At 71.1% G+C, this 110295-nt stretch carries 115 protein-coding genes and 6 pseudogenes (2 of these 121 running past the window's edge); 67 read left to right on the top strand and 54 right to left on the bottom strand.

What is annotated here, in order from left to right; all coding sequences use genetic code 11:
- Nucleotides 1-931: the 5' portion of a GMC family oxidoreductase N-terminal domain-containing protein gene (locus tag ACH54P_RS47505; protein ID WP_489909888.1), read on the bottom strand. The gene continues 842 nt to the left of window position 1, outside the view; the window shows 931 of its 1773 coding nt (coding positions 1-931); the start codon lies at nucleotides 929-931; its stop codon lies off the left edge, out of view.
- Between the two features lie 13 nt (nucleotides 932-944).
- On the bottom strand, nucleotides 945-1721 hold the full coding sequence (locus ACH54P_RS47500; protein ID WP_489909887.1) for a hypothetical protein: 777 nt from the start codon (nucleotides 1719-1721) through the stop codon (nucleotides 945-947).
- Between the two features lie 307 nt (nucleotides 1722-2028).
- On the opposite strand from ACH54P_RS47500, the gene ACH54P_RS47495 reads away from it, so the two are divergent.
- The 3 genes and pseudogenes from ACH54P_RS47495 to ACH54P_RS47485 form a co-directional block, all read left to right on the top strand.
- Nucleotides 2029-2691 (top strand): lytic polysaccharide monooxygenase auxiliary activity family 9 protein, encoded by a 663-nt coding sequence (locus ACH54P_RS47495; RefSeq protein WP_489909886.1) that lies wholly within the window; start codon nucleotides 2029-2031, stop codon nucleotides 2689-2691.
- Nucleotides 2692-3008: 317 nt separating this feature from the next.
- Nucleotides 3009-3617 (top strand): HD domain-containing protein, encoded by a 609-nt coding sequence (locus ACH54P_RS47490; RefSeq protein WP_489909885.1) that lies wholly within the window; start codon nucleotides 3009-3011, stop codon nucleotides 3615-3617.
- 16 nt (nucleotides 3618-3633) lie between these two features.
- Nucleotides 3634-4566, top strand: a pseudogene (locus ACH54P_RS47485) (alpha/beta fold hydrolase); the annotation flags it as partial.
- Nucleotides 4567-4647: 81 nt separating this feature from the next.
- On the opposite strand, the gene ACH54P_RS47480 reads toward ACH54P_RS47485, so the two are convergent.
- A complete protein-coding gene (locus tag ACH54P_RS47480; RefSeq protein WP_489909884.1) occupies nucleotides 4648-5439 on the bottom strand; it encodes a hypothetical protein in 792 nt (263 codons plus the stop codon).
- A 101-nt stretch (nucleotides 5440-5540) separates the two neighbouring features.
- Nucleotides 5541-6422: an SDR family NAD(P)-dependent oxidoreductase gene (locus tag ACH54P_RS47475; protein ID WP_489909883.1), complete on the bottom strand. Its 882-nt coding sequence runs from the start codon at nucleotides 6420-6422 to the stop codon at nucleotides 5541-5543.
- Between the two features lie 92 nt (nucleotides 6423-6514).
- On the opposite strand from ACH54P_RS47475, the gene ACH54P_RS47470 reads away from it, so the two are divergent.
- The 4 genes from ACH54P_RS47470 to ACH54P_RS47455 all read left to right on the top strand — a co-directional run bounded on the left by ACH54P_RS47470 (nucleotide 6515) and on the right by ACH54P_RS47455 (nucleotide 11386).
- Nucleotides 6515-7174 (top strand): TetR family transcriptional regulator, encoded by a 660-nt coding sequence (locus tag ACH54P_RS47470; RefSeq protein WP_489909882.1) that lies wholly within the window; start codon nucleotides 6515-6517, stop codon nucleotides 7172-7174.
- 312 nt (nucleotides 7175-7486) lie between these two features.
- Entirely contained in the window at nucleotides 7487-9772 is a 2286-nt protein-coding gene (locus ACH54P_RS47465; protein WP_489909881.1) for a cellulose binding domain-containing protein, read from the top strand.
- A gap of 100 nt (nucleotides 9773-9872) precedes the next feature.
- Nucleotides 9873-10493 (top strand): hypothetical protein, encoded by a 621-nt coding sequence (locus tag ACH54P_RS47460; RefSeq protein ID WP_489909880.1) that lies wholly within the window; start codon nucleotides 9873-9875, stop codon nucleotides 10491-10493.
- A gap of 5 nt (nucleotides 10494-10498) precedes the next feature.
- Nucleotides 10499-11386: a hypothetical protein gene (locus ACH54P_RS47455; RefSeq protein WP_489909879.1), complete on the top strand. Its 888-nt coding sequence runs from the start codon at nucleotides 10499-10501 to the stop codon at nucleotides 11384-11386.
- An 11-nt stretch (nucleotides 11387-11397) separates the two neighbouring features.
- On the opposite strand, the gene ACH54P_RS47450 is transcribed toward ACH54P_RS47455, so the two are convergent.
- Nucleotides 11398-12003, bottom strand: coding sequence for an RNA polymerase sigma factor (locus ACH54P_RS47450; protein ID WP_489909878.1), 606 nt, complete (start codon nucleotides 12001-12003; stop codon nucleotides 11398-11400).
- Between the two features lie 135 nt (nucleotides 12004-12138).
- Between ACH54P_RS47450 and ACH54P_RS47445 the strand changes: the two genes are divergently transcribed.
- The 4 genes from ACH54P_RS47445 to ACH54P_RS47430 all read left to right on the top strand — a co-directional run bounded on the left by ACH54P_RS47445 (nucleotide 12139) and on the right by ACH54P_RS47430 (nucleotide 17532).
- The gene (locus ACH54P_RS47445; protein WP_489909877.1) at nucleotides 12139-14910 is read left to right on the top strand and encodes an AfsR/SARP family transcriptional regulator; all 2772 of its coding nucleotides are present in this window, start codon (nucleotides 12139-12141) and stop codon (nucleotides 14908-14910) included.
- A 21-nt stretch (nucleotides 14911-14931) separates the two neighbouring features.
- The gene (locus tag ACH54P_RS47440) at nucleotides 14932-15207 is read left to right on the top strand and encodes a hypothetical protein (RefSeq protein ID WP_489909876.1); all 276 of its coding nucleotides are present in this window, start codon (nucleotides 14932-14934) and stop codon (nucleotides 15205-15207) included.
- 19 nt (nucleotides 15208-15226) lie between these two features.
- Nucleotides 15227-17059, top strand: coding sequence for a RiPP maturation radical SAM C-methyltransferase (locus ACH54P_RS47435; RefSeq protein WP_489909875.1), 1833 nt, complete (start codon nucleotides 15227-15229; stop codon nucleotides 17057-17059).
- 71 nt (nucleotides 17060-17130) lie between these two features.
- Entirely contained in the window at nucleotides 17131-17532 is a 402-nt protein-coding gene (locus tag ACH54P_RS47430) for a DUF6294 family protein (RefSeq protein WP_489909874.1), read from the top strand.
- 203 nt (nucleotides 17533-17735) lie between these two features.
- Here ACH54P_RS47430 and ACH54P_RS47425 read toward each other — a convergent pair whose 3' ends face one another.
- From ACH54P_RS47425 to ACH54P_RS47410, 4 genes are all read right to left on the bottom strand, one after another.
- Nucleotides 17736-19328 carry a hypothetical protein gene (locus ACH54P_RS47425; protein ID WP_489909873.1) on the bottom strand — a complete coding sequence of 531 codons (1593 nt, stop codon included), beginning with the start codon at nucleotides 19326-19328 and terminating at the stop codon, nucleotides 17736-17738.
- The gene (locus ACH54P_RS47420; protein ID WP_489909872.1) at nucleotides 19321-20601 is read right to left on the bottom strand and encodes a S8 family peptidase; all 1281 of its coding nucleotides are present in this window, start codon (nucleotides 20599-20601) and stop codon (nucleotides 19321-19323) included. Before ACH54P_RS47420 ends, ACH54P_RS47425 begins: the two co-directional genes overlap by 8 nt.
- Nucleotides 20602-20805: 204 nt before the next feature.
- On the bottom strand, nucleotides 20806-21867 hold the full coding sequence (locus tag ACH54P_RS47415; protein WP_489909871.1) for a hypothetical protein: 1062 nt from the start codon (nucleotides 21865-21867) through the stop codon (nucleotides 20806-20808).
- A gap of 209 nt (nucleotides 21868-22076) precedes the next feature.
- Nucleotides 22077-22436, bottom strand: coding sequence for a hypothetical protein (locus ACH54P_RS47410; RefSeq protein ID WP_489909870.1), 360 nt, complete (start codon nucleotides 22434-22436; stop codon nucleotides 22077-22079).
- Nucleotides 22437-22654: 218 nt separating this feature from the next.
- Here ACH54P_RS47410 and ACH54P_RS47405 point away from each other — a divergent pair, with 218 nt between their 5' ends.
- Both ACH54P_RS47405 and ACH54P_RS47400 read left to right on the top strand, forming a co-directional pair.
- Nucleotides 22655-23545: a helix-turn-helix domain-containing protein gene (locus ACH54P_RS47405; protein WP_489909869.1), complete on the top strand. Its 891-nt coding sequence runs from the start codon at nucleotides 22655-22657 to the stop codon at nucleotides 23543-23545.
- Between the two features lie 58 nt (nucleotides 23546-23603).
- Entirely contained in the window at nucleotides 23604-24050 is a 447-nt protein-coding gene (locus ACH54P_RS47400) for an SRPBCC family protein (protein WP_489909868.1), read from the top strand.
- A 10-nt stretch (nucleotides 24051-24060) separates the two neighbouring features.
- Here the strand turns inward: ACH54P_RS47400 and ACH54P_RS47395 are convergent, their stop codons facing one another.
- On the bottom strand, nucleotides 24061-24258 hold the full coding sequence (locus ACH54P_RS47395; protein ID WP_489909867.1) for a hypothetical protein: 198 nt from the start codon (nucleotides 24256-24258) through the stop codon (nucleotides 24061-24063).
- Nucleotides 24259-24637: 379 nt separating this feature from the next.
- Here ACH54P_RS47395 and ACH54P_RS47390 point away from each other — a divergent pair, with 379 nt between their 5' ends.
- Nucleotides 24638-25429: a hypothetical protein gene (locus tag ACH54P_RS47390; protein ID WP_489909866.1), complete on the top strand. Its 792-nt coding sequence runs from the start codon at nucleotides 24638-24640 to the stop codon at nucleotides 25427-25429.
- A gap of 32 nt (nucleotides 25430-25461) precedes the next feature.
- On the opposite strand, the gene ACH54P_RS47385 is transcribed toward ACH54P_RS47390, so the two are convergent.
- Nucleotides 25462-26445 carry an AraC-like ligand-binding domain-containing protein gene (locus ACH54P_RS47385; RefSeq protein WP_489909865.1) on the bottom strand — a complete coding sequence of 328 codons (984 nt, stop codon included), beginning with the start codon at nucleotides 26443-26445 and terminating at the stop codon, nucleotides 25462-25464.
- Nucleotides 26446-26601: 156 nt separating this feature from the next.
- On the opposite strand from ACH54P_RS47385, the gene ACH54P_RS47380 reads away from it, so the two are divergent.
- From ACH54P_RS47380 to ACH54P_RS47300, 17 genes and pseudogenes are all read left to right on the top strand, one after another.
- The gene (locus ACH54P_RS47380) at nucleotides 26602-27555 is read left to right on the top strand and encodes a VOC family protein (protein ID WP_489909864.1); all 954 of its coding nucleotides are present in this window, start codon (nucleotides 26602-26604) and stop codon (nucleotides 27553-27555) included.
- 11 nt (nucleotides 27556-27566) lie between these two features.
- A complete protein-coding gene (locus ACH54P_RS47375) occupies nucleotides 27567-28553 on the top strand; it encodes an alpha/beta fold hydrolase (RefSeq protein WP_489909863.1) in 987 nt (328 codons plus the stop codon).
- Entirely contained in the window at nucleotides 28550-29728 is a 1179-nt protein-coding gene (locus tag ACH54P_RS47370; RefSeq protein WP_489909862.1) for an acyl-CoA dehydrogenase family protein, read from the top strand. Before ACH54P_RS47375 ends, ACH54P_RS47370 begins: the two co-directional genes overlap by 4 nt.
- Nucleotides 29728-30228 carry a flavin reductase family protein gene (locus ACH54P_RS47365; protein WP_489909860.1) on the top strand — a complete coding sequence of 167 codons (501 nt, stop codon included), beginning with the start codon at nucleotides 29728-29730 and terminating at the stop codon, nucleotides 30226-30228. The genes ACH54P_RS47370 and ACH54P_RS47365 overlap by 1 nt, the downstream gene beginning before the upstream one ends.
- A complete protein-coding gene (locus ACH54P_RS47360) occupies nucleotides 30225-30872 on the top strand; it encodes an alpha/beta hydrolase (protein WP_489909859.1) in 648 nt (215 codons plus the stop codon). The genes ACH54P_RS47365 and ACH54P_RS47360 overlap by 4 nt, the downstream gene beginning before the upstream one ends.
- Nucleotides 30873-30989: 117 nt before the next feature.
- Nucleotides 30990-31262 (top strand): AMP-binding protein, encoded by a 273-nt coding sequence (locus ACH54P_RS47355; protein ID WP_489909858.1) that lies wholly within the window; start codon nucleotides 30990-30992, stop codon nucleotides 31260-31262.
- Nucleotides 31263-31272: 10 nt separating this feature from the next.
- Nucleotides 31273-31836, top strand: a pseudogene (locus tag ACH54P_RS47350) (AMP-binding protein); the annotation flags it as partial.
- The gene (locus tag ACH54P_RS47345) at nucleotides 31837-32220 is read left to right on the top strand and encodes an AMP-binding enzyme (protein ID WP_489917051.1); all 384 of its coding nucleotides are present in this window, start codon (nucleotides 31837-31839) and stop codon (nucleotides 32218-32220) included.
- Nucleotides 32221-32480: 260 nt separating this feature from the next.
- Complete coding sequence (locus ACH54P_RS47340) at nucleotides 32481-32954, top strand: MarR family winged helix-turn-helix transcriptional regulator (protein WP_489909857.1); 474 nt, start codon at nucleotides 32481-32483, stop codon at nucleotides 32952-32954.
- Between the two features lie 68 nt (nucleotides 32955-33022).
- Nucleotides 33023-34414, top strand: coding sequence for an MFS transporter (locus tag ACH54P_RS47335; RefSeq protein ID WP_489909856.1), 1392 nt, complete (start codon nucleotides 33023-33025; stop codon nucleotides 34412-34414).
- A 26-nt stretch (nucleotides 34415-34440) separates the two neighbouring features.
- A complete protein-coding gene (locus ACH54P_RS47330) occupies nucleotides 34441-35613 on the top strand; it encodes a M24 family metallopeptidase (protein WP_489909855.1) in 1173 nt (390 codons plus the stop codon).
- Entirely contained in the window at nucleotides 35610-36656 is a 1047-nt protein-coding gene (locus tag ACH54P_RS47325; protein ID WP_489909853.1) for an aminopeptidase P family N-terminal domain-containing protein, read from the top strand. The genes ACH54P_RS47330 and ACH54P_RS47325 overlap by 4 nt, the downstream gene beginning before the upstream one ends.
- Nucleotides 36653-37732, top strand: coding sequence for an ornithine cyclodeaminase family protein (locus tag ACH54P_RS47320; RefSeq protein ID WP_489909852.1), 1080 nt, complete (start codon nucleotides 36653-36655; stop codon nucleotides 37730-37732). Before ACH54P_RS47325 ends, ACH54P_RS47320 begins: the two co-directional genes overlap by 4 nt.
- A gap of 44 nt (nucleotides 37733-37776) precedes the next feature.
- Nucleotides 37777-38289 carry a LeuD/DmdB family oxidoreductase small subunit gene (locus ACH54P_RS47315; RefSeq protein WP_489909851.1) on the top strand — a complete coding sequence of 171 codons (513 nt, stop codon included), beginning with the start codon at nucleotides 37777-37779 and terminating at the stop codon, nucleotides 38287-38289.
- On the top strand, nucleotides 38286-39566 hold the full coding sequence (locus ACH54P_RS47310; RefSeq protein ID WP_489909849.1) for an aconitase/3-isopropylmalate dehydratase large subunit family protein: 1281 nt from the start codon (nucleotides 38286-38288) through the stop codon (nucleotides 39564-39566). The genes ACH54P_RS47315 and ACH54P_RS47310 overlap by 4 nt, the downstream gene beginning before the upstream one ends.
- Nucleotides 39563-40810 (top strand): 3-isopropylmalate dehydratase large subunit, encoded by a 1248-nt coding sequence (locus ACH54P_RS47305; protein ID WP_489909848.1) that lies wholly within the window; start codon nucleotides 39563-39565, stop codon nucleotides 40808-40810. Before ACH54P_RS47310 ends, ACH54P_RS47305 begins: the two co-directional genes overlap by 4 nt.
- The gene (locus tag ACH54P_RS47300; RefSeq protein ID WP_489909847.1) at nucleotides 40807-41304 is read left to right on the top strand and encodes a LeuD/DmdB family oxidoreductase small subunit; all 498 of its coding nucleotides are present in this window, start codon (nucleotides 40807-40809) and stop codon (nucleotides 41302-41304) included. Before ACH54P_RS47305 ends, ACH54P_RS47300 begins: the two co-directional genes overlap by 4 nt.
- Nucleotides 41305-41351: 47 nt before the next feature.
- Here the strand turns inward: ACH54P_RS47300 and ACH54P_RS47295 are convergent, their stop codons facing one another.
- The 3 genes from ACH54P_RS47295 to ACH54P_RS47285 all read right to left on the bottom strand — a co-directional run bounded on the left by ACH54P_RS47295 (nucleotide 41352) and on the right by ACH54P_RS47285 (nucleotide 43946).
- The gene (locus tag ACH54P_RS47295) at nucleotides 41352-42713 is read right to left on the bottom strand and encodes a beta-1,3-glucanase family protein (RefSeq protein ID WP_489909846.1); all 1362 of its coding nucleotides are present in this window, start codon (nucleotides 42711-42713) and stop codon (nucleotides 41352-41354) included.
- Nucleotides 42714-43036: 323 nt separating this feature from the next.
- On the bottom strand, nucleotides 43037-43360 hold the full coding sequence (locus ACH54P_RS47290; RefSeq protein ID WP_489917049.1) for an SDR family oxidoreductase: 324 nt from the start codon (nucleotides 43358-43360) through the stop codon (nucleotides 43037-43039).
- Nucleotides 43266-43946 carry a cysteine hydrolase family protein gene (locus tag ACH54P_RS47285; protein ID WP_489917048.1) on the bottom strand — a complete coding sequence of 227 codons (681 nt, stop codon included), beginning with the start codon at nucleotides 43944-43946 and terminating at the stop codon, nucleotides 43266-43268. The genes ACH54P_RS47290 and ACH54P_RS47285 overlap by 95 nt, the downstream gene beginning before the upstream one ends.
- On the opposite strand from ACH54P_RS47285, the gene ACH54P_RS47280 reads away from it, so the two are divergent.
- Genes ACH54P_RS47280 through ACH54P_RS47265 form a run of 4 tightly spaced genes read left to right on the top strand, consistent with a single transcriptional unit; the run spans nucleotide 43936 to nucleotide 46713 of the window.
- Nucleotides 43936-44364, top strand: a complete 429-nt coding sequence (locus ACH54P_RS47280; RefSeq protein ID WP_489909845.1) for an SRPBCC family protein — start codon at nucleotides 43936-43938, stop codon at nucleotides 44362-44364. The two genes, ACH54P_RS47285 and ACH54P_RS47280, sit on opposite strands and share 11 nt — an antisense overlap.
- Nucleotides 44365-44413: 49 nt before the next feature.
- Nucleotides 44414-45139, top strand: a complete 726-nt coding sequence (locus ACH54P_RS47275; protein ID WP_489909844.1) for a dihydrofolate reductase family protein — start codon at nucleotides 44414-44416, stop codon at nucleotides 45137-45139.
- 21 nt (nucleotides 45140-45160) lie between these two features.
- Entirely contained in the window at nucleotides 45161-45514 is a 354-nt protein-coding gene (locus ACH54P_RS47270) for a YciI family protein (RefSeq protein WP_489917046.1), read from the top strand.
- Complete coding sequence (locus tag ACH54P_RS47265; RefSeq protein WP_489909843.1) at nucleotides 45511-46713, top strand: RNA polymerase sigma factor; 1203 nt, start codon at nucleotides 45511-45513, stop codon at nucleotides 46711-46713. Before ACH54P_RS47270 ends, ACH54P_RS47265 begins: the two co-directional genes overlap by 4 nt.
- A gap of 17 nt (nucleotides 46714-46730) precedes the next feature.
- On the opposite strand, the gene ACH54P_RS47260 is transcribed toward ACH54P_RS47265, so the two are convergent.
- From ACH54P_RS47260 to ACH54P_RS47235, 6 genes are all read right to left on the bottom strand, one after another.
- The gene (locus ACH54P_RS47260; protein WP_489909842.1) at nucleotides 46731-47339 is read right to left on the bottom strand and encodes a DUF3558 domain-containing protein; all 609 of its coding nucleotides are present in this window, start codon (nucleotides 47337-47339) and stop codon (nucleotides 46731-46733) included.
- Nucleotides 47336-48073 (bottom strand): WXG100 family type VII secretion target, encoded by a 738-nt coding sequence (locus ACH54P_RS47255; RefSeq protein ID WP_489909841.1) that lies wholly within the window; start codon nucleotides 48071-48073, stop codon nucleotides 47336-47338. The genes ACH54P_RS47260 and ACH54P_RS47255 overlap by 4 nt, the downstream gene beginning before the upstream one ends.
- Entirely contained in the window at nucleotides 48070-48438 is a 369-nt protein-coding gene (locus ACH54P_RS47250; RefSeq protein WP_489909840.1) for a hypothetical protein, read from the bottom strand. The genes ACH54P_RS47255 and ACH54P_RS47250 overlap by 4 nt, the downstream gene beginning before the upstream one ends.
- The gene (locus tag ACH54P_RS47245; RefSeq protein WP_489909839.1) at nucleotides 48435-48740 is read right to left on the bottom strand and encodes a YbaB/EbfC family nucleoid-associated protein; all 306 of its coding nucleotides are present in this window, start codon (nucleotides 48738-48740) and stop codon (nucleotides 48435-48437) included. Before ACH54P_RS47245 ends, ACH54P_RS47250 begins: the two co-directional genes overlap by 4 nt.
- Nucleotides 48737-49177, bottom strand: coding sequence for a YbaB/EbfC family nucleoid-associated protein (locus tag ACH54P_RS47240; protein WP_489909838.1), 441 nt, complete (start codon nucleotides 49175-49177; stop codon nucleotides 48737-48739). The genes ACH54P_RS47245 and ACH54P_RS47240 overlap by 4 nt, the downstream gene beginning before the upstream one ends.
- Nucleotides 49178-49366: 189 nt before the next feature.
- Nucleotides 49367-51637, bottom strand: a complete 2271-nt coding sequence (locus ACH54P_RS47235) for a protein kinase domain-containing protein (RefSeq protein ID WP_489909837.1) — start codon at nucleotides 51635-51637, stop codon at nucleotides 49367-49369.
- A 323-nt stretch (nucleotides 51638-51960) separates the two neighbouring features.
- On the opposite strand from ACH54P_RS47235, the gene ACH54P_RS47230 reads away from it, so the two are divergent.
- Nucleotides 51961-52572, top strand: coding sequence for a TetR/AcrR family transcriptional regulator (locus tag ACH54P_RS47230; protein WP_489909836.1), 612 nt, complete (start codon nucleotides 51961-51963; stop codon nucleotides 52570-52572).
- 53 nt (nucleotides 52573-52625) lie between these two features.
- On the opposite strand, the gene ACH54P_RS47225 is transcribed toward ACH54P_RS47230, so the two are convergent.
- Complete coding sequence (locus tag ACH54P_RS47225; RefSeq protein ID WP_489909835.1) at nucleotides 52626-53240, bottom strand: TetR/AcrR family transcriptional regulator; 615 nt, start codon at nucleotides 53238-53240, stop codon at nucleotides 52626-52628.
- Nucleotides 53241-53337: 97 nt separating this feature from the next.
- Between ACH54P_RS47225 and ACH54P_RS47220 the strand changes: the two genes are divergently transcribed.
- Nucleotides 53338-55284 (top strand): primary-amine oxidase, encoded by a 1947-nt coding sequence (locus tag ACH54P_RS47220; RefSeq protein WP_489917044.1) that lies wholly within the window; start codon nucleotides 53338-53340, stop codon nucleotides 55282-55284.
- Nucleotides 55285-55393: 109 nt separating this feature from the next.
- Here the strand turns inward: ACH54P_RS47220 and ACH54P_RS47215 are convergent, their stop codons facing one another.
- Nucleotides 55394-55747, bottom strand: coding sequence for a TraR/DksA family transcriptional regulator (locus ACH54P_RS47215; protein ID WP_489909834.1), 354 nt, complete (start codon nucleotides 55745-55747; stop codon nucleotides 55394-55396).
- Between ACH54P_RS47215 and ACH54P_RS47210 the strand changes: the two genes are divergently transcribed.
- The 4 genes from ACH54P_RS47210 (at nucleotide 55746) to ACH54P_RS47195 (ending at nucleotide 59731) form a co-directional block, all read left to right on the top strand.
- On the top strand, nucleotides 55746-55883 hold the full coding sequence (locus ACH54P_RS47210; RefSeq protein WP_489909833.1) for a hypothetical protein: 138 nt from the start codon (nucleotides 55746-55748) through the stop codon (nucleotides 55881-55883). The two genes, ACH54P_RS47215 and ACH54P_RS47210, sit on opposite strands and share 2 nt — an antisense overlap.
- 21 nt (nucleotides 55884-55904) lie before the next feature.
- Nucleotides 55905-56549, top strand: coding sequence for a class I SAM-dependent DNA methyltransferase (locus ACH54P_RS47205; protein ID WP_489909832.1), 645 nt, complete (start codon nucleotides 55905-55907; stop codon nucleotides 56547-56549).
- Nucleotides 56550-56596: 47 nt separating this feature from the next.
- A complete protein-coding gene (locus tag ACH54P_RS47200; protein ID WP_489909831.1) occupies nucleotides 56597-56827 on the top strand; it encodes a hypothetical protein in 231 nt (76 codons plus the stop codon).
- A gap of 297 nt (nucleotides 56828-57124) precedes the next feature.
- A complete protein-coding gene (locus ACH54P_RS47195; protein ID WP_489909830.1) occupies nucleotides 57125-59731 on the top strand; it encodes a hypothetical protein in 2607 nt (868 codons plus the stop codon).
- Nucleotides 59732-59735: 4 nt separating this feature from the next.
- Here ACH54P_RS47195 and ACH54P_RS47190 read toward each other — a convergent pair whose 3' ends face one another.
- The 4 genes and pseudogenes from ACH54P_RS47190 to ACH54P_RS47175 form a co-directional block, all read right to left on the bottom strand.
- Entirely contained in the window at nucleotides 59736-60953 is a 1218-nt protein-coding gene (locus ACH54P_RS47190; protein ID WP_489909829.1) for an SGNH/GDSL hydrolase family protein, read from the bottom strand.
- 167 nt (nucleotides 60954-61120) lie between these two features.
- A pseudogene (locus ACH54P_RS47185) lies at nucleotides 61121-61300 on the bottom strand (AraC family transcriptional regulator); the annotation flags it as partial.
- A 129-nt stretch (nucleotides 61301-61429) separates the two neighbouring features.
- Nucleotides 61430-61864: a hypothetical protein gene (locus tag ACH54P_RS47180; RefSeq protein ID WP_489909828.1), complete on the bottom strand. Its 435-nt coding sequence runs from the start codon at nucleotides 61862-61864 to the stop codon at nucleotides 61430-61432.
- Nucleotides 61865-61943: 79 nt separating this feature from the next.
- Entirely contained in the window at nucleotides 61944-62111 is a 168-nt protein-coding gene (locus tag ACH54P_RS47175) for a hypothetical protein (RefSeq protein ID WP_489909827.1), read from the bottom strand.
- Between the two features lie 222 nt (nucleotides 62112-62333).
- Here ACH54P_RS47175 and ACH54P_RS47170 point away from each other — a divergent pair, with 222 nt between their 5' ends.
- The 4 genes and pseudogenes from ACH54P_RS47170 (at nucleotide 62334) to ACH54P_RS47155 (ending at nucleotide 65732) form a co-directional block, all read left to right on the top strand.
- Nucleotides 62334-62597, top strand: a complete 264-nt coding sequence (locus ACH54P_RS47170) for a hypothetical protein (RefSeq protein ID WP_489909826.1) — start codon at nucleotides 62334-62336, stop codon at nucleotides 62595-62597.
- A gap of 537 nt (nucleotides 62598-63134) precedes the next feature.
- Nucleotides 63135-64475 (top strand): pentapeptide repeat-containing protein, encoded by a 1341-nt coding sequence (locus ACH54P_RS47165; RefSeq protein WP_489909825.1) that lies wholly within the window; start codon nucleotides 63135-63137, stop codon nucleotides 64473-64475.
- Between the two features lie 62 nt (nucleotides 64476-64537).
- Nucleotides 64538-64774 (top strand): annotated as a pseudogene (locus ACH54P_RS47160) (AI-2E family transporter); the annotation flags it as partial.
- A 160-nt stretch (nucleotides 64775-64934) separates the two neighbouring features.
- Complete coding sequence (locus ACH54P_RS47155) at nucleotides 64935-65732, top strand: maleylpyruvate isomerase family mycothiol-dependent enzyme (RefSeq protein ID WP_489909824.1); 798 nt, start codon at nucleotides 64935-64937, stop codon at nucleotides 65730-65732.
- Between the two features lie 5 nt (nucleotides 65733-65737).
- On the opposite strand, the gene ACH54P_RS47150 is transcribed toward ACH54P_RS47155, so the two are convergent.
- The 6 genes from ACH54P_RS47150 to ACH54P_RS47125 form a co-directional block, all read right to left on the bottom strand.
- The gene (locus ACH54P_RS47150) at nucleotides 65738-66199 is read right to left on the bottom strand and encodes an OsmC family protein (RefSeq protein WP_489909823.1); all 462 of its coding nucleotides are present in this window, start codon (nucleotides 66197-66199) and stop codon (nucleotides 65738-65740) included.
- Nucleotides 66196-66831 carry a GntR family transcriptional regulator gene (locus tag ACH54P_RS47145; RefSeq protein ID WP_489909822.1) on the bottom strand — a complete coding sequence of 212 codons (636 nt, stop codon included), beginning with the start codon at nucleotides 66829-66831 and terminating at the stop codon, nucleotides 66196-66198. Before ACH54P_RS47145 ends, ACH54P_RS47150 begins: the two co-directional genes overlap by 4 nt.
- Before the next feature lie 111 nt (nucleotides 66832-66942).
- Nucleotides 66943-67692 (bottom strand): DUF899 domain-containing protein, encoded by a 750-nt coding sequence (locus ACH54P_RS47140; RefSeq protein WP_489909821.1) that lies wholly within the window; start codon nucleotides 67690-67692, stop codon nucleotides 66943-66945.
- A 386-nt stretch (nucleotides 67693-68078) separates the two neighbouring features.
- Nucleotides 68079-68282 (bottom strand): hypothetical protein, encoded by a 204-nt coding sequence (locus ACH54P_RS47135; protein ID WP_489909820.1) that lies wholly within the window; start codon nucleotides 68280-68282, stop codon nucleotides 68079-68081.
- A gap of 228 nt (nucleotides 68283-68510) precedes the next feature.
- Nucleotides 68511-69305 carry an SDR family NAD(P)-dependent oxidoreductase gene (locus tag ACH54P_RS47130; protein ID WP_489909819.1) on the bottom strand — a complete coding sequence of 265 codons (795 nt, stop codon included), beginning with the start codon at nucleotides 69303-69305 and terminating at the stop codon, nucleotides 68511-68513.
- A 4-nt stretch (nucleotides 69306-69309) separates the two neighbouring features.
- Nucleotides 69310-70110, bottom strand: a complete 801-nt coding sequence (locus ACH54P_RS47125) for an alpha/beta hydrolase (protein ID WP_489909818.1) — start codon at nucleotides 70108-70110, stop codon at nucleotides 69310-69312.
- A gap of 141 nt (nucleotides 70111-70251) precedes the next feature.
- On the opposite strand from ACH54P_RS47125, the gene ACH54P_RS47120 reads away from it, so the two are divergent.
- The 3 genes from ACH54P_RS47120 (at nucleotide 70252) to ACH54P_RS47110 (ending at nucleotide 72922) form a co-directional block, all read left to right on the top strand.
- Entirely contained in the window at nucleotides 70252-71214 is a 963-nt protein-coding gene (locus ACH54P_RS47120; protein ID WP_489909817.1) for a LysR family transcriptional regulator, read from the top strand.
- A gap of 86 nt (nucleotides 71215-71300) precedes the next feature.
- Entirely contained in the window at nucleotides 71301-71888 is a 588-nt protein-coding gene (locus ACH54P_RS47115) for a CGNR zinc finger domain-containing protein (RefSeq protein ID WP_489909816.1), read from the top strand.
- A gap of 32 nt (nucleotides 71889-71920) precedes the next feature.
- Nucleotides 71921-72922: a quinone oxidoreductase family protein gene (locus ACH54P_RS47110; RefSeq protein ID WP_489909815.1), complete on the top strand. Its 1002-nt coding sequence runs from the start codon at nucleotides 71921-71923 to the stop codon at nucleotides 72920-72922.
- A 19-nt stretch (nucleotides 72923-72941) separates the two neighbouring features.
- On the opposite strand, the gene ACH54P_RS47105 is transcribed toward ACH54P_RS47110, so the two are convergent.
- Nucleotides 72942-73889 (bottom strand): NAD(+)/NADH kinase, encoded by a 948-nt coding sequence (locus ACH54P_RS47105; RefSeq protein ID WP_489909814.1) that lies wholly within the window; start codon nucleotides 73887-73889, stop codon nucleotides 72942-72944.
- Nucleotides 73890-73947: 58 nt separating this feature from the next.
- Nucleotides 73948-74070 carry a hypothetical protein gene (locus ACH54P_RS47100; RefSeq protein ID WP_489909813.1) on the bottom strand — a complete coding sequence of 41 codons (123 nt, stop codon included), beginning with the start codon at nucleotides 74068-74070 and terminating at the stop codon, nucleotides 73948-73950.
- Nucleotides 74071-74210: 140 nt separating this feature from the next.
- Here ACH54P_RS47100 and ACH54P_RS47095 point away from each other — a divergent pair, with 140 nt between their 5' ends.
- A complete protein-coding gene (locus ACH54P_RS47095) occupies nucleotides 74211-74360 on the top strand; it encodes a hypothetical protein (protein ID WP_489909811.1) in 150 nt (49 codons plus the stop codon).
- A gap of 9 nt (nucleotides 74361-74369) precedes the next feature.
- On the opposite strand, the gene ACH54P_RS47090 is transcribed toward ACH54P_RS47095, so the two are convergent.
- Entirely contained in the window at nucleotides 74370-75254 is an 885-nt protein-coding gene (locus tag ACH54P_RS47090) for an alpha/beta fold hydrolase (protein ID WP_489909810.1), read from the bottom strand.
- Complete coding sequence (locus tag ACH54P_RS47085; RefSeq protein ID WP_489917042.1) at nucleotides 75251-75541, bottom strand: winged helix-turn-helix transcriptional regulator; 291 nt, start codon at nucleotides 75539-75541, stop codon at nucleotides 75251-75253. Before ACH54P_RS47085 ends, ACH54P_RS47090 begins: the two co-directional genes overlap by 4 nt.
- Nucleotides 75542-75722: 181 nt before the next feature.
- Here ACH54P_RS47085 and ACH54P_RS47080 point away from each other — a divergent pair, with 181 nt between their 5' ends.
- Nucleotides 75723-76262 (top strand): hypothetical protein, encoded by a 540-nt coding sequence (locus tag ACH54P_RS47080; RefSeq protein WP_489909809.1) that lies wholly within the window; start codon nucleotides 75723-75725, stop codon nucleotides 76260-76262.
- Here ACH54P_RS47080 and ACH54P_RS47075 read toward each other — a convergent pair.
- Nucleotides 76198-77133, bottom strand: coding sequence for a phosphotransferase (locus tag ACH54P_RS47075; protein WP_489909808.1), 936 nt, complete (start codon nucleotides 77131-77133; stop codon nucleotides 76198-76200). The two genes, ACH54P_RS47080 and ACH54P_RS47075, sit on opposite strands and share 65 nt — an antisense overlap.
- A 128-nt stretch (nucleotides 77134-77261) precedes the next feature.
- Between ACH54P_RS47075 and ACH54P_RS47070 the strand changes: the two genes are divergently transcribed.
- Nucleotides 77262-77762, top strand: a complete 501-nt coding sequence (locus ACH54P_RS47070) for a hypothetical protein (protein ID WP_489909807.1) — start codon at nucleotides 77262-77264, stop codon at nucleotides 77760-77762.
- Between the two features lie 333 nt (nucleotides 77763-78095).
- Nucleotides 78096-78803, top strand: a complete 708-nt coding sequence (locus ACH54P_RS47065) for a FadR/GntR family transcriptional regulator (protein ID WP_489909806.1) — start codon at nucleotides 78096-78098, stop codon at nucleotides 78801-78803.
- A 3-nt stretch (nucleotides 78804-78806) separates the two neighbouring features.
- Here ACH54P_RS47065 and ACH54P_RS47060 read toward each other — a convergent pair whose 3' ends face one another.
- From ACH54P_RS47060 to ACH54P_RS47045, 4 genes are read right to left on the bottom strand one after another with little or no spacing between them, the layout of a single operon-like run.
- The gene (locus tag ACH54P_RS47060) at nucleotides 78807-79832 is read right to left on the bottom strand and encodes an ABC transporter permease (protein WP_489909805.1); all 1026 of its coding nucleotides are present in this window, start codon (nucleotides 79830-79832) and stop codon (nucleotides 78807-78809) included.
- Nucleotides 79822-81324: a sugar ABC transporter ATP-binding protein gene (locus tag ACH54P_RS47055; protein ID WP_489909804.1), complete on the bottom strand. Its 1503-nt coding sequence runs from the start codon at nucleotides 81322-81324 to the stop codon at nucleotides 79822-79824. Before ACH54P_RS47055 ends, ACH54P_RS47060 begins: the two co-directional genes overlap by 11 nt.
- Nucleotides 81325-81346: 22 nt before the next feature.
- Nucleotides 81347-82399: a sugar ABC transporter substrate-binding protein gene (locus ACH54P_RS47050; protein WP_489909803.1), complete on the bottom strand. Its 1053-nt coding sequence runs from the start codon at nucleotides 82397-82399 to the stop codon at nucleotides 81347-81349.
- A 31-nt stretch (nucleotides 82400-82430) separates the two neighbouring features.
- On the bottom strand, nucleotides 82431-83753 hold the full coding sequence (locus ACH54P_RS47045) for an enolase C-terminal domain-like protein (protein ID WP_489909801.1): 1323 nt from the start codon (nucleotides 83751-83753) through the stop codon (nucleotides 82431-82433).
- Nucleotides 83754-84008: 255 nt separating this feature from the next.
- On the opposite strand from ACH54P_RS47045, the gene ACH54P_RS47040 reads away from it, so the two are divergent.
- From ACH54P_RS47040 to ACH54P_RS47025, 4 genes and pseudogenes are all read left to right on the top strand, one after another.
- On the top strand, nucleotides 84009-85037 hold the full coding sequence (locus tag ACH54P_RS47040) for a sugar ABC transporter substrate-binding protein (protein WP_489909800.1): 1029 nt from the start codon (nucleotides 84009-84011) through the stop codon (nucleotides 85035-85037).
- A 9-nt stretch (nucleotides 85038-85046) separates the two neighbouring features.
- Nucleotides 85047-86021: an ABC transporter permease gene (locus tag ACH54P_RS47035; protein WP_489909798.1), complete on the top strand. Its 975-nt coding sequence runs from the start codon at nucleotides 85047-85049 to the stop codon at nucleotides 86019-86021.
- Nucleotides 86018-86797 carry an ATP-binding cassette domain-containing protein gene (locus ACH54P_RS47030; RefSeq protein ID WP_489909797.1) on the top strand — a complete coding sequence of 260 codons (780 nt, stop codon included), beginning with the start codon at nucleotides 86018-86020 and terminating at the stop codon, nucleotides 86795-86797. Before ACH54P_RS47035 ends, ACH54P_RS47030 begins: the two co-directional genes overlap by 4 nt.
- A 67-nt stretch (nucleotides 86798-86864) precedes the next feature.
- Nucleotides 86865-87547 (top strand): annotated as a pseudogene (locus ACH54P_RS47025) (IS5 family transposase); the annotation flags it as partial.
- 15 nt (nucleotides 87548-87562) lie between these two features.
- Here the strand turns inward: ACH54P_RS47025 and ACH54P_RS47020 are convergent.
- A complete protein-coding gene (locus tag ACH54P_RS47020) occupies nucleotides 87563-88399 on the bottom strand; it encodes a LuxR C-terminal-related transcriptional regulator (protein ID WP_489909796.1) in 837 nt (278 codons plus the stop codon).
- 78 nt (nucleotides 88400-88477) lie between these two features.
- Between ACH54P_RS47020 and ACH54P_RS47015 the strand changes: the two genes are divergently transcribed.
- The 4 genes from ACH54P_RS47015 to ACH54P_RS47000 all read left to right on the top strand — a co-directional run bounded on the left by ACH54P_RS47015 (nucleotide 88478) and on the right by ACH54P_RS47000 (nucleotide 93639).
- Nucleotides 88478-90010, top strand: a complete 1533-nt coding sequence (locus ACH54P_RS47015) for an AMP-binding protein (RefSeq protein WP_489909795.1) — start codon at nucleotides 88478-88480, stop codon at nucleotides 90008-90010.
- Nucleotides 90011-91238: 1228 nt separating this feature from the next.
- Nucleotides 91239-92021, top strand: coding sequence for a helix-turn-helix transcriptional regulator (locus ACH54P_RS47010; RefSeq protein WP_489909793.1), 783 nt, complete (start codon nucleotides 91239-91241; stop codon nucleotides 92019-92021).
- Nucleotides 92022-92165: 144 nt separating this feature from the next.
- Nucleotides 92166-92579, top strand: a complete 414-nt coding sequence (locus ACH54P_RS47005) for a hypothetical protein (RefSeq protein ID WP_489909792.1) — start codon at nucleotides 92166-92168, stop codon at nucleotides 92577-92579.
- Nucleotides 92580-92763: 184 nt separating this feature from the next.
- Complete coding sequence (locus ACH54P_RS47000) at nucleotides 92764-93639, top strand: fumarylacetoacetate hydrolase family protein (RefSeq protein WP_489909791.1); 876 nt, start codon at nucleotides 92764-92766, stop codon at nucleotides 93637-93639.
- Nucleotides 93640-93706: 67 nt separating this feature from the next.
- Here the strand turns inward: ACH54P_RS47000 and ACH54P_RS46995 are convergent, their stop codons facing one another.
- Nucleotides 93707-94639 carry an NADP-dependent oxidoreductase gene (locus ACH54P_RS46995; RefSeq protein ID WP_489909790.1) on the bottom strand — a complete coding sequence of 311 codons (933 nt, stop codon included), beginning with the start codon at nucleotides 94637-94639 and terminating at the stop codon, nucleotides 93707-93709.
- 98 nt (nucleotides 94640-94737) lie between these two features.
- On the opposite strand from ACH54P_RS46995, the gene ACH54P_RS46990 reads away from it, so the two are divergent.
- Nucleotides 94738-95289 (top strand): TetR/AcrR family transcriptional regulator, encoded by a 552-nt coding sequence (locus ACH54P_RS46990; RefSeq protein ID WP_489917040.1) that lies wholly within the window; start codon nucleotides 94738-94740, stop codon nucleotides 95287-95289.
- A 343-nt stretch (nucleotides 95290-95632) separates the two neighbouring features.
- Nucleotides 95633-97087: a non-reducing end alpha-L-arabinofuranosidase family hydrolase gene (locus ACH54P_RS46985; protein ID WP_489909789.1), complete on the top strand. Its 1455-nt coding sequence runs from the start codon at nucleotides 95633-95635 to the stop codon at nucleotides 97085-97087.
- Nucleotides 97088-97585: 498 nt separating this feature from the next.
- On the opposite strand, the gene ACH54P_RS46980 is transcribed toward ACH54P_RS46985, so the two are convergent.
- Nucleotides 97586-98083 (bottom strand): hypothetical protein, encoded by a 498-nt coding sequence (locus tag ACH54P_RS46980; protein ID WP_489909788.1) that lies wholly within the window; start codon nucleotides 98081-98083, stop codon nucleotides 97586-97588.
- Between the two features lie 31 nt (nucleotides 98084-98114).
- Nucleotides 98115-98912, bottom strand: coding sequence for a recombinase family protein (locus ACH54P_RS46975; RefSeq protein ID WP_489909787.1), 798 nt, complete (start codon nucleotides 98910-98912; stop codon nucleotides 98115-98117).
- A gap of 89 nt (nucleotides 98913-99001) precedes the next feature.
- Between ACH54P_RS46975 and ACH54P_RS46970 the strand changes: the two genes are divergently transcribed.
- The 4 genes from ACH54P_RS46970 (at nucleotide 99002) to ACH54P_RS46955 (ending at nucleotide 101437) form a co-directional block, all read left to right on the top strand.
- Nucleotides 99002-99337: an ArsR/SmtB family transcription factor gene (locus ACH54P_RS46970; protein WP_489909785.1), complete on the top strand. Its 336-nt coding sequence runs from the start codon at nucleotides 99002-99004 to the stop codon at nucleotides 99335-99337.
- A gap of 34 nt (nucleotides 99338-99371) precedes the next feature.
- Entirely contained in the window at nucleotides 99372-99845 is a 474-nt protein-coding gene (locus tag ACH54P_RS46965; protein ID WP_489909784.1) for an SRPBCC family protein, read from the top strand.
- Nucleotides 99846-100048: 203 nt separating this feature from the next.
- Nucleotides 100049-100564 (top strand): pyridoxamine 5'-phosphate oxidase family protein, encoded by a 516-nt coding sequence (locus ACH54P_RS46960; protein WP_489909783.1) that lies wholly within the window; start codon nucleotides 100049-100051, stop codon nucleotides 100562-100564.
- 51 nt (nucleotides 100565-100615) lie between these two features.
- Nucleotides 100616-101437, top strand: a complete 822-nt coding sequence (locus ACH54P_RS46955; RefSeq protein ID WP_489909782.1) for an alpha/beta fold hydrolase — start codon at nucleotides 100616-100618, stop codon at nucleotides 101435-101437.
- Nucleotides 101438-101958: 521 nt separating this feature from the next.
- On the opposite strand, the gene ACH54P_RS46950 is transcribed toward ACH54P_RS46955, so the two are convergent.
- From ACH54P_RS46950 to ACH54P_RS46925, 6 genes and pseudogenes are all read right to left on the bottom strand, one after another.
- Entirely contained in the window at nucleotides 101959-102087 is a 129-nt protein-coding gene (locus ACH54P_RS46950; RefSeq protein WP_489909781.1) for a hypothetical protein, read from the bottom strand.
- 279 nt (nucleotides 102088-102366) lie between these two features.
- A complete protein-coding gene (locus ACH54P_RS46945) occupies nucleotides 102367-103068 on the bottom strand; it encodes a carbohydrate ABC transporter permease (RefSeq protein ID WP_489909780.1) in 702 nt (233 codons plus the stop codon).
- Nucleotides 103069-103227: 159 nt separating this feature from the next.
- The gene (locus ACH54P_RS46940; RefSeq protein WP_489909778.1) at nucleotides 103228-104379 is read right to left on the bottom strand and encodes a sugar ABC transporter substrate-binding protein; all 1152 of its coding nucleotides are present in this window, start codon (nucleotides 104377-104379) and stop codon (nucleotides 103228-103230) included.
- A gap of 452 nt (nucleotides 104380-104831) precedes the next feature.
- A pseudogene (locus ACH54P_RS46935) lies at nucleotides 104832-105281 on the bottom strand (substrate-binding domain-containing protein); the annotation flags it as partial.
- Entirely contained in the window at nucleotides 105278-105562 is a 285-nt protein-coding gene (locus ACH54P_RS46930; RefSeq protein WP_489917038.1) for a hypothetical protein, read from the bottom strand. The pseudogene ACH54P_RS46935 and the gene ACH54P_RS46930, both read right to left, overlap by 4 nt.
- A gap of 457 nt (nucleotides 105563-106019) precedes the next feature.
- A complete protein-coding gene (locus ACH54P_RS46925; protein WP_489909777.1) occupies nucleotides 106020-107432 on the bottom strand; it encodes a DUF1996 domain-containing protein in 1413 nt (470 codons plus the stop codon).
- Nucleotides 107433-107768: 336 nt separating this feature from the next.
- On the opposite strand from ACH54P_RS46925, the gene ACH54P_RS46920 reads away from it, so the two are divergent.
- The gene (locus ACH54P_RS46920) at nucleotides 107769-108356 is read left to right on the top strand and encodes a DM13 domain-containing protein (RefSeq protein WP_489909776.1); all 588 of its coding nucleotides are present in this window, start codon (nucleotides 107769-107771) and stop codon (nucleotides 108354-108356) included.
- Here ACH54P_RS46920 and ACH54P_RS46915 read toward each other — a convergent pair.
- The 3 genes in view from ACH54P_RS46915 to ACH54P_RS46905 are tightly spaced (each overlapping or abutting the next) and all read right to left on the bottom strand, a layout consistent with a single transcriptional unit that may run on beyond the window.
- Nucleotides 108337-109161, bottom strand: a complete 825-nt coding sequence (locus tag ACH54P_RS46915) for a class II fructose-bisphosphate aldolase (protein WP_489909775.1) — start codon at nucleotides 109159-109161, stop codon at nucleotides 108337-108339. The genes ACH54P_RS46920 and ACH54P_RS46915 overlap by 20 nt on opposite strands.
- Entirely contained in the window at nucleotides 109158-110066 is a 909-nt protein-coding gene (locus ACH54P_RS46910) for a 1-phosphofructokinase family hexose kinase (protein ID WP_489909773.1), read from the bottom strand. The genes ACH54P_RS46915 and ACH54P_RS46910 overlap by 4 nt, the downstream gene beginning before the upstream one ends.
- On the bottom strand, nucleotides 110063-110295 hold the end of the coding sequence (locus tag ACH54P_RS46905) for a DMT family transporter (protein WP_489909772.1). It continues 679 nt past the right edge of the window; the window shows 233 of its 912 coding nt (coding positions 680-912); the start codon falls outside the window, past its right edge — the gene reads right to left on this strand; it ends in the stop codon at nucleotides 110063-110065. Before ACH54P_RS46905 ends, ACH54P_RS46910 begins: the two co-directional genes overlap by 4 nt.

Here is a 110295-nt window from a genome sequence, read left to right as displayed (position 1 = left end):
TGAGCCACAGCCGGGGGTTCTCGATGCATCCTCCGGCGAGCACGACGACGCGGGCCTCGACGGTGTGCAGCGCGCCGTCGGGCGTCCGGTAGACGACCCCGCGCGCCGCCGTGCGCGAGCCGGTCTGCTCCGACAGCACCCGCACGACGTAGGCGTCGGTGATCAGCTCCGCCGCCCGTCCGCCCGGCGCCCACGCGTCGGCGGTGAGCATCATCGGCACGTAGGAGTTGTCGGTGGACCGCTTGGCCTTCAGGTTGCGCGGTGCGCGCCGCGGCTCGAGGCAGCCCTGGAAGCAGTGCCCGCAGAAGGTGCAGCCCTGCGCCTCCGGGTAGAGCAGGCGCGCGGGGTCGTCGGTGCGGCCGGCGGTGCCGTGGGGTTGCAGGATCGCGTTCTCCTGCGCCCGGTAGGCCGGGCCCCGGACGTCCTTCCACGTCTGGTGCGTCAGCCCCATGCGCTCGGCGCCGCGGAAGAAGACGGCTTCCTTCGTCCCCATCGGCGCGGTGCGCACCGGCAGCGTCTCCTCGCACCACTCGTAGTACGGCCGGAGTTTGTCGTAGGAGAAGGGAAAGACGTGCGCGGTGTCGTACTCGGCCCGGTCGGCGCCCTCGTAGCCGGCGAACGCCCCGGCGGGCGGGCGCGGGCAGTTGCCGAAGTAGTGCAGTGTCGTCCCGCCGACGCCGGCGATCTGCCAGACGAAGGAGTTCTGCGGGAAGTCCCGCAGCCACGGCGCTTCCTCGCGCCGCGACGGCCCGACCCGGAACCGCCCGGTGATCGGGTCGTTGGTGTCGTCCTCGAGCCGGGTCCACTCCTGTTCGGGACGCAGGTGCCGCGCCCCCGCTTCGAGCACGAGCACGTCGAGCCCGCGCGCGGCCAGTTCCTTGGCCACGACGGGTCCGCCGCCGCCGGCTCCGACGACCACGATGTCGCGCATGACGGCGTCCTCCTCAGTCCGTTGCCCGGTCGATTCCGCGGTAATAGCCGCGGAATTCGGGCCAGCCTTCGCCGACCCCCTGATAGGCGCTGAGTTCCCAGCCCAGCGGAATGGCGGTCAGCCGGTTCGCCGCGCGGTCGAACACCGGCGCTTCCGAATAGGCGACGAATGCGGCCAGCGTCGGCACCGTGTCCAGGATGAATCGCACCGGGGTGCCGTCGGCGAGCCCCGGTTCCTCCAGCCGGCGGAACACCTCGACCTTGCGCGCGAAGGTCAGGTTGGCGAACGCGGCCGCGAACGGGCCCAGCGCGGCGGCCGGGTCGACCTCGACCGCGACGAGGTTCAGGATGGCCGCGACCGCGGCCGCGCCGGGCAGGTTCAGGTCGAACGGCCGTCCCACCAGCGGATACGGAATCGCCTGGTCGTAGACGTACTGCAGGGAGCGCCCGGCGCCCGCCGCGACGCCGCCCTCCGAGGCGGAGGTCCGCCCCTGCCGGACCGAAAACCGGTCCCGGCCCGGCACGAGGAAGGCCACGAGCCCGTCGAAGGCGTCGTCGATCGGCGGCAGCGCGGCCCGGGCGGCACCGCCGCCGAAGGCGAGGAGCAGGGGAACGGCGACGGCGCCGCCGAGCACCGCGCGCCGCCCGATCGGCCATTGTTCCGATTCCGGGACGGGAGGGTTCATGATCACCACCACGTTTCGCGATCGATCGGGGAATGCGGGCGGGAAACGTTCGCGAACGACTTTAGGCGCGTTCCGCGCGATTGCCGTCCGGGACCGGCGGATCACCCGTTCGGCCCCGGCCGCCTGTCCGCGGAGACGGGATTCGCCGCACTTCCCCCGTCCCCCGGTGACAATTTTTCCGAATACGCCCGGACGGCGCAGCCGCGGCGGCGCGCGGGCACGGTGCGTCCCCGGCGGCGGGACCGATCAGGCAGCGCGCGCCTTCCGGCCTCGGCCGTTCAGGAGCGGTTCAGCACGCGGCCGTGCCGGAAAGCGCTTTCCGCATCCCGTTTCGGCCGACCACGCGGTGTATGGTCTGGCGTCACCCCTCGTGGGAGCGCTCCCAGCATCGGCCCGGACGAAGGAGGAAAGCGTGGTTCCCGGACGAACGAAGACCTGGCTCACCCTGGCGGTGACGGCCGTGACCGCCGTGCTGCTGGGCGGCGTGCTCACCGGCGTCGCCGAGGCGCACGGGTCCGCCACCGACCCGCCGTCGCGCAACTACGGCTGCTGGAACCGCTGGGGCAGCGACTTCCAGAACCCTGCCATGGCGACGCGGGACCCGATGTGCTGGCAGGCCTGGCAGGCCGACCCGAACGCGATGTGGAACTGGAACGGCCTCTACCGCGAAGGCGTCGCGGGCAACCACCAGGCGGCGATCCCCGACGGGACGCTGTGCAGCGGCGGCCGCACGCAGAGCCCCCGGTACAACGCGCTGGACACGGTCGGCGCGTGGCAGATGGCGGACAAGGACAACCGGTTCACGCTCACCATCACCGACCAGGCCCGCCACGGCGCGGACTACCTGCGGGTCTACATCACCCGGCAAGGCTTCAACCCGGCGACGCAGCCGCTGGGCTGGGGCAACCTCGAACTCGTCGCCCAGTCGGGTCGCCTCGCGCCCGCGGGGCAGTACCAGATCGCCGTCGACGCGGGCGCCCGGACGGGACGGCACGTCGTCTACACCATCTGGCAGGCGAGCCACCTCGACCAGTCGTACTACTTCTGCAGCGACGTGAACTTCTCGGGTCGCTGACCGTCCAGGAGCCGGGCCGCGACGTCGCGGCCCGGCTCCACCCGGCCCGGCGAAGCCGCCAAACGCCCGCAGCAGCGCCATCGGGGCCGGAGCCACCTCGCGCCACTCGCCGTCCACGATGGCTGCGTAGCTCGATGGACCGCCTCCCGCTCACCGCCTCGGGGAACGTGCCACCAGGGTCTCCGCCACCGTGCGGGCCAGTCCGCGCTCGGTGCGGCCGGACCGTCGGCACCCCAGCGCCACCAAGGGCGCAGCCCGGCCGTCGGCGTATGTTACGTTACACATCTGAATCGTAAAGGAACGAGTAAACTGAGGTCATGAAGCTCGACGACCTCATCCTTCCCGGCGGCGCGGCGGCCGAGAACGCCGCCGACGTGGCGAAGACCTACTCGTCGCCCGCCCTGCTGAACCATTCGATGCGCGTGTACGCCTGGGCGGTGGCGCTCGGCGAGAGGCACCACGTCGACTTCGACCCCGAGCTGCTGTTCGTCGCGGCCATGCTCCACGACGTCGGGCTGACCTCGGAGTTCGACAACCACACGCGGCCGTTCGAGGTGGCGGGCGGCGACGTGGCGTGGGTGTTCGCCGCCGGCGCCGGGTGGCCGTCCGCGCGGCGGGCGCGGCTGGCCGAGGTGATCGTCCGGCACATGTGGGCCGAGGTCGACCCGGCCGAAGACCCCGAAGGCTTCCTGCTGTCGCGGGCCGCCGCGGCCGACATCGTCGGGCGCGACGCGACCGACCTGCCGGCCGGCTTCCGCGCGGAGGTGCTGGACCGGTACCCGCGGCTGGACCTGGTGGACGACTTCCTCCGGTGCTTCCGCGACCAGGCGGCCCGCAAGCCGGACAGCTCGGCCGGCGCCGCGATCCGCAACGACCTCGCCACGAGGATGACGGGGAACCCCCTCGACCAGCCTTCGCAAAGCTGAACCACGCCCTGGAGCTGCCGGCCGCGACCGGACGCCGAGCGTGCCCGGGCACGAACTGTCCGGCGTCGTCACGGACCTCGGCTACGGCACCACCGGGCTGACCGTCGGCCAGCGGGTCTTCGGCCTGGCCGACTGGACCGGCGACGGCACGCTGGCCGAGTACGTGGCCGTGGCGGCCCGCAACCTGGCTCCGCTGCCGGCCGACGTCGACCACGTCACCGCCGCCGCCCTGCCGATCTCCGGGCTGACGGCGTGGCAGGCCCTGTTCGACCACGGCCGGCTCGCGACGGGCCAGACCGTCCTGGTCCACGGGGCCGCGGGTGGCGTCGGATCGCTCGCGGTGCAGCTCGCCCGGGAGGCGGGCGCCCGCGTGCTCGGCACCGGCCGGGCCGCCGCGGCGCTGGACCGGCTCGGCGTCGGCGACGCCGTGGTGTGCGGGCACTCCAGCGGCGGCGCGGTGGCCACCGCCCTCGCCGAGCGGCGCCCCGGCCTGGTGACCGCGCTCGCGCTCGTCGACACCGGTCCGCGCATGGCCGACTTCCTCGGCGAGGACGTCGCCGTCGAACCGGCGCAGTGGCCGCACCTGACCGACGACCGGCTTCGCCAGGCGATGAGCGCGGCGTTCAGCCGCGAGGGTTACGAGATCCCCCAGGTGCTCGTGGACGAACTGCGCGCCACGCCCTTCCCCGCCTTCGCCGCGACGACGCAGGCCGCCGGCGCCTACCTCCGCGAGAAGCCGATCCCGGACCGGCTGACCGACCTCGGGAAGCCGGTGCTGGTGCTCTTCGGCGAGGCCGACCGGCGGTGGCGCGCCTCTTCGTCCGTCGCCGCGTACCGGGCCGTCCCGGGCGTGCGCGTCGAGGTGCTGCCCGGACTCGGCCACTCCCCCATCGTCGAAGACCCCGCGCGGACCGCCGAACTCCTCCTCGCGTTCACCGCGGCGCTGTGACCACAGTGGACATCACGGCTGGTGAACGCGCAGGAACCACTGCCCGCACCGGGGTGCGGGCAGTGGTTCCTGGCGCGCGGCTTACCGGGCCTTGTTCTGACCGCGGCCCGCGGGCGCGCGGCCGTTGGCCCCGTCGCCGGGCTTCACGGCGTCAGCCTTCGGAGCCTCCACCTTCGGCGCTTCGGCCTTCGGTGCGGGCTGCGGGGGCTTCGGCGCAGAAGCGGCCGGCTGCGGCGGCTTCGGGGTCGCGGGCTTCTCGGCCGGCACCGCGGCCGTGTTCCCGTTCGCCTGCGTCGCGGGCTTCTCGTCCGCTCGCGCGCCCGTGGCTTCCGGAGCGTTTTCCTGCTCGGCCAGCGGGTTCGACCGCCGGACCTGCACGACCGCCACGATCGCCGCGGCCACCGCGCCGAGCGCCACCAGCCACGGCCAGCGCGACCGGCGGGTGCGTTCCCCGCGGGCCACGCTCTTCGCTTCCTGGAGCGCCACGGCCAAGTCGCGCTTCGCCGTCGCGACGGCCTTCCGCCGCTTGCGGCCCGACTCCCCCGCCGACCCGACCACGGTCGCGACCGCCTGCGCGGCCTTGCGGCCGGGGTCGCGCATCTTCACCGCGCGGGCCAGCACTTCGTCGCGGGCGGCGGTGGAGTTCGCCAGCACGTCGCGGCGCGAAGCCCGCGTGCTCTTGTCGAGGTCCTTCGTGGCCGCACGACCGACCTTCGCGAGCTCGCCCGCGCCTTCGGCCAGCTTCCGGTCGGTGATCTCGACCGCCCGCGCGGCCGCGGCCGCCCCCACCCGCGCGGCTTCCGCGGCGAGATCCCGTACGCCGGCCGCCGCCGTCTTCACCGATCGCCCGACCGGGGCGTCGCCCTGGCTCATGTGATCACCTCTCACTCGTCGCAGCAGGCAGCGCCTGCTCAACCTCACACCTCTGGGCTACCCACCGGAGGGCCGTCCGGAACCTGAACCACCCGACGGCGTCAAGCGCGGACGTCGGGGAGGCTCTTGCCGCGCTGGAGCCGCCAGGCGTCACCGGCCTCGTCGTGGTCCGTCGAGCGGCTGAGGTGCGCCCATTCGGCGTCCACCTCCAGGCGGTGCTGCCACGCCTCGCGGCCGAACTCGTAGGCGTCGCTGCCGGCGAGCAGGCGCAGCGGCGGGTCGTCGAGGGCCGCCACGGCGAGCACGAGATCGGCGACCTTCCGCGGGTCGCTGTTCGCGTGCTCCTCGAAGTCGGCCATCGCCCGGGCGGACGCGCCGACGGTCGCCTGGTACGGCTCGCTGACCGGCGGGGTGGCCATGGACGCGCCCGCCCACTCGGTGCGCATGCCGCCGGGCTCGAGCACCGTCACCTTGATCCCCAAGGGGACGACCTCGGCGGCGAGCGCCTCGCTGAACCCGCCGACGGCCCACTTCGCCGACTGGTAGGCGGTCATCCCGGGACTGCCGACCCGGCCACCCACCGACGAGATCTGGATGATCCGGCCGCCGCCCTGCCGCCGCAGGACGGGCACGGCGGCCTTCGTGACGTAGACCGTGCCGAGGAAGTTCGTCTCGATCTGCCGCCGGAAGACCTCGAGGGAAGTGTCCTCGAGCGACACCCGGTCGCCCTGGCCCGCGTTGTTGACCACGACGTCCAGCCGTCCGAACGCGGCGACGCCGCGGGCCACCGCGGTCTCGGCGGCGGACGCGTCGGTGACGTCGAGCCGCTCGACGTGGATCCGCTCGCCGTAGCGGGCCGCGAGGTCGTCGAGGGCGCGGGGGTCGCGAGCGGTCGCGACCACCTGGTGCCCGGCGGCGAGGGCCTGCTCCACGATCCGGCGGCCGAGCCCGCGGGACGAACCGGTCACGAAGAACACACTCATCGGAAGCTCCTTTTTAACGCAACACCTTTGCGTTAAGCCGACCATAACCGTGCTCCGGAGTTAAGTCAAAGGCGTTGCGTTACCCTGGGCGCGTGACCGAGCCCCGGCAGCGCGCCCGCTCCCCGCAGGACAAAGAGGTGCGCAAGACCGCCCTGCTGGCGGCGGCGCGGGAGCTCGCGGCCGAGCACGGCGTGCGCGAAGTCACCCTGACCGGGGTGACGACCCGGGTGGGCCTGCACCCGTCGGCGCTGCGCCGGTACTTCGAGTCCCGCGAGGAGCTCCTCCTCGAGCTGGCCGAGCAGGGCTGGGCCGACTGGCGCGACGGCCTGGTGGCCGACCTCGGCGGCCGCCGCCGGACCGCGGCCGAGGTCGCCGACGTCGTCAGCCGCTCACTCGAGCGGCTGCCGCTGTTCTGCGACCTGCAGACCCACGTGGTCCTGAGCCTGGAAGGCGCGGTCCGCCTGGAGCGCGCCCGCCGGTACAAGACGGCGGCGTCCGAAGCGTTCGACGCCATGACGTCGGCCCTGGTCGCGACCGGGGCGGGCCTGGACGACGACGGCGCCCGGACGGTGCTGACCGCCGCGATGAGCTGCTCGGCGTACCTGTTCCAGCTGTCCCGCCCGTCGCCGACCCTGCGCCGGCTGTACGAGGAGGAGCCGCGCTGGGCGCACAGCGCGCTCCGGTTCCGCGAGCAGCTGACAACCCTGCTGACGGCGGTCACCGTTGGCGCGTGCAGAACCGCAGAACCGTGAACCGGCGCGCCACCCCGGTCGGCCGAAAGCCGGGAACGCGATCTCTCGGGACTCGATGAGCTTTCCGGGCCCCGGGGTGTCCACTCCGGACGCCCCGGTTCAGTGACCGGAGCGGATTTCCGATGGGCCCCCTCCGGGCGCCGACCTGGGGCGGGGAACCCGAACCGGCCGATCTCACCGGCACCCCGAATTGTTCACATACATGTACGCCATTCACATACATTGACGCATGTCGGGATCGTGACCTATAAAGGGTTCCGTCCGGGTGTCACGCCGCAGCACCTCCGCATCCAGTTGTTCCGGAGGTTTCGGGTGACCCGAAACGGATCTCTTCGTCGTGCTGTCCTCGCCGCCGCGGCCGCTTGCCTGGTCACGGCCGCGCTCGTCCACGGTTCCCCGCCTCGCGCCGAAGCCGCGCCGGGGCCGGGGGCCCGCACCGGTCTCGATCTCGGGGCCGCCAACCGGCGGGCGCCCGTCGCCGGGCTCTACGACTGGAGCAGAGCCGGGTACCGCGGCGGGGCCGCGCTGCCCGGTGACGCCGACGTCAACCCCGACCCCGCCTGCCGGATCACCCCGGCCGAGCTGGCCGGCCAGTTCGGCGTGAAGCCGGACGACGGCGCCGACGACACCCAGGGCATCCAGGCCGCCATCGACTCCGTCAAGGCGGCCTGCTCCCCGTCGGCGAACTACACCAGGCTGAGCCTGCTCACCTTCCCCGCCGGGCAGCTCGACGTCACCCGCGAACTGCACGTCGACGCCGACTACCTGATCCTGCGCGGCGCGGGCAAGGACGCGACCCGGTTCTCCTACCGGCCCGACGGGAACACCCGCTACGACACCCTGACCCCGGACGGCTCGGACTGGGACGAGGACGGCATGACGTCCGGGGCCGGCAAGGGCGGCTGGCTCTGGCCGGGCCGCGGGCTGTTCCGCGTCCAGTCCCGCGGCGTCGATCCCGCCTACAGCAGCGACTATTCGGCCGCGCCGGCCAACCGCAAGGACATCTTCGAAGGCACGGTCAACGTGCACTGGAAGGCCGGCGTGAAGCTGCGGGCCAAGCCCGGCGACACCGGGTTCGCCGCCCGCACCGGCGACCGCGTCGTGTACCTCGCCTCCAGCGGCTCGCTCGCCAAGCTCGTCACCGGCGGGTACGTCAACATCCGGGCGGCCAACACCACGAAGTTCTACCAGCAGCAGAACGCCACCGGCACCGCGTACCCGTTGCTGAACATGCACATGCGGCAGCAGATCTTCCGGATCACCGCCGTCGACGCCACCAACCGGACGATCACGGTGGACAAGCCCCTCGAGTACGACGTCCCCGTCAATTCCACTTCGGACGGATCGGCGCCGATCGACGGCGCGACCTACGACTCGAAGGCCGCCCCGCTCGTCGACCCCGTGCTCGGCGTCGGGTTCGAGAACCTCGGCTTCACCCAGCCGATGCCCGGCCTCGACCCGGCGGCCGCCGACGACAACTACGGCAACATGGCGCCCGACGCGGAAATGCACGGCATCGTGTTCAAGTGGGCGGTCGACGCGTGGGTCCGCGACGTCCGCACCGACATGACCGGCTCGCACCCGATCGTCACCGAAGAGGCCAAGAACCTCTCGATCGTGGACAACGAGCTGAACGGCGCCTGGAACAAGGGCAAGGGCGGCAACGGGTACTTCCGCGGCTCGCGCGTGTGGGACTCGCTCTACGCGGGCAACACCTCGACCCGGTTGCGGCACTTCACCTTCCAGTGGTCCGCCGCGGGCAACGTCGTGATCGGCAACTCCTTCGACTCCGACCTCAACCTGCACGGCGGCTGGGAACGCAACAACCTCTTCGAGCTCAACACGGTCCGGGTGTCCTACGCCCACCGGTCCGGCAGCTGCACCGCCAACTGCGGCGAGGAGGGCGGCGGCGGGCCGGACGCCTCCACGTGGTTCCCGATCTGGTGGGGCGCCGGGCAGAAGGCGGTCAAGTGGTCCGGTTCCTCCGGCTACCGCAACGTCTTCTTCGGCAACACCATGACCAAGCAGGTCACCGCAGGGGCGCCGTACACCGCCTACTACCCGGACCAGCACCGCGTCTACCAGTTCGGCTGGGACGGCGCGGCGTTCCACCACCTCGACGTCGCGGGTGTTCCGATCACCGACTGGGCGCAGAACGAACAGCGCGACTACACCGGCGGCCACGGCGTCGACGCGACCATGACCGACGCGGGCGCGTCCCTGTTCCTCAAGTCGGTCGACGGCTCACCCGTGCCCACCACGACCACGACGACACCGGCGCCGCCTTCCGGCTGCCTGACCGCGACCTTCGCACGGCCGTCCACATGGGACACCGGCTACACCGCGAAGATCACCGTCGCGAACACCTGCGCCACCGCGAGCACGGCGTGGCGGGTCGGCCTCGACCTGCCGTCCGGCACCACGATCGCGAGCTCGTGGAGCTCGGTCCGCACGAGCACCGGCCAGCACCACGAGTTCGCCGGCACCGGCTCCCACGGGACGATCAAGGCCGGGGGCAGCGTGACCTTCGGGTTCACCGCCGCCGGAACGGGGCTGCCGACCACCTGCGCCGTCGGCGGTGTCCCCTGCACGACCTGATCGCGGCGCGTTCCTGACGGGCGGCGGGACGTCGGTCCCGCCGCCCGTCGCCGTATCACCGCCCCTCCTCCGCGGCTCTGCACGCCGAGGAGGAACCGCGATGAACCGTTTCCGCTCCAGCCGTCACGGCCTTTCCGTGGCGCTCGCCATGCTCACCGCTGCGGCCGGCTGCTCGGCTCCGGCCGGTCCCGAGGCCGAGAGCACCACTTCGGAAGCCCCGCTTTCGACGTCGGCCCCGAGCACCGAACCCACCGGCCCGGAGACGCCGGGCACCGCCGGCGACGACGGGGTCGCGATCTCGCTCGCCCAGCTGCCGATCGGCGGCGGCGCCGACGACGACACCGTCGCCGCCCAGTGCGTGGACGTCAGCTGGCTGCAGCCGGAGATCCTGCCGGACGGCGGGGTGAAGGTCACCGGGATCCAGCTCACGCCCCGGGGCGTCTTCAGCGTGGGCGGCGGCTGCGGGGAATCTCGCGCGTGCGCGTCGTTCACCTTCCGCGCGGACGCCCGCAGCTGTTCGGTCGCGGTGAAAGCGCTCGGGACCGGCCGCAGTGCGCGGCTCACGGTCAAGGGCACGGCCGCCTGCGCGCCCGGGCGGGAGAGCGCCTGCCGGGATCTCCGCGCCCGGGTCGCGCCGGGATCGATCTCCCTGCACCAGCCGGACGCGACCGCCGGACCGCCTTCGTCGACGTCCGAGACGTCGCCGAGCCCGACCGGGTGACTCCGATGCCCGAGGAGTCACCCGGTCGGATCGAGCGTCTCGTCGACGCGGGCAAGTCGGTCATCCCGCCGCTGACGCTGCTCAGCGCGCTGATGTTCTACTTCGGCTACGTGTCGGCCCGGGCGCAGTACGAGTACTTCGGCGTCGACGTGGACACGATCGGGCTGGGCACGCAGGACTACATCATGCGCAGCCCCCAGCCCCTGCTCACCCCGCTGCTGGTGCTCGCCGCGGCCGGGGCCGGCTCGGTCGCCATCCACGCCGCCGTCCGCCGCCGCGTCCAGGCCGCGTCCGCCCCGCGGACGGCCACGCGGATGCGCCGGCTGGGCCGCGGCCTCCAGGCGACCGGGCTCCTCCTGCTCGTCACCGGTCTCCTGCTGCTCTTCGGCTACGCCTTCCTGCGTGACTGGCGGTGGTACGGGCTCGCGACCCCGCTGCTGATCGCGGCGGGCGGCACGCTCTTCCGGTACGGCTCGACCATCCGCAGGCTGCTCCTGCCCCGGAGCGACGCCGCGCCCTCGACGTCGCTCCAGCGGGGTTCCTTCGCCCTGGTGATCGCCGTCAGCGCGTTCTGGATGACGGCCACCGTGGCGCAGTGGTCGGGGCGCGGGCTCGCGATGGACGAGGCGAGCCGCCTCGGCGACCGCCCCAGCGTCGTCCTCGACACGAAGGAAAGCCTGTTCCCGCGGAGCCCGGGGGTCCAGGAAACGAAACTGCCGCTTTCCGAAGGGCAGACCTTCCACTACCGGTACCGCCACCTGCGCCTGCTCATCCACGGCAAGGACCGCATGTTCCTGGTCCCCGACACGTGGTCGGCCAGCAACGCGACGATCATCGTCCCCCTCGACGGTTCGGTGCGCGTCCAGTTCCCGTTCCGGAACCACCGTCCCTGACCATCGGCGTATCAGGCGGTGGCCCGCTCGCTCTGAGGGACATGACCACGGCAGTCGCGCCGATCATCGGCGAGCAGCGCCGCGATCGCCGGCACGCGGCGGACCCGGTCGAGGCACCGCGCCCTCGACGGGCCGATCGAGCCGACCGGGATGCCCAGCGTCGCGCTGATCTCCCGGTAGGACCGGGGCGGGTCGCAGAACAGCAGCGCGAGCAACTGCCGGTCCCGCAACGGCAACCGGGCACACGCGTCGCGGGCGACGGCCCGGCGTTCGGCTTCGATCAGCGTCGCGTCGAACCCGGGGTCGGTCCGCTCCCCGAGCGGCGGGCTGTCGGTCGGGATCTGCCGGTTCCGGTGCCGCAGCAGCCTCAGGCACTCGTGCCGGGTCGTGGTGCGCAGCCAGCCGGGCAGCGCCTCCGGCTCCCGCAGGTGCGGCAGGTTCGTCACCAGCTGCAGCCACACCGCGCTCCTGACGTCCTGGGCGTCCGCGTTGTCGATCCGGTACTGCGCGCAGACCGAGGAGACCAGCGAAGAATAGCGGTCGACGATATCCCGCCAGGCCCATTCGGCACCCCGTGCGGCGTTTTCCACCAATGGCGTCGGCGACTCGTGGTACACGGCCCCTCCTCGTACTCGGTTGTTCCCGAGTTCACGATTTCGCCACGCCCTGCTCGCCGACCTTGCCGAGACCTTGCGGGGCGAGCAGCATCGACACGGCCGGGCGTGACCAGTCGATTGCCGGGAGTCCGCCGCATGGAGTTCCTGCTGTTCGGGGAGGTGCAGCTGAGCGTCGCGGGCCGGTCGCTGGACCTCGGCACGCCGCGCCAGCAGGCGGTGCTCGCGGCGCTCGCGGTCGACGCGGGTCGCCCGGTTCCGATCGAAACCCTCATCGACCGCGTCTGGGGCGATGATCCGCCCGGCGAAGTTCGCAATGCGCTGTATTCCCATCTGAGCCGGATCCGCCGGCTGCTCGAACAGGTTTCGGAAGCGACCGGCACGCCGGCGGGCATAGAGCGGAGAAGGGCCGGTTACGTGCTGGAAATCGATCCCGGCGTGATCGATCTGCACCGGTTCACGAGGCTGGTCGAGCACGGGAACGACAGCCGGGGCACCGACGCCGACCGGGCCGCGGCCCTGCGCGAGGCGCTGCTCGGCTGGCGGGGCCCGCCGCTGGCCGGCATCCAGGGCGGCTGGGCCGAGCGGATCCGCGCGACCTGGCACCGGCGCCGGCTCGACGCGGCCGTGCGCTGGGGCGAACTCGAGCTGCGGCTCGGCCACGCCGGCACGGTCATCGCCGCGCTGGCCGACCTCGCCGAGGAGTACCCGCTCGCGGAACCGCTCGAAGCGCTCCTCATGCGCGCGCTGCACGCCGAGGGGCGCGACGCGGAGGCCGTCGACCGCTACGACGTCGTCCGGCAGCGGCTCGCCGACGCCCTCGGCACCGATCCGGGGCCCGAGCTGCGCGCGCTGCACGGCGAGCTCCTGCGGGGTGAGCTGCCGTCCGGGCCGCGGGCCGCACCGCCGTCCGGGCCGGCGCAGCTGCCGCCCGACACCCCGGGTTTCGCCGGCCGCGAGAGCGCGTTGCGCCGCCTCGACGAGGTGTGCGCGGGCCCGTCCCGCACCGCGCGGATCGTCGTCCTGTCGGGCACGGCCGGGGTCGGCAAGACCACCTTGGCCCTGCACTGGGCGCACGCGGCCGCCGGCGCCTTCCCCGGCGGCCAGCTGTACGTGGACCTGCGCGGGTTCCACCCGGCCGGAGCGCCGATGACGCCGGCCGAGGCGGTGCGCGGGTTCCTCGAAGCCCTCGACGCCCCGGGTGCCCGGATCCCCACCACCCTGGAGGCCCAGGTCGGCCGGTACCGGACCCTGCTGGCCGACCGGCGCGTGCTGGTGGTGCTCGACAACGCGGGCGACGCGGACCAGGTGCGTCCGCTCCTGCCCGGCGCGCCCGGCAGCGTGGTGCTCGTGACCAGCCGGGACCAGCTCACCGGGCTGGTCACGGCCGGGGCGCACCCCATCGCCGTCGACCTGCTCGACACGGCCGAGGCGCGCGCGGTGCTCCGGCGGCGGATCGGCGCGGACCGGATCGCGGCCGAACCCGCCGCGGCCGACGAGATCATCGGCCTCTGCGCGCACCTCCCGCTGGCCCTCGCCGTGGTGGCGGCCCGCGCGGCGATCCACCCCGGGTTCGGCCTGGCCGCGCTGGCCGGGCAGCTGCGGGACGCGCGCGGCCTCGACGAGTTCGCCGCCGCCGACCCGGCGACCGACCCCCGGGCCCTGTTCTCCTGGTCGTACCTGCGGCTCGACCCGGCCGCCGCGAGGACGTTCCGCCTCTTCGGCCTCCACCCCGGGCCCGACATCGGCACCCGCGCGGCGGCGAGCCTGGCCGGCCTGCCCGCCGGCCGGGTGCGGGCGATCCTGGCCGAGCTCGCGCACGCGCACCTGATCACCGAGCACGCCCCCGGCCGCTACTCCATGCACGACCTGCTGCGCGCCTACGCCGCCGAACTGGTCCACGAGACCGAGTCCCCCGCCGAGCGGGAGGAAGCCGTCCACCGCCTGCTCGGCCACTACGCCCACACGGCCTACCACGCCGACGGCTTCCTCGACCCCCGGCTCGAGGTGCCGCCCACGCTGACCCCGCTCCCCGCCGGGGCGGAGCCGGAACGGATCACCGACCACCGCCAGGCCCTGGCCTGGTTCGAGGCCGAACACCGGGTGCTGCTCCAGGTCGTCCACCAGGATTCGGACTTCGACGCGCGCGTCTGGGAGCTCGGTTGGTCGATGCAGCGGTTCCTCGCGATGCGAGCGCATTGGCACGACGAGAGCGACGTCCTCAAGGCGGCGCTGGCCGCCGCGCACCGCCTCGGCGACCGGCGCAAGCAGGCGTTCGTGCACCTGCACCTTGCCGGCACGCACGTCCGGTTCGGCAGGCACCCCGAAGCCCGCGACGATCTGCGGTCCGCACTCACCCTGTACCGGGCGATCGACGACGTCGTCGGACAGGCCTACGCACACCGCCAATTCGCCTGGCTCCTCGATCGGCAAGGGGCCGTCGCGGAGGCCCTCACCCACGCCGAACAGGCCCTGGAGCTGTTCAGCGCGGCCGAGCACCGCACCGGACAGGCGACGGCACTCAACGCTGTCGGCTGGTTCCACACCCTGCTCGGCGAGCACGCCGTGGCCATCGACTACTGCCAGCAGGCCCTCGATCTGCAAACCCAGCTCGGCGACGACATGGGCGCGACCCAGAGCTGGCACAGCATCGGCTACGCCCACCAGCAGCTCGGCGACCACTCCCGGGCGATCGCCTGCTACGAGAAGGCTCTGGAGTTCGTGCACCGCAACGGGAACCTGGTGATCGAGGCGCGGATGCTCATCGACCTCGCGAACCTGCGACGCGACCTCGGCGACGTCGAGTCCGCCCGCACCGGGTGGCAGCAGGCCCACGACATCCTCGCCCACCTCGCCCACCCGGAAGCCGACGAGGTGCGGACGAGGCTGGCAGAAGTACACAGTGGATAGTCACCGAACAGGAGGGGTTTCATGTCCGAGGACGAAGCGGCGGAGCTCGTCGAATTCTGGCAGAAGGTCCAGAAAATTCCGGGACTGTCGAAGTCGCAGCTGGGCCTGTTGTCCGGCAGTCTCAAGCTCGCTTGGCTTTCGGTCGCGCAAGAAGAGGAACTGAGGGAAGGGTTCAAGGGTTCGTTCACGCCGGAACAGGCGGCGGTGATCGAGAACTATGCTCCCGGCGAAGGAAATGTCCACCTGGTGCCCCGGCTCATCGAGGGCTCCATCAGGTCTGACATCACGTCTACGTGAACCGGGTGGGATCCCGGCTGTGACCGCGTCGCCGGCGGTGCTCGTGTCCATGCCGTTCCTGGAGGCCGACCGGCCGTCCATCCAGCTCGGGCTGCTCCAGGCGATCGGGCGGCAGCACGGCTTCCCCGTGCGGACCCTGCACGCGAACCTCGACTTCGCCGTGCGGATCGGCGTGGACCGCTACCAGGCACTGGCCGAGCACCGCGGGCGGCAGCTCGGGGACTGGCTGTTCTCCGTCGAGGCGTTCGGGGACGCGGCACCGGACCCGGACGGGAAGCTGCTCGCGGAGCTCGGCGCCGAACTGTCCTACCTGGACGTTCCGGCGGCGCCGGCGCGGGACTGGCTGGCGGCCGTTCGCGAGCACGACGTTCCCGCGTACCTCGACGCCGTCGCCGAGGAGCTCGCCGGCACCCGCGTGGCCTGCTTCAGCTCGACGTTCCAGCAGAACGCGGCGTCGTTCGCGCTCGCCCGCCGGCTCAAGGAGCGCGACCCCGGCGTCGTCACCGTGTTCGGCGGGGCCAACTTCGAGGGCGAAATGGGCCTGGAGCTGGTCCGGTCGGTCGAGTGCGTCGACTTCGCCGTCCTCGGTGAAGGCGATGTGGCGTTTCCGCGCCTGCTGGAGGCGCTGGCGAACGGCACGGACCCGGACGGGATCCCCGGCGTCGCCCGGCGGGCCGGCGAGGAGGTCGTCGCCACGCCCGCCGCGGCGCCGCACGAACGGCTCGACAACCTGCCGGTGCCGGACTACGACGAGTACTTCGAACGGGCGGCGCGGCTCGGGCTGCCGACCGAGCACGTCGCGCTCCCGTTCGAGTCGGCCCGCGGGTGCTGGTGGGGCGCCAAGCACCACTGCACGTTCTGCGGGCTCAACGGGACCACCATGCGGTTCCGCGCCAAGTCGCCGTCGCGGGTGCTGGGCGAGCTGGACCGGCAGGCGCGGCGGTACCGCACCTTCCGGTTCACCGCGGTCGACAACATCATGGAACCGGGCTACCTCAAGGAGCTGGTGCCGGCGCTCGCCGAAGCCGGCCGGGAGTACCAGATCTTCTACGAGGTCAAGGCGAACCTGACGCGGGCCCAGCTGAAGCTGCTCGCCCAGGCGGGCGTCACCCAGCTGCAGCCGGGCCTGGAGTCGCTGAGCTCCGAGGTGCTCCGGCTGATGGACAAGGGCGTCCGGGCCGCGCAGAACGTCAACTTCCTGCGCTGGGCCCGGTACTACGGGATCGGCGTCGGCTGGAACATCCTCTGGGGGTTCCCGGGCGAGCAGGCTGAGGAATACGCGGCACAGGCGGCCGTCGTCCCGCACCTGGTCCACCTCCAGCCGCCGGCCGGCGCGGACCGGCTGTGGCTGGAGCGGTTCAGCCCGCTGTTCACCCGGCCGGCCCGGTTCCCGCTGCGGACCCGGGAACCCGAGCCGAGCTACCGCCACGTCTACCCCTCCACGGTGGACATCGACCGGATGGCCTACTTCTTCGGCTACGACCCGGAAACCGCGCTCGACCCGGACGTCTACCGCCCCCTGGGCGACGCGGTCGCGGCGTGGTCCGAGGCCTGGCGGGCGGACCGGCCACCGGTGCTGGTGTACCGCAGCGCCCCCGGCTTCCTGCAGATCTACGACGGCCGGCACCCCGAGACCCGCGGCACGCACACCTTCCACGACACCCTCGCCGACCTCTACCTGGCCTGTGTGGACCGTCCCCGCACCGCCAGGGCCGTGCACCGCGAACTCGGCCTCACCGTCCCGGTTTCCGCGGTGGAGCGGGCCTTCCGGCGGTTCGGGGAACGCGGGCTCATGTTCCTGGACGGCAATCTCGCCCTGTCCCTCGCGCTGCCGGCGACGCCCGGCCGGTAACCGCCGGTATCAAGCCCGTCGCCGACGCCTCTGTCCAGCGGCAAGGCCGAGACGAGTGGAAGGCGCGCGACATGGACCCGTCGGTCATTCTGCAGACCCCGAACGCTGCGGCGAAACGGCTCACCGGCTGGACGCCGTGGGAATTCACCTGGAGGTTGATCAGGAAGGGCGACGGCACGATGGCGGAGGGCGCGAGGTGGACCCTGTGCCCCGACGGATCCGCCACCTTCGCCGCGACGGTGACCAGCGAGGTCGACGACGACGCCTGGGTGATCCGGCAGGTCGACCTGCTCGACACCCACCGGAGGATCCTGGGTTCGCTCGCCACCGAGCACCCCGTCGAAGGAGACTGGCGCAGGTTCGTGCGGGCCATGCCGAGCAGCGGGGAACACTACCGGTTCCGCGCCTGGGCGAGTTTCGACGTCGGCCTGTGGGACGACATCGCCCACCTGAAGATGTATTCGAGCTGCTGAAGCCGTTCCCGCCGGCGGCTGATCGCCTGGGCGCGGGCAAGGCCGGCCGGCGCTCGGCGGGCAAAGCAGTTCAACCGGTTCGAGATCCGCGGGGCGACGATCGGCCTGGTCGCCGCGGGGGCGCTCGCGCGGGCGTCGAGCGCCGGGCATGCCTTCGGGCGGACCGGGTTTGCCGGGCTGGGACACCACGCTGAGGATCGTCCTCACCGCGAAGTCGGCGGGACCCAGCTTTTGCGGACGGTCGGGAGTTTTGGCCAGCGCCGGCCCCGGCCCTGCGGGCAGCGCTGCATCTGCGCCTTGCCCCTGTCGCGCCACTCCCCTGGAAGATCGGGGGCCGGACATCCACCGGCGCCTGGCGCAGTTACCAAACCACGGTTGTCCTGGGGGAGATCGTTCAGCGGGCGCCGAGGTGCTTCGCCACCCTGTCCAGCTGAACGGTGTGTTCGGCCATGGCCTTGGTCTGCTTCTCCAACGCCTCCGTGCGCCTGACCTCCAGCGGCACGGCGCCGCCGTCGGCGTCCTGCTCGCCGGCACGCTGCAGCAGCGGCGATCTCCACCTTGCCGACGTGGTTCTTCCTGGGGTTGAACGTGACCGAAGCGGTGAAGGCCAGGTTGCCGGCTTTGAGCGTCATGTCGTCGGTTTTCAGCAGCAGGTAGGAGACATTGGCGCCGCCGAGGAACGCGACCGATGTCTTCCACACGCTCCGCCTGGTGATCGTTTCGCCGCCGATCGGACCGGCGGCGACGTGCAGGACGTGGCTGATCCGCGGTGCGGTGTGCAGCTTGTCCCGCATCGCTGCGACGACGATCGGCGGGTAGCCGCCCGGTGGTGCCGTGGTGGCCGCGGCGACGAACGAGTCGAAGGATTCCAGCACGGACGCGGCGGCTTGCGTCGCGGCCCGCAGCGGCGCGATCCGCTTGTCGGAGTCCGTCCTTCTTTCCCTCGCCTCGGCGAGCTGTCTCTCCAGGTCGTCGTCGCGCCTTCCGTCTTGGCGCAGCTTCAGCACCGCCACTTCCAGCGCGGAGATCTCGGCCGTGACGGCGGCGATGAAGCGCTCGGCCGGTGCGATGTCCACCTCGGTGGTGGTGACCTTGAGGGTCTCCAGCTGGTCGCGGAGGGCGCGCGCGGCGATCAGGCGCCGAAGCGGACCGGTCTTGGCGAGCTCGAAGGCATCGACGTCGACCTTGATGTTCCTCGCCGCCAGCGCCCCTGCCATCGCGGCGGTCACGGAGCCGGGGTCGGCTGCCACCTCCCGCCCGACCATCGTGTAGTCCGAACGGAACATCCCGACGAGGTCGGCGGCGGCTCCCAGGACAGCGGCAGGCAAGGCGATCGCGGCGGCGACCTCGAAACTGGCCAGCCCGTCGTCTCCGGAGGCCGCAGGAGGTTCCTTCGTGAACAGCTTTTTCGCTTCGCGGAGTGCCGTCTCCAGCCGGTCCAGTTCGGCCAGCACGACGGTGTGGGGCCAATCCGACGCGATCAGGTCGCGCCCGGCCACCAGGAGCACCCGGTCGTCCTCGGCGAGCAACGCCGCGATCTGCCCGGCCGCCTGCTCGAGCACGGCGTGGGCGACGAGGTCGGCGATGAAGCCGGATTTCTCGCTGACGTCGACCTTGCCTTCGACCGGTTTGGTCGCGGACTGCGGGAGCTTGGCGGTGAACCGGGCCTGCTCGGCCTCGGCGATCGCTTTCCGGGACTCGGCTTTGAGCTGACGCAGTTTCAGTTGCCGGGCTTCCTCGTCCAGCTGGACGTCGTCGTCGCCCTTGGCCTGCTCGTCCGTCGCCGCGTCAGTCATCACAGTCCTCCAGCACTCGACGGGACAGACGACCGTGTCCGTGCGCTTCCCGGTCATAGCCGACCATGTCGTCTCCGCTGGTGGTCGCGAGCTGATCGAGCAGTTCGTCCCGGGACTTGCGCGCCAGCTGATCGGCGATCACCGCGGTCGCGTAGGCGCAGGCGAAGGAGGTGCCGAGGAAGGACTTGCCGCCGGCCTCAGCGGCTCGCTCCACGCGCCCGTCGCGGTCGTCGCCGCCGGGCAGGAACCAGACCCGCGGATGCTCGTTGCCCAGGTGGTCACGGGTGCCGGTGTTGCTGAACCGCGAGACCCCTCGGTCCGAGTTGAGAGCGCCGACCGCGATCACATCGTGGAACCGTGCCGGATACGACAATGCCGTGCGCCGCGCGTTACCTGCGGCCGCGACAACCACGGGCGGATGCGACGACTGAGCCAGCACACCGAGGACGCGCTCGAACAGCTGCGACCGCGACGAATTCGCGGCCCGGCCGCAAGTGGCGCAGTCCGGTTTGTCGAGTCCGAACGCGAGGCTCAGGTTGACGACGTCGACCTCGACCAGGTTCATCAGCGCGGCGAGGACGTCGAACTCGCTGGCCCGGCCGACGTCGTCCGCGATCCGGTAGACCTTGAACCGGGCCGTGGGCACGAGATCCGCGATGATCGCGACGACGGCGGTGCCGTGCAGGACCCGATCGCCTTTGGCACCTTCTTCCGGCTGACCGAACTGGCGCGGCGTGACCAGATCGATCTCGGCGACCACCCGATCGGCGAACCGGCTCGACACACCGGAGTCGACCACGGCGACCACCGGCGGACGGCCGTCCTGGCCGGACCGGTTCGCGGGGCCGAAGCCGCACAGCCGGCGATACTGCTCATGGGTGTCGGTCAGGCGGATCTCGGCGCCTTCTGCCGGCCGGTCCACCCAGCCGTCGACGGTGATCAGGTGGTTGGGCTGCACCCAGACGTCGAGCAGGAGCGTGGCCGCGTGCTCGTCGCCCAGCAAGTCGAACACGATCAACGCCTCGAGGTAAGCGTGGCGCAAGACGTCGGCGCCGGAGCTTTCCTCCCCCGGCGGAACCTGGACGCGCCAGACGTGCAGGGGCAGCTCCTGATCCGGCGGCGAACTCCCGAGCGGCCGGCGATCGTCGAGCCGGCTCAGCACCTGCATGCCGTGCTCGTGGCCGTGATCGTCGAACCAGGCCGTCATCGCCCTGACGGCGGGGGCGTGACGGGGAAACGCGAGCAGGACCTCACCGGGCACGTAGTCGCACATGGTCTCTCACCACCGCCGGGCTTTGCGGACAGGACCTAACGCAAGTCGCCGCAAAACACGAAGCGTTACGAACTTCTCACCCGCCACTCAGCCGCGGAAACCTGCGATTGGTACCGCGTTCACCGCACTGACCAGCACGAACTGTCTGGCCAGAGGTCAGTCGTCGACGCCAGACTGTTACCTGAGGTAAGCGCCACCCGGCGCTCAAGCCAGGCGGAAGGTGCCCACGCAGGGATAGCCCGGCACGCCCGCCGTCGACGGTTTGCGGGGCTGGGGGTAGCCCTGCAGCCACAGCTGGCCCGTCGCCGCCACGTTGGCGGCCAGCGAGAGGTCGGCGATCAGCCGGAAGCGCGTCTGGCGCCCGTCCGGGTGCAGCGCCCAGCCGGTCAGCCGGACCTGGGTGCGACCGCGCGGCACGAACGGCGTGTCCAGGGCGATCCGCAGCTCCACCCACGTGTCCGCGGTGATCGGACCGCGCAGCCGCAGGAGGCCGACGCCCATCAGCAGTCCCAGGAGGACGAACACCGCGCTGCCGCCGGCGACGCCGCCCACCGCGGCCGGGCCCAGGATGACGTCGGGGGCGTACTGCGCCGCCGGCAGGATCGCGAACCCCGCCGCGCCCAGTGCCACGACCACCACCGCGGAGACGGCCATCCGCCGCTTCTGGAACGTCCGGTGCGCGGCGAGCACCGGATCGAGCTTCGGCGGCGTCGGGTGCCGCGAGACGAGCTCCGCCGGCGTCGCCCCCGACACGGGCGCGTCCTCGATCCGCCCCGCTCGCAACCACATCGCGCCGGGCATCCGGACGAACACCCGCCGGCCGGTGCCGAGCACCCACAGCCGTCGCTCGCCGGCCAGCTGCACCCGGGCGCCGTCGGAGAGCCGGGTGCGCAACCACCGCCCGTCCGGCAGCCGCACCGACACCTGCGCGCCCTTCACGAGCATCCCGTCCGGGGCGACGTCGAGCCGGTGGTACGGCTCGGGGAAGAGCCGCCGGACCCGCCGGCACACGGTGAGGACGTAGCCTCCCATCACCAGCGAAGCGCCGAACACGGCGACGTAGAAGTAGGGCAGCAGGTTGCCCCACTGGTCGGTGAACGCGAGCAGGAGACCCAGGACGACGAGCGCGCCGCTGATCCCCATGCGCGCGACGGTCATCTTGGTCAGCTGCCGGACATACCCGGCGAAGAGCGGCTCGGCCCCCGACGGCACGTTCGGCGCGGGTTCGTGGACGCGGACTCTGCCCACGTCGGAAGTGGTGTCCATGGCTCGTCGTCCCCCGTCGGTGCGTGTGCTCGGCCGCGGAAGCGTATCCGACGTCGATTCGGGCGGCGAAACCCTTGGCACGGAACGGGTTGCAGAACTGCGGCAATTGGCCGGGGACGAGCGGATTGCGGCTTTCGTCTCCTTGACCGGGAGCCGACGCACGCGGGGCGGCCCCAGTCCTGGGGCCGCCCCGGTTGTGACGCGGTGGCTCAGTTGTCCTGGCTGGTGCCGCCGTCGGCGAGGCCACTGGCCGCGCAGTTGTAGGGCGACTCGCCCTCGGCCTCGTGCTCACCCGGCGACAGGACCGGCACGCCGATGCCGTTCGCGACGTGGTGGACCGGCACCTGGACGCCGAGGACGTTCACCTCGTTGTCGCAGAACCCGACCGTGCCCTCGACGTTGTGCAGCGCGTCGGTGTTGTTCAGGTTGACCAGGCCGAGCTGGCCGGTGGAGTCGTTGACACCGCGGAGGTGCCCGTGGTGCTCCGGGGTGCCGGCGGCGGCGACGCCACCGGCCAGGAAGGCACCGGCCGCGAGGGCCGTCGTGACAAAACCGATCTTCTTCAACATGCGGGAGACTCCTTGAATAAACGAACGCTGAGATTCGGCGACGGTGTTCAGCCGCGCGCGAGCAGAAATTACTAAGGTGGCCGCGGGGTTTCCACTTCGAACCACCATCGGGTGAGCACCGCGGGGCCCCTGACCACGCCGTCGTTGACTCGTTCGGGTAATCCGCGAATTCGGCGTTCGCAGTCACCACCGCCGGTGAGGCCGGTAGCCTCGGGTCCATGGTGTTCGACTCCGCCCGGTTCGATCTGCGGCCCTACACCGGTTTCGAGACGGAACGCTTCGTCCGCCGGACGTTCTGCAGCTGGGAGCACGCCGGCTGGCGGTCCTTGCTGGTGCAGCGGTTCGAGCACGTCCCGGTCGCCGAGGAAATGGCGTTGCCCGGCGCGGCCGACCTGCACCTGGTGCTCCCGGTCTCCGGGCAGGCCGAGCTGGAGACGCGCGACGGAGGGCGGGCCGTCCGCGATTCCTGGCGCCCCGGCCGGCTCCAGCTGGGCGTGCCGCACCGCCCCGTCGTCCGCCGCTACCGCGGGGACGCCGACATGCGCAGCGTCCAGGTGCACCTCCCTCGCGACACCGTCGACGCGGCCGTGGCGCGGCTGGGCGGCGACGTCCCGGACTTCGAGGCCATGGCCGCGTCCGTCGCGACCGGCGACCCGCTGCTCGAAGAGGCGGTCCGCGCGCTCGGCTCCCCCGGCGCGGCCGACGATCTGTACGCCGAGACGGCGGCGGCGTTCCTGACCATGCACCTGCTGACCCGGCACGGGCGGCTGCCGGCCGGCCGGCCTCCGGCGCGGGAGGACGCCCGGGTGCGCGCGGCCACCGCGTTCCTGCGCGACCGGCTGGCCGAGCCGATCACCCTGGCCGACCTCGCCGACGAGGTGCACCTGTCGGTCTTCCACCTCGTCCGGGTGTTCCGGCAAGCGACGGGACAGACCCCGCACCGGTTCCTCACCGGATTGCGGGTCGAAGAAGCGAAGCGGCTTCTCCGTGACACGGACCTGTCGCTCGACCGGATCGCGCCGCGGTGCGGCTTCACCAGTCCCGGCGCCCTTTCGGCCGCGTTCGTCCGGCTCACCGGAACCCGGCCGTCGACGTACCGCAATTCCTGACCGGTACACCGCAATTCCGGGCCTGGGCCGGACCCGGATCCGGCCCTAGCCTGCCTGCATGACCCAGCAGTCCTACGACGTCACCGCCGAATCCGCGGCCCCGCCCCCGGCCGTGTGGGCCCTGCTGCTCGATCCGCGCAGCTGGCCGTCGTGGTCCCCGATCGACGCGCTCGAGACCGCGCGGTCGGCCGGTCTCTCCCCCGACGGCCGGGACGGCGTCGGGGCGGTGCGCGCGTTCCGGACCGGCAAGGTCGTCACCAAGGAACGGATCACCGCGCTCGAGCCGGAACGCCGGTTCGCCTACGAGGGCGCGGAAAACCCGCAGCTGACCGGCTACCGGGCGGCGGTCGAGCTGACGGCGGCCCCCGGCGGCGGCACGCGGATCCGGTGGCACGGCACGTATTCGGCGCGCTGGTGGATGCGCTGGTTCCTCCGGCGCTACCTCCGCCGCTACATGCAGACCATGGCGACGGGGCTGGCCGAGCACGCCGCCGGGCCGCGGTGACCGGCCCCGATCAGGGCTGCACGACTTCGGTGAGCTTGCCGCCCGGCCGGCCGAAGGTGCAGGTCGCCGTGCGGACGCCGCCGGCCCAGGAGCCGTGGGTGGGGAGGTGCACGAAGAACTCGAGCCCGGGCGGCGGACTGCCCGCGACGAAGGAGGCCGCCGCCGAGAGCCGGCAGCTGGCCAGTGCGGCGCACGCATGAGCCGCCAAGGGCGCGGTCCACGGCAATTTCGTCGTCCCCGCCGCGACGTGAAGCCGTCCCGATCCGGACAGGAGGGGCCGCCTTGCGGTCCCGGGTGGAAAATTGCGGCGGGTCGTTCAGATCTTCGTCGAGGCTCCCGTCACGGAAAGGGCGATGCCATTCTGGTGGGCCGTGGCCGGCGGGCCCTTTCATGCCGGGCGGTGGCACTTGGTTTCGATCGGTACTCAATCCGGCTTCCCCCACCGGCCGGCCCGGCGTACACTCCCCGACGAAGGATCCAGCTGAGCAAAAGATCTTTCGACGAATCGAGGTGTCGTTCGCGACACGCATTCGAGGTGCACGATCGTGACCAGGTCATGGACAGCCACCCGAGCCGGGCTTTGGGCGGTGATCACGCTGATCACGGTCGCGGTGATCGCCGGCGCAGGACTCGTCCTCACCCTCCTCCCTCCCGGCCCGGCGCCCAATACGGCCCGCTACGAAGTCATGCGGGTGTGCCTGCAGGTGCTTGGCGTCGCCCTCGTCGGAGTTGTTGTCGGAATGGCGACCTTCAGGCTGCAACAGATCCATCTCGAGCAAAGCAGGATCGACGCGGAGAAGCGCGACGACCAGACAGATGAACGAAGGCGCCTAGACGACCGAATCAGGTCGTTTCTCTCGGAAACAGTCCTCGGCTACAACGCGGTCAAGCGGATCCGCCGCGCCCTCGAAGCCGAGACCGCACCCGGATCTCGTCCGACGATCAGCCACGAAAGCTATTCCCGCCTGCTCGGAGAGCTCAACGAGCAGCAGCTCATGTTCGAAAGCCTGAAACGTCGCACCTCAGCCATCCAGGGACGAGTACCCGGCGGCGACGCAATCACAGTCCACTCCCATGAGGGCACGGTATATGCCGGGACATTATTTCAACACTATGAGCACGTGGAGAAATACCTCGACAAGATCGTAGAGGAGTTTCAGAAAAACCTTCACCTTACGCCGTCCGAGAAGCCTGCGTCTCTCGACGAACTCGGTCTCAGCAGATTGAAGGGCTTCATTTACAAGACATCCGAATTCAGGGATCACGTCTCTCATCGCGTCGAGGCCGTGATCCAGGTCCTGGAGGACGAACTCGTGAGACCGGCCGCCACTCGACGTCCACAACGACAGCTGACGTCAGATGCCGGGCGGAAAGTGTGATCCACTGGCATCCGCTCCCCTGACCGAACCGCTCAGCCGGCCTCTCCCATCCCGGCCAGCATCTGCCGCCGGTACTCCGCCGGGGTCCACCCAGTCTCCCGCTTGAACACCTGCCCGAAGTGCGACGCCCCGGAGAACCCCCACCGGGCGCCGATCGCCGACGCTGCCACGTGCGCAAGCCCCGGGTCGGTCAGGTCGAGGCGGCAGCGGTCCACCCGGCGCTCGCGGATGCAGCGGGACACCGTCGTGCCGGTTCGCTCGAACAGGGTGTGCAGCGCCCGCGGTGAGAGGAAGTGGGCGGCCGCGATCCGGGCCGGGTCGAGGTCCGTGGCGGCCAGGTTGTCGTCGATGTAGGCGAGGATGCGCTCGAGCAGCTCCTCGTGCGAAGGCCGCGCGGGGACGTGGTGGCCGAGTTCGCCGCGCAGCATCGTGCCGACCAGGGTCATCAGGGAGCGGATGGCGGTGGGCCCGTGCGGGCCGAGCGACTCGAGATTGCGGTTGACGCTCACCACCGTGCTCCACACCGTGTCGGTCAGCCCCGGCGCGCAGGCGAACGGCGTCGCCGTGATCTCGGCCAGCGGGTCGTCCTGCCGGGGCGTGATCGCGGTCTTGGGGAACCGGATGCAGGTGGAGCGGTAGCCGTCGCCGACGGTCAGCGTGGCCGGTTTGCCCGAGTCGTACAACGCGAACAGGCCGGGCTCGAGGCGGGCGACCCGGCCGTCCTGGACGATGCGGATGTCGCCGGCGAGCTGCAGGGTGAGCACGTAGAACCCGGCGTCGGCGTCCCGGATCGTGCCGCGGTCGCGGTAGGCCGCGTGCCGTTCGGAGGCCATGTCGACGAAGCTGACCCCGTGCAGGTGCCGGTCCCGGACCGTGCCGGTGAACCGCTCCGGCCGGTCGCAGTCGAACTCGAAGGTCAGCACGCTGCGCCGGACGGCGTCCGCCCAGGACGTGAACGTGATCGGACGCGGCGCCACGCCGGTGAACCGTTCCGGTAGCGATGTCAATGACGTCATCGTCATCTCCACGACTCGTTCAGCCCACGGTACCCAGCCGTCGCGCCGCAGGCCAGTGCGCTGGTTCGACAGCGCCGTGCGCTCTCGCGCCACACGAGCGTCCCCCGCGTTCCTACAGTTCGCCCCGGCGGACATCCCAGCGCAGAGGAGCCACCCATGACCTACGTGCAAGGTTCGCACCACGTGACGCTCTCCGTGGCGGACGCCCAGGAGGACGTCGACTTCCACGTCAAGATCCTCGGCATGCGCTTCATCAAGCGCACCGTCCTGTTCGACGGTTCCCTGCCGATCTACCACCTGTACTACTCCAACGCCGCGGGCGACCCGTCGAGCGTCGTCACGACCTTCCCGTGGGCGCAGGCCGGGTTCCACGGCAAGCGCGGCACCAACCAGGCCCGCGAGGTCCTGCTGTCGGTTCCCGAGCGCTCGCTGGACTTCTGGCACGGCAGGCTGACCGAGCACGACGTCGAGGTCACCGACGCCGAGCGGTTCGGCAAGCGCCGGCTCGCGTTCCGGCACCCCTCGGGCATCGAGTACCGGTTCGTCGGCACCAGCGGCGACGAACGAGTCGGCCACCCCGGCCACGGCGTGCCGCCGGAGCACGCGATCCACGGCATCCACGGCATCGGCGTGCACATGGCCACGCCCGACCGCATGGTCGAGTTCGCCGGCGAGTCGTTCTTCGCCCAGGACGGCCTCGCCGAGGAGGGCGACGTCATCGGGCTGCAGATCGGCGAGGCCAAGCACGGCAACCACCTCGAGATCACCGTCAACCGGAAGGACGACCAGGGCACCTGGGGCTACGGCGCCGGCACCTACCACCACTTCGCGTGGAACGCCGCCACGCTGGAGAACCAGGACGCGCTGAAGTTCGGGATCGAAGGACGCGGCTACACCGACATCTCCGAGCTGAAGGACCGCAAGTACTTCAAGAGCGTCTACGTGCGCACCCCGAGCGGCGCGCTGTTCGAGCTCGCCGTCACCCACGCCGACGGCGGCTGGACCTGCGACGAGTCGCCGCACGAACTCGGCACCCGGTTCCAGCTGCCGGAGCAGTTCGAACACCGCCGCGACGAAATCCTGGGGCGGCTGGAACCGATCGACATCTGAGGGTGGCGACCATGACGGCACCGCACGTGGCCGGCGGGCACGAGATCACCGTCCGGCGTGGACAGTTCTGGGTACCCGGCGAGCGGGTGCGCACCGAACACGGGACCGTGCAACGGGCGCCGCTGTTCGTGCAGTGGGAAGCGCCGCCGGGAGACGCCCATCCGGTCCCGCTCGTGCTCGTGCACGGCGGTGGCGGGCAGGGCACCGACTGGACCGGCACCCCCGACGGCAGGCCGGGCTGGGCGACCCGGTTCGTCGAGGCGGGTTTCGCGGTCTACGTCGTCGACCGCTGCGGGCACGGACGCTCGCCGTACCACCCCGGCGTCGTCGCGCCGATGGGTCCGCCGTTCCCGTACGAAGCGGCGGAGGCGCTCTTCCTGCCTGAAGAGGCGCGCGACGAGCAGACACAGTGGACATACGGGCCCCAGCACGTCGACCAGCTCGTCTGCCCGATGGGCCCGCTGCCCGCCGACCTGGCCGAGTCGCAACGCCTCGACGCGGACCGCATGGGCCGGCTCCTCGACATCGTGGGCGAGGCCGTGCTGGTGACGCATTCGGCGGGCGGCCCGGTCGGCTGGCTGACCGCGGACGCGCGGCCGGACAAGGTCGCGGCCATCGCCGCGATCGAGCCGATGGGTCCCCCGTTCGCGCGGTTCCCCGGGCTCGGCACGCTGACCTGGGGCCTCACCAGCGCGGAGATCACCTGCGACCCGCCGGCCGGCGACCCGGCCGAGGTCCCCGGACGGCGCATCCCGGCGCTGGCGGGCAAACCGGTCGCGGTGGTGACCGGCGGCGCGTCGGCGTTCGCCGCGTTCGCCCCGGCGATCGTGGAGTTCCTGACCGGTGCCGGCGCCCGCGCCCGGCAGCTGCACCTGCCGGACTTCGGCGTCACCGGCAACGGGCACGGGCTGATCTTCGAGGCGAACTCCGACGAGACCGTGAAACCCGTCATCGACTGGATCCTGGCCACGCTGCACACCCGAGGACGGACATCATGAACCAGCTGAACGTCAGCGACGACTTCGACGCGCTCATGGCGCGGCTCGACGCGATCACGCCGGTCATCGAGGAGAACGCCGAGCAGGGCGAGGTCCTCGGCCGCGTCCCCGACGAGCCCGCCAAGGCCCTGCAGGGGACCGGCGCGTTCAAGGCCGGCATCCCCCGCGAACTCGGCGGTTACGAGTTCTCGCCGCGTCAGGTGATCGACACGATCGCCAGACTGTCCTATGCGGACGCTTCCGTGGGCTGGGCCTTCATGGCCGTGCAGATGGTCACCGGCACCACGGCCGCCTACCTCGGCCCGGAAGCCGCCGCGGACCTGTACCCGGACGCCGCCAACGGCGGCCACGCGCTCATCGCCGGCCAGGGCACCAAACTCGGCACGGCCGTGCGGACCGACGGCGGCTACCGCATCAGCGGGCACTGGCACTTCGCGTCCGGGATCTCGATGGCGACCCACATCCACACCGCCGCGCTCTGCGCGGAGACCGGCGAGGCGCTGGTCTTCACGCTGCCCAAGGAACAGGCCACGGTGATCGACAACTGGGACGTCATGGGCCTGCGCGCGACCAGCAGCCACGACTACGTGTGCGAGGACGTTTTCGTGCCGGAGAGCCACGTCTACGGCATCGCGACCACCGACGTCCGGCACGGCGGCGCGATCTACCGCATGGGACTGGCGAACATGGCCGGCGTCTGCCACACCGGGTGGGCGCTCGGGGTCGGCCGCCGGATGCTCGACGAGATGAAGGTGCTGGCGGCCAAGAAGACCGGCGGCCCGAACGCGTCGGTGGACACGCAGCAGTTCTACGCCGAGTACGCCCAGGCCGAAGCGAAGCTGCGCGCGGCGCGGGCGTGGGCGATGGACGTCTGGGCGGGCAACGAAGCCACCCTGGACCGCGGCGAGCCCCTGGACACCGAGCAGGAGACGCTGACGCGCCTGATGCTCAACCACACGACGTGGTCGGTGCACGCCGTGGGCCAGACCGTCTACAAGTGGGCGGCGACGGCCGCCCTGCGGCAAGGCGTCCTGCAGCGGTTCTTCCGCGACCTGCACGCCGGCACCCAGCACATCACCTCGAGCCCGGTCGTGCTCCAGAACTGCGGCAAGCTGCTCAGCGGCCTGGCGCCGGGGGCGCGCTGGGTGTTCCTCGACCTGCAGGAGGCGCGGTAATGCCGGAGGCGCTCGCCGACCGGTTCGCCGCGGCGTTCCGGGGCCACCCGGCGGGCGTCGCGATCATCACCGCCGACGACGGCGCCGGGCCCGCCGGGCTCACCGCGACGTCGGTGATCTCGGTCAGCGCCCGGCCGGCGCTGCTCGCGTTCTCGTTGTCGGCCCGGTCCTCGGCGGCCCCGCGCATCGCGGCCGCCGGGACGGTGGTCGTGCACCTGCTCGGCGCCGGGCAGGTGGACCTGGCGAAACGGTTCGCCGCGAGCGGGGTCGACCGGTTCGCGCCCCCGTGCCGGTGGCACCGGCTGCCGACCGGCGAACCCGTGCTGTCGTCCGTGGACGCCTGGCTGCGCGGGAGGATCACCGACCGCGTCACGGCCGGCGGCTCGACGCTCGTGCTGGCCGACGTCGTCGAGGTCGGCCCGGGCGGGGCGCCGGGCACGCCGCTGGTCTACCGCAACCGCAGCTGGTACGCGCTCGACGAGCAGGCGGTGATGACGTGACCCCGTCCTTCGCCGAGTGGGGCGCCCCGGCGGACCGGGCCGCACTGGCCGTGCTCGCCGTGCACGGCCGCGGGCAGGACCCGGCGTTCATGCGGGCGACGGCGCAGCGGCTCGGCGCGGCGCCGGTGCGGTTCTTCGCGCCGGAAGCCGAGGGCGGCACCTGGTACCCGCGGTCGTTCCTGGAGCCGGTCGAGCGCAACCAACCGGCGCTCGACCGCTCCCTGCGGATCGCGGAAGAGTGTCTCGACCGGCTGGCCGAGTCCGGTTTCGGCGGCGGACGGGTGGTGCTGTGGGGCTTTTCGCAGGGGGCCTGCCTGCTGTCGCACCTGGTGCTCACCACCGCGCGGCCGGTGGCCGGGCTCGTGCTGTTCACCGGCGGTTACGTCGAAACGACGCCTCCCCGCGTGCCGTCCGACGGGGTCCTGCGCGGAGTTCCCGCCGTACTGCGAAGCATCGAGGACGACCCGTGGGTACCGCGGCACCGGGTCGAGGAGACGGCCGCACTGCTGCGGCAGGCCGGCGCGGAGGTGGACCTGCGCATCGACCCGGGCACAGAGCACGTGATCACCGAGGAGGCCTGCACGGCGGCGACCGAGCTGCTCAACGCCGTCGCGGCGCGCCGACGAGGACGGCCCCCGCTGTAACCGTGGCAAGGTCAACGGCGAATCACCACACCCCGGCTTGTCACGGCGGCGTCGACCGACCCGAGGGGCGGTTCCATGTCGGACCTGGCCCATGCCCCCGCGGTGGACGCGGACTAAGTGCGCGAGCTGACCGTCGGTTCCCTCCTCCGCGAGGCGGCCGAGCGAGCCCCCTCCGCGTGCGCGCTGGTCGAAGGCGTTCCCGACCCGCGGGCCCGGCGGCGCTGGACGTACTCGGACCTGCTGGCGGAAGCCGAACAGACGGCTCGGGCACTGCTCGGCCGGTTCCGGCCGGGCGAGCGGGTGGCGGTGTGGGCCCACGACATCCCCGAGTGGGTGGTGCTGGAGATGGCGGCCGCGCTCGCCGGGACGACCCTGGTCACGCTGACGTGAAGAGGAGCTCCGGCACGTCCTGAGCCAGTCGCGGGCGGCCGGGATCTTCCTGGAGGCGGACTACCGCGGCAACCCGATGTCGGAGACGCTCGCCCGGGTGCGTCCCGGCCTCCCGCACCTGCGGGAGACGGTGTTGTTCGAGGATTGGCAGTCGTTCTGCGAGTCCGGGTCCGCCACCGAGCTGCTCCCCGCGGTGAGCCCGGACGATCCGGCGCAGATCCAGTACACCTCCGGCACGACCGGCACCCCCAAGGGCGCGGTCCTGCACCACCGCGGCATCACCAACAACGACCTGTCCTCCGTGCGCTACGCCCTCGCCGGCGGCGCGACGGTCCCGCCCGGGCTGGTCCGGCGCGTCGAGTCCGCGCTGGGGGTGCCGATGAGCATCATCTACGCGCAGACCGAGGCCTCCCCCGGGAGCACGATGACCCGCCTGGACGACAGTCCTGGAAACCGGGCGGAAACGCTCGGAAAGCCGTTGCCCGGCTGCGAGGTCGAGATCACCGACCCCGCCACCGGCGACGTGCGCGCCCACGGCGAAATCGGCGAAGTGTGCACCCGCGGCTACCACGTGATGACGGGCTACTGCGGCCGCCCCGACCAGACGGCCGAGGTCATCGACCAGGAGGACTGGCTGCACACGGGCGACCTCGCCTCCATGGACGACGAGGGCTACCTCCGCATCGAGGGACGGGTCAAGGAGATGATCATCCGCGGCGGCGAGAACATCTACCCCCGGGAGATCGAAACCGTCCTGCTCGACCACCCGGCCGTGCACGACGTCGCGGTCGTCGGGATCCCCGACCCCGAATGGGGAGAACAGGTCGCGGCCTTCGTCCGGCTCGCGCCCGGCGGGAGCGCCGACGAAGGGGAACTTTTCGCTTACGTGCGCGGGCATTTGGCGCCGCACAAGGCACCGCGGAAGATCGAGAAGCACCTGCTCCGCGACCAGCTGTGAGACCCGCCGCTTCGACGGCTTCTCCGCGTGCAGCAACCACAGAACGCAGTCCGCCAGACCGGTGGCGGCGCCCGGCTGAATCGGCGCGCGTCCCGGCCCCCGCGCGCGCCCGATACCCCGGTCCCGCCACCGTCGTCATCAGGCCTTTCACTCGCCGGAAGACTCCTTCCGGCCCGCAACTGACCCTTCCCAGACGGCTCCCCGCTGACGTACAGTCGGCCACGACGTTATTTCGGGTACCGGAACTTACGGGGACCAAAGTGGCAAATCGCGACACCGAGACCTTCGACGAGCTGGGGCCGCAGGCCTCCCTGGGCGAGGTTCTGCTCGCCCTCGGCGGACGGCTGACCCGGCTCCAGACGGAGCTGCTGGCGGGCCTCGAGCCACCGCTCACCATCCGGCAGTACCGGATCCTGTCCAGGGTCGGGAGCGGCCACACCTCGCTCACGGCGTTGTGCAAGCTGGCGCACCGCAACCCGTCGACGATGTCCGAGAGCGTCGACAAGCTGGTCAACCAGGGATTCCTGTCCCGCCGCCCGTCGGCCACGAGCCGGCGCACCATGCAGCTCGAGCTCACCGCCAAGGGCCTGAACGCCCGCGACACGGCTCGGCGCGCCCTCGACAAGTTCACGGCCGAACTCACCGCCGGCCTCACGCCCGAGGTGCGCGAGCAGCTCCTGCCCGCGCTTTCCCAGCTCTACTTCGCCGTCCAGGGGAACCTGGACGACCGGTAGAGGGGAAGACCCGAGGGGGTCCGCAGAGCGCACAACCGCTGGTCCATGCCACAGAGAGGTGGCCCGCCATGCCCCCGTCCCCCACCGCCTCATCCCGCGCGCTGCTCGCCAGGCTCGACGAGTCGGCGTTCACCGCGCGGCACCTCAAGATCTACGTAACCGTCCTCCTGGGACACTTCCTGTGCGGGTTCGTCATCAACCTGACCGGGGTGGTCCTGCCGGGTGTCATCAAGACGTTCCGCCTCACCAGCGGGTCGGCCGGGGTGTTCTCCTCGGTCCTGTTCGCCGGCATGCTCGTCGGCGCGGCCGTCGCCGGCACCGTGTCCGACCGGTTCGGCCGGAAGGTGCCGCTGGCGATCACCCTCATGGTCTACGCGGTGTTCTCGCTGGCCGCCGTGTTCGCGCCCAGCTTCGGGGCCCTGGTCACCTTCCGGGCGCTGCAGGGCATCGGGCTCGGCGCGGAGATCGCCGTGGCCCTCCCCTACATCGCGGAATTCGTGCCGTCCCGCCACCGCGGGCCGCTCGTCACCGCGGCCACGGCCGCCTGGCTGATCGGCCTGCCGACGGCCGCCGCGGTCGGGACCGCCGTGGTGCCCGTGTGGGGCTGGCGGGCGATGTTCGCGATCGCCACCGTGCCGGTGCTCGTCGGCGCCGTCATGCTGGCCACGCTGCCGGAATCGGTGCGCTACCTGCTGCGCCGCGGCCGGCTCGCCGCCGGCACGGCGATCGTCGACACCCTCTGCCGCGGCACCGGCACGAACGAACCCGCCGCCGAGCACCACGAGGCACCCGAAACCCGGGGCACCGTGCGCACGCTCGTCGCCCGGCGCTATCTCCGCTACACGATCGCCCTCTGGTTCATGGAGGTCTGCGCCGGGGCGTTCCTCTACGGGCTGTCGAGCTGGCTTCCCTCCGTCCTCGAAAAACAGGGTGTGGGCCTGCTCAAGAGCTTCGGCTACACGGCGATCATCACCACGGCCGGCGTGGTCGGCGCGCTCCTCGCCGGCCAGCTGATCAACCGGATCGGCCGCCGCGTGGTGCTCGGCGCCGGGTTCGTCCTCAGTGGACTGCTGTGCCTGCTCTGGGGCACCACGTCCGCCGCCGGCGCGGTGATCCTGCTCGGCTCGCTGGCGACGTTCTTCGGCAGCGGCCTGGCGGGCAGCACGCTCTTCGCCTACGCCAGCGAGCTCTACCCGACCGCGAGCCGCGCGACCGGGCTCGGCTGGGCCGCGGCGTGGCAGAAGGTCGGCGGCCTCGTCATGCCGGCGCTGGTCGGGTTCGTCCTGGCCATGCACACCTCGCAGTTCCTGTTCTTCCTGCTCTTCGGGGTCATCTCGGTCCTCGCCGGGCTCGCCGCGCTGGTGGCGACCTTCGAGACCCGCGGCCGCACCGTCGAGCAGATCACCCAGGAGATCACCGGGGCACCGGTGGCGGCCACCCCGACGATGGCCCGCTCCTGACCTCACCCACCACCCGTGGAGGAACGATGACGATCGACCACGCCCCGGCACCCGCCGGAGCGGTCTTGTCCCCCGACAACCAGGCGGAGCTGCGGCTGCGGCACCGCAAGATCCGCGACGCGATGGCCGAGCAGGACCTCGACGTCGTGCTCGCCTACGGCCCGGCCTGGCGGCGCGAAAACGTCCGTTACTTCACCGACGTGACCCCGGCCGGCAGCGCCGCGCTCGTCGTCTTCCCGGCCGAGGGCGACCCCGTCGCCTTCTCGACCCGGCCGTCGGACCTCACGGCGTTCACGGCGCAGGGCTGGGTCGGCGAAGCCCGCCGGCTCGACCCGGCGAACCCGGCCGAGCTGGGTGTGGTCCTCCAGGAGCTGGCGCCGCGGCGCATCGGGATCGCCCTCCATGAGCTCGTGCCGCTCGTGGTCATGGAGACGATCCGCGCCGCGGCGCCGGGCGCCGAAGCCGTCCCGGCGACGAAGCTGCTCGACACCGCCCGGCTCGTGAAGAGCGAGTGGGAGCTGACCCGGATGCGGCGCAGCGCCGTGGTGTGCGCGGCGGGCTGGGAAGCGTTCGTCGACGTGCTCGAACCCGGGCTGCCGGAGTACCGGATCGTCGCCGAGGTCGAGGCGCGGCTGAAGAACCTCGGTGCCGAGGACAACTTCATGCTCATCGCGTCGGGCCGCGACGAAGTCCGCGGCATGACCCCGCCCGGCGACCGGCTCCTCGAAGCCGGCGACATGGTGCGCACCGAGCTCACCCCCAAGATGGACGGCTACTGGCTGCAGATCTGCCGCTCCGCGGTGGTCGGCAAGGCCGACGACGGGCAGCGCCGGTCGTTCGACCTGTTCAACGAGGCCGTCGAAGCCGGCATCTCCGTGGTGCGGCCGGGCATCACCGCCCACGAGGTCGCGGTGGCGGAGAACGACGTGTTCCGCAAGTACGGCTACGGCGAGTACTGCACGAGCGAGTACACCCGCGTGCGCGGCCACGGCCACGGCCTCCACCTCGACGAGACGCCGATCATCGAGGGCAACCACACGGTGCTGCCCGAGAACTCCGTCTTCATCATCCACCCCAACACCTACACGCCGCTGGCCGGCTACCACGTGCTCGGCGACCCGGTGCGCGTGACCGCCGACGGCTGCGAAGTGCTGATCACGACCGAACGGAAGCTGTTCGAGACAGGAGACGTGGCGTGAAACGCGGTCTGCACGTGCTCGACCCCGCGGAGACCCCGGACCAGGAGTGGCGGGAGCGCGTCTCCACGCTGCAGCGCACCATGGCCGCCCAGGGCCTCGACGTCGCCCTCGTCTACGCCGACGTGTCGCGCTCCGACGATCTCGCCTACCTGACCAACCTCTGCCTCTACTGGAACGAGGGCGTGCTGGTGATCCCCGCCGAGGGGCCCGTCACGTTCCTGACGAAGCTGTCGCTGCGCGTGCAGAACTGGATGAAGCGCTCGTCGACGGTCACGGAGTTCAGCAGCGGCAAGAACTTCGCCGACCTCGTCGCGAAGTACCTGCTGAGCCGGGAGACCGGCACCGTCGGCCTGGTCGACGCCGCACTGTGGCCCGCCGACGTGGCGGACGATATCGTCGCGGCCGCGCCGGACTGGGAAGTCCGCCGGCTCGGCGGGCTGGTGCGCGAGCAGCGGCTGGTGCCGTCCGAGTCCGAGACCGAGCTGCTGCGCGCGGCCGGCCGGATCCTCGACGACGCCGCGGCGAAGGCGACCGTCGGAGGCAGCACCGCGGGCAGCCGCGTCGAGACCGTGGAACGCGCCCTGCGCGGGAACGGTTTCCTCGACCTGTACCCGATTTCGCTGTCCACTTCGGACGGCGTGACGTCCTTCGCCGTCACCGGCCAGTACCGCATGCACTGGGTGCACTCCAGCCGCGTGCTCGACAACGGAGACGGCTGGTCCGGCGCGCTGAAGGAGGCCCTCGCGACGGCGATCGGCGCGGTCAAGGCCGGCGCCACCGTCGGCGCCCTCGCCGAGGCCGCCGCACCCGCACTGGCCGGGCTGCCTCGCGGTGCGCGGGCCGAAGTCCGCTGGGTCAACCACGCCGACCTCTCCACCGGTGGCGAATTCCGCGCCCAGGACCCGGCCACCGTGCTGGCCGACGGCGAGACGGGCGCGGTGTCCGTGGAGGTCGCGTTCGCCGACGGCGGCAACGCGGCCGTCGCCGAGACCGTGCGCGTCACCGAAGGCGAACCCGAACACCTGACAGGAGCACAGCAGTGAGGATCCTTTCCAACGGCGACATCGAGCAGGTGCTCACCGCCGGCGAGACGCTCGGCGCGCTGGAGACGGCGTACAAGGAGCTTTCGGCCGGCCAGGGCGCCAACCGGCCGCGCAACCACACGTACTTCCCGGTCGAGGACAGCCGCCACCCCGGCTTCCGCTTCCGGTTCAAGTCCCAGGAAGGCGGCAACGTCTCCAGCGGCGTGTGGGCGCTGCGGATCACCTCCGACATCGCCGGCGTCGAGACGCTGCCGAGCGGCGTGCAGCGGCGGCGGCTCATCCCCGCCGCGCCCGGCGGCCGGTACGTCGGGCTCGTCACGCTCTACAGCCTGACCACCCTCGAGCCCCTCGCGATCATGCACGACAGCTTCATCCAGAAGATGCGCGTCGGCGCCACTTCGGCACTCGGCATCCGCGAGCTGGCCAACCCCGACGCGACGGTCGCCGGGATGTTCGGCTCCGGCTGGCAGGCCGAAGCGCACCTCGAGTGCCTGCTCATGGTGCGGCCGGGCATCGAAGAGGTCCGCGTCTACAGCCCGACGGCGGAGCACCGCGAGGACTTCGCCCGCGTGTGGAGCGAGAAGACCGGACGCAAGATCGTCGCCGTCGACAACCGGCGCGACGCCGTGGCCGGCTGCCACATCGTCACCTGCGCCACCGCGGCCATGGAGCCGTGCTTCGACGGCGCCTGGCTCGACCCCGGCACGCACGTCACCGCGATCACCTCCCCGGACGGCACGGCCACCCGGCGCGAGCTCGACGACACGACGTTCGACCGCGCGGCGCGCATCACCGTGCTCTCGCGCGAGCAGGTGCACCACGACAAGCAGTACGACATCCTCGGACCCGTCGAGCGCGGCCTGGTGCAGTGGGACGACATCCGCGAACTGGGTGACCTCCTGCTCGGTGAAGCGCCGGGCCGCACGAGCCGCGACGACATCACCGTGTTCGCCAACAACACCGGCATGGGCGTGCAGTTCGCGGCGGTGTGCGCGCGGGCGCTCGCGCTGGCCGAGGAACGCGACCTCGGGCACACGGTGCCCACGGACTGGTTCCTGGAGGAGACCAGCCCCTGAGCGGGCGCGAGGACACCACCGGAACTTCGAGCGGAGACGCATCCATGGGCAGTGAACATCGCGTCGGAGGCCAGATCATCACCTTCGGCGACAACGTGAACACCGACGTCATCATCCCCGGCCGCTACCTCGTCAGCATCGACCCGGCGGAGCTCGCCGAGCACGCCTTCGAGCCGCTGGGGCCGGAAACCCAGGAACGCTTGCGCACCAGCGACGTCATCGTCGCCGGGCGCAACTTCGGCTGCGGCAGCGCGCGGGAGCAGGCGGCCACCTGCCTGATCGGCGCCGGGATCCAGGCGGTCGTCGCGGCCTCCTTCTCCCGCGTGTTCTTCCGCAACGCGATCAACACCGGCCTCGTCGCGGTCGAGTCGCCCGCCGCGGCGGAAGCGGCCGCCGACGGCGGCGAGATGTGGGTCGACTACGACGCGGGCACGGTCGAAACGGGCGGGCGGACGTTCCCCTTCAGCCCGTACCCCCCGGTGCTGCGGGAAATCATGGCCGACGGCGGCCTGATCCCCCACCTGATGGCCGGCTTCGCGGCAGGAGGCAACCAATGACCGGCAGGACCTTCGCGCAGAAGGCGATCGAACGCGCGTCCGGGGTCGCGGACCTCGCGCCCGGGCAGATCGTCGACGCGTACCCGGACCTCTACATGAGCCACACCGCGAGCTGGCGGTGCATCCGGACGCTGGAGAAGATGGGCGTCGAGCGGCTCTTCGACGTCGACCGCGTGGCGATGGTGATGGACCACCTCTCCCCCGCGATGAACGCGAAGACGGCCGCGGACCACGCGCTGTGCCGCGAGTTCGCGAAGAAGATGGGCGTGAAGAACTTCTTCGACGTCGACAGCGGGATCGCGCACATCGTGCTGATGGAGCACGGGCTCGTGCGGCCCGGGCAGTTCATCATCGGCACCGACTCGCACTCGACGATCTACGGCGCGCTGGGCGCCTTCGGCACCGGCGTCGGGTTCAGCGAGATCACCGCCGCGTGGGGCACCGGCAAGCTGTGGGTCAAGGTGCCCGAGTCGGTCCGCGTGGTCATCGACGGCGACCTCGCCCCCGGCGTCTACGCCAAGGACGTCATGCTCAAGCTCATCGGCGACCTCGGGGCCGACGGGCTGACCTACGACTCGGTCGAGTTCTCCGGCTCCTACGTCGCGGGCATGTCGGTTTCGGAGCGCATGACGTTCTGCAACCTCGCCATGGAGATGGGGGCCAAGAACGCCTACGTGGCCCCGGACGCCACCACGCTCGCCTACCTCGACGAGGCCGGCGTACCCCGCGGCGAACTCGACATCCTGCTGCCGGACGAGGACGCGACCTACCGCGCGACGGTGGCCTTCGACGGGCCGTCGCTCGAGCCGCAGATCGCCGTGCCGCACACCGTGGACAACGTGGTGGGCGTCGGCGACGTCGCCGGCACCAAGCTCGACCAGGTGTTCATCGGGTCGTGCGCCAACGCCAAGTACGACGACCTCGTGATCGCGGCCGACGTGCTCGCCGGGCACCACGTCGCGCCCGGCCTGCGGCTCATCGTGACCCCGGCGTCGGCGAAGATCATGGCGCGGGCGTCGGAGAGCGGGGTGCTCGCGAAACTCATCCGGGCCGGCGCGATGATCACCAACCCGGGCTGCGGCGCGTGCGCGGGCAACGGCGGCGCGATGGCCGCCGGGGAGACCACGCTCTCCACCGCGAACCGCAACTTCCAGGGCCGCATGGGCAGTTACGACGCGAAGATCTTCCTCTCGAGCCCGGCGACGGCCGCGGCCTCGGCGATCCGCGGGGTCATCACCGACCCCCGCGAGGTCGTGGCGGCGGCGGTGGTCGCGTGAACCTCGTCGAGAAGATCCTCGCCCGAGCGAGCGGCCGCGAGTCGGTGGAGCCCGGCGAGATCGTCGTCGCGAAGGTCGACCGGCTGATCATGCACGACCTGTCCGGGTACCTGACCTCACAGGTGTACGAGAAGCGCGTGAACACGCCCATCCCGGATCCCGAACGGGCCGTGATGGTGTTCGACCACCACTTCGCCCCGCCCAGCGAGCAGCAGGCCGACGTGCTGCGGCACAACCGGGAGTGGGCGCGCAAGCACGGCCTCACGCTGTACGACTGCGGCAACGGCAACCTGCACCACGCGGCCGTCCGCCACGGGCACATCAAGCCGGGCATGATCGTGGTCGGGTCCGACAGCCACACGCCCGTGCACGGGACGCTGGGCGCGCTCGCCGTGGCGCTGGGCAACGACTCGCACGCCGGCACCGTGCTGCCGTACGGGAAGGCGTGGTTCAAGGTCCCGGAGACCACGTGCGTGCAGCTCGAAGGCACGCCGAAGCCGGACGTCACGCCCCGGGACGTCGCGCTGTGGCTCGTCGGCCGCATCGGCGAGGGCGAGCTGAACTACCGGGCCGTCGAGTTCGGCGGGCCGTACGTGCGCGGACTGTCCTTTTGGGACCGGTGGCTGCTGCCGCTGCTGTGCGTGGACCTCGGGGCGAAGTGCAGCTTCGTCGAGCCGGACGAGGTGACCGAGGCGTTCGTGCGGACGCTGCCGGGCGACGGGCCGGACCTGCTGGTCCGCGGCGACGGCGAAGAGGCGGCGCAGGTGCTGCGCTTCGACGTCGGCGAGGTCGACGTGCAGGTCGCGTGCCCGCCGACGGTGGGCAACGTCAAGCCGGTCACGGAGGTGGCGGGCACGCCGGTCCAGTACGCCGAGCTGGGCGGCCACGGCGGCGGCCGCCTCGAGGACTTCCGCGCGGCGGCCGGGGTCCTGGCCGGGCGCCGGGTGCACCCCGGCGTGCGGTTCCACCTCGTGCCGTCCAGCCGCGAGGTGTTCGCCGAGGCGGCCCGGGAAGGGCTCGTGCTCGCGTTGCACGAGGCGGGCGCGACGTGGTTCCCGCCCAGCACGGGGTCGAACCAGGCCTACAACATGGGCGCGCTGGCCTCGGACGAGGCGATGATCTCCACGCACGCCCGCAACTTCCCGGGCCGCAACGGCAGCCCCGACGCGTCGATGTACCTGGCGTCGTCGGAGACCGTCGCCGCGTCGGCCGTGGCGGGCGTCATCGCAGGGAGGACCGCGTGAAGTTCGAAGGCCGCTGCTGGCGGTTCGGGGACAACATCCCGACCGACCGGCTCGTGAAGACGCAGTACGTGTTCGAACCCATGGACGTGCTGGTGCAGCACGTGCTGGAGGACCTCAACCCGGAGTTCCCGAAGAAGGTGCGCCCCGGCGACATCGTGTTCGCGGGCAAGCACTTCGGCCAGTCGTCGGGCCGCGCGATCGCCACCAAGGCGTTGCAGGCGACCGGCATCGGGTGCGTGGTCGCGGAGACGTTCGCGCGAACGTTCTACCGCAACTGCTTCGAAGTCGGCCTGCCGGCCCTGGAGGTCGGCCTCAACCCCGACCTCGCCGCCGACGGCGACCGGGTGCGAGTGGATCTCACGTCGGGTGAGTTCACCAACCTCACGACGGGGACGACGGTCCGCGGCGCGGCAGCGGACCCGTTCCTCGTGGACATGCTCGAAGCCGGCGGGCTGATCAACCTCGCGAAGAACCGGCCGGAAGTATTCCGTTAGGACAGGCCGGTGGCGGCTCCGGTTCGCCGAACCGGAGCCGCCCTCGGTCACCAGCCCACAGCGACCACCAGCCACTGCGGGTCCCCGTGCGAGACGAACGAGGACTGGGCGGCCACGTCGTCGTACGGGAAGCCGTACGCCAGGTGGTTGATGCCGTGGTCGTGCCAGAACTTCGCGTAGTAGTTCGCCGGCGCCGCCTGGTAGTACCGCGACGGGTCCTGCCACTGCGACTGCGGCAGGTGCGCCGTGTGCCGGTTCAGCGCCGCGCACATGTCGGGGTTGCCGGCCAGCGAACCGGCGCACCCGGTGATGTTCGACGTCGGCTCGTTGACCCCCACCGACTGCGCGTAGGCGGTGAAGTAGTTCGCGTACCGGCCGCCCGCGCGGAAGTCCGGTGCGCTGCCCGGCGCCGGGATCCGGTACGGCGCGTTCACCGTCGCCAGGCCCTTGAACTCGGTCGGCACCTCGGCCTGGAACTTGGCGAACGTGGCCGAGCGGTCCTCCTGGAACGTCCCGTAGTCGTCGCCGACCTGCACGTCGTAGCCGTCGTGCGCGTGCAGCCGCATGGCCAGCTTCAGCGCGAACGCGTCCACCCGGGTGGTGTTGCCGTTGAACACGTCCGGGCCGACGGTGAACTCGATGAAGTCGGCGTACTGGCCGTTCGGCGTGCCGAGGTAGAAGTACATCCGCCCGGCCGAGTTGGCCGGCATGTCGAGGTAGGGCTGCTCGGCGATCGAATGCGTCTGGCCGCCGAAGTTCCAGTACACCTGGCTGTCCGGGTACTTGCCGTTCGTCCGGTTGAGCACCTTGACGGTGAGCACGTTCCGCGCGGCCGGGATGGTGCTCGTGTCACCCCAGAACGAGTCGGGCGGGACGCCGGCCCCGGGCTGCGTGGTCCCGCCGCCGGTGCCGAACACCTGGAACTCCCAGAGCGAGACCCCGTAGGGGGTGGCCCGCGCGGTCGTGGCCAGCCGTACGTACCGGCCGGATCCGGTCACGTTCAGCGTCTGCGTGCCGCCGGTTCCGGTGCTGGTCTGGTACACAGTGGACCAGGTGGATCCGTTGTCGGACACCTGGATCTGGTACGCCGTGGCGTAGGCCGCCTCCCAGCGCAGGACGACCTGGCTGACGGTCGCCGCCCCGCCGAGGTCGACCTGGATCCACTGTGGATCGCTGAACTGCGACGACCAGCGGGTGCCGGTGTTGCCGTCCACCGCGGTGGAAGCGGGGGTACCGGCGTTCTCCACCGACGACGCGGTGGCGTTCTTCCCCTGCGAGATCAGGGCATCGGCGGCGGCCGCCGACGGGACGGCGAAGCCGAGCGCGGCGACCGCGAGGGCCGCCGCCAGGGTCGCCAAGCGGGCACCGGGTCCGCGGCGACGGCGCCGCGGCGGGGCGTTCGTGGACATGGTTCCTCCCTGGCCGGCTGGTGGAGCGGACCCGCCGCCGGTCAGGGGACGGCGTCGTCCGGCTCGTCCCCCGAGTGCCGGGCGGATGCCCTCGAGGGCCGGCGGGGACGATCGGTGAAAAGGTTCATACCACCGCCCCGGCCCTGTCAACCCTTGACAGTTCCGCGCCGCGCGGCGATCCTCGGAACCGGTTTCACCCCGATCCTCTGCGTGGCGCCGCCACCCGCCCAGGGGCCGACTCACCAGGAGTCAGCCATGCCCAGCGGAGTCCGCCGTCCCGGTCCACCCGACCCCGTGAGGCCGCGCGACGGCGCCCTTTCGGATCAGCGCGCCGCCGTCAGACCGCCGTCGATGGTGACGGTGGTGCCGCTGATGTAGGCGGCGCGCTCGGACGCCAGGAAGGCCACCAGGTCCGCGACCTCGCGAGGCTCGGCGATGCGCCCCGAGGGCAGCGAGGCGAAGCCGGCGTCGGCGTCGCGCATCGTGGTGATCCGCTCGGTGGCCACCGGGCCGGGGTTCACGCCGACCACGCGCCCGCCGTGGCGCGGGCCCTCACCGCCGAGCGCCTTGGTGAACGCCATCAAGGCCGCATTGCCCGCCCCGCCGGCGAGGTACCCGGCGGTCGGCCGCTCGCCGCCGGTGCCGATGACGTTGACGTTGACGTTGACGCCGTGCCCCCCGGTCGCGAAGCCGCGGGTACACGAGCCGGACGAGGTCGATGTAGCCGAAGACCTTCAGGTCCCCCGCGTGCCGCCACAGCTCGGGACCGACGTCGTCGAGCGTGCCGGCGGGGATGCCGCCGACGTTGTTGACGTCCCCACCGGTCACGGCGTCGATCGGCACGGTCGGCTCGACGCCGCTGCCGGTCGGGATGCCGGTGACGACGACCTGCGTCACCCCGCGCTCGCGCGGCCACTCGGCCAGGCCCGTCTGCGTGAAGGCGCTGCGCGACCGCTTGGTGACGAAGTGATCTCCCGGTGCCGCGCCGAGGTCGTTGCGCCCGGCGGGGCCGCCGGTCACGTTGACGAGCACGACGGGCAGACCGCGCCGCCGGAATCCGGCGAGCAGCTCGGCGTTGCGGCCGAGCACCTCCGGGACCGGTGGGCCTGCGGGAGACCGACGATCCGGCCGGCAAGGATCTTCAAGACCCGCGGGATGGCTCCGGGTGAGACTCGGGCGCCCGGATCCGAAGGGCGGCAGCGCCGGAACCCAGGTAGGAGAAATGGCTTCCATCAGCAAGGAAATCGTGATCGAGTCCGCGGCCGACGACGTGTGGGAGGTGATCGGCGACTTCGCCGCGGGTCCCTCGCGCATGGCACCGGGGTTCGTGGTCGACACCCGGGCCGAGGGCGACCACCGGGTCGTCACCTTCGCCGACGGCGCGGTGGTCCGGGAACGGCGGATCCACGTCGACCACGACGCCCGCCGGATCGTCTACTCGGTCGTCGGCGGCACCGTGCGCCCGGAGCACGACAACGCCGTCATGCAGGTCGTCGCCGACGGCGAGCGGCGGTGCCGGCTGCGCTGGAGCCGCGACCTGCTCCCCGACGACCTCGCCGCGCCGATGACCGAGGCGATGGCGAACGGCCTCGAAGTCGTCAAGCGAACCCTCGACGGCGCGTGTCGAGATCGGGCGGTCGGCTCCGACTGAGGGGCAGCGGCGGCCGACGGGGCCGCCCCGCACGAGTGGAGCACGAACGATGACCAAGGTGACCGCCCAGATGTCGGTGTCCCTCGACGGCTTCTACACCGGGCCGCGGGACACGTCCGGGTCGACGGACATGAGCGGCTGGCTGCGGGGGCCCGAAGCGCCCGGGTTCTTCCGGGTCACCCGCTGGGCCGTCGACGCCACGGCCTGGCGGGAACGGCAGGGCTTCGCCGGCGGCGAGCAGTCGGCCGACTCGGAGATCATCGAGGAGAACTTCGCGGCGACCGGTGCCTACGTCATGGGCCGCCGCATGTTCGACGCCGGTGAGGTGCCCTGGGGCGAGGAGCCGCCGTTCCGCGCGCCGGTGTTCGTCGTCACCCACCGCCCGCGGGCCGTGCTCGAACGCCGGGGCGGCACCTCCTTCACCTTCGTCACCGACGGGCTCGCGCGGGCCGTCGAGCTGGCCAGGGACGCCGCCGGCGGCAAGGACGTGGCGGTGGCCGGCGGCGGGGAGCTCGTGCGCGAGGTGCTGGCCGCCGGGCTGCTCGACCAGCTCGAGCTGCACATCGCCCCGGTGCTGCTGGGCGACGGCCAGCGCCTGTTCGACGCGAGCCTCGGCCTCGGCGCGGACGACGGCGTCGAACTGGTCCCGGCCCGGGTCGTCGCCACGCCCGGGGTCACCCACATCCGCTATACCGTCAGCGGGCGGTCGAAGCTGGTGCTGGACGATCGCGGAGCCGGCGGCGCCCTGGTCGGACCGGCCCAGCCGGAGCAGTGAGAGGAGCTGGCTGTGAAGTACATGCTGCTGATCTACGGCAACGAGGAAGCCTTCAGCTCGGTGGGTGCGGAGACCTTCGCCGAGATCGTCCGCGAGACCGACGCCCTCAACCGGGAGCTGTTCGAGTCGGGCGAGCTGGTCGGCGCCTACGGCGTGGCCGACCAGGTGAACGCCAAGATGGTCCGGGCCACCGGCGGGACGCCGGTGGTCACCGACGGCCCCTACGCCGAGGCCAAGGAGTACCTGGGCAGCTTCACGATCGTCGACTGCGACAGCCTGGACCGGGCCCTGGAGATCGCGGCTCGCAACCCGTCGGCGCGGTACTGGGGGGTGGAGGTCCGGCCGCTCATGCACGAGGCCAACGTCGAGCCGTGACCGGCTGGCAGGCCGTCCGGCGGCTGGTCCCGGAGGTGCTGGGCGCGCTGGTGCGCCGCTACGGCCACTTCGACGCCTGCGAGGACGCGGTCCAGGAGGCACTCGCGGAGGCCGCGGCCCAGTGGCCGGTGCGGGGGTGGCCGGAGAACCCGCGGGCCTGGCTGGTGACGGTAGCGTCGCGCCGCCTCGCCGACCAGGTGCGCAGCGACGCCGCCCGCCGCCGGCGGGAGGAGGCCGACGCCCTCCGCACGCCGCCCGCCGGCGCCGAGGTGTACGCCGACGACACGTTGACGCTGCTGTTCCTGTGCTGCCACCCGGCGTTGACGCCCTCGTCGCAGGTCGCGCTGACCCTGCGGGCCGTCGGCGGCCTGTCGACCGCCGAGATCGCGCGGGCCTTCCTCGTGCCCGAGGCGACCATGGCGCAGCGGATCAGCCGGGCGAAGCAACGCATCAAGGCCGCCGGGGCCGCGTTCGAGCTGCCGCCGCCGGCCGAGCAGGCGGAGCGGCTCGGCGTCGTGCTCCAGGTGGTCTACCTCGTCTTCAACGAGGGCTACACGGCGACGTCGGGAGCGCAGCTGGTGCGGGCCGAGCTGACGGCCGAGGCCATCCGGCTGGCCCGTGAGCTCCACCGGCTGGTCCCCGGCGACGGCGAGGTGGCCGGGCTCCTGGGCCTGCTGCTGCTGACCGACGCCCGCCGCCGGGCCCGGACGGCCCCGGACGGGTCGCTGGTGCCGCTGAGCGAGCAGGACCGGACGCTCTGGAACGCCGAAGCCATCGCCGAGGGCGTGGCCCTGGTGACCGGCGCCCTGTCGAGGGGCCCGATCGGCCCGTACCAGCTCCAGGCCGCGATCGCCGCCGTCCACGACGAGGCACTCACCGCCGAAGCCACCGACTGGCCGCAGATCCTGGCCTTGTACACGGTTCTCGAGCGCGTGGCCCCCAACCCGACGGTGACGCTCAACCGCGCCGTGGCGGTGGCCAAGGTCCGGGGCCCCGCGGCCGGCCTGGCCGTCCTCGACGCCCTCTCGGCCGACGAGCGCCTCGCCGCCTCCCACCACCTCGTGTCCGTGCGGGCCCACCTGCTGGAGATGGCCGGCGACCACACGGCGGCGCGCGCCGGCTACCAGGAGGCGGCCCGGCGCACGACCAGCGAACCCGAGCGGCGCCACCTCCTGACCCGCGCCGCCCGGCTGGGGTGACTCGCCGAGTGCCCGCGTCAGGCCGCCCGGAGGTTGCCGATCACGAACTCGGCCATCTTCGCGAGGCCGCCGCAGCGATCCTTGTCCCAGTAACTCCCGGGGATGGCCTGCCCCTGGGATTCGAAGGTGAGCATCTGGTCAGCGGTCACCTGGACGGAGACCGAGCACTCGTCCAGGTGCCCGAACACGTGGTAGACGACCGCCGGGAGACCGTCGATCGAGGTCTCGGTCCACGGGTCCAGCTCGCCGTCCTCCTTGAGGTTCGAGACGGACAGCTCGGCGAGGGTCTTCGGGCTCTGAACCGGCTTCACCACCGAGACGAGCCCGCCGGGCAAGCGGGTCCACGAGCACCCGAAGGCGGGAAGGCTCGTCCGGCGGTTCGCTCGGATCTCGTTCGGCGGATCGGCCACGACGGCCGCGGCCTGCTCCTTGGTGAGCAGCCCGCACGGATCCGAGTCGAACTTCGCCAGCCCGACGGGCCGATCGACCTGGGTGAGCGGCAACGGCGCCCCGGTTCGGGCAGGCGCCGGCGGCTGGGCCAGAACACGCTCGGGCTCCTTCGGCCCGCAGGCGCTGAGCAGGCTCGCCGCCACGACCACCGCGACGAGCAGCGCCGGCGCCTTCATGCCGGGGCCGCGGTGGGATCGATGCGCCAATGCCTGGGGTCGTCCATTCCGGAGTGGCCCGGCAGCTCGGGGATCTCCGGGAAGTCGGTCTTTCCCTGCATCAGCTTGATCGCGTTGTCCGCGAAACCACCCAGCGTTTTCTGGGCTTGCGCGAAGAGGTCGCTGACCGATTTGACGAGGGTGGCGAACGCGTCCACCACCGCGTCGATCACTTCCTTCGAAGTGAAGATGTCCACGATGGGAATCATCGAGGTGACGACCGCGATGATCGTCTTGTACCCCAGTTTCCCCAGCTCGACAGCGCAGGTTCCGATGAATTCGATGGCCTTGGCGTAGGTTTCGATCACGCAGCCGGCGATGCCCGAAAGGATCCCGGACATGCTCGCCACGACGTCCTGCTGACCTTCGAGCGCTTTCCCGACGGACCCGGCGTAGGTGGTGAACTGGGAGGCGGCGTGGCCGCTCCAAGTACCACTCACAGCGAGAAGGGCCTTGTCGATGTCGTCACCCGCGTCCCCCAGGGTGTGGTTTTCCGCGAATGCCGCGGCCAAACCCTGGACCTGGACCGCGTTGCCCAGCAGGCGGTTCCGGACGTCCTCCAGCAGCCGCAGGACGTCGTGCCGGCCGAAGAGCTCGGCGATCTTGCGGATCTTCGCGTCGGCTTCGTCCGGATAGGGCCCCGGCGGATCGGCGGGCGTCGACGACGACGGGACTGTCGGCGTGGCCATGATCATTTCAGTCCCTTCTCCAGGTCCCGCAAGCGCTTGAAGTCTTCTTCGTCCTGGGTTTCGTAGTAGTCGGCGGCTTTGTCCATGGCCTCGGCGAACCGATCCAGCTGCACCGCGCCCTTGTTGGTCTTGTCCCGGATGTGGCCGATGGCGTCGTTGAAAGCCCGGACGACGCCCGCCTCGGCGCCCAGCATGCCCACGTCGTCCTCGCTCAGGATCATCTGCGACAGGTCTTCGTTGCCGAACTGGACGACCTTGTCGCGCGCGGCGAAGACGTCGTCGGTCGCGGCGCGCAAGGACTCCGGGTAGACCTCGAAGCCGGAACCAGCGGCGGCGTTGCCGAACGGGTTGGTGAAATTGCCGGTGCTCATCGGACCTCCCGTGCCGCGTCGTCGATCATGACCTTGCGTCGGGTCGACGCCGCCGATTCGGCGTTGTTGATCGCCCGCAGGACGTGACCCGCGAGACTTGCGCCCGTCTGCCCGGCGACCGCGTCGCGAGCGAGGTCCACCGAAACGAGGCCACCCGCCCCGTCCACCGTCACCGTGCCGAGGCCCGCCCCGATGTTCAGCACCAACGGCAGGCTTTCCCCGGTCTTCGCCGCCTGCTCCACGGCGGCCACCCGCGCGTCGATCTCCTTCGCGAGGTTGTAGAGCCGCTCTTCGCTGTTCACCAGCGCCCACCCTCCGGTTCCGGCTCCTCGTCGCTCAGGAAGTCGAGCTGCTCGAAGCTCTCCTCGTCGTCCGGCACACCCGGACGACGGGCGGGCTCCGGCGCGGCCGGTCGGCTCCGCACCTCGGGCGGGGTCGCAGCCGGCGGCGGTGGCTGCTGCTTGCCGAACAGGGCGTTCAGCTGCGGCAGCGAGGACGCGCGTGCTTCGTTGCGCGCGTTGCGGACGGCTTCGACGATGCCCGGGCCCAGCTTCTGCCCGTGCGCGCCGTGGAGCGCCCGGTCATCGATCCGCAGGTCGACGAGTTTTCCCTGGCCGGTCACGACCGCGGTGACCAACCGGTCGCCCGAGTGCGCCGCATGCCGGGCGGCCGCGAGCCGGGCATCCAGCTCCCCGGCCTCCTGCTGCAGCAGTCGCAGATCACGGTGCGGTCCGGTCACGACCGCATCACGGCGTCGAACACCCTCATTCCCCCTACTCCAGGTTCCGTCGCGACGACAGAACGTGCCCGCGAGGCACCCTACTGCGCCCCCGCGACAACGCAACCAAAACTCCGAAGTGACCGTGGAAATCACACCGAAGCCGGCGCTACGGCCGCGCCTGCGTCCCGCTCAAGACCCGGGGAGCGGTCAGTGCGGCTGGGAGAGATCGCCCGGTTTGAAGGCTTCCACCGTGTCCGTGACCGGTTTGTCCAGCTTTGCCTTGTCGGCGGCCGGGTAGACCCAGCGCAGGCCCGCCGTCGAGCCGGGGCCGATGGCCTCGTGCTCGTAGAAGATCTTGCCGTCGCCCTGGTAGCCGGAGACCGTGTAGCCGTCCTTGTCGGCGGAGCGGAACGTCACCCGGCCGCTGTCGCCCTCCACCGAGGCGATCAGCTGGGCCAGCTTGTCCGCCGGCCGCAGGCCGCCCGAGTTGGTTCCCCACACCGTCAGCGTCGCCCCGAGATCGGGGTCGGTGAACCGCATCCCCTCGCCGTTCTCCGGGACCCACGACGACGCCGTGTAGCCCGGCGGCACGAGCGTGGTGAACCCGAAACGGGCGTTCGTGTAGGTGTTCCCGGCACCAGGCCGCGCAGATGCCGACGCCGACGCCGACGGAGCGGCGGACGCCGTCTTGCCCAGCATCGTGAGGACCTTCGGCTGCAGCAGGTCGGCGAGCTCGGCGTACGGCAGCTCCACCACCTCGTTCCCGGCCGCGGTGGCGCAGCCGAGGTCGTACCAGAGGATCTCGAACTCGGCGCCGGTGTCGGTGAACCCGAACGTCGCTCCCGGCACGTGGTCACCGCCACCCGGGCGCTCCGCGGCGTCGATGCTGACCTGCCGCTCCGGATCCCCGACGACCGTGGGGACGGTGCAGAAACCGTTCCTCGTGTGCGGCGCCAGCCGCTGGGTCAGCGTCCGCATGCCGGTGGCCGTCAGGATTTCGGGCCGGAACACGTCCTTGGGTCCGAGCGCCTGCCCGGTGGCGAGGTCGACGGAGAGCGCCTCGGGGAACCGCCACGTGGTGTGCGACAGGACGTCGGAGTCGAGATCGTGGTCGTACCGCACGGAAAGCAGACCCGGCTTCTGCGCGAGGATCCGCGCGGACGAGTGCACCCCGAGCGTTTCGCCGTCCTCGCGGATCCGCTCGAGCGTGCTCGGATCCGCGGCAGTGTCCCGGAGGGACTTCAGCCGCTTGTCGACCGGTGCCCGCAGCGCGTCGTTGATCCGTTGCCGGAGCGCGGCGTCCGCGCCGCCGGACACCTGCGGGTACTGGAGCTCGTAGCTGATCGGCAGCGCCTGGTCCCGCCCGGACATCGTCTGCATGGCGACCGACAGCGCCGCGGGCGCGGGCGGAGGCGGGGCGGGCGGGTTGTCGCCGTTCGGGAGGAGCAGCACCCCGCCGGCGACCAGGCCGCCGACGATCGCGACCGCCATGGCGATCTTGCCCGCCAGCGCCGCGGTCAGCCCGGTCCCGGTGCCCGTGGCCGTCGCACCGGCGCCGGCCCCGGCTGCGGCGATCGGCGCGGCGGCGGTGCCCGCGGTCGTCAGGAGCGCCAGCGGCGTCAGCGCCGTCAACGCCGCGGCCGAGGCGGCCAGCCGCTTCCAGCCGCGCTTCTCCCAGTTCTTGCCGTAGGCCTCGCGCGCGACGGTTTCCAGTTCGGTGACGAACGCGTCCGCCGTCGCCGGTCGCCACGCCGGGTCCTTCGCCATGCCGCGCGCGATCAGCGGGCGCAGCGCCTCGGGGACCGCGTCCATCGGCACGGGCGCTCCGCCGTGCAGGGCGCGCAGTTGCTCGCTGGTGTCCGCCTCGAACGGCCGGTGCCCGGTGACGCACTGGTAGAACACGCACGTGGCCGCGTAGACGTCGGTGGCGGGCATGCCCGGCTGACCGGCCCACTGCTCCGGCGCCATGTAGAACGGGGAACCGGCGCTCAGTCCGTTGTGGCCGTCCAAAGTGGCCAGTCCGAAGTCGACCAGCTTCGACTCGCCCTCCCGCGACACCAGCACGTTCCCCGGCTTGTAGTCCCGGTGGACCACGCCGACGGCGTGCGCGTCGGCGAGGCCGAGCAGCGAGCCCTTCAGGATCGCCAGCGCCGCCTCGGGCGCCAGGACGTTCTCCGCCACCAGCAGGGCGCGCAGCGACACGCCGGGCACCGCCTCCATGACCAGCGCGGCCCCCTGCGGCGTCTCGGCGAAGTCGAAGAGCCGGACGACGTGCGGGCTCCGCACGCCGGCCAGCAGCCACGCCTCCCGCCGGAACCCGTCGGCGATCCGCGCGTCGGCGAGGAACTCCGCGCGCAGGTACTTGATCGCCGCCATGGTCCCGGAGGCCTCGTGCTTGGCCAGCACGACCCGCCCGAAGCCGCCGGTCCCGAGCACGTCCACTTCGGCGTACCCCGGCAGGCGCCAGGTGTCGTCCATCCCCGCCGCTCCCCCTCGTCGCGTCCTCTCGCGAGGACTCGCTCATGTGGCAATCTACTCAAGACTGTCACAGCTGCCGCTGACGATAGCGGGCCGGCGACCTCCTTCGTGGCGATTCACGCGAAAGTGGCCCGGACGTCGAAGTCCTCGGCTACTCCCAGGTCCGTCGAGCGCAGCGGCCCGGCCCCGCACTGCCGGCTCCGGCTCGCCGAGCACGACCGGATGGACCTCCTGGCCGTCCGGGTCGAAAGCCTGACCGGCACCGATGCCGAGCGGCGGCACGCCGCCGCGCGGGAGATCGCGGGCTTGCGACAATGGCCGGCATGGCCGACACAGCGACGAACCCGCCCGCCCGGCGCGGCAGGCCGGGGTACGACCTGGAATCCCTGCTGCGCGTGGCGGTCGCGGCGTTCACCGAGCGCGGGTTCGACGGCACCAGCATGGAAGACCTCTCCCGCAAGCTCGGCATCTCCAAGTCGGCGATCTACCACCACGTGCCGAGCAAGGACGAGCTGCTGCGGCTGGCCGTGAACCGGGCCCTCGACGGCCTCTTCGCCGAAGCGGCCACAGTGGACGAGCTGGACGGCCGGGCCGTCGACAAGCTCGAGCACCTCGTGCGGGCGAGCGTCGGCGTGCTGATCGAGCAGCTGCCGTTCGTCACGCTGCTGCTGCGCATCCGCGGCAACACGAAGGTCGAGCGCGCCGCGCTGGCCCGCCGCAAGGAGTTCGACCAGCTCGTCGCCGACCTGGTGAGCAAGGCCGCCGCCGACGGCGACCTGCGCCCCGACATCGACCCGAACGTCTCCGCCCGCCTGCTCTTCGGCACGGTCAACTCGATCGCCGAGTGGTACCGGCCCCGCGGCGGGATCTCGGCGGACGCGCTCGCGGACGCCGTCGTCGCGGTGGCGTTCGACGGGCTGCGCCGCCACCGCTGACGACGGGCCCGGCGGGTCAGCCCGCCCGGCAGCGGAGCGTCCTGATCCCGTGCTCAGCTCGCCCCGGGCCAGCGCGGGTTCCGGCGCAGCCGGGCGAAGAACCCGTCGAGCTGACCGAGCTGCCGCTCCGGGGTGGCTTCCTTCGGCGAGAGCACCCCCAGGATCTGCAGGCCCATGAGCATCGAAAGCAGCTCGTCCACGACGGCGTCGACGCTCGGCAGCTCGTCGAGCTCACCCTCGTCCACCGCCTCCGCGAGGCGGGTGCTCATCTCCACCCGCCAGCGGTTCATGAAGCCGGCGTGCAGCTCGGCCTTCTCCGGGGAGTTCAGCGCCTGCTGCCAGAACGTGATCGCCAGCCGCGCCTCCAGGCGGCGCTCTCCGTCCAGGGGCATGATCTCCAGGCACAGCGTCCGGAGCCCGGCCAGCCCGCGGCGATCGCCTGCCACCTTGTCGGCGCGGGTGTTGGTGGCGTCGAAGATGTGCTGGAACGCGGCGTCGAGGACCGCGTCCTTGTTCGGGAAGTAGTAGAGCAGCGCCCCGTTCGCGAAGCCCGCCGCCTCGGCGATCCGCCGGGTCGTCACCGACCGGATGCCCTCTTCCGCGACGAGCCGCCACACCACCCCGATGATCTCGCGACGGCGCGCGTCGTGATCGACGACCTTGGGCACGGATGCTCGCTTTCCCCGACGGCTTTGCCCACCCAGCTTAGGCCGTGACCCAGCCGTTATTTTCCGGGCTCTTTATTTTGTACAAGTGTTCAGTATAGTGGCCGCCACGCGCTCAAGGAGGACGCCGATGCGCCAGCATCCGCTCGCCCCGGTGACAGCCGAAGAAATCCGCACCGTCGGCACCACGGCCGAGAAGGCCGGACTGGTCGCCGAAAGCACCCGATTCGTCTACATCGGACTCGAAGAACCCCCGAAAGAGGACGTGCTCGCCGGCCGCGGGGGCCGCCGGTTCCGCGCGCTGCTGCTGGACCTGGCGACGCAGGAATCGCGGGACGTCGTCGTCGACGTCGTGGCCGCGGAAGTCGTCTCCACGGCCGAACTCGACACTGCGACCAGCGGCCAGCTTCCCGTGCTGGACGAGGAGTTCGAGCTCGTCGAACGGATCCTCGCCACCGACGAACGCTGGCTCGCCGCCCTCGACGCCCGCGGGCTCGCGGTCGAACACGTCCGCGTGGCCCCGCTTTCGGCCGGCGTCTACGCCGACGAGTACCCGGACGAAGCGGGCCGGCGGATCCTGCGCGGCCTGGCTTTCCTGCAGGAGAAGGAAACCGACTCGGCGTGGGCCCACCCGATCGACGGCCTGGTCGCCTACGTCGACACGATGAACCGGGTCGTCGACCAGGTCATCGACAGCGGGCCCGTGCCCATCCCCCGGGAGTCCGGCAACTACGACGACCCGGCGGTGAGCGGACCCCTGCGCACCACGCAGAAACCGATCGAGATCACCCAGCCCGAAGGATCGAGCCTGCACCTGGACGGCAACCTGCTCAGCTGGGAGAAGTGGTCGCTGCGCGTCGGGTTCGACGCCCGGGAAGGCCTGGTCCTGCACCAGATCGGCTTCGGCGAAGGCGAAGGCGACGGCGTCCGCCCGATCGTCTACCGCGCGTCCATCGCCGAAATGGTGGTGCCGTACGCGGACCCGGCGCCGGTGCGGTCGTGGCAGAACTACTTCGACACCGGCGAATACCTCGTCGGCCGGTACGCGAACGCCCTCGAACCGGGGTGCGACTGCCTCGGCGAGATCACGTACCTCGACGCGGTGATCGCCGACGAACGCGGCGAGCCGAAGACCCTCCCCCACGCCATCTGCATCCACGAGGAAGACTTCGGGATCCTCTGGAAACACACGGATCTGTGGTCCGGTTCCGCTCAGACGCGGCGGCAGCGCCGGCTGGTGGTGTCGTTCTTCACCACGGTCGGCAACTACGACTACGGGTTCTACTGGTACTTCCACCTCGACGGCACGATCGGCTTCGAGACGAAGGCGACGGGCGTCGTGTTCACCTCGGCGCACGACGGCGGCGACTACCCGTACGCCTCGCAGATCGCCCCCGGGCTCGGCGCGCCGCTGCACCAGCACCTGTTCAGCGCGCGGCTCGACATGACCGTCGACGGCGTCCGCAACCAGGTCGAGGAGATCGACGTCGAGCGCGTGCCGATCGGGCCGGACAACCCGCGCGGCAACGCGTTCACCACGCGCCGGACGGTGCTGGAGAAGGAGTCCGAGGCCCAGCGCGACGCCGACCCCGCCCGCAACCGGGCCTGGCACATCGTCAACCCCGGCCGCGAGAACCGCCTCGGCCGCCCGGTCGGCTACGCGCTCGTCCCCGAAGGCCTGCCGACCCTGCTCGCCGATCCGCGGTCCTCGATCGCGCGCCGCGCCGGGTTCGCCACGAAACACCTGTGGGTGACGCGCTACGACCCGGCCGAACGCTATTCGGCGGGCGACTTCGTCAACCAGCACGCGGGCGGGGCCGGGCTCCCGGCGTACGCGGCCCAGGACCGCCCGCTGGCCGGCGAGGACGTCGTCGTCTGGCACACCTTCGGCCTGACGCACGTGCCGCGGCCCGAGGACTGGCCGATCATGCCGGTCGACTACACGGGCTTCACCCTCAAGCCGGTCGGGTTCTTCGACCGCAATCCGACGCTGGACGTGCCGCCGTCCGCGGGCGCGCACTGCCACCACTCGGGAGACCCGGCATGACCCACGCGGACCTCGTCGTCACGGGGTTGCCGGATCCGCACGCAGCACAGGGTCGGCTGGAAGCCCAGCAGGCCGGTGACGCGTCGGCGTCGTTCGCCGTCCCGTCAGCTCAGCGCGTGGCCTTGTTCGCGCAGGCGATGCAGATCCGCGTCGCCGGGAGGGCGGCGAGGCGGTCTTCCGCGATCGGTCCCCCGCAGCGTTCGCAGGTCCCGTAGACACCGGCACGCACGCGCCCGGAGGCGCGGTCGAGGTCGGCGAGGTCGTCCTGGGCCTGCCGCAGCAGGGCCTGGACCTGCGCCCGTTCGAAGGCGATCGTGACGCCTTCCGGATCGTGCTCGTCGTCGTTGCTGGTGAACTCCGACGCCGCCACGATGCCGTCGCGCTGCCGGGCGAGCGCCTCGGCCAGCCGCGCGGTTTCCGCGCGGGCGCGGGCGATCAGTTCCGCGGCGACACGCTCGTCCATGCCCGAAGTCTGTCACCACTGCGGGCGGGTTGACATCTTCCACGATAACGGCAACGGTGTTGCCATTATGAACCGGCTGTTCAGCCAGGCCGCCTTCGCGGCGCGGCCGTGGATCGGGGCGACGCGCCGCGCGTGACCGCCGATAGTGTTTCCGCTCGTGACCGAACCTGCCCACGTGATCCGGACACGGACTGCCTACGACACCGTCGCCGACTCGTATGCCGAAGAGCTGCAGGACGCGCTGGACGCCAGTCCGTGGGACCGGGCGATGCTCGGCACGTTCGCCGAGCTGGTCGGCGGGACCGGCCCGGTCGGGGATCTGGGCTGCGGCCCGGGGCGGTTGACCGGATACCTGGCCTCGCTCGGGCTGGACGTGTTCGGCGTCGATCTCTCCCCCGGCATGGTCGACGCGGCTCGCCGGGCGCATCCCCAGCTGCGCTTCGAGGTCGGGTCACTGGAGGCCTTGGCACTGGACGACGGCTGCCTGGCGGGCGCGCTGGCGTGGTATTCGCTCATCCACACGCCACCGGAGCTGCTCCCGGCGGTGGCGGCGGAACTGGCACGGGTGCTCGCCGCGGGCGGGCGCCTGCTGACGGCGTTCCAGGTCGGCGACGAGCGTCGCAGCATCTCCCAGGGCTACGGCCACGAGGTTTCCCTGGACGCGTACCGGTTGCAGCCGGACTTCGTGGCCGACGTGTTCACCGCCGCGGGCCTGGACATCGAAGCCCGGCTGGTTCGAGAGCCCCAGGCACCGTACGAAAAGACGCCGCAGGCCTACCTGATGGCCCGCAAGCCCGGCTGACCGCGTCACATCCAGAGCTCGATCGGCGCAGAGTAGCGCCAACGGGCGTGGTGGAACCGTCGTCGCAGGCCCAGGTGACCTTCTTCGCGTCACGCCGAGAGCAGCCGAAGTCCAGCACCGCGCGGCAGGTGAACCAGATGGGCACCAGCAGGTTCTGGCGGGGGTCGATCTGCAGGAAGCCGACGCGCAGGTCCGCGTTCCGCACCTTGGGCTCACGACCGAGCACCGCGAAGGCGATCCGGGTGGCGGTGTCGACGTCCGCGCTGGTCTCGACGTAGTAGGTGTCGTCGGTCCGGACCTGGATCACGGCGGGTGCTCCACACCCGCCATTGTCTCTTCGGACTGAGCACTGCGGTAGTACTCGTCCCGGCCGCTGAACCACCGGGACTGAAAGATAGGAACACTGCGGTGTCAAGGGGGCAGGCAACCTCTGTCCCGCAATGTCCGCTTTTCTGCCGATCATCCTGACACAGAACGGTATCTGCCGCGAAGTCGACGGATCTCACGTATCCCCCATCAGGCCAGGACGGTCTATATTCATCGGATGTCTGTCCGCTGAGCCACGGAGAACCTCGATGCGAATCGCCACCGCCGTCGCGCACCTGGTCACCGCCGCAGCCGTTGTCGCGGCCGTCGGCGCCACTCCCGGAAGACCCCCGGACGTCGTCTACGCCGCCCCGTCCGGACACGGCTCCGCCTGCAGTGCCCAGGCCCCGTGCGACCTGGCCACGGCCCGGGACCGGGTCCGCGGGCTCGTCCCGCGGGCCGCCGGGGACGTCGTCGTCGAACTGCGCGGCGGCACCTACCCGCTGACCACGCCGCTGCGGCTGGGGGCGCAGGACTCCGGCCGCCCCGGCCACCGCGTCGTCTACCGCGCGGCCGCCGGGCAGACCCCGGTCTTCAACGGCGCGGTGAAGATCGGCGGTTTCCGGCAGACGGACGCCGCCAAGAACATCTACCGCGCTCCGGTGCCGAAGGGGGTGGCGAGCCGGGAGCTGTTCGTGAACGGCGTCCGCGCGCAGCTGGCTCGCACCGCCCAGGATCCGGGCGGGTTTTCCGTGTCCGCCACCGGGTTCACCACGGCTGACGCGTCCTACACCTCCTGGACGAACGCCGCCCGGGTCGAGGTCGTCGCCAACAACGCCTGGAAGCAGCTGCGCTGCCCGCTGGCCTCGATCACGCCCGGTGCGTCGGGCGGCTCGGCCCTGACGGTCGACCCCGGCTGCTGGACCAACAACCACACCTCCGTCCCCAACCCGAGCTTCCCCTTCAACGGCGCCGGCCTGCCCAGCCTCGACCGCGTCACCTGGCTCGAAAACGCCTACCAGCTGCTCGGCACGCCCGGCCAGTTCTACCTCGACGGCGACGCCGGCTTCCTCTACTACGTGCCCCGGCCCGGTGAGGACCTCGCGAAGGCCGACGTCGAACTGCCCGTCGCGCCGGAACTGCTCGACGTGGCCGGCACGCCCGGGCACCTGGCGCCGCTCAACGACACCGACTGGCGCGCGACGTACACCGGCAGCTGGAACTACTCGAACGGACGGCACCTCGGCGACCTCGGCGCCGACGTGCACTACACCCAGAACGACGGCGACAGCTTCAGCTACACCTTCACCGGCACGGGCCTCCAGGTCCTGACCGAGACGAACACGGACGAAGGCGACATCGACGTCTACGTCGACGGCGCCAAGTCGCAGACGGTGTCGGCCAAGAGCACCGAACGGCTCGCGCAGCAGGCCGTCGTCTCGGTCACCGGGCTGGCCAAGGGGAAGCACACGGTCCGCGTGGTCAAGGCCGGCGGCGACTACCTGCTGATCGACGGCTTCACGGTCCTCCCCGACGTCGTCGCGCCGGTGCACGACATCGCCTTCGAAGGCATCACGTTCGCCTACGCGACGTGGACCGCCCCGAGCACCGCGGGTTACATCGACAACCAGGCCGGCATCCTCTGGGACCCGGCCACCCGGACCCCGACGCGGATCCCCGCCGCCGTCCAGGTGCACCGCGGCGCCCGGATCGCCTTCACCGGCGTGACCGTGCAGCACACCGGCACCAGCGGCATCGACCTGGCCGACCAGACCCAGGACTCCGCCGTGTCCGGCAGCGCGATCACCGACATCGGCGGCAGCGGCGTCGCGGTGGGCGAGGTCGACGACTACTACCAGACCCAGCCCGCGTTGATGACCAGCGGCAACACCGTGACCGGCAACGTCGTGCACCGGCCTGGCCAGGAGTACCAGGACGCCGTCGGCGTCTGGGTCGGGCACAGCCGCGGGACCACGTTGTCCCACAACGACATCGGCTACACGCCGTACTCGGGCGTGTCGATCGGCTGGGGCTGGGGCTGGGCGTCGAGCTGCGCCCTGCAGGCCAAGCAGGGCCTGCCCGACCCGTGCCTGCACGGCACGACCTACACCGGCGGCAACCACGTCGTCGGCAACCACGTGCACAGCGTGATGGGGGTGCTGTTCGACGGCGGCCCGATCTACACCCTCGGCGGGCAGGCGGCGCCGTCGGAGTTCACCGGCAACGTGCTCGGGGAGTGCATCAACGGCTGCAACATGATCTACCACGACGAAGGCAGCTCGCTGTGGGACACCCACGACAACGTGGTGATGTTCAGCAACGGATCGTCGTGGCTGCACCTGTGGACGCCGACCATCCACGACGACCACATCCACGGCAACTACTCCGACACGCCCCAGTACGAGAACAACGGCACCGACGTCACCGTCGAGCAAGCCACTGTGGTCACCGACGGTCGCTGGCCCGCCGCGGCGCAGGCGATCATCGACGCCGCCGGACCGGCCACCCGGCCGCGTGCCGTGCTCGACGACGACGACCTGCGGATCTCCTACCTCGGCACCTGGCGCTCCAGCGGTTCGCGCACCTACGGCGACCTGGAAAACGGCGTGCACTACAGCCAGCAGGACGGCGATTCCGCGTCGGTCACCTTCACCGGGACCGGCATCGATTTCCTCACGGAGACGAATTCCGACGAAGGTGACATCGCCATCACCCTCGACGGAGAATCGAAAGGCGTTGTCAGCGCGAACACCGCCCAGCGGCAAACCCGGGTTCCCGTTTATTCGGTGACCGGGCTCGCCGCCGGGCGGCACACGCTGACCGTGACCAAGAAGAGCGGAACCTATTTCCTGGTGGACGGCTTCCGCGTCCGGTAGCGCGTCAGGAGTTCAGCAACCGGAGGTCGACCGCGTCGGCCATGGCCTGCATGCCGGCTTCGTTCGGGTGGAGGTGATCACCCGAATCGAAGCCGGCTCGCAGAGCCCCGGGATCGGAGGGGTCTTGCAGCGCCCGGTCGAAGTCGACGACGCCGTCGAACTGCCCGCCCGTGCGGATCCAGGCGTTCGCCGCCTGGCGGATCGCTTCGGCGGATTCGCTGTAGTAGCCGGCGCCCTTGTCCGGCAGCATGGTTCCGCCGATGATCCGCACCCCGGCGGCGTGCGCCTGCCGGATCAGCTCGCGGTAGCCGTCGATCAGGTGCTGCGCGGTCAGCGGAACGCCGCCGGGGCCGGCGTTGTTGCCGATGTCGTTGATGCCTTCCATGAGGATCACCGTCCGGACGCCCGGCTGCGCCAGCGCGTCGTGGGCGAACCGCTTGAGCGCGCTGACGCCCTGCCAGATGTTCGGCACGTCGGTCAGCACCCGGTTGCCGCCGATCCCGGCGTCGACGACGGCGGTCGGGTGCGGCCCGGCCAGCCGGCGGGCGAGGTCGTCGGGCCAGCGGCGGTAGGCGCCGGCAGGGGTGTTGTAGCCGTCGGTGATCGAGTCGCCGAAGGCCACCACGGTGCCGCGCGCCGCGGGAGAGACGACGTCCACACCGGACAGGTAGTACCAGGAAGTCGTGGCGGCGACGAAGTTCCCGTCGTCGGTGTCGGCCGTGTGATCGCCCGGCTTCGAGAGGTAGGAGACGTCGAAGGCGTCGGAGTGCCAGGTCGCCGAACTGGTCGCCTGCGGCAGGTACAGGCTGACCAGGAGGTTTTGTTCCACGCGCACGGACATCGCCACCGGATCGCTGACGGCCTCCTGCCCCGCCGGGATCGTGAGCGCTTTGGCACGGGAGAACGTGACGGCACGCCGGGATCCCTCGACGGCGGTCGCCTTCCCGGACTGCAGAGCGACACTGACGGCGCCCACGGCGAGAGGGGTGGTACCGCGCAGGTTGGACAGGTGCAGGCGTAGCCCGTCGCCGCCGACGCTGGGGTGCACGACCATCCGCAGCGTCTGATCGGTGAAGTTCGGCCCGCCGATCGTCATGCTCGGCGACCAGACCGAAACCCGCTGAGCCGCCGAAGCATCCGGGCGGGCGGCGGCGGAATCTGTCGCGCAGAAAAACAATAAAAGTGTGGCCAAGCCTGCCAGCAATGTCTTCTTGGTCAGCATCTGAAGGCACCTCCTCGAAAGGGAACTCCAGTCTTACGAGGAAACAGGAAGAAATCCAGTGCAGCCAGCAGGGAAGTCGAACCTGACAATTGGTGTCCCGCCTGGGCAAATAGTTGAGGCGCGCACCCGCTCAGCCCACGGGGCCGGACCACGCCTGGACGTCGTCGCAGGTACGCCATCGGCGGCTGTCCGACCAGCGCGGCGAACCGGCGGGAGAACGCCGCCCGGGACATTCCCGCGCGGGCGTCCGGCTCCTCCACCGTCCACGGCCGCACCGGGTCGTCGTGGACGCAGCGCAGTGCGGCGCGGACCGCCGGGTCGGTCAGCGCGGCGCACCACCCGGCCGCGCCGAGGGAAGCAGCAGTACCTAAGTGGAAGGGCCGCCGGCTGTTCACGCCACGACCAGCGCGGACGGCCCGGTCGAAATCCATCGACCGGGCCGTCCGAACGGGACTGCCGAAGCAGCCCTGCACCTGCTAGTGGTCGTTCTGGTAGTAGTGGGTGCTCGGGTACTTGTAGTCCGGACCCAGCCAGACCGTGACGCCGATGCTCCAGTTCTCCGGGAGGTTGTACACGCCACCCTGCGAAGCCTTGGCCGTCACGCAGGAGCCCAATCCGCCGGAGGCGGTGAGCGTGTAGCGGGTGTCGTAGGCGCCCGGGACACTGCTCTCCTCGGTGGCGATCGAGACCCGGGGAGCGTATCCGTCGGCTGCCGAGTCGCAGAGGGAGACGATGTCGCCGTTCTCCTCGATGTAGACGGTGCCGCCCTTGTTGCCGTCCGTGGTGGTCCACGTGTGGTCCCAGGTGCCGCCGGGCGGGTCCACGGCTGCCCCCGCCGACGTCGCGGTCGCGAGCGTCCCGGCGGCGACGAAAGCGGTCGTCGCGGCCAAGGCCGCGAGCTTGTTGCGCATTGTGCAACTCCCATTCTCACGCTCGCACGGGAAGCCCGGCGAGCTGTCCTTGCCCCGATGAGGGGGTACAACGCTCCGGCTAGCGGGAACCGGGGCCGGGCTCCGGGACGTCGCCGATGTAGGGACCGCCGCCCATCCCGCCGACGGGCGACGAGCCGGCCGACGGGCCTTCAGCCGCGGACGCCACCGGAGCGAGCACGGCGAGCAGGGCCGCGGCGAGCAAAGCGGCTGCGCCAGCACGTTTCATCAGTCGATCCCCTTTCGTTGCCCGTACGGTGCCAGGCCCGACTTTCAAACCACTTCCATGCACACGGACGCCGCTACCACTGATCCGCTCGGTGAGCGCCACCTGCGACGAGAGCCGAGCTCGGCCGGACGGCGGGGAGGTGTGCGACCGCGCGGGTCTGCTGATGCACCGTCAGGTTCGCCGACGCGTCGCGGCGCCGGTGAGGATGTCGCGGATCCGAACGTGGCCCAGGACGGCCGAGATCGCGGTGAAGACGGGGTCGCGAGCCTCGTTCGCGCGCTCTCTGGTGAGCAGGCGCTTGGCGACGCAGCGTCCGAGCTGGTCGGCGCGCTCGCGGCGAGCGAGGACCGGCTGGGTGAACGATTGGCGAGGATCGAGCACCGGCTGGACGAGGTGCTGGAACAGCGGTACACGACGGCGATCGGTGCCGGTCTTCGCACGCTGCTCGACGCCGGCACGACCCTCGACGCGCGAGTGCGGGCCTGACGCGAAGGTACGCGCGCGGGCACAGCTCGAGAGGTCAGGCCGGTTCCGGCGCACCGAGCGGATCGCCGAGCTGACCGCCTCGATTGTCGAAGCTGCGGCGGAGTCCGCCGAACTCGCGGGCTCCTTGCTTCGTGAGGCGGCCATCTTGGCGCAGGGTCTCAGCGACGGCACACTACCCGTCTTCGAGAAGGTGCCGGCCCGGGACGCTGATGGGCTGGGTGACCCCGAGCACCCGCTCGACCGCTGGGAGATCCGCGCCCGCGGCTCCGAGCCGGTGCGGTTCGGACCGGTTTCGGTGATTTGGCACAGCGTCCGGTGCCTTCCGAAACCAAAAGGGCCGGGCAAGCCGGTGTTCCCAATGCCGAGACACCAGCAACTCGATTCAGGGCGATCACTCACGCGGCCAGGACCCACGAACACGCCTCAGTGAAGGCATCGTCATCACGTCGCGGGCAGCTGAGTCACCGGATGGCCGGTCACCGCGCCTTCGCCGGCTGTTCGGCGTGTCCATCCGAGATTTCGGCAACGATAGTGCTCATGACCGACGAAACCGGAACATCGCCTCCGCACCTTCCTGCTGCACCGACGTCCGCGTCGCCGGTGCGGTTGCGGGAGCTGTCCCCGAAAACGATGTGGCTGACCGCGGGCGTCATCGCGGCGCTGACCGCCGGGGCCGTGGTGGTGTTGTGGTGGCCGGCGACCGCCGGGCTGAACGGGGCCGAGCTGGTGACCGCACGGCTGGACGCGCTGAAAATCGGCCTGAGCATCGGGGTCGGCAGCGGCGGCGTGATCGCCCTGTACCTGGCCTGGCGACGCCAGCACTCCACCGAAGCCGACCTCGACAACCGCGAACGCGCCCTCGCCCACCAGCAGGACGTCGCCGCGGCCACCATCGCCCACCAGGACCGGGTCGCCCGGGCCACCGAACACGACGCGGCCGAGCGGCGGCTGACCGAGCTCTACCTCAAAGCGGTCGAGCAACTCGGCTCGCCCCAGGCCGCGGTCCGCCACGGCGGGCTCTACGCCCTGGAGCGCGTCGCCCAGGACAACCCCTCGCAACGACAGACCGTGGCCGACGTCATCTGCGCCTACCTGCGCACCCCCTACACCCTCCCGCCCAAGGCCGGCGAGCCCCGTCGGCTCGGGGTGCCCCGCCCGCTGCTGCGATCGACCACCCGCCGCGCGGCGACACCGGTGCCGGGCACTGACCACGCCGGGAAAGACCAGCGGCAAGAACGCGAAGTCCGCCTCACCGCCCAGCGCGTGCTGCAGCGCCACCTGCAACCTGGCGACAACCCCGACCACTCCCATCCCACCTTCTGGCCCGGCATCGACCTCGACCTCACCGGTGCCACTCTGATCGACTTCGCCCTCGACCGCTGCCGTGTCGGTACCACCAGCTTCGCGAATGCGACCTTCACCGGCAGCACCTTGTTCGCCGACACGACCTTCACCAGAAACGCTTCGTTCGGCGGCGCCACCTTCACGGGCATAGCCCTGTTCGACGGCGCAACGTTCACCGGCAGATCGTCCTTCGACGGGGCGACCTTCATCCGCGACGCCTTGTTCGACGGGACCACCTTCACCGACAAAACCTTCTTCGACAGGGCGACCTTCGCCCACAAGGCTTCATTCGGCGAAGCGACCTTCGCCAACGACATCTCCTTCGGTGGCGCCACCTTCACCAGCGACGTCCTGTTCGGCGAAGCGGCCTTCACCGGCGGCGTCGTGTTCAGCCAGGCCACCTTCGCGGGCATCGTCCTGTTCGAAGGAGCGACCTCCACCAGGGACATCTCGTTCGAGAGTGCCACCTTCACCAGGAAGGGGTTCGTCCTCGATGCGCAGTTTGACCGACCCGGTTCCGCAGCCTCGGAGTGAGCGACGCTTGGCCGGACAGGGCTCAGCGTTGCACGGACGTCCCGCAGACGCACGAGGGGCGGCTCCTCGACGGCGGCTGGCGCGACCTGCTCGTGGTGCTCGTCGTGTACGCCGCGCTGAACTTCATGGTGCAGTCGCTGATCCAGCCCCGGTTCATCGCCGGGTCGGTCGGTCTGTCCACTTTGGTCACCGTGCTGGTGCTCGTGTTCTGGACCTGGCTGGGCCCGCTCGGCGCGGTCCTCGCCGTGCCGGCCACCCTGCTCGCCAACGCGCTGCTGTCGGCACCTCGCCGCGACTAAGAATTTCGCACCGGAGGAGATCGCGGCCATGGCGCTGACCGCAGCGCTCTTCCTGCGCGGACACGGGGTGCGTTCCGGCTGACCGGGTTGTCGATCCCGGCCGACGTTGTTCGACGCGTAGCCGAAGGCACCCCTAGGGCCAACGAGCAGAGGACACGCCATGACCGAACTGAACGCCGGCCACGCCCGGCGGGCGATCGTCGAGCACACCCGGCGCCTGGCGGAATCGGCCGCCGAGGCAGGACCTGACGCCGCCGTGCCGACCACCCCGGGATGGACCGTCACCGACCTGGTCGCGCACGTGGGCCAGACCCAGCACTGGGTCGCGGAGATCATCGAGCGCCGCATCACCGACCCCGCCCGGCTGCCCACGGAGCCGGCCGTGCTCCCCGCGGATCCCCGCGAGTGGCCGGCGTGGCTCGCGCAGTCCGCGCGGCGGGTCGCGAGCGCGTGCTCCGACGACGCGCTCGAAGCGCCGGTGTTCAACGCCGCGGGCGACGAGCGCTCCGGGACGCGGTTCTGGTTGTCCAGCATGCTGAACGAGGCCGTCGTCCACGGCATCGACGCAGCCGGCGCGGCGCACCGGCCGGCCGACGTCGACCCGGGCATCGCGGCCGCGCTCATCGGCAACCACCTCATGATGCTCACCTCCCCCACGTGGGAGAGGCAGCGGCCCGGGTCCGCCCACGCCCTCCGCGGCACCGGGCAGACCCTGCAGTGGCGGGCCACCGACACCGCCGCCGCGTGGTTCGTCGAACGGCGGCCCGACGGGGCGGCGTGGCAGCCCGGCACCCGGCCGGCCGACGTGACGGTGAGCGGCCCGGCCCGATCGCTGCTGCTGATCCTGACCCGGCGGCTCCCGCTCACCGGCCGCGAAACCACCACCGGCATCCGCATCGACGGCGACACCGATCTCGCCCGGCACTGGCTCGACAACACCGCTCACATCAGCGGCTGACCGGGCTACGAACCGGCCGTGACCGGCTCGTGCCGGACCGGGAAGTTCACCGAGTTGGCGATGAAGCACGTGTCGTGCGCCTGCTCGTGCAGCGCCGCCACCCGCTCGACCATGGCCGGGTCGGCGACGGTCACCTCGGGCCGCAGCACGACCTCGGTGAACCGGCCGCTGTTGCCCGGCTCCTCCCGCATGACGCCGGCGGCGGCGTCCACGTAACGGGTCACCACGACGCCGTCCCGCGCGCACAGCGAGAGGAACGTGAGCATGTGGCACTCCGACAGGGAGGCGACCAGCAGCTCCTCCGGGTTCCACCGCCCGGGCGTGCCGCGGAACGCGGGGTCGGCGCTGCCCCGCAGCACCGGCTTGCCCTCGACGACGACGTCGTGGTCCCGCCCGTAGCCGCGGTAGCCGGCGCCGGTGTCCCCGCTCCAGCGCACCGTGACCCGGTAGTCGTGCTGCTTGCTCACGGTTCTTCTCCTTCTCCGGTGAGAACGGCCATCGTGGCGAGGACGTGTACCCGCGCGTGGGCGGCGGCCTCCCGCGGATCGCCGCCGGTGATGGCTTCGATCAACCGGCGGTGCTCGTCGTCCACCCGGACCGGCCGGGCCGGCGCGGTCAGCGAGGCCCGCGTGGTGACGGTGATCTGGTCCCAGATCCGGTCCAGCACCTCCGACGCCGCCGGGTTGTCCGCGAGCGCGGCGACGCACCGGTGGAACGCCCGGTTGTGCCGGACCCCCGCGGCCAGATCCCCTTGGCGCGTGGCCCGATCGGCCAGATCGGCGTGCTCGACGAGCCGGGCGAGGCTCGCCGGGGACAGCTCGCCGTCCCGCTGCCGGCGTGCGGCGAGCTCCGCGGTCAGCGCCTCCAGGGAGGCACGCACGAGGTAGGCGTCCCGCAGCGCCTTGGCGTCCAGTTCGACCACGGTCACCCCGCGCCGCGCGGCCCGCACCAGGCCGTCGCTCTCCAGCCGCCGCAGCGCTTCCCGAACCGGCGTGCGGCTGACGCCGAGCCGTTCGCACAGCTCCAGCTCGGTGACCGGCTGCCCGGCGGGATACGTGCCGAGCACGATCAGGCCGCGGACCTCGTCGTAAACATCCATTGCATGCAATGTATACAAAGAATACGCAGAAGGGAAGAGGTGACAGCCCTCGGGCCCTGCCCCGCGGCCCGACAACCGGGTCGCGGGGTCGGGAACCGGCCGGTCCGGCGGTCAGGTCGCGTCGCCGGCCGAGGTCCGGGCATGCGCCTTGGTGGCGGCCACCTTCTCGTCGAGGCGCCCGTCCCACGGGTCGATCCCCGATTCGTACTCGCCGTGCCGCCGCCACCACTCGTACGCCCGGGTCTGCGGGTGCCCCTCCGGCGAGTCCTCCCACTCCTCCTGCCGCCCGAACGCGGTCAGATCGAGGTAGCTCCACGTGCTGCCCAGCGCCTCGTCACCGCGGTGGTTGACGAAGTAGGTGCGGAACACCCGCTCGCCGTCCCGCACGAAAGCGTTGGTGCCGTGCCATTCGTCCACCCCGAAGTCGGCGTCGAAGTCGTCGGTGAGGGTGTACCAGGGGCTGTCCCAGCCCATCTCCGCCATCAACCGCCGGATGTCCGGCTGCGGCGCCCGCGACACCCGCGCGTACGTCGTGCCGCGGGCGTTCAGGTGCGCGAGGTGGCCGACCTGGTCGGCCATCATCGAACACCCGACACAGCCCTTCTCCGGCCAGCCGTGCACACCCGGCTCGAAGAAGAACCGGTAGACGATCAGCTGGCGACGGCCTTCGAACAGGTCGAGCAGGCCGACGGGCCCGTCCGGGCCGTCGAACCGGTACTCCTTCTCGACGGCCATCCACGGCATCCGCCGACGTTCCGCGGCCAGCGCGTCGTGCGCGCGGGTCTGCGCCTTTTCCTTCACCAACAGCTTCTGCCGGGCGGCCTCCCATTCGGGGGCAGGCACGACCGATGGCACGTCCATGGGCGGGTTCCTCTCGATTGCCGGATCTTCCGAGACCGAGCGCTCGGTCGTCCGGGCTTCTCGTAGACTCCGCCGGCGGGCGAAAGGAATCGCCCGGGGCACGCCGCCGGCGTACCGTGATCGTGTGATCGAGATCGGCTCGCGGGCGCGCACGCTGCCGGCACCTCCGTCTGCCGTCTGGGACTCGCTCGGGGAGCCCCGTCGGCCAGGAGCCCGTCCGTGGCTCCGCTTGCCGGCCGACCGGAGCAAGACCGGCCACCTCCGGCGACGGCTCAACCAGCTGCTCTTCGCTGACCTTCGTTTTCCCCGACGGCCAGTGAGCGGCGACGACTTCCCCTCGGCCTGGTGCGTCCCACCGTGCGGTAGACCGAGGTCGAGCAGGATACCTAGTTGGCTTTCCTGTCCCGCCATTTCCATTTGAGCGGATCCGGGTCTTTCGAGACACCTTCGAGCTCAGCCTTGAAAGCGCGGTAGTCCCACCCCAGGACGGCGAAGGTTTCGGCCATGGTCGGAGGTCGGTTGTGCGTCTTCACGAACGACTGCACCGCCCGCTGTTGCGCCTTGATTTCTTCGTCGGTGAACAGTGCCATGGTCTTCATCTAACCGGTCGGACGTGTCCCAGGCCATTGTCACTTCAGGCCACGTCGACGACCTCGTGCAGGTGCAGCCGGCGGTTCATCGCGCCGGTCACGCGGGTCACCACCGTGCGCCGGGTTCGCCGGACGCATGCAGTCCGACAACCCCCAGATCGTCGCGGCGGTCACGCAGCTCAACGGCTGACGTCCCGGCCACCGCGACAGCCCGGGTCCGGCCGGAGGTCAGTGGATTTCGGTGCCGTAGCCGCCGTCGATGGCGAGGGTGGCGCCGGTGATGTTGCCGGCCACCCGGTCGCTCGCCAGGAAGGCCGCCAGGTTCGCGACCTCCGCGGGCTGGGTGAAGCGGCCGGTCACGGCGTGGGTGGCGGCCTCCTCCGCGACGGACCCCGGATTCGCTCCGGTGGTGGCGGCGACGGTCTCGGCCACGCCGCCGGTGCCGAGCCACAGGTCCGTCGCGACCGGACCCGGGTTGATCGCGTTGGCGCGAACGCCGTGCGGGCCGAACTCCTTCGACACGGATTTCGTGAAGTTGACCAGCGCGGCCTTGGCCGCGCTGTAGTCGATCACGCCGGGGTCGGGGAGGTTCGCGTTGATCGAGGCGATCGTGACGATGCTGCCCCGGCCGGCGGTCACCATCGCCGGCAGCACGGCGCGCGTGGCCCGGATCGCGCTCAGAAGGTTGAGGGTGATCGACCTGGCCCACTCGTCGTCGGTGACCAGCAGGAAGCCGTTCGGCCTCGGCGTGACCGCGCCGACGTTGTTGACCAGGATGTCGATGCGCCCGAGCTCGGTCAGGGCCAGCTCCGCGAGCCGGCCAGGGCCGTCGGCGGTGCCGAGGTCCACGGCCAGGGTGTGGGCCTTCCCGGCCCGGACGAGCGCCTCCAGGTCCGGCCCGGGGTCGCGGGCGCCCGCCACGACGTGGACCCCCTCGGCGACGAGCACTTCGGTGACGGCCAGGCCGATGCCCCGGCTGGCTCCCGTGACGACGGCGACCGCGCCGTCCAGACCCAGGTCCACGTCCTCAGATCCCTTGCTCGTGCAGCCAGCCGAGCACGGCGTCGGCGACGTCGCGCCAGCCGCTGTCGATGGTGAGCGAGTGGCCCCGGCCCTCGAACTGCTTCAGCTCGGTGACGGCGGTGGAATCCCGGTACTGCTTGAACGTCGAGCGGGTGACCACGTCCGGGACGGTGTGGTCCGCGGTCCCGGAGACCAGCAGGAGCGGGCCGCGGTCCCGGCGGTGGGTGTCGACCCGGGCCTGGGAGTGCAGCACGAAGTTGGCCGCCGCGGCCTGGAACAGCGGCCGGGCCGGTGACGGGATGGTCCAGCGCCGGTAGAGGTCCGCCGACTCCTCGTCGGTCAGGGCGTTGCCGAACCCGAACCGGAACTCCTTCTCGGTCAGGGACACGGCCCGGTGCAGGTTCGCGGGGTTGCCCAGCGCCGGCAGGCCCGCGCGCAGCTGCGCCAGCGGCAGCGGCAGGACGCCCTTGATCTGCGCGGGGTCGATGGCGACGCCGGCCAGGCCGATGCCCTGGCCCAGCAGCTTTTCGGTGATCAGGCCGCCGAAGGAGTGGCCGATGAGCACCGGAGGCCGGTCGAGGCCGGCGATGATCGACGCGTAGTGGCCGGTGGCGTCGTCGATCCCGATGTCCGCGACGGCGTCGGGGTGCTGCCGCGCCTGCTCGACGGTGCCGGGTTCGTGCGGCCAGCCGGGAGCGACCGGCGCGTACCCGGCCGCCCGGAAGTGGTCGATCCAGGGCTGCCACGAGGTGGCGTGCAGCCACAGACCGTGGATGAACACAACGGGGGTGCCCGGATCGGCCATCGGATCCTCCAGTTCGCGCGGGACTCCCCGAAGCCAACACGATCCCCGGCGGCGGCGTCCAAGACCTGGTGCGTGCGCATCGATAGCCGGGGTGGCATCGTTGGCGCACTGCCTCCACTCCCTTCGCGCGGGAAGGCCCGCATGGACCTCGACCTCAGGTTGGTGCGGTACTTCGTCGCCGTCGCCGGCGAGCTGCACTTCGGGCGGGCCGCCGCCAAGCTCTTCATCAGCCAGCCGACGCTGTCCAAGCAGATCCGCAAGCTGGAAGCCGACGTCGGCGGGCCCCTGCTCGTGCGCAACAGCCGCCACGTCGCGCTGACCCCGCGCGGCGAGCGGTTCCTGCACCTCGCCCGGCAGCTGCTGGCCACCGCGGACCAGATGCTGCGCGAACCGGCGCCGCACCACCTGCGGATCGCCCACATCTTCGAGCTGGACACCAGCCGGGTCGTCGCCGACGCGTTCCTCGCCGCCCATCCCGGCATCCGGCTCGTCCAGAGCCAGATGGACAGCGCCCGGCAGCTGACCGCGTTGCTCGAAGACCACCTCGACGTCGCGATCATCCGCGTCACCACCGCCATGCAGGCCGCCCACCCGGCCGGCTGGCGGCACGCGCCGCTGCGGCTCGAGCCGTTCTGGCTGGTCGGCCGGCCCGGCGACCCGCGCCGGGCGTCCGCGTCGGTGCACGAGCGGCCCCTCGAGATCTTCGCGGACGCCCCCGGCACCGCGCTCTACAACGTGCACGGCCGGTACCTGAGCTCGCTGGAGCAGCACACCGGCCTCGGCCTGCGCTGGCTGGGCAACCCCGGCACCTTCGACACCTGCCACGCCGCCCTCGTCCGTGCGCACGACAGCGCGTACCTGCTCGAGTTCGACAGCTACGCCCGCCGGTACGCCGACCTCGGCGTCCCGGTCCACCGGCCCCAGGAGCTGCAACCGGTCTACCCGTGGTCCCTGGCCTGGCGGGACGGCGAGCCACCGGAAGCCGTCCAGGCCTTCCTCGAGGTCGCCCACGAAACCGCGGCCCGCCTCCGCTGGCGGCACCCCGAACGCGCGGACACGGCGCCGGTGTGGGCCCCGCCCGAAGACCTCGCCGCCGCTCCCTGAGCGACGCCGGGCACCACGGCGGCAGGGTGACCGGCTGTGGCCCCCTTCACACGCTGTGAAATAGGCAAACGCGCTACGCTTATTTCATGATCTGGCCCGCCACCTCGCGGTACGACCTCGGGTCCGCCCCCGGCGGCCTGGGGTTCGTCCACGACCTGCTCAACACCCGGTCCGCCGGCCGCCCTCGGCAGCCCGACCTGCTCGCCGAGCCGGCGTCGGCGCAGGAGTGGGCCGAGGAGGCCGTGGCGGCCTGGACCGAGGAGACCGGGCAAGCTGCCCCGCCCGTGACCCTCGGGAAGGACGACCTCGCCCCGCTCCGCGACCTGCGCGCGGACCTCCACGCCCACGTCGCCCGGCACACGGACGGCCCGGCCACGCTCGGGCCGGAGCACCAGGCCGGCGTGGTGCTGCGCCTCGGCCCGGACGGCCGGGTCCGGGCGGAACCCCGCGGCGCCGGCCGGCAGGCCCTGGCGTCGCTCGCCCTGATCGCGATCGCCGACGCCCAGGCCGCCGACACGTGGCGCCGTCTCAAGGCCTGCCGCAACGCCGAGTGCGAGGCCGCCTTCTTCGACCGCTCACGCAACAACAGCGGCACCTGGCACGACGTGCGCGTCTGCGGCCACCCGGCCAACCTGCGCGCCTACCGGGCCCGGCAACGGTCCGAAAAGCCCTGAAACCGAACAGCCATCGCGAAAGAGGAAACAGCATGCGCGCGATCCAGTACGACGAGTTCGGCGGGTACGACGTCCTCAGAACCGTCGATGTCCCGGTCCCCGCACCGAGCCACGGGCAGGCGCTCGTGCGGATCACGCTCGCGGGCGTGAACCCGCTGGACGACACCGTCCGCAGGGGCAAACTCCCCGCCGCGGCCGTCAAGCCGCTGCCGATCCGGCCCGGCGGATTCGGCGTCGGTGTCCTCACCGAGCCCGGCGCCAGCGGGCTTCCGGCCGGTACCCGCGTCATCCTCAGCGGCGGCCGGTACGGCGTCGGCGCCGACGGCGCGTGGGCCGAGTACGTCGCCGTCGACCCGCGCCACGTCGTGCCCATCCCGGACGGCGTCGACGACACCGCCGCGGCCGCGCTCACGGCGGCGACCGGGCACCTCACCGCCTACCTGGCCCTCACCGAACTGGCCGGGTTCCGGCCGGGTCAGTCCGTGCTCGCCCCCGGCGTCGGGGGCGGCGTCGGCCAGGGCGGCGTGGACGTCGCCCGGGTGCTCGGCGCCGGCGCGGCGATCACCACGGCCACCACCACCGCGAAGGCCGAGCGCGGCCGGGCGGCCGGGTTCGAGGTGATCGACCTGTCCGCCGAATCCCTGCGCGACGGCGTGCACCGCCTCACCGGTGGCAACGGCGTCGACATCGTCCTCGACGGCGTCGGCGGCTCCGTCACCGGAGAAGCGCTGGGCACCCTGGCCGTGGACGGCACCCTGGTCAGCATCGGCTACGCGGCGAGCACCCGCACCGAAATCGACGTCACCGACCTCATCTGGAAGAACACCCACCTCCACGGCTTCCGGTTCGCCCTGTTCACCCCGGAACAGATCAACGCCGCGAACACCCGGCTGCTCGACCTGGTGGCCCGCAAGGAGATCACCCCGCTGGTCGACCGGGTGTTCCCGCTGGAGGAGGCGGCGCAGGCCCAACGTCACCTCGCCGAGGGCGGCCCGTTCGGCCGCGTCCTCCTGGCTGTCCAGCAGGACTCGTAGGTGACGCTTCGCGGTCCGCTCAGTCCTCCGGCAGCTCCCGGCGCTTCCGAAGCAGGGCCAGGTCCTCACGCATCTCCGCGGGCAGGAGCTCGGCCATCTGCTCGGGCCGCAGCGGCAGGTCGAGGAGACTGAGCTTGACGCGGCTGCGCTGGGCGTGGCGGCCGGGATCCAGGCGCACGACCAGAGCCGCGTCCGGGCGGAGGGTCGCCGTCAGCGGGGTGGCCGTGGCCAGTGGCCGCCACGCGTTTCCGTCGACGCGCAGCATCGGCGGCGCGCTGCGGGCCACCCCGCGCAGCGCGATGACGTCGCGGGCCGGCAGCACGATCGAACGGCTGACCCCCGACATCGACGCGACCGGCGTCACCGCCAGCACCTCCGCCGCCGGGGAGATCACCGGCCCGCCGGCGGCGTAGTTGTAGGCGGTCGAACCGGTCGGGGTGCTCAGGATCAGCGCGTCACAACGGTAATAGCCGAACTGGGCGCCGTCGACCAGCAGGTCGACCTCCACCGTCGCGCCGGGCTCGGCGCCGCCGACGACCACGTCGTTGAACGCGACCACCTCCGCGTCGCCCACCTCCAGGGCGATGCAGCTGTGCGGCTCGATCTCGAAGTCGCCGTCGGACAGCCGCTCGAGCGCCCCGGCGAGCTCGGCCGGCGCGATCTCGACCAGGAACCCGACGTTGCCGTAGTTCACCCCCAGCACCGGCACCGGCCGCTCGACCGCCAGCCGCATCGCGCCCAGCATCGTGCCGTCTCCGCCGAGACTGACGACGGCGTCCACCCCGGCCGCGAAATCGGCGTCGGACACGACCGCCGCACCGGCCCCGACCTGCGCGGCATCGGTGTCCCGCACCACCAGTTCGACGCCGTGGCGCGCGGCGAACGAGACGAGCACCTCGACCGAATCGCGCACCGGCTTCCGCGGGTGCGCCACCACACCGACGCGAGTGATCCCAGAATCCGCCACGGGACTCATTCTGGCCGCTCGGCCGGCCGGCGCACGCCGAAGACCGCCTCGATCGTGGTCACCCCGTCGCGGTGGTGCGAGCCGGTGGTCCGGCGAGGACGTCGAGGCAGGCGTCGACGCGGCGGCGCAGGGAGGCGGCGGTGATCGTGCCGCCGGCCGCTTCGGCCGGCAGCCGGATCACCTCGTTGATGCCGCCCAGGACGAAGTCGGCCAGCGTCGCCGGGTCCGGGAGGTGGTCGACGAGCCGGAGGCAGGCCGGGTGCAGCAGGTCGCGGCGAGCACGAACCGCTCGACCCGCAGCTGTTCACCTCGCTCACCCCGTTGGGCATCTACCAGGGCGTCACCGAGAACATCACGCTGTCCCGGACCCCGCACCACTACCTGAACGTGCTCTCCCCGCGCGGCGCGGACCAGCCGGTCTGGCTCCCGCGGCCGCACAAGCCGGACGTCACCGCGTGGGGGCGCGGCTGATCAGCTCCGTCACAGCAGCCACTGCCGGACGGTCAGCACGGCGTCGGCGAAGGCGGCGGGGGCCTCCTGGGGGAGGTTGTGCCCCGCGTCGATCACGCGGTGCTCGTGGCGGGCGGTGAACATGGCGGCCTGGTCCGCCGTGCCGCCCGGTTTGAGGGTGTCGCTCGCCCCGTCCAGGGTCACGGCCGGGACGGTGATCTTCGGACGGTGGGTGAGCCGTTCCTCCAGCTCCTCGTAGGCCGGGTCGCCCTCCGCCGTGCCGAAGCTGTGGCGGTAGGCGTGGATCACGACGTCGACGAAGTCCGGGTTGTCGAACGACGTGGCCGTCCGGTCGAACGTCTCGTCGTCGAACCGCCAGTGCGGCGACCACTGCCGCCAGAGCATGCGGCACAACTCGCGGCGGTGGGCGGCGAGGCTTTCCCGGCCCCGTTCGGTCTGGAACAGGTGCTGGTACCAGACGGCGTGCTCCAGTGCGGGATCGAAAGCGTGTTTCTGCCGGTCGATGTCGATGACGTCGTAGCTCGCCAAGCTCACCAGCCCGGCGACGCGCTCGGGCCACAGGGCCGTGGCGACGCAGGAGGCCAGGCCGCCCCAGTCGTAGCCGGCGAGGATGGCGGTGTCCAGGCCCAGGGCGTCCAGCAAGGCGATCAGGTCGGCGCCGAGGGCCGCCTGCTGCCCGCTGCGGAGTGTGGCGGCGGTCCGGAAGCGGGTGGGACCGAAGCCACGCTGCCAAGGGCGGACGACCCGGGCGCCGCGGGCGACGAGCACCGGGACGACCTCGTCGTAGGCGTGCACGTCGAAGGGGAACCCGTGTGCCAGCACGACCGGCCACCCGTCGCCAGGGCCGTCCTCGAGGTAGCCCACCGAGAGAACTCCCGCGTCGACTGTCTTCACGTCCTGCTCCCGTCTCGTCGGCTGCGTGCGGCCGATCTTGACACAGCCCGAGCTGCTGCGCGGTCTCCGCAGAACTTCTCCTGTGCCGCTTGACATCCGCAGGGCTCCCGCGTCAGCGGGCCGACGACCGCCCACCGGAGCAGGCAGAGGAACGGCCGGCGGAAAGACTCACCCAGGGGCGTGAGGGAGTACTCCACGCCGACCGGCGATGTCTCGAGTACCCGGCGCCGGATCAGGCCGTTGCGTTCCAGGCGGCGCCGCGTCTGGGTGAGCACTCGCTGCGTCAGCCGGTGTTCCGGCTGATGTGGCCGAACCTCGTGCTGCGGTTCGCGTTGTTCCTCACCGAACCGCGGGATGCGCTGCGGCGATCAGCACCGGAGGCCGCCGCGGAGCCGGTTGCCTCATGCACCCAGCGTGGCGGGCCCGGCCCGGGACCGGTCCCCCGAAACCGTCGCTAGCGTGCGATCCATGACCGGACTGGGCGCCTACGTCGAACGCTACGAGACGAACAACCGCCGGCGGGCCGTGCGGGCGGCGGCCGCGATGGCCATCGGCGCGCCCGTCGCCGCGTTCGGGGTCGTCCTGATCGTCATCGTCGATCAAGGCGGAACCACGGGCGCGGCAATGATGTTCCCCGGAGTGATCATCGGCGCCGGGCTGGGTCTCGCGTTGTTGGGTGTCACGCTCGCCTGCCAGACCGTCACCCGGCGGGGCGAGTCCTTCACGCTGTACGAAGCGGGGTTCGTGCACGCCAAGGCCAAGACGAGCACCGAGGTGCCGTGGACCGAGATCGAGTCGGTCGTCGACATCACCAAGCAGAACGTGCTCGCCAAGGCGTTCGGTGGCGACGTCGGCTGCCTCGTCAAGCTCACCGGCGGCCGGAAGCTGGTGCTCAACGGGTTCACCGAGGGAGCCGCCCTGCTGACCCTTCGGATCTTCGAGGCTACCGCGAGCCGGCACCGGCATGACGGAGACGCTCTCGGGCCTCCTTCTCCGACAGCGAGGTGACGGGCCGCCCGACCGTGTGCTGGTACTTGGCGTCGTAGGCCCTGGTCCAGACGCCTGCCGCCCACGCCCGCCGGAGTTCGCCGGCGCTGAGCTCCCGGCCACGCGCACGGCCGTACGCGACGAGGAACCGGTGGGTGTCCTCGACGGTGGCCAGCTCGTCCGCGTTGACGGTCGAATACAGCGCAGCGGCGAAACCGGCCAGGACGGCTTCGCTCTCCGCGATCACGCTGTCCCAGTCGTGCACCACCAGCAGCTCGTCTCCGCTCCAGCGCAGGTTGCCGGCAAGCCAGTCGCAGTGGCCGAGCACGGCGCCGGACGCGCCGGCGCGCAGCCGGTCACGGGCACGGCGCCCGGCATCGTCGATCCACTCCGCGCCGGATCCCTCGTCGAGGTTGACGCCGGGGTCCTCCGGCCGCGGCCACAGTCCGTCCCCGCCGTGGTCCCAGGCCGCCCACGACGGTGGCGGGTCGAGCGTGGGCACCTCGTCCGGCCGCGGAGCCGACCGGATCAGCCACGCGAACGCCTCAGCGTTGGCCACGGCCGCGCGCTCCGGGCTCGGGAGCACCGCACCGCCAGGAACGTAAGCCTCCGCGGTCGCGACGTCGCCACCGAGCGGCGCGGCGCCGGTGAGGGGCCGCGGACACGGATAACCGGCCCGGAACACGCGGCGCTGGACTTCCACGCACGCCGCGATCCGCGGCGAGTCCGGACGAACCTTGACCACGACCTCACGGCCGTCGGCCAGCCGCAGCCCGATGACGGCGGACAGGAACCCGGACCTGAACAACTCCTCGGCCGGCGGGCTGCCCAGCTGCTCCACGCACCACTGGGCAAGGCGGTCAGGATCGACGGCACGCGCGCGAGGTGGCATCGGAGCATCCTCACACGCTCTGCTGCCGTCCAACACCCGAGACGGCAGGACGCCGGCCGACGGGGACCCCTCCCCGGGCTCCTCCGGTAAAACCGTTGCACCAGACCGACGAACCGAGGAGTCATGTCGTGCCCACGCTCGGCAGATCGGCAGTGGCTTTGGCCGTCGCCACGGCGCTCGCCGGCTGCACCGCCGCGCCGCCACCACCTCCGCCTTCGCCACCGACGAGCAGCGCGGCACCCACCGCGAGCACCTCGCCGGCCCCCGACATCGCCCACGAGGCCGTGTGCGGTCAGTTGGAGGTGTTTTCCGTCTTGGTGGTCCACTTCAGCGCCGGCCTCGCCAAAACGGTCATGCCCGATCACGGCGGCAGCGGGGAAGCACCCGGGGCCGCCGAACTCACCCGGCAAGCCGACGTGATCGCCGGCACCGGCGCCGAGCTGGCGAGGATCGCGCCGCCCGAGGTGAAGGCCGACGTCGGCACGGTGCTCAAGGCCGTCGCCGACGCGAAGGCACACCTCAAACCCGGCGAAACCTACGGATCCGCCGTCGAACCGATGTACCGCCAGGACACGGAGACGGCACGCAAGGCGCTCGACCAGTACGGCCCTTGCGGTCGGCACGGCTGAGAAAGCCGTCTTCGGAAACCGGGGCGAAGGGAGCACAGCTCTACGCCGCGATCACGACCGACGATCCGCCGGCGCCGTCGGCCTACGCCAAGAAGCTCGCCCAGCACCTGGCTCAAGGTTTCCGAGGCGATGGCTTCTTCTCCGCCGGTCGACCGCAGGTGCCCCTGCGGGCGCCCCCTCGCGCCGGCCACCAGTCGTCGATGCCGGGCGCGGACCACCAGGCATCACATGTTTCGGGGCTCATATCGTCGAAATAGCCGAACAACCTCGCCGCAACCGAGCATTCATCATACGAATGATAGAGTCTCGGCAGTCGACAGCCCGAGGAGTGCCATGGCGAGGTCCCTGACCGACGAAGCGATCGACCGGATCCGGGAGTTCGTCCGGTCCGGGCGGTTCCCCGCCGGCGCCAAGCTGCCTCCCGAACACGAGCTCGCCACCGAGCTGGGCATTTCCCGCAGCCCCACCCGGGAAGCCGTGAAAGCGCTGGCGCTGGCCCGGGTCCTGGAAGTCCGCCGCGGTGACGGCACCTACGTCACGAGCCTCGCCCCCAGCCTGCTGCTCGAAGGTCTCGGCAACGCGGTGGCGCTCATGCAGGGCGGCACCGTGCTCGAGCTGACCGAGGTGCGCCGGCTCCTGGAGCCCGCCGCCACCGGCCTCGCCGCGACCCGGATCACCGACGCGCAGCTCGCCACCGTCGCCGAACTGCTCGACGCGATGGAGGAAGCCGTCGAGGACGTCGAACGCCTCACGGTGCTCGACGCCGCCTTCCACCGCGCGGTGGTCACCGCGGCGGGGAACGAAACGCTCACCGCCCTGCTGGACGGCATCTCCTCCCAGACGCTGCGGGCGAGGATCTGGCGTGGCACCGTCGACCGGGGCGTGACGCACGAGACCCTGTCCCAGCACAAGGCGATCTACGACGCACTGGCCGGCCGCGACCCGGCCGTGGCCACCGCGGCCGCCCTGATGCACGTGGACACCTCCGAGCGCTGGCTGCGGGCGCACCTGGCCGATCTCCCGGACCCCGAAGCCGGGTAGCCCTCAGTTCTGCCGCTTGCCGCTGGTGATGCGGGACATCACCAGCGCGACCAGGATGATCGTGCCGTTGAGCGCCCCGATCCACTGGGCAGGCACTCCGGCCAGCGTGAGCACGTTCTGGATCATGTACAGCAGCAGGATCCCGGTGAAGGCGCCGAACAGCGTGCCGCGGCCGCCGTTCAAGCTGACGCCGCCGATCACCGCGGCCGCGAAGACGGTGAAGATGTAGCCGTTGCCCTGCGCCGCGGCCACGGACGCGAGCCGGCCCGAAAGCAGCAGACCGCCGATCGCGGCCAGGACGCTCGCCCCGATCAGGACGATCCACACGATGCGATCGGTCCGGATCCCCGCGGCCTTCGCCGCGTCCTCGTTGCCGCCGATCGCGTAGAGGCTGCGGCCGAACCGGGTGTAGCCGAGCAGGACGATCCCGCCGGCGAACAGGAGCACGCAGATCCAGATGGAGGCCGGGATCCCGGCCCACAGCGTCGTGCCGAGGTAGAGCATCGAGTCGGGCATGCCGAAGAACGTCTGGCCGCCGGAGATCCCGGTGAGCAGGCCGCGCAGCACGATCAGCATGCCGAGGGTGACCACGAACCCGCTCAGCCCGAACCGCACGACCAGCAGGGCGTTGAGCGCGCCGACCACGACCCCGACCGCGAGCACGACAGGCACCGCGGTCCACGCGGGGAGCAGCCCGAGGGAATGGCCGCCCTCGATCGTCAGCCAGGCCGCCACGCCGGGGGCCAGCCCGAACGTGGATTCCAGCGACAGGTCCATCTTGCCGACGACCAGGACCAGGGTCTGGGCGAGCACCAGCAGCGCGATCTCCGACATGGTCTGCAGGATGTTGAGCACGTTGTCGTACTGGAGGAACACGGGGTTCACCAGCTGGCCGACCACGGCGATCGCGATGATCCCGGGTACCAGCGCGACGTCGCGCAGGCGGGCGAAGGCGATGCGCCGCGGCGGCCCCGCGGCGGTGGGCTCGGTCCGCGCCTCCGCACGCACCGCGGCAGGGCTATCCGGCATCGAGGTCGACTCCTTCCATCGCGGCCACGACCTCTCGGTCCGGCCGGCCGGCGGGCAGTTCGGCGGTGAGCCGCCCGTGGACCATGACGAGCACGCGGTCGCAGAGGCGCAGGTCGTCCAGCTCGTCGGAGGCGATCAGCACCGCGGTGCCCTCGGCGGCGGCTTCGGCCACCTTGCCGAGGAGGAACTCCTTCGACCGCACGTCCACCCCCGCGGTCGGCGTGATCAGCACCAGCAGCCGGGGATCGACGGCGAGCGCCCGGGCCAGGACGACCTTCTGCTGGTTGCCGCCGGAGAGCGCCGACACCGCGAGCTCCGGACCGGGCGTCTTCACCGCCAGCCGGGCGATCAGCGTCCCGGCCAGCCGGTCACGGAGGCCGGACCGGACGAAGATGCCCGGGCCGAGCCGGTCCATGACGGACATGGTGGTGTTGTCCGCGATGGACATCTCCGGCACGAACCCCTGGCGGTGCCGGTCTTCCGGGACGAAGCCGATGCCGGCGGCGAGTGCCGCCGGGACGTCCCCGGGGCGGGGACGGCGGTCCCCGACGGCGATGGTTCCCGAGCCGGCCGCCCGCAGCCCGCTCACCGTCTCGGCGACCTCGGTCTTGCCGCTCCCGCCCGCCCCGGCCAGACCGACGATCTCCCCCGGCGCGATGTCGAAGGAAACCCTTTCGTAGCTGGGGACGAGGCTCAGTTCGCGCACCTCGAGCACGGGCGGCTCACCGCGCCGGGCGGTGGAAACGCGTTCGGCGGAGACGACGGTGTTCTCCCCGGTCATCGCGGCGACGAGGTCGGCCTTCGGCAGCTCGGCGACCGGCGCGGTCAGGACGTGCCGGGCGTCGCGGTAGACCGTGACCGTGTCGCAGATGTCGTAGACCTCCTGCAGGTGGTGGCTGATGAACAGGAACGTCACCCCCTGCCGCTGCAGCTCCGCGATGTGGCCGAAGAGCCGGGTGATGGCGCCGCCGTCCAGCTGCGCGGTCGGCTCGTCGAGGATGACGAACCGGGCGCCGAAGGACAGCGCTCGCGCGATCTCGACGAACTGCCGCTGCTCGACGCCGAGTTCGCCCGCCGGCCGGTGGACGTCGACGTCCACCGACCACCGTTCGAGCAGCTGGGTGGCCGCGCGGCGCACCGACGGCCAGCGGACGAAACCGCGCCGGGTCTCCTGCCGGTTCAGGAACAGGTTCTCCGCCACCGAAAGGTCGGGGATGATCGTCGACCGCTGGTACACGCAGGCGACCAGCGATCGCCACCTGTCCCGATCGGACAGTCCCGGCGCCCGCTCGCCGTTCACCAGCAGGGAACCGGAGTCCGGTTCGGTCAGGCCGGTGAGGATGGAGACGAGCGTCGACTTCCCCGCGCCGTTGCGGCCGACGAGCGCGTGGGTCTGTCCCGGGAGGACGGTGAGGTCGGCGTGGTCCAGCGCGACGGTGGCGCCGTAGCGCTTGACCACCTGCCGCGCTTCGACAACCGGCACGGTGCTCATGGTCACCTCCGTTCCGAAGCGGTCAGCTCTTGCTGTTGCCCCACAGGGACTGGTCGTCGACCTTCACGCTGCCGACCGGCCCGAAGGTGGCACCGTCCGCGGTGACCAGGGGCGCGGCCAGCTGGTCCTCCATCAGGCCGTCGCGGACCGCCACGATGGTGCTGTCGTGGCCGGTCTTGCCCGGCACCGGCGTCTTGCCCGCGATCGCGTCCTTGACGTACTGCAGCGCGTACTTGGCGAACAGGTCCGCGGGCTGGGAAACGGTCGCGTCCATCTCCCCCGCCCGGATCTTCGCGAGTTCCTCGGGGATGCCGTCGTTGGACACGACGAACACGTGTTTCGGATCGGCGGCCGGCACGAGCAGGTTCCGTTGCTTCAGCAGCTGCAGCGTGCCCGACAGCGCGAAGCTGGACTGCATGTAGACACCCTTGATGTCCGGGTTCGCGGTCAGCCGGGTCTGGAGTTTCTGGGCCGCGGTGCCGGCGTCCCAGTTGGTGGCTTCGCCGAAGACCGTGATCCCGGGGAAGTTCTTCTTCATGCAGTCGTTGAACGCTTCGGTGCGATCGCGCCCGTTGATCGACGCGAGATCACCCTGCAGCATGACGACCTTTCCCTGGCCGCGGAGCTTCGTGCCGAGGAACTGGCAGGCCTTCTCCCCGTACGCGCGGTTGTCCGCCCGCACGACCATGTAGACGTTCCCCTGGTCGGGCCGGGTGTCGACGGACACGACCGGGATCTTCTTGGCGGCCAGCTGCTGCAGGGTCGGGACGATCGCCGCGGTGTCCTGCGGCGCCATGACGACGCCCTTGACGCCCTGGCTGATCATCGTCTGCACGTTGGCGGTCAGGGTGGCGACGTCGTTCTGCGAGTTCGTGGTCTTGAGCTCGAACCCGTCCTCGCCGGCGAACCGGGGCACGTACTTGATGTAGGCGTTCCAGAAGTCGGTGTCCGAGCGGGGGTAGTCGACGCCGACGACGGTTCCGCCGGCCGCGGAGGTGCCGCCGCCACCGCAGCCGGCGAGGACCGCCGCGGCGAGGACGCCGGCGACAGGGGCGCACAGGGACCGGATCTTCATGACCTCTCCTCGTTGACGGGTGGGGACGTGGTCACGCGACCACCACGGTTTTCTCGTGCCAGACCGGACCGTCGGGGTACCGGTACCGCGCCACCGACTCGGCGTGCAGCCGGGCCCCGAGGCCGGGCCGCTCCGGCGCCAGGTACCTCCCCCGCTCGACCCGCACCGGGTCGGCGAAGTGCTCGTGCAGGTGGTCGACGTACTCGATGACGCGGTCGTGGCGGGTACCGCTCACCGCGACGAAGTCGAACATCGCCAGGTGCTGCACCATCTCGCAGAGCCCGACCCCGCCCGCGTGCGGACACACCGGAACCCCGAACTTCGCGGCCAGCAGCAGGATCGCGATGTTCTCGGTGACGCCGGCGACCCGGCTCGCGTCGAGCTGGAGGACGTCGATCGCCTCCGCCTGCAGCAGCTGCTTGAACATCACCGCGTTGGCGGTGTGCTCGCCGGTGGCCACCTTGATCGGCGCCACCGCCCGGCGGATCGTGGCGTGGCCGAGCACGTCGTCGGGTGAAGTCGGCTCCTCGATCCAGTACGGGTCGAACTCCGCCAGCGGCCGCAGCCAGGCGATGGCCTGGCCGACTCCCCAGGCCTGGTTGGCGTCGAGGGCGATCCGCACGTCCGGGCCGACGACCTCGCGCGCCAGCCGGAGTCGCCTGACGTCTTCGTCGAGGTCGGCCCCGACCTTGAGCTTGATCTGGGTGAAGCCGTCCCGGACCGCCTCCGACGCGAGCGCCGCCAGCTTCTCCGGTGAGTAGCCGAGCCAGCCGGGTGTGGTGGTGTAGGCGGGGTAGCCCGACGCGAGCAGCTCGGCCCGGCGAGCCGCCCGGCCCGGCTCGGCGCGCCGGAGGATGTCCAGTGCTTCGTCGCGGGTAAGCGCTTCCTGGAGGTAGCGGTAATCGATCAGGTCGGCCAGGTCCGCCGGCGACATCCCGGCGAGCAGCCGCCAGACGGGCACGCCTTCGCGCCGGGCCCGCAGGTCCCACGCGGCGTTGACGATCGCCGCCGCGGCCATGTGGATCGCTCCCTTGTCGGGACCGAGCCACCGGAGCTGGCTGTCGCCGGTCAGCCGGCGCGAGAAGCCCCCGAGGTCGGCGAGCGCGTCGTCCACCGGCATGCCCGCGACCAGGGGCACCAACGCCCGGACCGCGGCGACCTGCAGGTCGTTGCCGCGTCCGACGGTGAACGCGAGGCCGTACCCCTCGTCTCCGGCGCTCGTGCGGATCGTCACGTAGGCGGCGGAATAGTCGGGTTCCGGGTTCATCGCGTCCGAACCGTCCAGGGTCAACGAGGTCGGGAAGCGCACGTCCACGGCTTCGATCGCGCTGATCACCTCGGGCACGGACGCCACCTTCCCTCGACAACGAGCCAGACAACATACGTATGGCTACGCTCCGGCCGAGCAAAAGTCCAGAACTCCGATAGATTCGCAAAACTTCTGGTTGAGACATCATACGTCTGCTAGGGTCTGGGTCGCTGGACCGTGAACGACCCGTCGTAGCCGGAGCACTGCCGCTGAGACGATTGCGGGGTCACGATGACTGCTGGAGCGAGCGCCACTTCCCGAAGAACCGCGCTGAAGTACCTGGGGGCCGGTGGTGCGACAGTGGCCGCGAGCACGCTGCTCGCGGCGTGCACCGGCGTCCAAGAGGCCCAGAACGGTGGCGGCTCGGGCCCGTTCCCGAGCACGCCGGGGTGGCGGTTCGTGTTCGTCAACCACGTCACCACGAACTCCTTCTTCGTGCCGACGCGGTCCGGGCTCGCCGACGCCGCGGCGTTGCTCGGGGTGCCCGAGCCACAGTGGACCGGCTCGGAGAACGGCAACGTCGCGCAGATGGCGAGCGCCATGGACACCGCGATCACCGGCAAGGCCGACGGGATCGCGATCGCGCTGACCGACGACAACGCGTTCGTCGACCTCACCAAACGCGCGCTGGGCCAGGGCATTCCGGTGATCGCCTACAACGCGAGCGCGGCCGGCAACTACCCGCTCACCTACGTCGGCCAGGACCTGTACCTCTCCGGTTTCCGGATGGGGCAACGGATCGCGCAGAAGGTGACCTCCGGCGACATCCTGGTCGGCATCGCCCAGCCCGGCGGCAACAACGTCCAGCCGCGGCTCGACGGCATCACCGACGCGCTGAAGCAGGCCGCGCCCGGCGTGCGCGTCCAGTCGGTGAACACCGGGGCCGAGCAGGCCGGCGAACTCAACGCGATGACCGCCGCGTACACCGGGAACTCCGCGGTCAAAGGGATCTACGCGGTCGACGCCGGCAGCACCGCCGCGTGCGCCAAGCTGATCGCCGACCGCAAGCTGTCCGGCAAGATCGGCAGCGGCGGGTTCGACCTGCTCGAGGCCACGGTGTCCGGGGTGAAGGACGGCGCGCTCGACTTCACCATCGACCAGTCCCCCTACCTCCAGGGTTTCCTTTCCGTGCTGTACCTGTACCTGTTCCGGCTGTCCGGGACGCTGGTGGCACCCCCGGTCACCGACACCGGCCTCACGTTCGTCACCAAGGAGAACGTCGGTCCGTACGCCTCGGCGGACAGCAGGTTCGAAGGCGGTACCAAGAAGGACGTCATCGCGATGCCGGGCTCGATCCCGTTGCCGCCCGCGTCCACGCCGAGCCGGTAGGCGCCGGCGATGTCGCTGAGACCGATGCTCCTCGGCGTCCTGCACGTCAAGGAGCTGAGCATCCTGCTGGTCACCATCGCCGCGGGGAGCTACTTCACGGTGACCAGCGGGGCGTTCAACTCCCTGGACAACTACCAGACGATCGCCCAGTACGTGGCACCGTGGTCGATCATCGCCGCCGGGCAGGTGATGCTCTTGATCTGCGGCGAGATCGACCTGTCCGCCGGATTCGTGTTCACCCTCGCCCCGTTCCTGCTCATGCAGTTCTTCGTCAACGGCTGGCCGCTGTGGCTCGCGCTGCTCGGCGCGGTCGTGGTGAGCACGGCGATCGGGGTGGTGAACGGGCTGATCCGGACGGTGCTGGGGATCCCGTCGTTCATCACGACCCTGGGCATGGCGTTCCTGTTGCAGGGCCTGGTCCTGATCATCTCCAACGCCCGTCCGGTCGCGGCCCCGAAGGACGGCTGGGTGGTCGGCGTCTTCGGCGGGGCACCCTGGACCGAGTTCCTGTGGGCCGTCGGCCTGGTCGTCGTCGTGCAGGTGGTGCTTTCGGCCACCCGGTTCGGCATCCACACGCAGGCCACCGGCGGGAACCCGGTCGGCGCCGCGGAATCGGGGATCGGGGTCAACCGGGTGAAGGTGGTCAACTTCGCGATCACCAGCACCCTGGCGGGGCTGGCCGGCATCCTGCAGGGCACCCGGGTCGGCTCCTACGACCCGACCAACGGCGGGTTCACCACGATGTTCTTCGCGGTGGCCTCGGCCGTGATCGGCGGCACCGCGCTGCTCGGCGGGTCCGGCACGGTGGCCGGCGCGTTCCTCGGCGCGCTGCTGCTGGGCATCGTGTTCGACGGCTTCAACCTGACCGGGGTCAGCGCGAACGCGTTCAACGTCGTGCTCGGCGCCGCCATCCTGCTCGCGATGGTGCTGAACGTGACGCTCATCGTGGTGCGCAAGCGCCTCGGCTCCCGGGAGCTGACATGACCGCGGAACCGGACGCCGAGGTCATCCGGGTCGAGGGCGTCAGCAAGAAGTTCGGCCCGGTCACCGCGCTCGCCGACGTCCACCTGCACGTGCGCCGCGGCGAAATCCTCGGGCTCATCGGGGACAACGGCGCCGGCAAGTCCACGTTGATCAAGATCCTCACCGGCTACCACCAGCCGGACGGCGGGCGCATCCTGTTCGAGGGCGAGCCGGCCACGCTGAAGTCCGTGGTGCACGCGCGGTCGCTGGGCATCGAGACGGTGTTCCAGGACCTGGCGATGGTCGACGACCTGCCGGTGTACCTGAACCTGCACCTCAACCGCGAGCTCACCCACCGCCCGCTGCCGTTCCTGCGTCGTGCCGAGATGAAGCGCCGCGCCCGCGAAGCACTGGACTCGATCGGCATCGACATCCCGTCGGTGACCGCCGAGGTCGGCATGCTCTCCGGCGGCCAGCGGCAGGCGATCGCGGTGGCCCGTTCGGTGTACTCGAAAGCGAAGCTGCTGCTGCTCGACGAGCCGCTCGCCGCGATGGGCGCCAAGGAGAGCGCGGTGATCCTGCGCCTGCTGCAGGAGCTGAAGCAGCGCGGGGACATCGCCATCATCCTCATCGCCCACAACTACGGGCAGGTGACCGACGTCTGCGACCGGGTGAACCTGCTGCAGCACGGCGAGATCACCTTCGACCGCCGGTCCCGGGACACCTCGGTGGCCGAGCTCCTCGAGCTGGTGAACGCGGAATACCGCCTCGACGGCGGATCCGACCCCCGCGGCTAAGAGGTCAGTTCAGAATGAGTCGGTGTGTCGTCTTTGTGCCGGCCGCGGGGCTTTCCAGAATCCTCGCATGCGTGAGGAGGTCCTGACCGACGAGCAGTGGGAGCGGCTGGAGCCGCTTCTTCCGGTGCACCCACGGCGTTTCCGGTACCCGGCCGCCAGCGTGCCGACGACCGCGCCGCACTCGAAGGCATCCTGTCCGTGCTACGCACCGGCATCGGCTGGAACCCCCTTGCCCACCGCGCGCTTCCGGGCGACCTGCCGGCGGCGGCTGGCCGCGCTGGTCGACTCGACCCACCGGCGTGCGCTCAAAGGGGGGGCACGCCGGGCCCAGCCCGGTCGACCGCCGCAGACCCGGCTCCAAGCACCACCTGATCACCGACGCCCACGGCACCCCACTCGCCGCTACGCTGACCGGCGGCCATCGCCATGACGTCACCCAGCTGATCCCGCTGCTCGACGCCCATTCCCGCCATCCGGGGAAACGTCGGCAAGCCACGGCGCCGTCCTCGCCGGCTCTACGCCGACCGTGGCCACGACCACGCCAAGTACCGTCGCCTGGTCCGCGCCCGTGGCAACACACCGCTCATCGCCCGCCGCGGCGTCGAGCACGGCTCCGGTCTCGGCACGATCCGCTGGCCCGTGGAACGCACGTTCGCTTGGCTCAAAGCTTCCGGCGCCTGCGCAGCCGCACCGAACGACGAGCCGACCATCCTCAGCCTGGCCTGCTCGGTTATCTGCCTCCGCAAACTCATCCTGAACCGACCCCTAAGGGATCAGACCGAGCCGCCGGGCCCGGGCCACCGCCTCCATGCGCCCGTGGGCGCCCAGCTTGACCAGGAGGTTCTTGACGTGGTCCTTCACGGTGTGGACGCCGATGCCGAGCCGGTCGGCGATGCCCCGGTTCGGCAAGCCCGTCGAGAGCAGGGCCAGCACGTCCCGCTCCCGGCCGGTCAGCCGGGGCACGTCCGGCGAGGGCTCGCCGACCAGGAGACCGGCGGTGTCCAGCAGCCGCGCGCGCAGCCGGGGGTCACCGACCTCGTCGGCGAGGGTTCGCAGGTCCGCGTACGCCTCGGCCACGCGTGAAAGCCGGATGCTGTCCTCGGCGGTGTGCCGGTCCCGCAGCCGCCGGAGAACGTCGGTGACGGCCAGGTCCTGTTCGAGCGCGCGGGCTTCGCGGGACACCGCGTCGAGCAGGCGCCCCATCTCCCGCTGGCTGGTGCGCAGGGCGACGTAGAGCACGGCGACCGAGCGCCGCGCCACGATCACCGGGGCCGCCGCCATCGCCCGCAGCGCTTCGGCCCGGATCACCTGGTCGTAGCGGTGGGTGATCACCGGCGAACGGACGTAGTCCGGGAGGGACAGCGCCCGCTGCTGGTAGGCCACCTGGCCGCCCACGCCCTGCCCGGCGCCGAGCAGGACGCCGCGGAGGGGACCGACGACGGGACCGTCGAACGCGTTGAGCAGGACACCCGACCGGGTGACCCGCCCGGCGAACGTGAGGCTCACCCCGGTCCCAGCACGCAGCCTCGCCAGGGCCGCGGCCACCGCCGGGGCCAGCGGATCGACCCCCCTCTTCGGGGGGTGGTTCGCCTCATCGCTCACCGCCACAGTGTGACCCGGGCGGTGCCCGCTGACAATCGCTCACCGTCCGAACCGGACCGGATGATCTCGGAGAACCTCATGCAGCCTCGCATTCTCGACACCTGGCTGGCCGAGTACGGCACCGCCGAGGCGGATGTTGCGCACCTGCTGTGCGACCGCCACGACGCCGAAGCGGTGGCGTTCACCTTCGTCGCGCCGGATCACACCTCTCGCGACATGACGTACGGAGAGCTGGCCGAGCGCTCCCGGCGGCTGGCCACCGTCCTCGCCGGGCGGGGCGTCCGGCGGGGTGACCGGGTCCCGGTCCTGATGGGCAAGCGCCCCGAACTGGTGACGACCCTGCTGGCGATCTGGCGGCTCGGCGCCGTGCACGTCCCGCTGTTCACCGCGTTCGCCACCGGTGCCATCCGGATGCGCGTCGAGGCCTCGCGGGCGCGGCTGGTCGTCACCGAGCCGTCCCAGCGGGCGAAGCTCGATCCCCTCGAGGGCATCGACGTCCTCGAGACGGGCGAGGCGTTCGACCGGCTCGTCGCCGAAGCCGAGCCACTCGCGACCTCGGCCGCCGTCGGCGGCGACGGGACGATGCTGCAGCTGTTCACCAGCGGCACCACCGGCAAGCCCAAGGGGGTCCCGGTGCCGGTGCGCGCGCTGGCGTCGTTCCACTGCTACCTGCACTACGGGCTCGACGTCCGCGAGGACGACGTCTTCTGGAACGCCGCCGACCCCGGCTGGGCCTACGGCCTCTACTACGGCATCCTCGCCCCGCTGGTCGCCGGCCGCCGCAACCTCCTCCTCGAGACGGGCTTCACCCCCGAGTCCACCGTGGCCGTCATCGAACGGTTCGGTGTCACCAACTTCGCCGGCGCACCCACCATCTACCGGGCGCTGAGCAAGAGCGGCCTGGCGCGGAACCTGCGCCTGCGCCGCGCCTCCTCGGCCGGCGAACCGCTGACGCCCGAAGTCGTCGGCTGGGCGCGCGACGCGCTCGGCGTCGAGGTCCGCGACCACTACGGCCAGACCGAGCTCGGCATGGTCGTCAACAACCACTGGCACCCGGACGTGGCCCGGCCGGTCAAGCCCGGCTCGATGGGACAGCCCATGCCCGGGTACGCCGCCGGCACCGTCGACGGCCAGATCGCCATCGACGTCGAGAACAGCCCCCTGCTGTGGTTCACCGGCTACCACGAGGAGCCGGAGAAGACCTCGGAGCGGTTCACCGCCGACCGCCGCTGGTACCTCACCGCCGACACCGGCCGGACCGACGACGAGGGGTACTTCTACTTCACCGCCCGCAACGACGACGTGATCCTGGCCGCGGGCTACCGGATCGGGCCGTTCGACGTCGAAAGCGTGCTGATCACCCACCCCGCGGTCGCGGACGTCGCGGTCGTCGGCCGCCCGGACCCCGAAGGGATCCGCGGCGAGGTTGTCGAAGCGTTCGTGGTCCTCGGCGGCGAGGCCGCAGCGAACGACGAGCTGGCGCAGGAGCTCAAACAGCTGGTGCGGGACAAGTACTCCAAGCACGCCTACCCGCGCGCGGTCCACTTCGTCGACGCGCTGCCGAAGACCCCGAGCGGCAAGGTCCAGCGCTACCTCCTGCGGCAGCGGTGAACCTCGGATGAACCGATCGTGTTGAACCCGCCGGAACCGGGTCAACCCGGCGGGATGACCACCGAAGCAACGGCCACCGCCCGGGAACGGCTGCTGGAAGCCGCGGCCACGCTGCCCTACCGGGACTGCGTCGGCGTCGGCATCGAGGCGCTGTGCAAGGCGGCGGAGGTGTCGAAGCGCTCGATGTACCAGCTGTTCGCCGGCAAGGACGACCTGCTGGCGGCGAGCCTGAAAGAGGGCCGCGGCCGCCTTCGTGGCCGGGCTACTGCCCCCGCGGGACGACGGCCGGTCACCCCGCGCGCGCATCCTGCACGTCTTCGAGCAGGTGGAGCCCTCGTGGAAACCGATCGGTTTCCTATCGCGTCACCCCTGGGAGCAGGCGAGATGCCCGACCAGACGCCACGTCCCACGCTCCACGCCCCCGGGACCACCAGCCACACCATCGCCTCGCCGGAGGGAACGCTGCGCTACCTCGAGGCCGGCACCGGCGCTCCGCTGGTCCTGCTGCTCCTCACCGAACTCGACCTCGACCTCGACGACGTCACCCTGCTGGGCGAGTCCATGGGCGCGGTCCTCGCCCTGACCACCGCGGCCGACCTGCCGGACCGGATCCGGCGCGTCATCGCGGTGAACACCTACGGCTTCCGCGGCGGCATCGCCTGCTCCGGCCTCCTGGCCCGCGCGGTGGTCACCGGCGCCCTCGCACCCGGCGTGGGCCCGGTGGTCACCGGCGTGCAGCCCAAGGCAGCCCTCCGCAAAATCCCGTGGGGTCTACCGCGACCTCCCCGGCCTCATCGCCGCCCGCTCGCGCTACCCCGAAATCACGGCGCCCATCCACCTCGTCTACGGCGAGAAGGACTGGTTCCGGCCGTCCGACCGCCAGGCCAACCGGAACCTGCTGCCCGACGCCGGGTTCACGCAGGTGCGGGGAGCGGGCCACTCCATCACCCTGGAACGGCCCGACGTCCTGGCCACCCTGCTGACCGCGGCGGCGTGAGGGAATCGACGACCGGCGGGACTGGTCGAGCAGGCGTCCGGTCGGCGAGGTCGCGCGCCGGATCACCGACAGGTCGCTCGGCACGTTCTTCGCCGAGGAGGCGTTACAGCAGCTGTCCCGACCCCGGTTCTTCGGCGGCCTTGACGCGTATGGTGGTGGCGCACTCGCCCGGGTCGGTGGCGGCGTGCGAGACGCTCGCAGTACCAGGCACCCATGTACGGGGAGGCGTCGATGTCCGAACTCCTGGCAGCAGACGACCTTCGAGCGCTCATGGCCGTGGTTGAGGAAGGTCGACGAGACGAGCCGACTGGCGCCTTGCCCTGGGCGACGCTTGAAGAGCTACCGCAGTTGGTCCGTTGCGACGCGGTGATATTCACCAGAGCAGATCGCCCGCGACATCGGTGTCTCATCCAGCAGCAAGTTGAGCACGGAAACGAATATCTCCTCGAATTTGACAGGTACTACCCAGAGACCGCGCCGTACTGGAGCCTGTGTTCCGGCTTTCGGGCATGTCAGTATCTCGAACGCACATCTGATTTCGTCAGCGTCATTCGGTGGTCGGACTTCTACACTTCCGCCGAGCTCCGCAGGGCGCCACTCTTCGCGGAGTACTTCGCTCCCAACGGCGCACTGCATTGCATCAGCATGAATTTTCCGACGCCCTCCTGGCGGAAACGTTCGCTCGGGTTGTCCTTGTACCGGGCTAGCGGGCCGGATTTCACCGAACGGGACCGCCTGGTGCTTCAGCTGCTCAGGCCGCATCTGCACGAGCTTTACCTTGCGTCCCGACGGCGACCACCAGTGCGTACGTCCGGGCTGACGCGGCGCGAGCGCGAGGTACTGCACCTCGTCGGCGAAGGCTGCACAAATGCCGAAATCGCACGGCAGCTCGTCGTCTCGGTCTCCACGGTGCGCAAGCACATGGAGCACATCTTCGACCGCGTGGGGGTCCGCACCCGCACGGCCGCGGCGGCGATGCTCCGCACGGAAGAGGAGCCACTCGATCTCTATTGAGGAAGTGACAGGCAGCGCTCCGCAGGCCGGGGTGGCAAAATACGCCTAAAGGCGAATGGATCGACATCGCTCACGGGGGCATGATGTTGAAGCGCCGACGAGGCGCGGTAAACGGCTATCCGGACGGGAAACAAGGAGCTGACAATGTCATCGATTACCAGGCTTGACCTTCGCCTGATCACCGGAAACAGATCAGGCGCCTCTTCGGACGGCGATGTATTCCTAGGCATCGGCGGCCGCGAGTTCAACGTCGACTCCCGCGACACGAGCTACAACGACTTCCAACAAGGCGATGACCGGACGTACGTCTTCGGCGACGGGTCAACCGTGCTCCGTCCGGGCGAGAACGATCCTCGCAGCCCCTGGCAGATCGACTCGGCGGATATTGGTCGATGCCCAACGTACGTCCGCTTCGAACCCGGCCCCGGCGGGGACTGGAATCTTGAGCGCGTAGTGCTCACGGCCGCCTACGAAGGTGGAAGCGTGAACTTCGATCGGCTTCGAGGCGCTGCACATCTCTGGCTTGGCGAGTCGCGCGGCAAGGTTCTGTATCTATAGCACCGAACTACGAACCTTGCGTCGATCGAGAATACGGCCCGCTGCAGCCGCCGGGCTGCCCATCCGAGGCCCCGAGTGTGGGAACGTTGCGTCGCCAGGCGAGCCGGGCGACGCAACGTTCCGACACTCGTTGACCGCCGCGCTCGGGACTCCGTAGGTTCGGTACCGAACGAGGAGGTGCGGGATGAGTCACCTGGTGCGGTTCGCCGACACGACCGGCGACGTCCGGGTCGGTCTGCTCGCCGGTGAGCGGCTGCGGCCGCTCGCGGTGGCGTCGATGAGTGATCTGCTGCGCCGGCCCCTGGCGGAGATCCGCGAGCTGGCCGAGGCCGCCGGGGAGCCCGTCTCCGCGGCCGGGGCGCGCCTGCTGCCGCCGCTGGACGGGCGGATGGAGGTGTGGGCCGCCGGGGTCACCTACCTGCGGTCCGAGGAAGCCCGTCGCGAGGAGAGCGCCGACGAGGACGTCTACGCGCGGGTGTACCGCGCGGAACGGCCCGAGCTGTTCTTCAAGTCGGCCGCGTGGCGCGTGGTCACCGACGACGAGCCGATCGCCGTCCGCGCCGATTCCGCCAACAACGTGCCGGAGCCGGAACTCGGCCTGCTGCTGACCGGCGCCGGGGAGATCGCCGGGTACGTGGTGGTCGACGACGTCAGCTCGCGCAGCATCGAAGGCGAGAACCCGTTGTACCTCCCGCAGGCCAAGATCTACACCGGTTCGTGCGCGGTGTCGGCGCGGGTGCGGCCGGCGTGGGAGGTGCCGGACCCCCTGTCGCTCGACCTCCGCATGCGCATCCTGCGCGACGGCCACGAGGTGTTCGCCGGCGAAGCCAGTACCGCGCAGCTGAACCGCAAACCGGCCGGGCTGGTCGAGTACCTGTGGCGGGACAACGACTTCCCCGACGGCGCCGTGCTCTCCACCGGCACATCCGTGGTGCCGGGACTCGATCAGGGGCTGCGGCCGGGAGACGTGGTCGAGATCGAGATCGGCGAGGTCGGCTCGCTGCGCTCCCCCGTGGTGCTGGGCGCGGACGAGGTGCGCCGGGTGCTCGCGGGCCGCTGAGCCCTCCGATACGGCGCGGGTGACCAGGCCGCCGGGAGTCGCCGTCCGCGTCGCGGCCGAACCTGGTCTAGAGGTCGATGACGACCTTGCCCCGCACGTGCCGGCCCGCCTGGAGCTCGGCCGCGCGGCGGATCTGCTCGATCGGGAAGCTCGCCGCGATCGGCACCCGCAGCCGGCCCGCCGCGACCAGGCCGGCGATCTCCTCCAAGGCGCCGGACGGAGCGTTCGCCCCGTTGGCCGCCGCCACGCCGTCGACCTGAGCGGCGACGGTGCAGATGCGGCCGTCCGGGACGCCGAGTTCCCTCGCGGCGTGCACGGTCTCCACCCCGTGCAGGTCGATGGCCGCGGTGACGCCGCCGGGAGCGAGGTCCCGGACCCGCTCGGCCAGGCCGTCGCCGTAGACGACCGGCTCGGCTCCCAGCTCGCGCAGGTAGCCGGCCGACGTCGCCGACCCCGTCCCGATCACCCGCGCTCCGGCGATCCGGGCCAGCTGGACGGCGAACACCCCGACCCCGCCCGCCGCGCCGCCGATCAGCACCGTGTCGTCCGGGCCCGGGCCGGCCGCGGCGAGGGCGGCGGATGCCGTGCGTCCCGCGATCGTGAGGGTGGCGGCGGTGCGGTCGTCGACGCCGTCGGGCGTGGGGTGGGCCTCGTCCGCCGCGGTCTCCCCGGCCGCGTCGACCACCACGAAGCCGGCGACCGCGCGGGACAGGGCACCGCCGAACACCCGGTCGCCGGGGGCGAAGCCGGTCACCCCGGCCCCGACCTGGTCGACCACTCCCGCGTAGTCGGTCCCGAACCCCGCCGGCAGGCTCAAGCCGAACCGGGCGGCGGTGTCCGCGTCGGCGGTCATGATCCAGTCCATCGGGTTGAGACCGGCCGCGGTGACCCGCACCCGGACCTGTCCCGGGCCGGCCTGCGGCGCGGGCACCTCACGAACGTCCAGGACCTCGGGGCCGCCGAACGCCTCGAGCCGGACCGCCCTGCTCTGTTCCTGCATGAACGCCTGTCTCCTTCGACGCCGCAAAACGGACTATGCTCCGTTTATCGATCGAGCCTAACACAACCGGAGCGTGATCCGTTTTGACCGAGGTGCCGATGCGGGCGGACGCGACCCGCAACCGCGACCAGTTGCTCGCGGTGGCGACCCAGCTGTTCATGGCGGCGGACGGCGAGCCGTCGATGCGGGCGATCGCCCGGGAGGCCGGGGTCGGCATCGCCACCCTCTACCGGCACTTCCCGACCCGCGAGTCGCTGGTCGACGCGGTCTACCGCGACCAGGTCGGGCGGCTGACGACCGGCGCCCGCGAGCTGCTCGGCCGGCTGTCCCCGGCCGCGGCGATGCGGCGCTGGATGGACTTGTTCGGGGACTGGATCGCGACCAAGAACGGCATGCTCGACACGCTGCTGGCGATGATCGAGACGGGCGAGATCGCCCACGCGCAGACCCGGACCGAGCTGCTGGCGGCCATCACCGCGATCCTCGACGCCGGCCGCGCGGCGGGCGACCTCCGCTCCGACGTCACCGCCGAAGACATCGCCGCCGCCCTCATCGGCCTCTTCACCGTGGCGCCCCGGCCCGGGCACGACGCCAAGACGGGCCGCCTGCTGAACCTCCTGATGGACGGCCTCCGCCCGCAGCCCGGCTGAGCCGCCTCGAACCGCGGGACGGGTATGCGAGTAACGAACTCTGCCCAGAGAGGCACGCCGGCCGGTCAGGCGACCGAGGTGAGCCACGCCGGACTCCGCCCACGCGTCTGTGTAACTTTCACGACCCGGCTGTCCTCCGTGGGCCCGGAACGGTGGCCTCGAAGTGGCGAGATCGCTCCGATCCCCCGGCACCCGGACCGGAGCGATTGACAATTCTTCTCCGCGAAGTCCAGGCTGACTCAACTCATGTTAGCGATAACAAGCGGACGGGATGCCCGATCTGGCCGCGCCATCGCGGGAGCAACCCGGAAGCGGACCTGAACCTGGCTGGGAGAAGTTCGTCATGAGCAGAGGAAGCATCAGTCATCGGAGCCGATCGCTGATCGCCGCGGCCACCGCCGCGGTGACCGTCGCGGCCGCTGTGGTCTTGGCCGGGACGCTGGGGGCCGGGTCGGCTCTGGCCGACGTCACCGGCGCACTGCGCGGTGTCGCTTCGGGGCGGTGCCTGGATGTCCCGAACGCCAGCCAGACCGACGGGACCTCCCTGCAGATCTACGACTGCTGGAACGGGACCGGCCAGCAGTGGACATCGACCTCCGGCGGCCTGCTGACGGTCTTCGGCAGCAAGTGCCTGGACGTTCCGGGCAGCGCCACCACGGCCGGTACCAAGGTGCAGATCTGGACCTGTCACGGCGGGGCCAACCAGCAGTGGCGGGTGAACACCGACGGCACGGTGGTCGGCGTGCAGTCGGGGCTCTGCCTGGACGTCACCGGTGGTGGTACGGCCAACGGGACCGCGGTGGGGCTCTGGACGTGCAACGGCGGCAGCAACCAGAAGTGGACGGGTCTGTCGTCCACGCCGCCGACCACGACGACGACGACCGGGGGAAGCAGCTGCTCCCTTCCTTCGACGTACCGCTGGTCGTCGTCGGGTGTGCTGGCGACGCCGAAGAACGGGTGGGTCTCGCTCAAGGACTTCACCAACGTCGTCCACAACGGCAAGCACCTCGTCTACGCGTCGAACGTCTCGGGATCGTCGTACGGCTCGATGGCCTTCAGTCCCTTCACGAACTGGTCGGACATGGCCTCGGCCGGCCAGAACGGGATGAGCCAGGCCGCGGTCGCGCCCACGCTGTTCTACTTCGCGCCGAAGAACATCTGGGTGCTGGCGTACCAGTGGGGTGCTTGGCCCTTCATCTACCGCACGTCCAGCGACCCCACCAACCCCAACGGCTGGTCCTCGCCGCAGCCGCTGTTCACGGGCAGCATCTCGGGCTCCGGCACCGGCCCGATCGACCAGACCCTGATCGCCGACGGCTCGAACATGTACCTGTTCTTCGCCGGTGACAACGGCAAGATCTACCGGGCGAGCATGCCGATCGGGAACTTCCCGGGCAGTTTCGGCTCGAACTACACGACGATCATGAGCGACTCGCAGGCCAACCTGTTCGAGGCGGTCCAGGTCTACAAGGTCCAGGGCCAGAACCAGTACCTGATGATCGTCGAGGCGATGGGCGCGAACGGGCGCTACTTCCGCTCGTTCACGGCCGGCAGCCTGAGCGGTTCGTGGACTCCGCAGGCCGCCAGCGAAAGCAATCCCTTCGCGGGCAAGGCCAACAGCGGCGCCTCGTGGACCAACGACATCAGCCACGGTGACCTGGTCCGCAACAACCCGGACCAGACCATGACCATCGACCCCTGCAACCTCCAGCTCCTGTACCAGGGCAAGTCCCCCAACGCCAGCGGCCCCTACGACCAGCTGCCGTGGCGGCCGGGCGTCCTGACCCTGCAGCGCTGACCGACCTGTCCCGGAGAGGAACCCCAGCCGCCCGCCGGCTGGGGTTCCTCTCGCTCGCGTGGTGCCGGGCTCCTCCTTCGGGTGCGCGCTGTCGACCGGACCCGACGAGGAGACGTCGGCCTGGCCGGGCCGGGCGGTTCGGACGCCGTGCCGGGACCTGGTCGCTTCGACGTGCTCGTCGGGCAGCCGGTCCACATGCCTGCGGAGGTGCGCGGACGCGCGGTCGGCGTGCTGGGACACAGCGAAGACGCCGTCCACGCCAGGTGGCCGGCCGCCCACACCCCCACCGCGGCCGCGGCGCTCCTGGCCGGTTACGCACCCTCCGGAGGGACGGCCTTGCGGTGGCAGGGTGGCCGGCTCGCCCTGCGGCAACATCGTTCGCACCGACCGGCACGCCATTCAACTCCGCGAGCGCGCTACTGCCTTGGACACCCGGGCCGCCCGGGTTCCCGGTCCGCTGGGTGAGCGGCCACGCGGCAACGCCGACAAGCTTCGGGGCTACGCCGACGCCCATGACCGCACCCGCATCACCCTGACCGAGGACGCAGGATGAACCTCATGCCCGACGAGCGAGACCGGATCCGCGCCGCGATGGACCGCATCCTGTCCAGCACCGCTGAGCGCTCCAACGGCGCGCTCACGATCGTCGCCCTCGCCCAGGAAGCCGAGGTCCCCCGAAACGCACTCACACAACGCCACACGGACCTGAAAGCCGAGTTCTACACGCGGGTAGCCGAGCGCGGGGCGCCATCGGAAGTCGAGACCCGACTGCGGGCGACCATCGCCGCACTGAAGAAGACGATCGCGAACAAGAACGCCGAACTCACCCAACTTCGAGCCGACGTCCCCGCCCTTGTCCGGGCAGTAAATCAGCTCACCCTGGAGAACCAGCAACTGCGGGAAGCGCTGGCGAACCCCAGCGCCGAGGTCATCCCGATTGGGGGCGGCGGCCGCGCCACGCCGAGGATTGATCGCGCTGGCCGACTGCTGCGGCACACCTCCGACGACTCGGACTTGTGCCGCCCTCTCAGTCTCGGCCAACGGGTGGCTCGTCTGCGTCGAGGGCCGACCATGGCAGCCGCCGCAGGCTGGGCGGAAACACGACTTCAAGGGGTGCAGCCAAGAGGCTTGGGTCTGGCCCGTCGGACACACCGGGGTCCTGGCGGTGAATCACCCGGTGGATGGTGGAGCGGCCGACGCTGTACTCCTCGGCCAGGTCGGCCAGTGACACCTCGCCGGCGTCGTAACGGCGACGGATAGATCGCTGGGCGGACTCGGGAAGCTTGGGCTGCTTGCCTTCCAGCTTCCCGTTGCGTTTCGCGATGGCCATGCCCTCGCGGGTGCGCAGGTGGTTGAGGTTGGCCTCGAATTCGGCGACCATCGCGAGGGTTTGCAGGAATAGTCGGCCGAACGGGTTGTCGCAGTCGTGGACCGAGGCGCCGGGGCGAACAGCACGCCACGGCCGCGCAGGTCGGTCAGGATCTGTGTCGACTTCCGGAGTCGGCTGCACGGATGACCGAACTCGTCTGCGTGTGCCGGTCGCGGCCTCGCTGGTATCCGGATGGGTAGGACGTAGTGTGCGTAGCCGCCACCGTGCGATCGGAACGTAGTCGGCGTCCTGTGCGCCGACGATAAGAGCACCAGGGCGGTGGGTGGGGTGTAGACGGTCATGGATGCAGGTCGGTCCGAGCTTGGCCAGTCTCCGGGCTGCATGGGAACGACACGTGCTGGTGGACCATCGACCGCGAACCGTTGATCTTCCGGAATACCCGTGCGTCGCGTGACCGGCTCTCGTCGATGCTGCCGTCAGCTGCTCAACCCGCATGCGGTGGAGGCCATGCGTGTGCAGGGTCGGCCACCGGTCATGAGTTCGGCCAGTCTTGACACATTCCCATATGGGTATATGATTACGGTGTGGCACGAGCGGCAACGACAACGGACGCGTTCAACGCGGTGGCCGAACCGAGGCGTCGGCAGATCCTCGATGTCCTCGTCGATGGGGAACGGCCGGTCAACGACTTGGTGCGGGTATTGGGGCTGGCTCAGCCGCAGGTGTCCAAGCATTTGCGGGTTCTGCGGGAGGCGGGGGTGGTGCAGGTGCGTGATGACGGGCGGCAGCGGCTGTACCGGCTCAACGGGCATGCGCTGAAACCGATCCATGACTGGGTCACGCGGTACGAACGCAGCTGGTCGGAGCGGTTCGACCGGTTGGACGCCGTGTTGGAAGAACTCAAAGACGAGGAGATGTGAGATGGCGAGCATCACAAGCAGCAAGGGGACCGCGATGGTCAGCCTGCCGGCGGACGATCAGATCCTGATCACCCGGGAGTTCAACGCGCCCAGGCATCTGGTGTACCGGGCGTGGACCACGCCGGAGCTGGTCACCCAGTTCTGGAGCGGTCAGCGCGGCACCATGCGCAGCGTCGAGATCGACCTGCGGGTCGGCGGCAGGTGGCGGTATGTCATGACCACCGGCCACGGCGAGATCGCCTTCCACGGCGAGTTCCTGGAGATCGTGCCCCACGAACGGATCGTCAACACCGAAGTGTTCGAAACGCCGGACGCCCCCGTGTCCGACGCCGGCGCGCCGGTCACCACCACCACATTCACCGAACGCGACGGGCGCACCACGCTCACCCTGCTGATGCGGTGCGGCACCAAGCAACTGCGCGACACGATCATCCAGTCCGGTATGGAGATCGGCATGCAAGAGCAGATGAACCTGCTCGAGGAACTCGCCATCTCCCTGATGAGCTGAACCAGACACCGCGGCGCGCCCGGGGGGTGGGGGTCTCCCGGTTTCCATCGCGTCGACCTGGCAGCGGACCCGGGAGGCTGGTCGTCGGGGGTGGTGATGACGGTCATTCTCGGCGGCGGGGTGTTTCCAGGTGTCGCCGCAGGCGTGCGGGCAGGGAATCCGGCAAGACAAGACAGACGAATCGCGAACCAGGAAGCCATGACATGACGGCGATTGTTCCGATCGCGGCGGAGTCCATCGACGGCTACGACGCCCCGGACCGCCCGTGGTCGGAGGTGCAGGCTTGCCTGGACACCGACGACGGCAGGGTGCGCCGCGCCTGGCTGTCCACCACGTGCCCGGACGGCACACCCCACACCATGCCGCTGAGCGCCATCTGGTTCGACGGCGCCTTCTACTTCAACTCCGGCGCCCGTACCCGAAAAGGCCGAAACCTGGCCGCGAACCCGCGCAGCGTACTCACGTTCTCCGCCGGCGGATTCGACCTGGTCTTCCAGGGAATGACCAGCCGAATCACCGACGAGCCCACTGTGGACCGACTGCTGGAGGTCTACCGGGCCAACGGCTGGCCGGCGCGCGTGCAGGACGGCCAGTTCTACGCACCGTTCAGCGCGCCGAGCGCCGGGCCGCAGCCGTGGAACCTGTATCGGATGACCGTCAAAACCGTTTTCGGTCTGGGTGTCGAGGAACCGTACAGCGCCATGCGCTGGCGGTTCTGAACCAGGGCGAACAGGCCCGTTACGGTCCGCCATACAATTGAGGAGGATGGGATGCATCGGGTAACGTCGAAAGACGGCACGTCGATCGCGTATGACCGGTCAGGGGAAGGTCCGGCGGTGATCCTGGTGGGCGGCGGCATCGTCGACCGGTCGGAGAACGCCCCACTGGCTCCGGTGCTGGCCAAGCATTTCACCGTGTACAACTACGACCGTCGGGGCCGCGGCGACAGCGCAGACACCACGCCCTACGCCCTACAACGCGAGTTCGAGGATATCGCGGCCTTGATCGACGAAGCCGGCGGCACGGCGTACCTCTACGGCGTGTCCTCCGGCGCGGCGCTGGCCCTGGAGGCCGCCGCCGCGGGCCTGCCGATCGCCAAGGTCGCCGCCTACGAGGTGCCCTACGACGTGTCCGAGGGTGCCAAGCAGCGGCACCTCGAGTACACCGAGAAGGTGCAGTCGCTGCTGGCCGACGAGCGCCGGGACGACGCCGTGCGGTTGTTCATGCGGTTGGCCGGCGCTCCTGAGGAGGCCATCGCGCAGGCGCACAACTCGCCGATGTGGGCCGGTTCGATCGCCCTCGCGCACACCCTGGCCTACGACGCGGTGTGTCTCGGCGACGGCACCCCGCCGACCGAGCGGCTGGCCACCATCACGCAGCCGGTGCTGATGGCCACCGGCGGCACCACCGACGACACGATGGCCGGGCTGGGCAACGGATTCTTCGACACGGCCGCGGCCGCGGTCACGGCCGCCATCCCAGGGGCCGAGCGGGCGATCATTCCGAACCAGGGACACGTTGCCGACCCGGAGGCTGTTGTCCCGGTCATCACCCGCTTCTTCAACGGCAATGACAGCAACAAACTTGGTTGAGAAACCGACAATCTCACGTGAGAAGGGACAAAGCCCAGCCCTCCCGCGACGAACCACCCCCGTGCCGATTGTCGGAAACGCTCGTTTCCGCGAGCCAATGGGACTGCCTCGCCCAATGCGGGCGAGACGGGGTGGGGAGAGGGCAGTCCGGCAGAGCCAGCTCCGAGCCTTCGTTGCCAGTGACTGCACGATCGTGCGTTGAGACCCCGCGCAACGTTGCCTGATCGGAAAACAGGTGGCGGTGAAGCGTGCTTCGATCCTCCGTGTCAGGACGCGGCAGCGGGAGGGTGACGTCGAGTTCGCCCATAGAACACCCGGCCCTGGCATCGTGATGGCGATGCTGGGGCCGAGGCGTGTGGTTGGCGACGGTTCTCCCTGTTAACGGGCGCCCTGCTGCGGCACACCTCCGACGACTCGGACTTGTGCCGCCCTCTCAGTCTCGGCCAACGGGTGGTTCGTCTGCGTCGAGGGCCGACCATGGCAGCTGCCGCAGGCTGGGCGGAAAACACGACTTCAAGATCTCAACACGCTGACTCGACAGGGAAGAGCATCGCCGTCACCACCTGCTCCTCGGGGTGCAACAGCGGTACGCCGGTGACCAGGTGGAGCCCGGCAGAGCCGACCGGGTAGTCGCTGTCGACCACTTTCACCGCCTCCACTTGGTCGCATCTGGCGCGAGTATTTCGCATCCGATGCGACCTTGCCGTGTTTCGGCTGGTCAACCACCTGATCAAGTGACGCGCCTTTCCGGACGCTCGGAGGCCGCGCTACCGCTCGCTCTTGAGCGGCCTCCTGTGCCCCCGCTCGGCGCCTTTGCAGGGCGCCTTGAGCGGCGAGATCGCAGTGAGTGCGGATCGCATCAGATGCGATATCACCTGGTTGGTGTTGTCCTGGAAGAAGTACTGCATGCCGACCATGACCGGCCGCAGCTACTCGTCCTGGACGACCATGCTGGGCCACAGGTACTGGTTCCAGGCCGGCAGGAACGTCAGGATCATGACGTCGATCTGCACGAACACCCGGGTCGGGCGCAGGCACGGCCAGGTCACGTTGCGGAACTGCTGCCAGGTGCCCGCGCCGTCGATCCGCGCGGCCTCGTACAGCTCCTGCGGGATGGTCTGCAGCCCGGACAGCCAGATCAGCATGTGGAAGCCGACCGCCTGCCAGATCGACAGCACGATGATCGCGGTCAGCGCGGTGCTCGGGTCGTTCAGCCACGCGGTGCCCTGCCACGCGCCGAAGGTGATCGAGTCGATGAAGGAGTTGATCAGCCCGTCCGGCTGGTACATGAACTTCCACAGGATCGAGACCACGACGATCGAGGTCACGACCGGGATGAAGAAGACGGCCCGGAACGCCACCGCGCCGCGGATCTTCCGGTTCACCAGGATGGCCAGCAGCAGCCCGAACCCGGCCTGCGCCGGCACGACGACGGCGGCGAAGCAGAACGTGTTCACCAGGGAGCGGAGGAACGTCGGATCGGCGGTGAAGGCCCGGACGAAGTTGTCGAGGCCGGTGAAGGTGGTCGGTTCGGGCGAGACCAGCCGGGAGTTGGTGAACGACAGGACGAAGCCGAGGAGCACCGGGACGATCAGGAACGCCAGCAGCAACAGGACCGCCGGGGCGGCCATGGCCCAGCCGGCGCGGCGTGCGGAGCGTCGTTCGTGGTGGATTTCTTCCGGGCCAGGGGTTTCGGGACCGCGCTCGCGGCGCGGGTGTCCGGCGAAATGGTCGCCGTCATGGGAGTGCCTTCCCTCTCGGCCCGCCCGGCGGCGGGCGGGAGCGACGAGCTAGAAGCCGTAGCCGTTCTGGGACTTGATGTCGGTGTCGATCGCCTGCACGGCGGTGTCGAGCGCCGGCTTCACGTCGGCGCCGCTCATGATGTCCTTGGCCGCCTTCTCGAAGGTCGAGGAGATCACCGGGTAACCGGGGGTGGCCGGCCGGGCGAGGGCGAACTTCTGCGACAGCACGGCGAACGGGTGCAGCGGGGCGGCGTCGCCGAAGTACTTCGACGCCGCCGCGGCGGCCGTGGTGCTCGGGATGACCACCTGGCTGTCGGCGAAGGCGGTGAGGTACTTGTCCTGGAAGCTGAACTTCAGGTACGCGCGGGCGCCGTCGGCGTTCTTGCAGCCGGCGGAAATGCCCCACTGCCAGGATCCGCCGCCGATCTTCGGGCCCTTCCCGAAGTCCACCGGCGGCAGGATCAGCAGGTTGTCGCCGACGCTTTCGAGCGCGTCCTTGGCGTTCCACACGCCGGTGTAGCTCAGCGCGACCTTGTTGTCGACAAAGCGCTGATTGCCGACCGGGCCCGCGTTGTCCGCCCAGCCGTTCTTGAACGCCTCCTGGAACCAGGTGAAGAACTTCACCGCGTCCGGACCGTTCAGCGCGCCGTCGGCGGACTTCATGGTGGCACGGTCGATCAGGTCACCACCGGTGCTCTGCAGCATCGGCGAATACGCGTACGACCACCACTCCCCCTTGTCCGCGGCGCCCAGGTCCAGCGGCGTGGCGTAGCCGTTCGCCTTCAGCTTGCCGACGACGGCGTCGAACTCGTCGGGCGTCCACGGCTTGTCGACGATCGCGATCCTGATCCGGCTCTTGTCCAGCACCGACTTCCGCGCGAAAATCGACAACGCCGCGTCCCAATAGCCTGCCGAATAGACGGTGTCCTTGTAACGGCCGACGGTCGTGGGCCGCAGCGTCTTGATCAGGTCGTCCGGCAGTCCCAGGGGCTGGAGGTAGCCGGCCCAGGCCCAGTTCGGCATCACCGGGCCGTCCATGTCCAGCATCCGCGACGCGGCGGCCGCGGTGATCGCGTCGTTGTAGGAACCCTGCGGGAAGTTCTGCTGGACGATCTTGTACCGGGTCTGGGACGCGTTGAAGTCGGAGATGATCCGCTCGTAGACCGCCAGCTCGCCGGGTTGCCCGCCGAGTGGGTCCACATGGTGATCTCGCCGGGAGCGCCGGAGGGCTCCTGGTCCGCGCGGGCACAGCCGCCCAGCGCGAGCACCGCGGCCAGGCCTGCCGCTACTATGGCGGGGAGGGATTTGCGTTTCACCGTGCAATCTCTTTCTCTGTTGCGGAGTGCGACCGGCCGTCGCCTCCGTGCCGATGACAGCGCCAACTGCCATGTGGAATGCAGTGAGAAGTGCGGTCCGCCGTCAGCCGCCGAACGCGGCGGGCGGCGGGCCCACCGAAGCCCGGCGGATGACCGGGCACGGCATGAGGTAGGGGGCCGCCGGGTCGGCTTGCCGCAGCCCGAGCGCGACCTCCATCGCCCACCGGCCCATTTCGTAGTGCGGCAGCGCGATCGTCGTCGACGGCGGATCGAGCTCGGCCGCGACTGGTCGTCGTAACCGACCACGGACAGGTCACCGGGAACCGAAAGACCCCGGGGGTGCGCGGCCGCGTAGGCGCCCATCGCCATGCGGTCGTTGAAGCAGAACATCGCGGTGGGACGTTGTTCCGCCGGCAGATCCAGCAACCGCCCGGCGGCTTCCCGCCCACCACCGGCCACCGGCTCGGCGCGGGCGTGCAGAGCGGGATCCGGCTCGATCCCGGCCTCCGCCAGCAGCTGGCGGTAGCCCCCGTACCGCAGCGGCGACGCGACGAGCTCGAACCGCTCCTCCGCGTCCAGGAAGGCGATCCGGCGGTGCCCGGCAGCCACCAGTTCCCGCACCGCGGCCATCCCACCGGCTCGTTCGTCCGGGAGGACCGCGGCCCGGCCTCCCGCGGCCGGGGCGCAGTCGAGCAGGACGGCGTCCCCGGGCAGGCCGGCCGGCACCTCGACCACGCGATGCCACATGCTCGCGTAGATCATGGCGTCGGCCTGCTGGCCGCTCAGCGCGTTGAGCGCCTGCCGCTCGGCATCGGCGTCCCCCTCGGTGTCGACCAGGACGACGAGGTTCCCTGCTCACGGGCCACGTCGTTGGCCCCGGCCAGCATCCGCCCGGCGAACGGCGTGCTGGCGATCGTGTCCGGGATCAGGCCGACCATGCGGGTCCGCTGCGTCCGCAGGCTCCGCGCCACCGAGTTCAGCTCGTAGCCGACCTCCTCGGCCGCCTCGCGCACCCGCCGCTGCGTCTGCGGCGACACGCGCGCCGCGTCCCTCCCGCTGAGCACCATCGACACGGTCGCCGTGGACACCCCCGCACGGGCAGCCACGTCGGACATCCGGACCCGAGCCATCGTGGCCCCTCCTTCCCGCCTCCGCGCCGTTAATCGATTAACGGGAGTTACGGGAGCATGCAACTCCGCCGTTCACCCGCCAAGGGTCCGCCGAGACGCTGCGACGGCCTCTCGGGGGCTCGTCGTCCCGCAAGGCGCGGCTTCACGGAGGCCGAACGCACACCCCGTGGTCACACCTCCGCCGCCCCGGTGAGTGGTCCGGCGTTGCCGCTCGGAGATGCGGCTTCGGGGGCGGCACCGGATTGTGCGCCGGCGTGGCCGTTGCCGCTGTTCGTGACCGCGATCGCGGTGGCGAGGCGGGTCTTTCCACGGTTCGACAAGGTGGTCCTCCCGCGGTCTCGGCCGGGATCCGGGGCCCGCCGTGGGGATGGGAGTCACGGCGGGCCCCGGCGGGTCAGGCGTTGCAGGTCTTGTTGCGGTTGACGCAGTCGACGACCTGGTTCATCTGTCGTTGGGACATGACGTTGGCGAAGTCGTCGTGGTCGGACAGCGGGTTGTGGTCCTCCTGGGGGAACGAGTCCACTTTGTACTGTTTCTTGACCTGGATGTCGTGCGGGATGTCGTAGACGAGTGTGATCCGCAGCTGCGGCACCGCCTTGAAGCCGGCGGCGCAGCGGCCGGCTTCGTCCGGGAACACGATGTGCGTGCGGTGGTTGGCGCTGTCGGTGTTCTTGCCGTCCCAGCAGCTCGGGAAGTCGTGGATCCGCTCGACCTTGCTCCCTTCGGGGCAGATCGGGTACTTGTCGGTCAGCCGGTTCTCGAAGCCGGTGCAGGTCCACGCCGCCCGGGTGTTCTTCGTTCCGTTGGCGGACGGCTTGGCGTCACCGGTCAGGGCACGCAGGAACTTCGGCATCGCCACGACCTGGCCGGCCGGGCTGCCGCGGAAGGTGATGCCGACCTTCGCCGGGCGCTGGATCGCCCCGTCGTTGTCGGGCAGCTCGTTGTTGGCGTCCGCGCCGGGCAGCGGCGTCGCCGTGGCACCACCGCCGTTGCCTCCCGCCTGCCCGAGACTGCACGGCGCGAGGGCGTCGAGGCCCTGGGGCCGGGCGGCGCTGCGGCCGATGGCGATGGCCATGCGGTCGATGGTGGCGACGCGCTTGTCCTCGAGCGGACCGAGGATGGCGTTGCGGACGAAGTCCGGGCCACCCTGGCCCTGGGTGGCGACCAGCCGCTGGTTGGCCTCGTCGAGCTGGGTGTCGAGCAGTTCGAGGTTGCGGTCGACCTCGGCCATCGCCGAGTCGGGGACGCCGGGCAGCCGGCTGGCGACGTCCGGGCAGGTGATCGCCGGGGAGGCGGCGTCCTGGGCGGCCTGGTCACGGTCGCCGTCCGGGGACTTCGCGGGCGGGTTCTTCTCTTCGTCACCGGTGTCGATGCGGACCACCGGCCAGAAATAGGCGGACTTGTCCCCGTTTTTGCAGGTGGTGCCGGCGGCTTCGAGGCTCTTGTTGTTCGAGTCCGCGTTCGACGAGAGGTTGCCGACGTAGTCGTGCAGGTGCTGGGCGCCGTTGCGGATGCCGGGCTGGGCGACGAAGTTGTCCGGGTTGAAATGGCCGTTCTCGTTGCGGCCGCAGTCCACGGTGAAGGTGCCGGTGGACGCGCCGCGGCCGGTGGCGGGCTCGGCGTTGCCCGGGGCGACCTTGAGGATGTCGACGTAGAGCGCCGGGTCGGCCTCGTCGGCACTGGCCTGGCCGGGATCGCCGAACGTCGTCGACACCGCGATGCCGCCGGCGGCCATGGCCAGTGCGAGGACACCGGTGGCGATCTTGGTGCGTCGGGAGATGCGGTGCTTTCCCGTGTTTCCGGGCATGAAGGGACTCCGATGAGAGAGGAAAGAGTGGTCCGCAGCATTCGAAAGATTCAATAGTTGCGGTCTTCGCAAGGGTTCGGAACGCCGGTAATCGTGACTGCACTAAGCTTCGTTGTCCAGATTTCCGCACTCCGGTGAAATAGTTCGGAAATGTGTTGAACCGAGCTGAACCGGCGTCCGTGCACCTGGGTGAGGCATGAAGTGTGCGTCGGCGCCGGAGCGCCCCGGACGGACGCGGCGGTCTCGACCGCCCGTAAGAGATCGGTAACCCGCGCCGGGGCCCAGCTGGGCGATTCGTCCCGTTGACTGAGCATCCGGAAGACGGAGGAGAACGAGATGAACGGCACGCGGCGCCTGCTCACCCGGTCCCGGCTGATCGGCGTCCTGGCAGTGGGCCTGGTCGCGCTGGCGGCAGGCCTGTACTGGTTCCAGCCGTGGCAGCTGTGGGCGGACGAGACGGTGCAGGAAGCCCTCCCGCCCGCCTCGCCGACGTCGCAGCCCGCCGCGCCGACCTCGCAGCCCGCCGCACCCGTAGCGGAGTCCCCGGTGCCGGACTCGCCGCCGGCCGAAGTCGCGACCGGCACGTTGATCAGCCACGAGCACCGGACCACCGGCACGGTCCGGGTCCTGCGCGCGGCCGACGGCTCACTCGTGCTGCGCCTGGAAGACCTGGCCACCAGCAGCGGCCCCGACGTGCACGTCTGGCTCACCGACGCGCCGGTGAAACCGGGCAAGGACGGCTGGGACGTCTTCGACGACGGCAAGCACCTCGACGCGGGCAAACTCAAGGGCAACAAGGGAAACCAGAACTACGCCCTGCCGGCGGGCACCGATCTGGCCGACTACACCAGCGTGAGCCTCTGGTGCGACCGCTTCAACGTTTCCTTCGGCGCCGCGGAACTGCTCATTTCGCGAGCAAGGTGAGCAACCGGGCCACCTCGTCGCGGACCGCGGCCCGGCCGGGAGCCAGGTAGCGGCGGGGGTCGGTGAGCGCGGCGTGTTCCCCGAGCGTCGAGCGCACCGCTTCGGTGAGCACCTGGTTCAGCCGCGTGCCGATGTTGACCTTGACGATGCCGCTCGCCACCGCGCCGCGCAGTCCTTCGTCGGGCACGCCGGAGGAACCGTGCAGCACGAGCGGCACCGGAACGCTGTGCGCGAGCGCGGCGATCAGCTCCTCGTCCAGCACCGCGCTGCGGTCGGCCATGGCGTGCGACGAGCCGACGGCCACCGCGAGGGAGTCCACGCCGGTCGCGGCGACGAACTCGGCCGCCTCGCCCGGGTCCGTGCGGACGCCGGGGGCGTGGGCGCCGTCCTTGCCGCCGATCTCGCCGAGCTCCGCCTCGACGCGGCAGCCCGCGGCGTGGCAGCGTTCGACGACGGCCTTCGTCCTGGCCACGTTCTCGGCGTAGGGCAACGCGGCGGCGTCGAACATCACGGACGTGATGCCCAGGCCGAGCCCCTCCCGGATCAGCTCCTCGTCCTCGATGTGGTCGAGGTGGACGAGGACGGGCACGGTCGCGGTCTCGGCCAGCCGCAGGCAGGCGAGCGCGAACGGCGCGAGCGAACCGTGGTAGCGGACGGCGTTCTGCGAGATCTGCAGGACCACTGGGAGCCCGCTTCTCTCCGCGCCGGCCACGACGGCTTCGGCGTGCTCGATCAGGATCGCGTTGAACGCCCCGATCGCGCGCCGCTGCGCGCGCAGGTCGTCCAGCAGGCCGGCCCAGTTCATCGGATCCTCTCCACTTCCACCGCGGGCATCCACCGGTCCCTGGCCGCGACGTCGATCTCGCCGGCGACCGGCCGCAGCACCGCGGCGGCCGAGGTGGCGACCACGTCCGCCAGCGCCACCGGCCAGTCCACTCCGGACCCGGCGAGGTGCATCGCCAGTGCGGCGGCTCCCGCGTCTCCGGCACCGGCCGGATTGCCGGTGACGACTTCGGCGGGCCGGGCGCGCCAGGCGCCCCCGGCCGTCACCGCCGTCGCGCCTTCGGGGCCCAAGGTGGCGACAACCGCCGGGGCTCCCGCGGTCACGAGGTCCTGACCGGACCCGGCCAGTTCCTTGAGCTCGTCTTCGTTCGGCATGAGCACGGCTCCGCTGCGAGCGGCCTCGCGGAGGGCGGCGCCGGAGACATCGGCGATGACCGGCACGTCGTGCCGGACACACAGCTGAGCCAGCTTCGCGGGGACATCGGCGCCCATCCCCGCCGGCACGCTCCCGGAGATCACGACGGCCCCGGCTCCAGCCGAGAGCTCGGCGCGGAGAGCGTCGAGAATGTCCGCTTCCCCCTCGGCGGAAGCCGGGGAGCCGACCTCCTGCAGCATCGTCGTTCCGTCGGCGGGAGTCACCACCGCCACGGTCCGCCGCACCGCGGGCAGCGCCGGGACGAGCCGGTGCGCGAGGCCCAGCCCGTCGAGGCCGTCCCGGAACTCGTCGGGCGTCCGGGTCGTGGTCAGCGCCAGCACCACGCTCTCGCCACCCAGTTCGCGGACCACCGCCGCGACGTTGACGCCCTTGCCGCCGGCGCGGGACCGGACGTCCGATACCCGCGTGGTCCCGCCGAGGTGCAGCGCGTCGACCCGGTAGGTCACGTCGACGGCGGGGTTGAGGGTGACCGTGACGATCCGCCGCGTCATGACGCCGCGCTGCCGGGGACCAGCTCCGTGGACTTTTCCGCGCGGTACACCATCAGGGTCGAACCGGCCAGGGCCAGCACGATGCCCGCGATCTGGAACCCGGTGGGGGCGGCACCGAAGAACAGCAGCGACAGGACGATGGTCAGCACGGGGGCGAGGGCGTTGGTCACCGGCGCCACGATCGACGCCTTGCCCCGGCTCATCGCCATCACGAGGAACAGCGCGCCGA

Source organism: Amycolatopsis sp. N2S4-7 (assembly GCF_058119595.1).
This window is presented reverse-complemented; position numbering and strand designations above follow the sequence as displayed.

Bases quoted from the DNA above. Each gene is read 5' to 3' on its own strand.
- ACH54P_RS47490 (WP_489909885.1), top strand. From the start codon at position 3,009: ATGAAGCTCGACGACCTCATCCTTCCCGGCGGCGCGGCGGCCGAGAAC.
- ACH54P_RS47480 (WP_489909884.1), bottom strand. From the start codon at position 5,439: ATGAGCCAGGGCGACGCCCCGGTCGGGCGATCGGTGAAGACGGCGGCG.
- ACH54P_RS47475 (WP_489909883.1), bottom strand. From the start codon at position 6,422: ATGAGTGTGTTCTTCGTGACCGGTTCGTCCCGCGGGCTCGGCCGCCGG.
- ACH54P_RS47460 (WP_489909880.1), top strand. From the start codon at position 9,873: ATGAACCGTTTCCGCTCCAGCCGTCACGGCCTTTCCGTGGCGCTCGCC.
- ACH54P_RS47455 (WP_489909879.1), top strand. From the start codon at position 10,499: ATGCCCGAGGAGTCACCCGGTCGGATCGAGCGTCTCGTCGACGCGGGC.
- ACH54P_RS47445 (WP_489909877.1), top strand. From the start codon at position 12,139: ATGGAGTTCCTGCTGTTCGGGGAGGTGCAGCTGAGCGTCGCGGGCCGG.
- ACH54P_RS47440 (WP_489909876.1), top strand. From the start codon at position 14,932: ATGTCCGAGGACGAAGCGGCGGAGCTCGTCGAATTCTGGCAGAAGGTC.
- ACH54P_RS47430 (WP_489909874.1), top strand. From the start codon at position 17,131: ATGGACCCGTCGGTCATTCTGCAGACCCCGAACGCTGCGGCGAAACGG.
- ACH54P_RS47425 (WP_489909873.1), bottom strand. From the start codon at position 19,328: ATGACTGACGCGGCGACGGACGAGCAGGCCAAGGGCGACGACGACGTC.
- ACH54P_RS47420 (WP_489909872.1), bottom strand. From the start codon at position 20,601: ATGTGCGACTACGTGCCCGGTGAGGTCCTGCTCGCGTTTCCCCGTCAC.
- ACH54P_RS47415 (WP_489909871.1), bottom strand. From the start codon at position 21,867: ATGGACACCACTTCCGACGTGGGCAGAGTCCGCGTCCACGAACCCGCG.
- ACH54P_RS47410 (WP_489909870.1), bottom strand. From the start codon at position 22,436: ATGTTGAAGAAGATCGGTTTTGTCACGACGGCCCTCGCGGCCGGTGCC.
- ACH54P_RS47405 (WP_489909869.1), top strand. From the start codon at position 22,655: ATGGTGTTCGACTCCGCCCGGTTCGATCTGCGGCCCTACACCGGTTTC.
- ACH54P_RS47400 (WP_489909868.1), top strand. From the start codon at position 23,604: ATGACCCAGCAGTCCTACGACGTCACCGCCGAATCCGCGGCCCCGCCC.
- ACH54P_RS47385 (WP_489909865.1), bottom strand. From the start codon at position 26,445: ATGACGTCATTGACATCGCTACCGGAACGGTTCACCGGCGTGGCGCCG.
- ACH54P_RS47380 (WP_489909864.1), top strand. From the start codon at position 26,602: ATGACCTACGTGCAAGGTTCGCACCACGTGACGCTCTCCGTGGCGGAC.
- ACH54P_RS47375 (WP_489909863.1), top strand. From the start codon at position 27,567: ATGACGGCACCGCACGTGGCCGGCGGGCACGAGATCACCGTCCGGCGT.
- ACH54P_RS47370 (WP_489909862.1), top strand. From the start codon at position 28,550: ATGAACCAGCTGAACGTCAGCGACGACTTCGACGCGCTCATGGCGCGG.
- ACH54P_RS47365 (WP_489909860.1), top strand. From the start codon at position 29,728: ATGCCGGAGGCGCTCGCCGACCGGTTCGCCGCGGCGTTCCGGGGCCAC.
- ACH54P_RS47345 (WP_489917051.1), top strand. From the start codon at position 31,837: ATGACGGGCTACTGCGGCCGCCCCGACCAGACGGCCGAGGTCATCGAC.
- ACH54P_RS47335 (WP_489909856.1), top strand. From the start codon at position 33,023: ATGCCCCCGTCCCCCACCGCCTCATCCCGCGCGCTGCTCGCCAGGCTC.
- ACH54P_RS47330 (WP_489909855.1), top strand. From the start codon at position 34,441: ATGACGATCGACCACGCCCCGGCACCCGCCGGAGCGGTCTTGTCCCCC.
- ACH54P_RS47315 (WP_489909851.1), top strand. From the start codon at position 37,777: ATGGGCAGTGAACATCGCGTCGGAGGCCAGATCATCACCTTCGGCGAC.
- ACH54P_RS47310 (WP_489909849.1), top strand. From the start codon at position 38,286: ATGACCGGCAGGACCTTCGCGCAGAAGGCGATCGAACGCGCGTCCGGG.
- ACH54P_RS47295 (WP_489909846.1), bottom strand. From the start codon at position 42,713: ATGTCCACGAACGCCCCGCCGCGGCGCCGTCGCCGCGGACCCGGTGCC.
- ACH54P_RS47280 (WP_489909845.1), top strand. From the start codon at position 43,936: ATGGCTTCCATCAGCAAGGAAATCGTGATCGAGTCCGCGGCCGACGAC.
- ACH54P_RS47285 (WP_489917048.1), bottom strand. From the start codon at position 43,946: ATGGAAGCCATTTCTCCTACCTGGGTTCCGGCGCTGCCGCCCTTCGGA.
- ACH54P_RS47275 (WP_489909844.1), top strand. From the start codon at position 44,414: ATGACCAAGGTGACCGCCCAGATGTCGGTGTCCCTCGACGGCTTCTAC.
- ACH54P_RS47270 (WP_489917046.1), top strand. From the start codon at position 45,161: ATGCTGCTGATCTACGGCAACGAGGAAGCCTTCAGCTCGGTGGGTGCG.
- ACH54P_RS47260 (WP_489909842.1), bottom strand. From the start codon at position 47,339: ATGAAGGCGCCGGCGCTGCTCGTCGCGGTGGTCGTGGCGGCGAGCCTG.
- ACH54P_RS47255 (WP_489909841.1), bottom strand. From the start codon at position 48,073: ATGATCATGGCCACGCCGACAGTCCCGTCGTCGTCGACGCCCGCCGAT.
- ACH54P_RS47250 (WP_489909840.1), bottom strand. From the start codon at position 48,438: ATGAGCACCGGCAATTTCACCAACCCGTTCGGCAACGCCGCCGCTGGT.
- ACH54P_RS47235 (WP_489909837.1), bottom strand. From the start codon at position 51,637: ATGGACGACACCTGGCGCCTGCCGGGGTACGCCGAAGTGGACGTGCTC.
- ACH54P_RS47230 (WP_489909836.1), top strand. From the start codon at position 51,961: ATGGCCGACACAGCGACGAACCCGCCCGCCCGGCGCGGCAGGCCGGGG.
- ACH54P_RS47210 (WP_489909833.1), top strand. From the start codon at position 55,746: ATGCCCGAAGTCTGTCACCACTGCGGGCGGGTTGACATCTTCCACGAT.
- ACH54P_RS47215 (WP_489909834.1), bottom strand. From the start codon at position 55,747: ATGGACGAGCGTGTCGCCGCGGAACTGATCGCCCGCGCCCGCGCGGAA.
- ACH54P_RS47195 (WP_489909830.1), top strand. From the start codon at position 57,125: ATGCGAATCGCCACCGCCGTCGCGCACCTGGTCACCGCCGCAGCCGTT.
- ACH54P_RS47190 (WP_489909829.1), bottom strand. From the start codon at position 60,953: ATGCTGACCAAGAAGACATTGCTGGCAGGCTTGGCCACACTTTTATTG.
- ACH54P_RS47180 (WP_489909828.1), bottom strand. From the start codon at position 61,864: ATGCGCAACAAGCTCGCGGCCTTGGCCGCGACGACCGCTTTCGTCGCC.
- ACH54P_RS47175 (WP_489909827.1), bottom strand. From the start codon at position 62,111: ATGAAACGTGCTGGCGCAGCCGCTTTGCTCGCCGCGGCCCTGCTCGCC.
- ACH54P_RS47165 (WP_489909825.1), top strand. From the start codon at position 63,135: ATGACCGACGAAACCGGAACATCGCCTCCGCACCTTCCTGCTGCACCG.
- ACH54P_RS47155 (WP_489909824.1), top strand. From the start codon at position 64,935: ATGACCGAACTGAACGCCGGCCACGCCCGGCGGGCGATCGTCGAGCAC.
- ACH54P_RS47145 (WP_489909822.1), bottom strand. From the start codon at position 66,831: ATGGATGTTTACGACGAGGTCCGCGGCCTGATCGTGCTCGGCACGTAT.
- ACH54P_RS47140 (WP_489909821.1), bottom strand. From the start codon at position 67,692: ATGGACGTGCCATCGGTCGTGCCTGCCCCCGAATGGGAGGCCGCCCGG.
- ACH54P_RS47135 (WP_489909820.1), bottom strand. From the start codon at position 68,282: ATGGCACTGTTCACCGACGAAGAAATCAAGGCGCAACAGCGGGCGGTG.
- ACH54P_RS47125 (WP_489909818.1), bottom strand. From the start codon at position 70,110: ATGGCCGATCCGGGCACCCCCGTTGTGTTCATCCACGGTCTGTGGCTG.
- ACH54P_RS47120 (WP_489909817.1), top strand. From the start codon at position 70,252: ATGGACCTCGACCTCAGGTTGGTGCGGTACTTCGTCGCCGTCGCCGGC.
- ACH54P_RS47115 (WP_489909816.1), top strand. From the start codon at position 71,301: ATGATCTGGCCCGCCACCTCGCGGTACGACCTCGGGTCCGCCCCCGGC.
- ACH54P_RS47110 (WP_489909815.1), top strand. From the start codon at position 71,921: ATGCGCGCGATCCAGTACGACGAGTTCGGCGGGTACGACGTCCTCAGA.
- ACH54P_RS47080 (WP_489909809.1), top strand. From the start codon at position 75,723: ATGACCGGACTGGGCGCCTACGTCGAACGCTACGAGACGAACAACCGC.
- ACH54P_RS47075 (WP_489909808.1), bottom strand. From the start codon at position 77,133: ATGCCACCTCGCGCGCGTGCCGTCGATCCTGACCGCCTTGCCCAGTGG.
- ACH54P_RS47065 (WP_489909806.1), top strand. From the start codon at position 78,096: ATGGCGAGGTCCCTGACCGACGAAGCGATCGACCGGATCCGGGAGTTC.
- ACH54P_RS47060 (WP_489909805.1), bottom strand. From the start codon at position 79,832: ATGCCGGATAGCCCTGCCGCGGTGCGTGCGGAGGCGCGGACCGAGCCC.
- ACH54P_RS47055 (WP_489909804.1), bottom strand. From the start codon at position 81,324: ATGAGCACCGTGCCGGTTGTCGAAGCGCGGCAGGTGGTCAAGCGCTAC.
- ACH54P_RS47050 (WP_489909803.1), bottom strand. From the start codon at position 82,399: ATGAAGATCCGGTCCCTGTGCGCCCCTGTCGCCGGCGTCCTCGCCGCG.
- ACH54P_RS47035 (WP_489909798.1), top strand. From the start codon at position 85,047: ATGTCGCTGAGACCGATGCTCCTCGGCGTCCTGCACGTCAAGGAGCTG.
- ACH54P_RS47030 (WP_489909797.1), top strand. From the start codon at position 86,018: ATGACCGCGGAACCGGACGCCGAGGTCATCCGGGTCGAGGGCGTCAGC.
- ACH54P_RS47015 (WP_489909795.1), top strand. From the start codon at position 88,478: ATGCAGCCTCGCATTCTCGACACCTGGCTGGCCGAGTACGGCACCGCC.
- ACH54P_RS47010 (WP_489909793.1), top strand. From the start codon at position 91,239: ATGTCCGAACTCCTGGCAGCAGACGACCTTCGAGCGCTCATGGCCGTG.
- ACH54P_RS47005 (WP_489909792.1), top strand. From the start codon at position 92,166: ATGTCATCGATTACCAGGCTTGACCTTCGCCTGATCACCGGAAACAGA.
- ACH54P_RS47000 (WP_489909791.1), top strand. From the start codon at position 92,764: ATGAGTCACCTGGTGCGGTTCGCCGACACGACCGGCGACGTCCGGGTC.
- ACH54P_RS46995 (WP_489909790.1), bottom strand. From the start codon at position 94,639: ATGCAGGAACAGAGCAGGGCGGTCCGGCTCGAGGCGTTCGGCGGCCCC.
- ACH54P_RS46990 (WP_489917040.1), top strand. From the start codon at position 94,738: ATGCGGGCGGACGCGACCCGCAACCGCGACCAGTTGCTCGCGGTGGCG.
- ACH54P_RS46985 (WP_489909789.1), top strand. From the start codon at position 95,633: ATGAGCAGAGGAAGCATCAGTCATCGGAGCCGATCGCTGATCGCCGCG.
- ACH54P_RS46975 (WP_489909787.1), bottom strand. From the start codon at position 98,912: ATGCGGGTTGAGCAGCTGACGGCAGCATCGACGAGAGCCGGTCACGCG.
- ACH54P_RS46965 (WP_489909784.1), top strand. From the start codon at position 99,372: ATGGTCAGCCTGCCGGCGGACGATCAGATCCTGATCACCCGGGAGTTC.
- ACH54P_RS46960 (WP_489909783.1), top strand. From the start codon at position 100,049: ATGACGGCGATTGTTCCGATCGCGGCGGAGTCCATCGACGGCTACGAC.
- ACH54P_RS46955 (WP_489909782.1), top strand. From the start codon at position 100,616: ATGCATCGGGTAACGTCGAAAGACGGCACGTCGATCGCGTATGACCGG.
- ACH54P_RS46945 (WP_489909780.1), bottom strand. From the start codon at position 103,068: ATGGCCGCCCCGGCGGTCCTGTTGCTGCTGGCGTTCCTGATCGTCCCG.
- ACH54P_RS46930 (WP_489917038.1), bottom strand. From the start codon at position 105,562: ATGGTGCTCAGCGGGAGGGACGCGGCGCGCGTGTCGCCGCAGACGCAG.
- ACH54P_RS46925 (WP_489909777.1), bottom strand. From the start codon at position 107,432: ATGCCCGGAAACACGGGAAAGCACCGCATCTCCCGACGCACCAAGATC.
- ACH54P_RS46920 (WP_489909776.1), top strand. From the start codon at position 107,769: ATGAACGGCACGCGGCGCCTGCTCACCCGGTCCCGGCTGATCGGCGTC.
- ACH54P_RS46915 (WP_489909775.1), bottom strand. From the start codon at position 109,161: ATGAACTGGGCCGGCCTGCTGGACGACCTGCGCGCGCAGCGGCGCGCG.
- ACH54P_RS46910 (WP_489909773.1), bottom strand. From the start codon at position 110,066: ATGACGCGGCGGATCGTCACGGTCACCCTCAACCCCGCCGTCGACGTG.